Source organism: Streptomyces sp. LS-MS-L19 (assembly GCF_058382285.1).
Genome location: NZ_JBYCLL010000001.1, coordinates 7,853,336 through 7,965,414 on the forward strand (window position 1 = coordinate 7,853,336; position 112,079 = coordinate 7,965,414).

At 72.3% G+C, this 112,079-nt stretch carries 104 protein-coding genes and 2 pseudogenes (2 of these 106 running past the window's edge); 50 read left to right on the forward strand and 56 right to left on the reverse strand.

The features are described from left to right. The 3 genes from AC2XR2_RS35015 to AC2XR2_RS35025 all read left to right on the forward strand — a co-directional run. A protein-coding gene (locus AC2XR2_RS35015) for a xanthine dehydrogenase family protein molybdopterin-binding subunit (protein WP_491517231.1) crosses the window boundary here: on the forward strand, positions 1-2,184 show its 3' portion. The gene continues 198 nt to the left of window position 1, outside the view; 2,184 of the gene's 2,382 nt are visible here — the last part of the coding sequence; its start codon lies beyond the left edge, outside the window; the stop codon is at positions 2,182-2,184. A 145-nt stretch (positions 2,185-2,329) separates the two neighbouring features. Further along, positions 2,330-3,787 (forward strand): NCS2 family permease, encoded by a 1,458-nt coding sequence (locus tag AC2XR2_RS35020; RefSeq protein WP_491517232.1) that lies wholly within the window; start codon positions 2,330-2,332, stop codon positions 3,785-3,787. A gap of 47 nt (positions 3,788-3,834) precedes the next feature. Continuing rightward, the gene (locus AC2XR2_RS35025; protein WP_491517233.1) at positions 3,835-4,983 is read left to right on the forward strand and encodes an XdhC family protein; all 1,149 of its coding nucleotides are present in this window, start codon (positions 3,835-3,837) and stop codon (positions 4,981-4,983) included. On the opposite strand, the gene AC2XR2_RS35030 is transcribed toward AC2XR2_RS35025, so the two are convergent. Both AC2XR2_RS35030 and AC2XR2_RS35035 read right to left on the reverse strand, forming a co-directional pair. After that, positions 4,935-6,251 carry a lanthionine synthetase LanC family protein gene (locus AC2XR2_RS35030; protein ID WP_491517234.1) on the reverse strand — a complete coding sequence of 439 codons (1,317 nt, stop codon included), beginning with the start codon at positions 6,249-6,251 and terminating at the stop codon, positions 4,935-4,937. The genes AC2XR2_RS35025 and AC2XR2_RS35030 overlap by 49 nt on opposite strands. 28 nt (positions 6,252-6,279) lie before the next feature. Continuing rightward, positions 6,280-6,711, reverse strand: coding sequence for an SRPBCC family protein (locus AC2XR2_RS35035; protein ID WP_381302978.1), 432 nt, complete (start codon positions 6,709-6,711; stop codon positions 6,280-6,282). 181 nt (positions 6,712-6,892) lie between these two features. Between AC2XR2_RS35035 and AC2XR2_RS35040 the strand changes: the two genes are divergently transcribed. Together AC2XR2_RS35040 and AC2XR2_RS35045 are read left to right on the forward strand one after the other, a co-directional pair. Then, positions 6,893-8,107, forward strand: coding sequence for a cytochrome P450 (locus tag AC2XR2_RS35040; protein ID WP_491518557.1), 1,215 nt, complete (start codon positions 6,893-6,895; stop codon positions 8,105-8,107). An 82-nt stretch (positions 8,108-8,189) separates the two neighbouring features. After that, complete coding sequence (locus AC2XR2_RS35045; protein WP_491517235.1) at positions 8,190-8,756, forward strand: HAD-IIIA family hydrolase; 567 nt, start codon at positions 8,190-8,192, stop codon at positions 8,754-8,756. A 32-nt stretch (positions 8,757-8,788) separates the two neighbouring features. On the opposite strand, the gene AC2XR2_RS35050 is transcribed toward AC2XR2_RS35045, so the two are convergent. After that, on the reverse strand, positions 8,789-9,097 hold the full coding sequence (locus AC2XR2_RS35050; protein ID WP_330263628.1) for a DUF3040 domain-containing protein: 309 nt from the start codon (positions 9,095-9,097) through the stop codon (positions 8,789-8,791). A gap of 136 nt (positions 9,098-9,233) precedes the next feature. Between AC2XR2_RS35050 and AC2XR2_RS35055 the strand changes: the two genes are divergently transcribed. Then, positions 9,234-10,109: an isocitrate lyase/PEP mutase family protein gene (locus AC2XR2_RS35055; RefSeq protein ID WP_491517236.1), complete on the forward strand. Its 876-nt coding sequence runs from the start codon at positions 9,234-9,236 to the stop codon at positions 10,107-10,109. On the opposite strand, the gene AC2XR2_RS35060 is transcribed toward AC2XR2_RS35055, so the two are convergent. The 4 genes from AC2XR2_RS35060 to AC2XR2_RS35075 form a co-directional block, all read right to left on the reverse strand. Continuing rightward, positions 10,060-10,677 (reverse strand): MTB12 C-terminal domain-containing protein, encoded by a 618-nt coding sequence (locus AC2XR2_RS35060; protein ID WP_491517237.1) that lies wholly within the window; start codon positions 10,675-10,677, stop codon positions 10,060-10,062. The genes AC2XR2_RS35055 and AC2XR2_RS35060 overlap by 50 nt on opposite strands. 292 nt (positions 10,678-10,969) lie before the next feature. Then, complete coding sequence (locus tag AC2XR2_RS35065) at positions 10,970-11,692, reverse strand: DUF1775 domain-containing protein (RefSeq protein ID WP_491517238.1); 723 nt, start codon at positions 11,690-11,692, stop codon at positions 10,970-10,972. 69 nt (positions 11,693-11,761) lie between these two features. Then, entirely contained in the window at positions 11,762-12,388 is a 627-nt protein-coding gene (locus AC2XR2_RS35070; RefSeq protein ID WP_449349327.1) for a hypothetical protein, read from the reverse strand. 143 nt (positions 12,389-12,531) lie between these two features. Then, on the reverse strand, positions 12,532-12,759 hold the full coding sequence (locus tag AC2XR2_RS35075) for a twin-arginine translocase TatA/TatE family subunit (RefSeq protein ID WP_330263621.1): 228 nt from the start codon (positions 12,757-12,759) through the stop codon (positions 12,532-12,534). Positions 12,760-12,973: 214 nt separating this feature from the next. On the opposite strand from AC2XR2_RS35075, the gene AC2XR2_RS35080 reads away from it, so the two are divergent. The 5 genes from AC2XR2_RS35080 (at position 12,974) to rox (ending at position 19,290) form a co-directional block, all read left to right on the forward strand. After that, complete coding sequence (locus AC2XR2_RS35080; RefSeq protein ID WP_491517239.1) at positions 12,974-14,293, forward strand: hemolysin family protein; 1,320 nt, start codon at positions 12,974-12,976, stop codon at positions 14,291-14,293. Beyond that, positions 14,290-15,312, forward strand: a complete 1,023-nt coding sequence (locus AC2XR2_RS35085; RefSeq protein ID WP_449349325.1) for a hemolysin family protein — start codon at positions 14,290-14,292, stop codon at positions 15,310-15,312. Before AC2XR2_RS35080 ends, AC2XR2_RS35085 begins: the two co-directional genes overlap by 4 nt. Positions 15,313-15,456: 144 nt before the next feature. Next, positions 15,457-16,779: a hemolysin family protein gene (locus AC2XR2_RS35090; RefSeq protein WP_381302969.1), complete on the forward strand. Its 1,323-nt coding sequence runs from the start codon at positions 15,457-15,459 to the stop codon at positions 16,777-16,779. Further along, on the forward strand, positions 16,776-17,795 hold the full coding sequence (locus AC2XR2_RS35095; protein WP_491517240.1) for a hemolysin family protein: 1,020 nt from the start codon (positions 16,776-16,778) through the stop codon (positions 17,793-17,795). Before AC2XR2_RS35090 ends, AC2XR2_RS35095 begins: the two co-directional genes overlap by 4 nt. Before the next feature lie 64 nt (positions 17,796-17,859). Then, entirely contained in the window at positions 17,860-19,290 is a 1,431-nt protein-coding gene (gene rox, locus AC2XR2_RS35100; protein WP_491517241.1) for a rifampin monooxygenase, read from the forward strand. Positions 19,291-19,307: 17 nt separating this feature from the next. Here the strand turns inward: rox and AC2XR2_RS35105 are convergent, their stop codons facing one another. Further along, positions 19,308-19,664: a helix-turn-helix transcriptional regulator gene (locus AC2XR2_RS35105; protein ID WP_381302966.1), complete on the reverse strand. Its 357-nt coding sequence runs from the start codon at positions 19,662-19,664 to the stop codon at positions 19,308-19,310. Between the two features lie 130 nt (positions 19,665-19,794). On the opposite strand from AC2XR2_RS35105, the gene AC2XR2_RS35110 reads away from it, so the two are divergent. Then, positions 19,795-20,571 carry an ANTAR domain-containing protein gene (locus AC2XR2_RS35110; protein ID WP_491517242.1) on the forward strand — a complete coding sequence of 259 codons (777 nt, stop codon included), beginning with the start codon at positions 19,795-19,797 and terminating at the stop codon, positions 20,569-20,571. Between the two features lie 19 nt (positions 20,572-20,590). On the opposite strand, the pseudogene AC2XR2_RS35115 reads toward AC2XR2_RS35110, so the two are convergent. The 4 genes and pseudogenes from AC2XR2_RS35115 to AC2XR2_RS35130 all read right to left on the reverse strand — a co-directional run. Then, positions 20,591-20,903: pseudogene (locus AC2XR2_RS35115) on the reverse strand (helix-turn-helix domain-containing protein); the annotation flags it as partial. Between the two features lie 116 nt (positions 20,904-21,019). Continuing rightward, the gene (gene meaB, locus AC2XR2_RS35120; RefSeq protein WP_491517243.1) at positions 21,020-22,003 is read right to left on the reverse strand and encodes a methylmalonyl Co-A mutase-associated GTPase MeaB; all 984 of its coding nucleotides are present in this window, start codon (positions 22,001-22,003) and stop codon (positions 21,020-21,022) included. Then, the gene (gene scpA, locus AC2XR2_RS35125) at positions 22,000-24,177 is read right to left on the reverse strand and encodes a methylmalonyl-CoA mutase (protein WP_491517244.1); all 2,178 of its coding nucleotides are present in this window, start codon (positions 24,175-24,177) and stop codon (positions 22,000-22,002) included. The genes meaB and scpA overlap by 4 nt, the downstream gene beginning before the upstream one ends. After that, entirely contained in the window at positions 24,177-25,985 is a 1,809-nt protein-coding gene (locus AC2XR2_RS35130; protein ID WP_491517245.1) for a methylmalonyl-CoA mutase family protein, read from the reverse strand. The genes scpA and AC2XR2_RS35130 overlap by 1 nt, the downstream gene beginning before the upstream one ends. A 104-nt stretch (positions 25,986-26,089) precedes the next feature. On the opposite strand from AC2XR2_RS35130, the gene AC2XR2_RS35135 reads away from it, so the two are divergent. Beyond that, positions 26,090-26,443, forward strand: a complete 354-nt coding sequence (locus AC2XR2_RS35135; protein WP_449349320.1) for an iron chaperone — start codon at positions 26,090-26,092, stop codon at positions 26,441-26,443. Here AC2XR2_RS35135 and gad read toward each other — a convergent pair. Then, complete coding sequence (gene gad, locus AC2XR2_RS35140; RefSeq protein WP_491517246.1) at positions 26,437-27,804, reverse strand: glutamate decarboxylase; 1,368 nt, start codon at positions 27,802-27,804, stop codon at positions 26,437-26,439. The genes AC2XR2_RS35135 and gad overlap by 7 nt on opposite strands. A gap of 241 nt (positions 27,805-28,045) precedes the next feature. On the opposite strand from gad, the gene AC2XR2_RS35145 reads away from it, so the two are divergent. The 3 genes from AC2XR2_RS35145 to AC2XR2_RS35155 all read left to right on the forward strand — a co-directional run bounded on the left by AC2XR2_RS35145 (position 28,046) and on the right by AC2XR2_RS35155 (position 29,210). Next, complete coding sequence (locus AC2XR2_RS35145; protein ID WP_381302959.1) at positions 28,046-28,495, forward strand: hypothetical protein; 450 nt, start codon at positions 28,046-28,048, stop codon at positions 28,493-28,495. A 144-nt stretch (positions 28,496-28,639) separates the two neighbouring features. Next, positions 28,640-28,873: a hypothetical protein gene (locus AC2XR2_RS35150; RefSeq protein ID WP_491517247.1), complete on the forward strand. Its 234-nt coding sequence runs from the start codon at positions 28,640-28,642 to the stop codon at positions 28,871-28,873. A 16-nt stretch (positions 28,874-28,889) separates the two neighbouring features. Further along, on the forward strand, positions 28,890-29,210 hold the full coding sequence (locus AC2XR2_RS35155) for an acetyl-CoA synthetase (protein ID WP_381302957.1): 321 nt from the start codon (positions 28,890-28,892) through the stop codon (positions 29,208-29,210). Positions 29,211-29,278: 68 nt separating this feature from the next. On the opposite strand, the gene AC2XR2_RS35160 is transcribed toward AC2XR2_RS35155, so the two are convergent. Continuing rightward, complete coding sequence (locus AC2XR2_RS35160) at positions 29,279-31,918, reverse strand: beta propeller repeat protein (protein WP_491517248.1); 2,640 nt, start codon at positions 31,916-31,918, stop codon at positions 29,279-29,281. Between the two features lie 177 nt (positions 31,919-32,095). Then, positions 32,096-32,971, reverse strand: coding sequence for a carbon-nitrogen hydrolase family protein (locus AC2XR2_RS35165; protein WP_491517249.1), 876 nt, complete (start codon positions 32,969-32,971; stop codon positions 32,096-32,098). A gap of 598 nt (positions 32,972-33,569) precedes the next feature. Between AC2XR2_RS35165 and AC2XR2_RS35170 the strand changes: the two genes are divergently transcribed. Then, a complete protein-coding gene (locus AC2XR2_RS35170) occupies positions 33,570-33,947 on the forward strand; it encodes a hypothetical protein (protein ID WP_381307863.1) in 378 nt (125 codons plus the stop codon). Further along, positions 33,922-34,932, forward strand: coding sequence for a tyrosinase family protein (locus AC2XR2_RS35175; protein WP_491517250.1), 1,011 nt, complete (start codon positions 33,922-33,924; stop codon positions 34,930-34,932). Before AC2XR2_RS35170 ends, AC2XR2_RS35175 begins: the two co-directional genes overlap by 26 nt. A gap of 13 nt (positions 34,933-34,945) precedes the next feature. Here the strand turns inward: AC2XR2_RS35175 and AC2XR2_RS35180 are convergent, their stop codons facing one another. Next, on the reverse strand, positions 34,946-36,070 hold the full coding sequence (locus AC2XR2_RS35180; protein ID WP_491517251.1) for a sensor histidine kinase: 1,125 nt from the start codon (positions 36,068-36,070) through the stop codon (positions 34,946-34,948). Next, entirely contained in the window at positions 36,067-36,732 is a 666-nt protein-coding gene (locus AC2XR2_RS35185) for a response regulator (RefSeq protein WP_491517252.1), read from the reverse strand. The genes AC2XR2_RS35180 and AC2XR2_RS35185 overlap by 4 nt, the downstream gene beginning before the upstream one ends. Positions 36,733-36,907: 175 nt before the next feature. Here AC2XR2_RS35185 and AC2XR2_RS35190 point away from each other — a divergent pair, with 175 nt between their 5' ends. Further along, positions 36,908-38,173, forward strand: coding sequence for a DUF418 domain-containing protein (locus AC2XR2_RS35190; protein WP_491517253.1), 1,266 nt, complete (start codon positions 36,908-36,910; stop codon positions 38,171-38,173). A 55-nt stretch (positions 38,174-38,228) separates the two neighbouring features. On the opposite strand, the gene AC2XR2_RS35195 is transcribed toward AC2XR2_RS35190, so the two are convergent. From AC2XR2_RS35195 to AC2XR2_RS35240, 10 genes are all read right to left on the reverse strand, one after another. Further along, positions 38,229-39,803, reverse strand: a complete 1,575-nt coding sequence (locus AC2XR2_RS35195) for a multicopper oxidase family protein (protein WP_491517254.1) — start codon at positions 39,801-39,803, stop codon at positions 38,229-38,231. Between the two features lie 98 nt (positions 39,804-39,901). Further along, complete coding sequence (locus AC2XR2_RS35200) at positions 39,902-40,363, reverse strand: DUF6153 family protein (RefSeq protein WP_491517255.1); 462 nt, start codon at positions 40,361-40,363, stop codon at positions 39,902-39,904. 205 nt (positions 40,364-40,568) lie between these two features. Next, the gene (locus AC2XR2_RS35205; protein ID WP_491517256.1) at positions 40,569-41,222 is read right to left on the reverse strand and encodes a DUF305 domain-containing protein; all 654 of its coding nucleotides are present in this window, start codon (positions 41,220-41,222) and stop codon (positions 40,569-40,571) included. 95 nt (positions 41,223-41,317) lie between these two features. Continuing rightward, entirely contained in the window at positions 41,318-41,779 is a 462-nt protein-coding gene (locus AC2XR2_RS35210) for a DUF6153 family protein (RefSeq protein ID WP_449350746.1), read from the reverse strand. Between the two features lie 104 nt (positions 41,780-41,883). Then, a complete protein-coding gene (locus AC2XR2_RS35215; protein ID WP_381307842.1) occupies positions 41,884-42,180 on the reverse strand; it encodes a heavy-metal-associated domain-containing protein in 297 nt (98 codons plus the stop codon). 158 nt (positions 42,181-42,338) lie between these two features. After that, complete coding sequence (locus AC2XR2_RS35220) at positions 42,339-43,187, reverse strand: DUF5134 domain-containing protein (protein WP_491517257.1); 849 nt, start codon at positions 43,185-43,187, stop codon at positions 42,339-42,341. A 112-nt stretch (positions 43,188-43,299) separates the two neighbouring features. Next, on the reverse strand, positions 43,300-44,325 hold the full coding sequence (locus AC2XR2_RS35225) for a C40 family peptidase (RefSeq protein WP_491517258.1): 1,026 nt from the start codon (positions 44,323-44,325) through the stop codon (positions 43,300-43,302). 148 nt (positions 44,326-44,473) lie between these two features. Further along, positions 44,474-45,385 (reverse strand): M56 family metallopeptidase, encoded by a 912-nt coding sequence (locus AC2XR2_RS35230; protein WP_491517259.1) that lies wholly within the window; start codon positions 45,383-45,385, stop codon positions 44,474-44,476. Further along, positions 45,382-45,750: a BlaI/MecI/CopY family transcriptional regulator gene (locus AC2XR2_RS35235; protein ID WP_381307835.1), complete on the reverse strand. Its 369-nt coding sequence runs from the start codon at positions 45,748-45,750 to the stop codon at positions 45,382-45,384. The genes AC2XR2_RS35230 and AC2XR2_RS35235 overlap by 4 nt, the downstream gene beginning before the upstream one ends. 68 nt (positions 45,751-45,818) lie before the next feature. Further along, entirely contained in the window at positions 45,819-46,991 is a 1,173-nt protein-coding gene (locus AC2XR2_RS35240) for a magnesium and cobalt transport protein CorA (RefSeq protein ID WP_491517260.1), read from the reverse strand. Between the two features lie 150 nt (positions 46,992-47,141). On the opposite strand from AC2XR2_RS35240, the gene AC2XR2_RS35245 reads away from it, so the two are divergent. Then, a complete protein-coding gene (locus AC2XR2_RS35245; RefSeq protein WP_491517261.1) occupies positions 47,142-48,254 on the forward strand; it encodes a winged helix DNA-binding domain-containing protein in 1,113 nt (370 codons plus the stop codon). A 10-nt stretch (positions 48,255-48,264) separates the two neighbouring features. Here the strand turns inward: AC2XR2_RS35245 and AC2XR2_RS35250 are convergent, their stop codons facing one another. The 4 genes from AC2XR2_RS35250 to AC2XR2_RS35265 form a co-directional block, all read right to left on the reverse strand. Beyond that, positions 48,265-48,912: a LysE family translocator gene (locus AC2XR2_RS35250; protein ID WP_491517262.1), complete on the reverse strand. Its 648-nt coding sequence runs from the start codon at positions 48,910-48,912 to the stop codon at positions 48,265-48,267. Between the two features lie 171 nt (positions 48,913-49,083). Next, positions 49,084-49,875 (reverse strand): S1 family peptidase, encoded by a 792-nt coding sequence (locus AC2XR2_RS35255; protein WP_330263594.1) that lies wholly within the window; start codon positions 49,873-49,875, stop codon positions 49,084-49,086. A 213-nt stretch (positions 49,876-50,088) separates the two neighbouring features. Beyond that, positions 50,089-52,905, reverse strand: coding sequence for an ATP-binding protein (locus tag AC2XR2_RS35260; RefSeq protein WP_491517263.1), 2,817 nt, complete (start codon positions 52,903-52,905; stop codon positions 50,089-50,091). 142 nt (positions 52,906-53,047) lie between these two features. Continuing rightward, positions 53,048-53,878 (reverse strand): helix-turn-helix transcriptional regulator, encoded by an 831-nt coding sequence (locus AC2XR2_RS35265; RefSeq protein ID WP_491517264.1) that lies wholly within the window; start codon positions 53,876-53,878, stop codon positions 53,048-53,050. Between the two features lie 116 nt (positions 53,879-53,994). Between AC2XR2_RS35265 and AC2XR2_RS35270 the strand changes: the two genes are divergently transcribed. Together AC2XR2_RS35270 and AC2XR2_RS35275 are read left to right on the forward strand one after the other, a co-directional pair. Further along, a complete protein-coding gene (locus AC2XR2_RS35270; RefSeq protein WP_449349304.1) occupies positions 53,995-55,662 on the forward strand; it encodes an AMP-binding protein in 1,668 nt (555 codons plus the stop codon). A gap of 14 nt (positions 55,663-55,676) precedes the next feature. Beyond that, the gene (locus AC2XR2_RS35275) at positions 55,677-57,272 is read left to right on the forward strand and encodes an AMP-binding protein (RefSeq protein WP_491518558.1); all 1,596 of its coding nucleotides are present in this window, start codon (positions 55,677-55,679) and stop codon (positions 57,270-57,272) included. A gap of 70 nt (positions 57,273-57,342) precedes the next feature. On the opposite strand, the gene AC2XR2_RS35280 is transcribed toward AC2XR2_RS35275, so the two are convergent. From AC2XR2_RS35280 to AC2XR2_RS35290, 3 genes and pseudogenes are all read right to left on the reverse strand, one after another. Beyond that, on the reverse strand, positions 57,343-57,834 hold the full coding sequence (locus tag AC2XR2_RS35280; protein ID WP_491518559.1) for an NUDIX hydrolase: 492 nt from the start codon (positions 57,832-57,834) through the stop codon (positions 57,343-57,345). Then, a pseudogene (locus AC2XR2_RS35285) lies at positions 57,826-58,323 on the reverse strand (GNAT family N-acetyltransferase); the annotation flags it as partial. The gene AC2XR2_RS35280 and the pseudogene AC2XR2_RS35285, both read right to left, overlap by 9 nt. 50 nt (positions 58,324-58,373) lie before the next feature. Further along, positions 58,374-59,060: a hypothetical protein gene (locus AC2XR2_RS35290; protein WP_491518560.1), complete on the reverse strand. Its 687-nt coding sequence runs from the start codon at positions 59,058-59,060 to the stop codon at positions 58,374-58,376. A 323-nt stretch (positions 59,061-59,383) separates the two neighbouring features. On the opposite strand from AC2XR2_RS35290, the gene gcl reads away from it, so the two are divergent. Continuing rightward, complete coding sequence (gene gcl, locus AC2XR2_RS35295; RefSeq protein WP_491517265.1) at positions 59,384-61,168, forward strand: glyoxylate carboligase; 1,785 nt, start codon at positions 59,384-59,386, stop codon at positions 61,166-61,168. Between the two features lie 629 nt (positions 61,169-61,797). Here gcl and AC2XR2_RS35300 read toward each other — a convergent pair. Together AC2XR2_RS35300 and AC2XR2_RS35305 are read right to left on the reverse strand one after the other, a co-directional pair. Next, positions 61,798-62,688 carry a 2-hydroxy-3-oxopropionate reductase gene (locus AC2XR2_RS35300; RefSeq protein WP_491517266.1) on the reverse strand — a complete coding sequence of 297 codons (891 nt, stop codon included), beginning with the start codon at positions 62,686-62,688 and terminating at the stop codon, positions 61,798-61,800. A gap of 30 nt (positions 62,689-62,718) precedes the next feature. Then, positions 62,719-63,540: a TIM barrel protein gene (locus tag AC2XR2_RS35305; protein WP_381301201.1), complete on the reverse strand. Its 822-nt coding sequence runs from the start codon at positions 63,538-63,540 to the stop codon at positions 62,719-62,721. 138 nt (positions 63,541-63,678) lie between these two features. Here AC2XR2_RS35305 and AC2XR2_RS35310 point away from each other — a divergent pair, with 138 nt between their 5' ends. The 7 genes from AC2XR2_RS35310 to AC2XR2_RS35340 all read left to right on the forward strand — a co-directional run bounded on the left by AC2XR2_RS35310 (position 63,679) and on the right by AC2XR2_RS35340 (position 69,241). Continuing rightward, complete coding sequence (locus AC2XR2_RS35310) at positions 63,679-63,930, forward strand: YkoF family thiamine-binding protein (RefSeq protein WP_381301199.1); 252 nt, start codon at positions 63,679-63,681, stop codon at positions 63,928-63,930. Between the two features lie 47 nt (positions 63,931-63,977). Continuing rightward, entirely contained in the window at positions 63,978-64,286 is a 309-nt protein-coding gene (locus AC2XR2_RS35315; RefSeq protein WP_381301221.1) for a helix-turn-helix domain-containing protein, read from the forward strand. An 83-nt stretch (positions 64,287-64,369) separates the two neighbouring features. Next, a complete protein-coding gene (uraD, locus tag AC2XR2_RS35320; protein WP_491517267.1) occupies positions 64,370-64,882 on the forward strand; it encodes a 2-oxo-4-hydroxy-4-carboxy-5-ureidoimidazoline decarboxylase in 513 nt (170 codons plus the stop codon). 2 nt (positions 64,883-64,884) lie between these two features. After that, positions 64,885-65,298, forward strand: a complete 414-nt coding sequence (gene uraH, locus AC2XR2_RS35325; protein ID WP_491517268.1) for a hydroxyisourate hydrolase — start codon at positions 64,885-64,887, stop codon at positions 65,296-65,298. A gap of 2 nt (positions 65,299-65,300) precedes the next feature. After that, complete coding sequence (gene pucL / locus AC2XR2_RS35330; protein WP_491517269.1) at positions 65,301-66,197, forward strand: factor-independent urate hydroxylase; 897 nt, start codon at positions 65,301-65,303, stop codon at positions 66,195-66,197. A 10-nt stretch (positions 66,198-66,207) separates the two neighbouring features. Next, positions 66,208-67,587 carry an 8-oxoguanine deaminase gene (locus AC2XR2_RS35335; RefSeq protein ID WP_449349301.1) on the forward strand — a complete coding sequence of 460 codons (1,380 nt, stop codon included), beginning with the start codon at positions 66,208-66,210 and terminating at the stop codon, positions 67,585-67,587. A gap of 289 nt (positions 67,588-67,876) precedes the next feature. Further along, positions 67,877-69,241, forward strand: a complete 1,365-nt coding sequence (locus AC2XR2_RS35340; protein WP_491517270.1) for a nucleobase:cation symporter-2 family protein — start codon at positions 67,877-67,879, stop codon at positions 69,239-69,241. Here AC2XR2_RS35340 and AC2XR2_RS35345 read toward each other — a convergent pair. The 3 genes from AC2XR2_RS35345 to AC2XR2_RS35355 form a co-directional block, all read right to left on the reverse strand. Beyond that, entirely contained in the window at positions 69,226-70,035 is an 810-nt protein-coding gene (locus AC2XR2_RS35345; protein ID WP_491517271.1) for a chitosanase, read from the reverse strand. The genes AC2XR2_RS35340 and AC2XR2_RS35345 overlap by 16 nt on opposite strands. Positions 70,036-70,132: 97 nt before the next feature. Further along, complete coding sequence (locus AC2XR2_RS35350; protein ID WP_491517272.1) at positions 70,133-70,879, reverse strand: AraC family transcriptional regulator; 747 nt, start codon at positions 70,877-70,879, stop codon at positions 70,133-70,135. Between the two features lie 228 nt (positions 70,880-71,107). After that, positions 71,108-72,538 carry an MFS transporter gene (locus AC2XR2_RS35355; protein ID WP_491517273.1) on the reverse strand — a complete coding sequence of 477 codons (1,431 nt, stop codon included), beginning with the start codon at positions 72,536-72,538 and terminating at the stop codon, positions 71,108-71,110. A gap of 111 nt (positions 72,539-72,649) precedes the next feature. On the opposite strand from AC2XR2_RS35355, the gene AC2XR2_RS35360 reads away from it, so the two are divergent. Further along, positions 72,650-73,045, forward strand: coding sequence for a winged helix-turn-helix transcriptional regulator (locus AC2XR2_RS35360; RefSeq protein WP_491517274.1), 396 nt, complete (start codon positions 72,650-72,652; stop codon positions 73,043-73,045). Positions 73,046-73,066: 21 nt separating this feature from the next. Here the strand turns inward: AC2XR2_RS35360 and AC2XR2_RS35365 are convergent, their stop codons facing one another. The 6 genes from AC2XR2_RS35365 to AC2XR2_RS35390 form a co-directional block, all read right to left on the reverse strand. Next, positions 73,067-73,483, reverse strand: a complete 417-nt coding sequence (locus tag AC2XR2_RS35365; RefSeq protein WP_330263575.1) for an acyl-CoA thioesterase — start codon at positions 73,481-73,483, stop codon at positions 73,067-73,069. Positions 73,484-73,538: 55 nt separating this feature from the next. After that, positions 73,539-74,180, reverse strand: a complete 642-nt coding sequence (locus AC2XR2_RS35370) for a hypothetical protein (RefSeq protein WP_491517275.1) — start codon at positions 74,178-74,180, stop codon at positions 73,539-73,541. Positions 74,181-74,274: 94 nt separating this feature from the next. Further along, positions 74,275-74,874: a histidine phosphatase family protein gene (locus AC2XR2_RS35375; protein ID WP_449349295.1), complete on the reverse strand. Its 600-nt coding sequence runs from the start codon at positions 74,872-74,874 to the stop codon at positions 74,275-74,277. Between the two features lie 173 nt (positions 74,875-75,047). After that, entirely contained in the window at positions 75,048-75,440 is a 393-nt protein-coding gene (locus tag AC2XR2_RS35380; protein WP_449349294.1) for a DUF5955 family protein, read from the reverse strand. 18 nt (positions 75,441-75,458) lie between these two features. After that, positions 75,459-77,765, reverse strand: a complete 2,307-nt coding sequence (locus AC2XR2_RS35385; protein WP_491517276.1) for an AbeC-like domain-containing protein — start codon at positions 77,763-77,765, stop codon at positions 75,459-75,461. A gap of 217 nt (positions 77,766-77,982) precedes the next feature. Next, positions 77,983-79,191: a pyridoxal phosphate-dependent aminotransferase gene (locus AC2XR2_RS35390; RefSeq protein WP_381301176.1), complete on the reverse strand. Its 1,209-nt coding sequence runs from the start codon at positions 79,189-79,191 to the stop codon at positions 77,983-77,985. A gap of 87 nt (positions 79,192-79,278) precedes the next feature. On the opposite strand from AC2XR2_RS35390, the gene AC2XR2_RS35395 reads away from it, so the two are divergent. Next, positions 79,279-79,905, forward strand: coding sequence for a winged helix-turn-helix transcriptional regulator (locus AC2XR2_RS35395; protein WP_381301175.1), 627 nt, complete (start codon positions 79,279-79,281; stop codon positions 79,903-79,905). 49 nt (positions 79,906-79,954) lie between these two features. On the opposite strand, the gene AC2XR2_RS35400 is transcribed toward AC2XR2_RS35395, so the two are convergent. Genes AC2XR2_RS35400 through AC2XR2_RS35410 form a run of 3 tightly spaced genes read right to left on the reverse strand, consistent with a single transcriptional unit; the run spans position 79,955 to position 83,562 of the window. Continuing rightward, positions 79,955-80,767, reverse strand: a complete 813-nt coding sequence (locus AC2XR2_RS35400) for a hypothetical protein (protein ID WP_491517277.1) — start codon at positions 80,765-80,767, stop codon at positions 79,955-79,957. After that, on the reverse strand, positions 80,767-82,032 hold the full coding sequence (locus tag AC2XR2_RS35405; protein ID WP_491517278.1) for a VWA domain-containing protein: 1,266 nt from the start codon (positions 82,030-82,032) through the stop codon (positions 80,767-80,769). Before AC2XR2_RS35405 ends, AC2XR2_RS35400 begins: the two co-directional genes overlap by 1 nt. 45 nt (positions 82,033-82,077) lie before the next feature. Continuing rightward, positions 82,078-83,562 (reverse strand): IucA/IucC family protein, encoded by a 1,485-nt coding sequence (locus tag AC2XR2_RS35410; protein ID WP_491517279.1) that lies wholly within the window; start codon positions 83,560-83,562, stop codon positions 82,078-82,080. Between the two features lie 92 nt (positions 83,563-83,654). Here AC2XR2_RS35410 and AC2XR2_RS35415 point away from each other — a divergent pair, with 92 nt between their 5' ends. The 3 genes from AC2XR2_RS35415 to AC2XR2_RS35425 are packed head-to-tail and all read left to right on the forward strand — an operon-like array spanning position 83,655 to position 86,343. Further along, entirely contained in the window at positions 83,655-85,151 is a 1,497-nt protein-coding gene (locus AC2XR2_RS35415) for an IucA/IucC family protein (protein ID WP_491517280.1), read from the forward strand. Positions 85,152-85,171: 20 nt separating this feature from the next. After that, positions 85,172-86,077, forward strand: coding sequence for a HipA family kinase (locus tag AC2XR2_RS35420; RefSeq protein ID WP_381301165.1), 906 nt, complete (start codon positions 85,172-85,174; stop codon positions 86,075-86,077). Then, positions 86,074-86,343: an Rdx family protein gene (locus AC2XR2_RS35425; protein ID WP_330263563.1), complete on the forward strand. Its 270-nt coding sequence runs from the start codon at positions 86,074-86,076 to the stop codon at positions 86,341-86,343. Before AC2XR2_RS35420 ends, AC2XR2_RS35425 begins: the two co-directional genes overlap by 4 nt. A 4-nt stretch (positions 86,344-86,347) precedes the next feature. Here AC2XR2_RS35425 and aceB read toward each other — a convergent pair whose 3' ends face one another. Beyond that, positions 86,348-87,973 carry a malate synthase A gene (aceB, locus tag AC2XR2_RS35430; protein ID WP_491517281.1) on the reverse strand — a complete coding sequence of 542 codons (1,626 nt, stop codon included), beginning with the start codon at positions 87,971-87,973 and terminating at the stop codon, positions 86,348-86,350. Positions 87,974-88,157: 184 nt separating this feature from the next. Continuing rightward, positions 88,158-88,757, reverse strand: coding sequence for a nucleotidyltransferase family protein (locus AC2XR2_RS35435; RefSeq protein WP_491517282.1), 600 nt, complete (start codon positions 88,755-88,757; stop codon positions 88,158-88,160). 204 nt (positions 88,758-88,961) lie between these two features. Here AC2XR2_RS35435 and AC2XR2_RS35440 point away from each other — a divergent pair, with 204 nt between their 5' ends. After that, positions 88,962-89,246, forward strand: coding sequence for a DUF5955 family protein (locus AC2XR2_RS35440; protein WP_381301159.1), 285 nt, complete (start codon positions 88,962-88,964; stop codon positions 89,244-89,246). On the opposite strand, the gene AC2XR2_RS35445 is transcribed toward AC2XR2_RS35440, so the two are convergent. Both AC2XR2_RS35445 and AC2XR2_RS35450 read right to left on the reverse strand, forming a co-directional pair. Further along, positions 89,243-89,926 carry a DUF6304 family protein gene (locus tag AC2XR2_RS35445; RefSeq protein WP_491517283.1) on the reverse strand — a complete coding sequence of 228 codons (684 nt, stop codon included), beginning with the start codon at positions 89,924-89,926 and terminating at the stop codon, positions 89,243-89,245. The genes AC2XR2_RS35440 and AC2XR2_RS35445 overlap by 4 nt on opposite strands. Beyond that, positions 89,923-90,714, reverse strand: coding sequence for an IclR family transcriptional regulator (locus AC2XR2_RS35450; RefSeq protein WP_020133431.1), 792 nt, complete (start codon positions 90,712-90,714; stop codon positions 89,923-89,925). Before AC2XR2_RS35450 ends, AC2XR2_RS35445 begins: the two co-directional genes overlap by 4 nt. A 264-nt stretch (positions 90,715-90,978) precedes the next feature. Between AC2XR2_RS35450 and allB the strand changes: the two genes are divergently transcribed. Both allB and alc read left to right on the forward strand, forming a co-directional pair. Further along, on the forward strand, positions 90,979-92,316 hold the full coding sequence (gene allB, locus AC2XR2_RS35455; protein ID WP_491517284.1) for an allantoinase AllB: 1,338 nt from the start codon (positions 90,979-90,981) through the stop codon (positions 92,314-92,316). A 58-nt stretch (positions 92,317-92,374) separates the two neighbouring features. After that, positions 92,375-93,508, forward strand: coding sequence for an allantoicase (gene alc, locus AC2XR2_RS35460; protein ID WP_330263557.1), 1,134 nt, complete (start codon positions 92,375-92,377; stop codon positions 93,506-93,508). A 46-nt stretch (positions 93,509-93,554) separates the two neighbouring features. Here the strand turns inward: alc and AC2XR2_RS35465 are convergent, their stop codons facing one another. Further along, positions 93,555-94,301, reverse strand: a complete 747-nt coding sequence (locus AC2XR2_RS35465; protein ID WP_449349283.1) for a 3-oxoacyl-ACP reductase family protein — start codon at positions 94,299-94,301, stop codon at positions 93,555-93,557. A 37-nt stretch (positions 94,302-94,338) separates the two neighbouring features. Here AC2XR2_RS35465 and AC2XR2_RS35470 point away from each other — a divergent pair, with 37 nt between their 5' ends. Continuing rightward, entirely contained in the window at positions 94,339-94,581 is a 243-nt protein-coding gene (locus AC2XR2_RS35470) for a hypothetical protein (protein WP_491517285.1), read from the forward strand. 19 nt (positions 94,582-94,600) lie between these two features. Here the strand turns inward: AC2XR2_RS35470 and AC2XR2_RS35475 are convergent, their stop codons facing one another. Next, positions 94,601-94,804 (reverse strand): hypothetical protein, encoded by a 204-nt coding sequence (locus AC2XR2_RS35475; protein ID WP_449349282.1) that lies wholly within the window; start codon positions 94,802-94,804, stop codon positions 94,601-94,603. A gap of 169 nt (positions 94,805-94,973) precedes the next feature. Here AC2XR2_RS35475 and AC2XR2_RS35480 point away from each other — a divergent pair, with 169 nt between their 5' ends. The 3 genes from AC2XR2_RS35480 to AC2XR2_RS35490 all read left to right on the forward strand — a co-directional run bounded on the left by AC2XR2_RS35480 (position 94,974) and on the right by AC2XR2_RS35490 (position 98,596). Beyond that, entirely contained in the window at positions 94,974-96,233 is a 1,260-nt protein-coding gene (locus AC2XR2_RS35480; protein ID WP_491517286.1) for a sensor histidine kinase, read from the forward strand. Positions 96,234-96,678: 445 nt separating this feature from the next. Then, a complete protein-coding gene (locus tag AC2XR2_RS35485) occupies positions 96,679-97,368 on the forward strand; it encodes a response regulator transcription factor (RefSeq protein WP_330263553.1) in 690 nt (229 codons plus the stop codon). Positions 97,369-97,408: 40 nt separating this feature from the next. Next, positions 97,409-98,596 carry a cytochrome P450 family protein gene (locus AC2XR2_RS35490; RefSeq protein WP_491517287.1) on the forward strand — a complete coding sequence of 396 codons (1,188 nt, stop codon included), beginning with the start codon at positions 97,409-97,411 and terminating at the stop codon, positions 98,594-98,596. Positions 98,597-98,689: 93 nt separating this feature from the next. On the opposite strand, the gene AC2XR2_RS35495 is transcribed toward AC2XR2_RS35490, so the two are convergent. After that, a complete protein-coding gene (locus AC2XR2_RS35495; protein ID WP_356460038.1) occupies positions 98,690-99,712 on the reverse strand; it encodes a Gfo/Idh/MocA family protein in 1,023 nt (340 codons plus the stop codon). A gap of 130 nt (positions 99,713-99,842) precedes the next feature. Here AC2XR2_RS35495 and AC2XR2_RS35500 point away from each other — a divergent pair, with 130 nt between their 5' ends. The 8 genes from AC2XR2_RS35500 to AC2XR2_RS35535 all read left to right on the forward strand — a co-directional run bounded on the left by AC2XR2_RS35500 (position 99,843) and on the right by AC2XR2_RS35535 (position 111,165). Then, on the forward strand, positions 99,843-100,580 hold the full coding sequence (locus AC2XR2_RS35500; RefSeq protein WP_381301219.1) for a GntR family transcriptional regulator: 738 nt from the start codon (positions 99,843-99,845) through the stop codon (positions 100,578-100,580). Positions 100,581-100,700: 120 nt separating this feature from the next. Next, positions 100,701-101,849: an ROK family glucokinase gene (locus AC2XR2_RS35505; RefSeq protein WP_123763956.1), complete on the forward strand. Its 1,149-nt coding sequence runs from the start codon at positions 100,701-100,703 to the stop codon at positions 101,847-101,849. After that, a complete protein-coding gene (locus tag AC2XR2_RS35510; protein ID WP_330263550.1) occupies positions 101,846-102,430 on the forward strand; it encodes a sugar kinase in 585 nt (194 codons plus the stop codon). Before AC2XR2_RS35505 ends, AC2XR2_RS35510 begins: the two co-directional genes overlap by 4 nt. Positions 102,431-102,540: 110 nt before the next feature. Then, the gene (locus AC2XR2_RS35515; protein WP_491517288.1) at positions 102,541-105,426 is read left to right on the forward strand and encodes an SCO1167/SCO6262 family helicase; all 2,886 of its coding nucleotides are present in this window, start codon (positions 102,541-102,543) and stop codon (positions 105,424-105,426) included. Between the two features lie 680 nt (positions 105,427-106,106). Next, the gene (locus AC2XR2_RS35520) at positions 106,107-108,200 is read left to right on the forward strand and encodes an SWIM zinc finger family protein (protein ID WP_491518561.1); all 2,094 of its coding nucleotides are present in this window, start codon (positions 106,107-106,109) and stop codon (positions 108,198-108,200) included. A gap of 147 nt (positions 108,201-108,347) precedes the next feature. Continuing rightward, positions 108,348-109,646 (forward strand): bifunctional 3-oxoadipate enol-lactonase/4-carboxymuconolactone decarboxylase PcaDC, encoded by a 1,299-nt coding sequence (gene pcaDC, locus AC2XR2_RS35525; RefSeq protein ID WP_449349279.1) that lies wholly within the window; start codon positions 108,348-108,350, stop codon positions 109,644-109,646. 73 nt (positions 109,647-109,719) lie between these two features. Continuing rightward, on the forward strand, positions 109,720-110,355 hold the full coding sequence (locus AC2XR2_RS35530) for an MBL fold metallo-hydrolase (protein ID WP_381301137.1): 636 nt from the start codon (positions 109,720-109,722) through the stop codon (positions 110,353-110,355). Positions 110,356-110,385: 30 nt separating this feature from the next. Further along, on the forward strand, positions 110,386-111,165 hold the full coding sequence (locus AC2XR2_RS35535; RefSeq protein ID WP_391194842.1) for an exodeoxyribonuclease III: 780 nt from the start codon (positions 110,386-110,388) through the stop codon (positions 111,163-111,165). Positions 111,166-111,175: 10 nt separating this feature from the next. Here AC2XR2_RS35535 and AC2XR2_RS35540 read toward each other — a convergent pair whose 3' ends face one another. Then, on the reverse strand, positions 111,176-112,079 hold the 3' portion of the coding sequence (locus AC2XR2_RS35540) for an SGNH/GDSL hydrolase family protein (protein WP_491517289.1). 866 nt of this gene lie beyond the right edge of the window; the window shows 904 of its 1,770 coding nt (coding positions 867-1,770); the start codon falls outside the window, past its right edge; the stop codon is at positions 111,176-111,178.

Here is a 112,079-nt window from a genome sequence, read left to right on the forward strand (position 1 = left end):
GACACGAGCGAGGCGCTGGCCCTGCCGGGCGTGTACGCCGTCATGACGTACGACGACCTGCCGACCGAGGTGCGGAACTACGGCCTGGAGATCCGGGACACCCCGGTCCTCGCCCACGGCAAGGTCCGCCACCACGGCGAGCCCGTCGCCATCGTCGCCGCCGACCACCCGGAGACCGCCCGCCGCGCGGCCGCGAAGATCAAGGTCGAGTACCGCGAGCTGCCCGTCATCACCGACGAGGCCTCCGCGACCGCCCCCGACGCGATCCTCGTCCACGAGAACCGCGACGACCACCACATCGGGCACGTCCCGCACCCCAACATCGTCCACCGCCAGCCGATCATCCGGGGCGACGCCGAACAGGCCGCCGAGCGGGCCGACTTCGTCGTCAAGGGCGAGTACACCTTCGGCATGCAGGACCAGGCCTTCCTCGGCCCCGAGTCGGGGCTCGCCGTGCCGGACGAGGACGGCGGGGTCCACCTCTACATCGCCACCCAGTGGCTGCACTCCGACCTGCGGCAGATCGCGCCCGTCCTCGGCCTGCCCGAGCGCAAGGTCCGCATGACGCTGTCCGGCGTCGGCGGGGCCTTCGGCGGCCGCGAGGACCTGTCGATGCAGATCCACGCCTGTCTGCTGGCGCTGCGGACGGGCAAGCCCGTCAAGATCGTCTACAACCGCTTCGAGTCCTTCTTCGGCCACGTCCACCGCCACCCGGCCAAGCTGTACTACGAGCACGGGGCCACCCGCGACGGCAAGTTGACCCACGTGAAGTGCCGGATCGTGCTCGACGGCGGCGCGTACGCCTCCGCGTCCCCGGCCGTGGTCGGCAACGCCTCCTCGCTGTCGATCGGCCCCTACGTGGTGGACGACGTCGACATCGAGGCCATCGCCCTCTACACCAACAACCCGCCCTGCGGCGCGATGCGCGGCTTCGGCGCGGTCCAGGCCTGCTTCGCCTACGAGGCCCAGATGGACAAGCTCGCCGACGCGGTGGGCATGGACCGGGTCGAGTTCCGGCAGCTCAACGCCATGGAGCAGGGCACGATCATGCCGACAGGGCAGCCCGTCGACTCCCCGGCCCCGGTGGCCGAACTCCTGCGCCGCGTCAAGGCGATGCCGCTTCCCCCGGAGCGCCAGTGGGAGTCCAGCCAGGGCTCGGACGTACGTCAGCTTCCCGGCGGCCTGTCCAACACCACCCACGGCGAAGGCGTGGTGCGGGGCGTGGGCTACGCGGTCGGCATCAAGAACGTCGGCTTCTCCGAGGGCTTCGACGACTACTCGACCGCGCGCGTGCGCATGGAGGTCGTGGGCGGTGAGCCCGTCGCCACCGTGCACACCGCGATGGCGGAGGTCGGGCAGGGCGGTGTCACCGTCCACGCCCAGATCGCCCGCACCGAGCTCGGCGTCGCCCAGGTGACCATCCACCCGGCGGACACCCAGGTGGGCTCGGCGGGTTCGACCTCGGCCTCCCGGCAGACGTACGTCACCGGCGGCGCCGTGAAGAACTCCTGCGAGCTGGTCCGGGAGAAGGTCCTGGAGATCGGGCGCCGCAAGTTCGGCTCCTACCACCCCGCTTGGGCCACCGCCGACCTGCTCCTGGAGGGCGGCAAGGTCGTCACCGACGGCGGCGAGGTCCTCGCGGACCTGGTCGACGTGCTGGAGGGCGAGAGCGTCGAGGTCGAGGCGGAGTGGCGGCACCGGCCCACCGAGGCCTTCGACCTGCGCACCGGGCAGGGCTTCGGACACGTCCAGTACTCCTTCGCCGCCCACCGCGCGGTCGTCGAGGTCGACACCGAGCTCGGCCTGGTCAAGGTCATCGAACTGGCCTGCGCGCAGGACGTCGGCAAGGCGCTCAACCCGCTGTCCGTCGTGGGCCAGATCCAGGGCGGCACGATCCAGGGCCTGGGCGTGGCGGTGATGGAGGAGATCATCGTCGACCCCGTGACCGCCAAGGTCAGGAACCCGTCCTTCACGGACTACCTGATCCCCACGATCCTCGACACGCCGACCATCCCCGTCGACGTGCTCGAACTCGCCGACGACCACGCGCCGTACGGGCTGCGCGGCATCGGAGAGGCACCCACCCTGTCCTCGACCCCGGCTGTCCTTGCGGCGATCCGCAACGCGACGGGGTTGGAGCTGAACCGGACACCGGTACGGCCGGAGCACCTGACCGGCACCTGATCAACCGGTGAGATCCCCGGGGGGCCCGGCCCCCCGGGCCCCCAACTGTCCGCCCTGGGCCGTCCCCCGGGTCGTGCACATCCCAAATCCCGTGTCCGTAAAGGCGGTTGCACGGGTGTCCCTGTGAACCTTGGGAGACGGCACCATGACCCAGCAGTCCCTGCAACCCAGGACCACCGCCGACGACGCGGGAGAAGGCACCCGCGTCCCGGCCGGCAGGTCCTGGCTCGACCGGTACTTCCACATATCCCGGCGGGGATCCACCGTCGCCCGTGAAGTGCGCGGTGGCGTCACCACCTTCATGGCGATGGCGTACATCCTCCTGCTCAACCCCCTGATCCTGTCCGGCAAGGACGTGGCGGGGGACACCCTCGGCCAGAAGGCGCTGATCACCGCGACCGCGTTCGCGGCGGCCCTCACCACCCTGCTGATGGGCTTCTTCGGCAAGGTGCCCCTCGCCCTCGCCGCCGGCCTCTCCGTCTCCGGCGTGCTGTCCTCGCAGGTCGCACCCGCGATGACCTGGCCCCAGGCCATGGGCATGTGCGTGCTGTACGGCGTGGTCATCATGCTGCTGGTCGTCACCGGCCTGCGTGAGATGATCATGAACGCGATCCCGCTGGCCCTCAAGCACGCCATCACCATGGGCATCGGCCTGTTCGTCGCCCTGATCGGCTTCTACAAGGCCGGCTTCGTCCACCAGGGCAAGGCGACCCCGGTCACCCTCGGCCCGACGGGCGAACTCGCGGGCTGGCCCGTCCTGTTGTTCGCCGTCACCCTCCTCGCCATCTTCATGCTCCAGGCGCGCGGAGTCCCCGGAGCGATCCTGATCGGCATCGTGGGCGGGACCGCACTCGCCGTCGTCCTCAACGCCGTCGGTGCCATCGCCCCGAAGCAGTGGGCCGGCGGCGCCCCGGAACTGCACGGCAGCGCGGTCTCCATGCCCGACTTCTCGATCTTCGGGAAGGTCGAGTTCGGCGGCTGGGGCCAGGTCGGCGCGATGACGGTCGGCATGATCGTGTTCACGCTGGTGCTCGCCGGGTTCTTCGACGCGATGGCCACCATCATCGGCGTCGGCACCGAGGCGAAGCTCGCCGACGAACAGGGCCGGATGCCGGGCCTGTCCAAGGCGCTGTTCATCGACGGTGCGGGCGGCGCGATCGGCGGGGTGGCCGGCGCCTCCGGGCAGACCGTCTTCGTCGAGTCGGCCACCGGGGTCGGAGAGGGCGCCCGCACCGGACTGTCCTCCGTCGTCACGGGCCTGTTCTTCGCCGCCTGTCTCTTCTTCACCCCGCTCACGGCCATCGTGCCGGGCGAGGTCGCGGCCGCCGCCCTCGTGGTGATCGGCGCCATGATGATGATGAACGCCCGCCACGTCGACTGGGCCGATCGCGCCACCGCGATCCCCGTCTTCCTGACCGTCGTGATCATGCCGTTCACCTACTCGATCACCGCGGGTGTCGCCGCCGGCGTCATCTCCTACGTGGCCATCAAGGCCGCGCAGGGCAAGGCGCGGGAGATCGGCGCCTTCATGTGGGGCCTGACGGTGATCTTCCTCGTCTACTACGCCCTGAACCCGATCGAGAGCTGGCTGGGCGTGCACTAGCACCCTCCGACCCCCCTGTACGCAACCGCTGTTAAGGAGACCGAGACATGCTGGACATCGCCGACGAGCTGCACCGGTGGGTCGAGCAGGGACGTGACTTCGCCGTGGCCACCGTGGTGGCCGTCGGCGGCAGCGCGCCCCGCCAGCCCGGCGCCGCCCTCGCGGTGGACGCCGACGGCACGGCGATCGGCTCGGTCTCCGGCGGCTGCGTGGAGGGCGCGGTCTACGAGCTGTGCCAACAGGCCCTCGAGGACGGGGAGTCGGTCCTCGAACGCTTCGGCTACAGCGACGAGGACGCCTTCGCGGTCGGCCTGACCTGCGGGGGCGTCATCGACATCCTCGTCACCCCGGTCCGCGCGGGCGACCCGGTCCGCCCGGTCGTCACGGCCGCGCTCGAAGCCGCCGTGCGCGGGGAGGCCGCGGCGACGGCCCGGATCGTCTCCGGCCCGGCCGAACTCGTCGGCCGCGCCCTCGTCGTACGGCCGGAGAGCTCCTACGGCGGTTTCGGCGCCCACCCCGAACTGGACCGCACGGTCGCCGCCGAGGCCCGTGCCTTCCTGGACGCGGGCCGCACCGGCACCCTGGAGATCGGCGAACAGGGCTCGCGCTGCGGGGCCCCGCTCACCGTCCTGGTCGAGTCCTCGGTGCCGCCGCCCCGCATGATCGTCTTCGGCGCGATCGACTTCGCGTCGGCGCTGGTGCGGATCGGCAGGTTCCTCGGCTACCGGGTGACCGTGTGCGACGCGCGCCCCGTCTTCGCGACCGAGGCGCGCTTCCCCGAGGCCGACGAGGTGGTCGTCGAGTGGCCGCACACGTACCTGGAGCGCACCGAGACCGACGCCCGGACCGTCCTGTGCGTCCTCACCCACGACGCCAAGTTCGACGTACCCCTGCTGCGGCTGGCCCTGAAACTCCCGGTCGCCTACGTCGGCGCCATGGGGTCCCGCCGCACCCACCTCGACCGCAACGAGCGCCTGCGCGAAGTCGGTGTGACGGAGCTGGAGTTGGCGCGTCTGCGGTCACCCATCGGCCTCGACCTCGGCGCCCGCACGCCCGAGGAGACGGCCCTGTCGATCGCCGCCGAGATCGTCGCGAACCGGCGCGGCGGCAGCGGGGTCTCCCTGACCGGCGCGCACACCCCGATCCATCACGACGTGACGTCGGTGCCGGCCCGGCGGATCGGGTCCGTGGCCTGAGCCGACACCGGATCCGCGGCCTGAGCGGACACCGGCGGCTGGTCCGGCCACGCGAACGCGTACCCCGGCTCACCGCCCCGGCTCAGCCGGACGAAGCGCAGCAGCTCACGCACGATGCCCGCGTTGCCCTGCGCCCAGTCGGTCCGGGGTTCCAGGTCGCTCGGGGTGGCCCGGTGCTCGACGTTGGACCAGCGGGCGCCGTCGCCGTCCCGGACCGCGCGGGCGGCGAGGTCGGCGACCAGGACCCGCGCGAAGTCGTCCGCCTCCCGCCCCTCGGCGATCCGGTCCGAGGCCAGGGCCAGGACGCTCGCCGTACCGCAGCAGCGGCCGTGGTTGTCCCAGAACCCGGGGCGCAGCCGCCGCGGGATCCCGGAGTGCGTGACGGTGTGCCAGCAGCGGTCGGCGAGGGCGCCCCAGGCCGGGTCGCCGTGGGTGTCGCGCAGCAGCCGGAAGATCTGGGCGTCACCGGCCGGGCCGTGGCACCAGCCGTAGCTGATCGGCTCGATCAGGTCCGGGAAGTGCTGCGGGGTGGAGTGCCGGACCAGGAAGCCGTCCGGGCCGCCTTCGTCCCGGGCCACCACGTCCGCGACCCCGGCCAGCGCCGTCTCGACGAGGTCGGCGCGGCCGGTCGCGTGACCGACCCGGGTGAGGGCGTAGGCGATGCCGAGGGTGCCGTGGGACATGTGGTGCATCCGCGCCTCGGCGCCCGGGCGGTGCGGCCAGGTGACGCCCCACTCGGTCCGCTCCGCCGCCCGCAGATAGGGCTCCACCGCGAGGACGGCGAACTCCGGGTCGCCGACCGCCAGCGCGGCCAGACCGATCCCGCCGTTGCCGCCCATCAGCTCGAAGAGCTCGCCCCAGCGCTCCCCGTCGAAGCGGGAGCGCACGAGCGCCATCGCGCGGTCGGCCGCCGCGCCGGACGCGGGGTCGCCGAACTCGGTGTGCAGGGTGTGCAGGACCAGGGCCAGACCGGCGCGGCCGAAGTACAGGGAGTCGTCCTCCTGGCCGTCGACGGCCGCCGCGAGGTCCCGGCCCGCCCGCAGCGCCAGATCGGCGTAGGCGTCGTCCTCGAAGTGCCGCCAGGCCTCCAGGAGGACGGGGACGATCCCCGCGGTGCCGCTGTAGAGGGTCGGATCGGAAGGGTCCGGCGTCCAGGTGAGCCCACCGGCAGCCGTCTCCCGCGCGGCGGCCACCAGCCACCGCAGCCCGTCCACCGCGAGCGCCTCGACCTCGTCGGCCCGTACCGTCGTACCGTCAACTGCCGTCATGCCGCCCACTGTTGCACGGCCGGCGAGGTCACGTTCCGCGCAGCAGCCGGTTCAGGGCCCGTCCGAACACCGACCGGGCCGCCGTCCCCAGCACGAAGCCGGGGACGAGGGGAACCCCCAGCTGCTCGCGCCAGATCACCCGGGCGCGGCCGCCCGGGCCCGGGTGCACCTCCAGTTCGGCCCAGCCCTTCACCACCCGGCCGCGCTTCTCCATCCGGCACAGACCCGAGACGCCCTCCGCCGGCGGGCGCCAGACCGTGACCTCCATGGGATCGTCGAAGGAGAGCGGGCCGACTCCCGAACGGGCGACCACGAGCGTGCCCTCGGCCGTCGGACCGGGCGGCACCACGGTGACCCGCGTCAGGGGGACGACCTCGCCGTGGCGGGGCCACTGCGTGAGGCGGCGCCAGGCCTCCTCCTGGGAGAGCGGGGCCGTGCGTTCGAGAAGGAAGGTGACCACGGGCCGATCTTAGGGAATCGGGCCTGCTCAGCGGGGATTTCATGGGGGGCTCACATACATGGCGCAGCACGATGTGGGCGCGCGGTCGTACGGCACCCGCTCCGCGTGCTCCGTGTGTACACCTCCGCCTCCGTACGGCACCATGAGCGCGACCGCACCGCAGGCCGCAGGGGGGCGTGACGTGGACAGCGAACGGCACGGCAGGCTCGACGCGTTGCAGAGCGATCCGTACCCGCACTACGAACGGGCGCGGCACACCGAAGGCCTCGCGCATGTCGCCGAGTTGGACGCCTGGCTGGTCGCCCGGGACGCCGACGTACGCGAAGTGCTGCGCCGCCCCGAGGAGTTCTCCTCGGCGAACGCCCTGCTGCCCGACGTGTTGCCGTCACCCGCCGCGTTCGCCGTCCTCGGCGGCGGGTTCGGCGGGCGCCCGGTCGTCGTCACCGCCGACGGCGACACACATCAGCGGCTGCGCGCGCCGATCGTGCGCGGGCTCTCCCCGGCGCGGGTCGCCGCCGTCCTTCCCTACGCCGCGGAGCGTGCCGCCGCCCTCGTCGAGGGGTTCGTGCGGGACGGCCGGGTGGAGCTGATGTCGGCGTACGCCCGCAAGCTGCCCGGCGAGGTGATCGGGCGGATCGTCGGCCTCGACCCCGCCGACGTCCTGGCCGTCGTGCACGGCGGACACCGCGCCGAGGAACTGCTGTTCCGGCCGCTGGAGGAGAGCGAACAGGTCGCCGCCGCCGAGGACGTGGTGGCGATGCAGCACCTCCTGGACCGGTATGTGCGCGAGCGGCACGAGAAGCCGCGCGAGGACCTGTGCACCGAACTCGTCACGTCCCTCACCGAGCCGGGCGAGCTGACCGTCGACCACCGGCACGAACTGGTCGCCCACCTCCAGAACCTGCTGATCGCCGGGCACCTGACGACGACGGCCCTCATCGGCACGACCGTCCTGCACCTGCTGCGGCACCGGGACCAGTGGGAGCTGCTGTGCGCCGAGCCCGAGCGGATCCCGGCGGCCGTCGAGGAGGCCGCCCGCTACGACAGCGCGCTCCAGGGCTTCCGCCGGGTCACCACCCGCCCGGTGACCCTGGCCGGCACCGAACTGCCCGCCGGGGCCACGGTGTTCGTGGCCTTCGGCGGCGCCAACCGGGACGGCGACCGGCATCCGCTTCCCGACACGTTCGACATCACCCGACCGCCCGGCCACCATCTGGCCTTCGGCCTGGGCACCCACAGCTGCCCCGGCTCGCAACTGGCCCGCGAACAACTCCGCCTCACCCTCCAGGAACTCACCGGCCGGCTGCCGGGACTGCGGCTCGCCGACGGGCAGCCGGTCGCCATGCGGCCGACGATGATCCACCGCTCGCCGTACCGCCTCGACCTGACCTGGTAGATCACCGGCCGCCGCATGGACCCGCCGCACGCGGTTACCCGACTGGGGAAGGAGTGCACGCGAGAGCCAGGAGGTGGCGCGCATGACGCGCGTGCGTACGGTCCTGTTCGACCGCGACAGCTTTCTCGTCGAGGACGCCCTCGACCCGCATCAGGTGCGCCCGGCGCCCGGGGCCCGTGAGGCGCTGGACCTGTTGCGGCTGTACGACGTCCGCACCGGGTTCGTCGCCGTACGGCCCGGCGACGGGCTGCTCAGCGACGCCGACGTGCGCGCCCTCAACCACCGCGTCGACGAACTCCTCGGCCCCTTCGACATCTGGGGCGTGTGCCCGCACCGGCCCGACGAGGGCTGCCACTGCCGGCCGCCCGAACCGGGCCTGATCCTCTGGGCGGCGGGCCGGGTGTGCACCGCGCCGGGCGACTGCGCGGTCGTCGGCACGGCCGCGGACGCCGAGGCCGCCACCCGGGTCGGCGCGCACGGGATCCTCGTACCGGACGAACGGACCCGGCCGGAGGAGACGGCACGGGCGGAGCATGTCGCGCCGGACCTGCTGACCGCCGTACGGGCACTGCTGAGCGGGCCGCCGAGGGGGCGGGTCCTGGTGGACGAGCGGCCCATCGAGTCGGCCTTCGAGCCGGGGCAGGACTGACGACGCGGCGAGGAGGCTCGAGGAGGCCGCGGTCAGCGTTCCGTCCACCGGCACACGAGCCGGAACGACGCGAACAGGGTCAGCGGCCACACGGCCGCGAACGCCCAGACGACCGCGGGCCGTGAGGTGACGATCCCCAGCACCAGCAGCGTGGTCGACACCGTCAGCAGCAGCCCCACGGTCAGCACGTGCGGCCGGTAGTGGGTGACCCTGGAGAGGTCGGGGCACCGACGCAGCCGGTGGGTGCGCAGCCGGCGCTCCAGACGGCGGTCGCGGCGCAGTGCACGCTCCACCTCGTCCAGGATGCGCTGTTCGTGATCGGGGAGTCGCCCTGTCGCCACTGTCGCTCCTCGCGGATCCGGAGAATCCCTCTCCGGGTGCCCGGAGAGGGACGCGTTATCCGTGCGGGCGTCGCCGGGCCCGGCGGCGTACCTTCGCTCTGTGCCCGTCGAGGGGCGGCGGGCCGGGAAGGATCGTGTGGACACCGACCGTCGAGCCAAGGCGCAGCGCTTCGTCGATCTGCACCGGGAGGGCTGTTTCCTGCTCCCCAACGCGTGGGACGTGGGCAGCGCCCGGATCCTGGAGGCGGCCGGCTTCCCGGCCGTGGCGACCACCAGCGCGGGAGTCGCGTTCTCCCTGGGGCGGCCCGACCACGACTTCTTCGCCGAACAGCCGCCCGAGGACCGCGTCGACCGCGACACCATGCTGCGCAGGGTCCAGGAGATCGCGGGCCGGCTCGCCGTACCGCTGAGCGCGGACCTGGAGGACGGATACGGCGAGTCGCCCGAGACCGTGGCCGAAACCGTCGCGCTGACGCTCGCCTCGGGGGCCGCCGGCGGCAACATCGAGGACTTCACCGGCGACCGCGGCCGCCCGCTGTACGACGAGAAGCTCTCCGCCGACCGCGTGCGAGCCGCACGCGAGACCCTCGCGGCCGCAGGCGAGCCGTTCGTCCTGGTCGGCCGCACCGATGTGCTCCTGGTCGGCGGCCCGCTCGACGAGGCCGTCCGGCGGGCCAACTCCTACCTGGAGGCCGGCGCCGACTGCGCCTTCGTACCCGGGGCGGCCGACGCGGAGACCATCGGCACCCTGGTCCGCGAGATCGACGGCCCGCTCAACGTGGTCATGGGCCTGACCGGCAACGCGCTCTCCCTCGACGACCTGCGCGGACTCGGGGTGCGGCGGGTCACGGTCGGCGGCAGCGTCGCCCGCGCGATGTACCGCCACCTGCTCGACGCCGCACGGGAGTTGGCCGACCGCGGCACCTTCTCCTACGCCGCGGACCAGCTCTCCCAGACGGAGCTCAACGACCTGTTCCGGCAGGGCCCGACGACGACGGCACCACACAGCTAGGCGCCTCGGGGGCGTCCTGCGCGTGCCGGGTCAGCGCGCACACCGTCCGCAGCCCGACCTTCCACCGGCCGTCCTGGAGTACGGCCGCCCCCGGGCCGCCGGTGTCCAGCCGGCGGTCGTCCAGGCCGAGGTCGTAGGCCACCTCGGCGGACACGTCGGAGGTGTACGACACGGAGGTCACCTCCGCGCGCAGCTTGCCGCCGCGCGGGTCGCGGAAGAGGTTGTCGATCATCAGGGCGTTCTCGTCGCCGTCCTCGACGACCGCACTGCGCTCGTCGAGCGAGGAGCCGGGGTCGAAGAGGACCGTCCACGCCTCCCGGATGTCCTGCTCGGCCCGCTCCGGATCCGGGGGCGCGGTGGGGGTGGGCGTCGGGGCGGCGGACGGCGACGGTGAGGTCCCGGCGGCGGTCGGGACCGGCGATCCGGTGACGGACGAACGGGCCGTCCGGGAGGCGTCACCGTCACCGCCGCCGTCCTGGTCGTCGCAGGCTCCGGTGAGGACGAGGGCGGTGACGGCGAGGGCCACCGCCCAGGTCCCGTGCCGTGCAGGGGAGTTCGCGCAGGTCATGGCACTCCATCTCCGGGTACGCCGTGGGGCTGGCCTACCCGGGGACGGCGGATTCATCCAGGACACACCGGAAAACACCGGGACGGGTGCTTCGCGGGAAGCCGGCAAGCCGGGCCGCCGGGCAGGGCGCGGGAACCGGCGGGCGGGCCGAAACCCCGGCGTGCGGGCCGAAACCCCGGCGTGCGGTGCGGGAACCCCGGCGTGCGGGCCACAACTCCTGGGCGCGGTGCGGGAGCCCGCGTGCTGAGCAGAACCCCGGCGTGCGGCTCGGGAACCCCGGCGTGCGGTGCGTCTACTCCTCGGCGCCGCCCCGGCGTCGTACCGCGAAGACCACGGCGGCCGCCGCCGCGAGGATTCCGGCGCCGATGCCGGTCCAGGCGCCCGCGGACAGCCCGCCGTCGCCGTCCTGGGCGGTGTCGGCGGCCTGCGCGGAGGCGTCGGGGGTCGTTTCCCCGGCCGCCGGAGTCGGGGTCGGCGTCGGGTCCGCCGGGGACGGGCTCTCGTCGACGGTCGCCGAGGGGGCGATCGGCTTCGCGCCCGGCGCCGCCGCCTTCAGCTGGAGCGTCGGCGCCGGGTTCTCGCCGTTCTCGTCCAGCTCGATCCAGCGGTCGACATGCCCGTCGCCGTAGGTCTGGAGCGTCTTGAACGCGACCTCCTCCGCGTCGGGCAACTGCCGTACGACCACGGAGTACTCGGCGCTCACACCGGTCTTCAGCTCCTTGCCCCCGACGCTGTAGCCGTCCTTGTCCGCGGTGAACTTCCAGCCCGCGGGGCCCTTCTTGTACGTGACGTCGGCGGGGGCGATGCCCTCGGGCAGGACCACGCGCACCTCCTTGATCCCGGAGGAGTCGGACTCGGCCTCGGCGTGGAAGGAGAGGGTGACGTTCTCCGCGAGGGCCTGGGCCTTGTCGGCCTCGACCTCGGTGTGGGCGGCGGCCGGCACGGCGGCCAGGACGACGGCGGCCGCCGCCGCGGCGACGGCGACGGACAGGCGGGGCATGGTGATACGGGACATGCAGGTCTCCAGGCAGGGGGTACGGCGGGGCGGCCGTCCGGCGTGGCCGGGACGGCGTCCCCGATGGGGTCAGTGGGCGAGAGCAGCGCTCGTCACCGGAGGACCCCGCCGTACCACCGCGTGCGCCAGCAACGGCCGTGCGATGAGCGGCCGTTCGTCGTGCGCCGGCACGACGGCGAGGGCGGCCGTCGGCCGGGGTGCCGCGGGCCGGGCCAACAGCAGCCGGGCGGCGGCCAGTCGGGCCCGCACCCCGTCGATCGCGGCCGTCACCCCGCGCGCCAGCGACCAGCAGACCGCGTCCGCGCGGTGCAGCAGTACCGCGACCAGAGCGGCGACCAGCGCGTGGGCCGCCGTCATGGCGAGGGAGTCGTGGAGCTGTTCGTGCCACGCCCGCCCGGCACCGTGCCGATGCCCGCCGGAGTGCTGGGCGGCCGCCGTGAGCGTCAGCCACAGATGCAGACCCGACTGGCCCGCGACACTGCACGCCACGACGGTCGCCAGGCTGCGGGGCCGTTGCACACCGAGCAGACCCACCGCGAACAGCACGGCCGTCGCGGCGGCACCGCGGGTCCAGGGCACCGGACCCTCGGCGAGCAGATGATGGGCGCTCACCCCGAGGACCGTGCCGACGACGGCGAACACCGCGGCCCGCAGCACGGGCAGAGGCGCGCGAGTCGTCGTGACGGATCGGTGCATGGCCCGCTCATCATGGGCCATCCCGGACCCGCTCGGCAGCCGGGTCGGCGAAAGACCGGTACGCCCGAGCCGTGACGCACGTCTCGCGCGCCCGTGACGCACCCGCCTGTCCGGGGCCGTACGCGCCGCACGACCCCCGCCGGTCAGGGGGTGCCGGTCTCCTGCGACCGCGGCCCGGCCGCGTTCCCCGGCTCGACGACCTCGCCCTGGATCACCTGGGGCGCCGGCTGCGGGTCCCGCGCCGCGCGGGCCTCCGCCTTGAGGATGCGCGTCGACTTGCCCGCCGAACGGACCAGCTCGGGCCCCTTCTTGACGGCGATGACCGCTATCACGACGAGCAGGATGATCACGAGCTCGCTCAGTCCGAACATGGGAAGGCCTCCGTCAGGGGTGGACACCGAAGCCGGACGAGAATCCCGCCGGACCGGCAGCGTACCCCGCACACCCCTCCAGGTTGCTTTGCCTGTCCTTTACTATTGGGTGAAAGGCCGTCCCGACCCGAAGGAGCCACGGACCCGCAATGGGTGAGCCTCCCAGTACCGACCGAGCCGCGTCCCGCCCGCACCAGGGAAGGGCGGCGGCCCGGTGACCGAGATCCTGCTGCTCCTGACGGCCCTCCTGCTGACGCTGGCCTGCGCCGTGTTCGTCGCCGCCGAGTTCTCCCTGACCACCGTCGAGCGAGGGGACCTGGAGCGGGCCGCCGAGGCCGGTGAGCGTGGCGCCGAGGGCGCGCTGAGGGCCGTCCGCCGGCTGACCTTCCAGCTCTCCGGCGCCCAGCTCGGCATCACCGTCACCTCCCTCGTGATCGGCATGCTCGCCGAACCCTCCCTCGCGGCGCTCCTCAGGGGGCCGCTGCAGGGCATCGGCCTGGGCGGGGCCGCCTCCCCGGTGGCGACCGCGCTGGGCGTGGCCCTGTCCACCGTCGTGCTGATGGTGGTCGGAGAGCTGGTGCCGAAGAACTGGGCCATCTCCCGCCCGCTGGCCGTCGCCAAGGTGGTCGCGGGTCCCCAGAGCGCCTTCACGGCCGTCTTCGGCCCCTTCATCCGGCACCTCAACAACACCGCCAACGCCGTCGTACGACGCTTCGGCCTGGAGCCCGCCGAAGAGCTGGCCTCCGCCCGCAGCCCCGAGGAACTGGTCGCGCTCGCCGAGCACTCCGCCGCCGAGGGCGCCCTGGAGGCCGACTCCGCCGAACTGTTCGTGCGCACCCTGCACCTGGGCGAGCTGACCGCGGAGAACGTCATGACACCGCGCGTCGACGTCAAGGCCCTGGAAGCGCACGCGACCGCGGCCGACGCCGCGAACCTCACCCACGCCACCGGCCTGTCCCGCTTCCCGGTCTACCGCGACAGCCTGGACGAGGTCATCGGCACCGTGCACATCCGTGACGTGCTCGCCTTGGAGCCCGGGAAGCGGGCCGTCACCCCGGTCACCGAGCTGGCCACCGCACCTCTGCTGGTCCCGGACAGCCTCACCGCCGACCGGCTCCTGGAGCGACTGCGCGCCACCCGCACCATGGCCGTCGTCATCGACGAGTACGGCGGCACCGCGGGAGTGGCGACCGTCGAGGACATCGTCGAGGAGGTCGTCGGCGAGGTGCGGGACGAGCACGACCCCGTCGAGATGCCCGACCTGCGGCCCGCCGGCCCCGGGGCCTGGGAGGCGGAGGGCTCCGTCCGCGTCGACCGGCTCACCGGGATAGGTCTCACGGCGCCCGAGGGGCCGTACGAGACCGTGGCCGGACTGGTCGCCACCCGGCTCGCGCGCATCCCCGCCAAGGGCGACGACCTCGACCTCGACGGCTGGCGCCTGGAGGTCCTGGACGTCGACCACCACCGCGCCGACCTGATCCGCATCACCGAACCGTCGAGGGTGCCGGTTCCGGCGGGGGAGGAATCCCGATGACCACCGTCCAACTGCTCGTCGGCGCGCTCACCCTGCTGACCAACGCGTTCTTCGTGGGCGGCGAGTTCGCCCTGATCTCGGTGCGCCGCAGCCAGATCGAGCCACGCGCGCGGGACGGCGACAAGCGGGCCCGGATGACCCTGTGGGGCCTCGAACACCTCTCCGCGATGATGGCCACCGCCCAGCTCGGCATCACCGTCTCCTCGCTGGTGCTCGGCGCGGTCGCCGAACCGGCCATCGCGCACCTCCTGGAGCCCGGCTTCGAGGCGGCCCGCGTCCCGGACGGCCTGGTGCACCCGATCGCCTTCGTGATCGCGCTGTCGCTGGCCACCTATCTGCACATGCTGATCGGCGAGATGGTCCCGAAGAACATCGCCCTCGCGGCCCCCGTGCCGACCGCGCTGCTCCTCGGACCGCCCCTGGTGGCCCTCACCCGCGCGCTGCGGCCCTTCGTGTTCGGCATCAACGCCTTCGCCAACGCCCTGCTGAAGCTGCTGCGCGTGGAGCCGAAGGACGAGGTCGAGTCGGTGTTCACCGACGACCAGCTCGCCCGCATGGTCGTCGAGGCCGGCGAGGCCGGGCTGCTCACGCCGGCCGACGGCGAACGACTGCGGGACGCGCTGGAGCTCGGCACCCGCCCGGTCGGCGAGATCCTCGTCCCGGTCCCGAAGATGCGCACCGTTGACGTCTCGGTCACCCCGGCCCGCCTGGAGCGGGTGGCCGCCGACGCGGGGTACTCCCGGTTCCCGGTCACCGGCCCGGACGGCACCCTGCTGGGCTATCTGCACATCAAGGACACCCTCGGCGTCACCGACCGCGACCGGCCCTTCCCGCGCTCCGCGCTGCACCCGGTCACCCGGGTCCGCATCGACACCCCGCTGGACGACACCCTCACCGCGCTGCGCGCCGACGGGAGCCATCTGGCGGCGGTGACGGGGCAGACGGGGGCCGTGCTCGGGTTCGTGACCATGGAGGACGTCCTGACCGAGCTGGTGGGCCCGGCACCGGCCGCCGTGTGATCGCGGGGCGGTACCGCCGCCCGGCTGGTAGACCTGGGAACGCCGCTTCCGCCCCGGTCGTTCACCTGACGCACATCCCTACTGAAGGAGCACGCCCGTGTCCGCCCCACCGACGGACTCCCGCCCCACCCGATCGACCCGCCGTTGAGTACCACCAGTGCCCTCCTCGGCCTGCTCGCCGTGTTCCTGCTGACCGCCGGCACCGGCTACTTCGTCGCCCAGGAGTTCGCCTACGTCTCCGCGGACCGGCTCGCCCTCTCCCGCCAGGCCGAGGCGGGGGACCGCAAGGCCGCCCGCGCGCTGAAGGTGCTGGAGCGGCTGTCGTTCATGCTGTCCGGCGCCCAGCTGGGCATCACCGTCACCGGACTGGTCGTCGGATTCATCGCCGAGCCCTCGGTCTCCGCACTGCTCGAGCCCGCCCTGACCGGCGTCGGCGTCCCCGAGGGCGCCGTCGGCGGCATCTCGGTCGTGCTGGCCTTCGTGCTGGCCACCGTCGTCCAGATGGTCCTCGGCGAACTGGCCCCGAAGAACCTCGCCCTCGCCGTCCCCGAGCAGCTCGCCAAGGCCCTCGCGCCCTCCACCCTCGGCTACCTCAAGGTCGTCGGCCCGCTGGTGCGCGTCTTCGACGGCGCGGCCAACCGCCTGCTCCGCGGGGTCGGCATCGAACCCGTCGAGGAACTCCACCACGGCGCCACCCTGGAGGAGCTCGGCCACCTCATCGGCGAGTCCCACGAACAGGGCGAACTGCCCAGGGACACCGCCGAACTCCTCGACCACGCCCTGGAGTTCTCCGAGCGCACCCTCGACGAGGTGATGGTCCCGCGGGTCGACGCCGTCTTCGTCCGCGGCGACGCCACCGCCGCCGAGGCCGTCGACCTGATCGCCCGGCACGGCCACTCCACCTACCCGGTCCTCGGCGACCACCCCGACGACGTCCCGGGCGTGCTGGGCGTACGCGAGCTGATGCGCCTGCCCGCCGCCGACCTGGCCCGGTCCACCGCTGGCTCCCTCGCCCGCAAGCCCCTCCTGCTGCCCGACACGCTGCCGCTGCCGGAGGCGGTCGAGCAGATGCGGGAGCGGGACGACGAGTTCGCGGTCGTCCTCGACGAACACGGCGGGATCGCCGGCATCGTCACCTACGAGGACATCGCGGAGGAGCTCGTCGGCGACATCGCCGACGAGACCGACACCGTCACGGAGATCGCCGTGCCCGAGGGGCCGGGCTGGCTGGTCGACGCGGGCCGCCGCCTCGACGAGATCGCCGACGTCACGGGCGTCGAACTCCCCGAGGAGGAGGACTACGACACCGTCGCCGGACTGGTCGTGGACCGGCTCGGCCGCTTCCCCGCGATCGGCGACCGGGTCACCGTGGAACTGCTCGACGGCGGACGCGCGGTGATCGACGTACGCACCCTGGACCGGCACGTGCCGGAGCGGGTCCGCATCGAGAGGGTGGGCGAGGCATGAGCTTCCCCGTGGCGCTCTTCGTGACCGTCCTGCTGCTGATCGGCAGCGGGTTCTTCGTCGCCGCCGAGTTCGCGCTGGTCGCCGCCAAGCGGCACCGTATGGAGAAGGCCGCGGCCGAGGGGCGGCGCGGTGCGAAGGCGGCGCTGGCCGGCATGCGCGAGGTGTCGCTGATGCTGGCCGGTGCCCAACTCGGCATCACCGTGTGCACCTTGGGCCTCGGTTCGGTCTCCAAGCCCGCGATCTCCCACGAACTCGACCCGCTGCTGCACGACCTGGGCCTGCCGACGGCCCTGAGCTACGGCGTGGCCTTCGTGTTCGCCATGGTCGTCGTGGTGTTCCTGCACATGGTGGTCGGCGAGATGGCCCCCAAGTCCTGGGCCATCGCCCACCCCGAGCGGTCCGCCATGCTGCTCGCGCCGCCCTTCCGGGGTGTCGTGAAGGTGGTCCGGCCGCTGATCTCGGTGCTCAACAAGCTGAGCAACGCGTTGGTACGGCTGTGCCGGGTCACCCCGCGCGACGAGCTCGCCGCCGTGCACAACCGTGAGCAACTCACCCACCTGGTCGAGGAGTCGCAGCGCCTCGGACTGATCAGCGAGGCCGACTCGGAGCTGCTCACCCGCTCGCTCACCGAGCCCGAGACCCCGGTCGGCGACCTGCGGATCCCGGCCGCGGACATCACCTCGGTGCCCGGCACCGCCGACCTCGACACCGTGCTGCGCACCGCGGCGGCCCACGACCGCACCCGCATGCTGGTCCGCGAGGACGACCGGGTGCTCGGCTCCCTGCACGCCCGGGACGCCCTGGTCGCCCGGGCCCAGGGCCGCACCGCCACCGCCCGCGCCCTGGCCCGCCCGGTCCCGGAACTGACCGAGGACACCAAGGTCGCCGACGCGATCGACCTCCTGCGCCGCAACCGGGCCTCCCTCGCGGTCGTACGGGACGGGTCCGGCACCCTCACCGGCCTGGTCACCCTGGACGACCTGCTGGCGCGCTATCTCCAGCCGCAGGGGGTGTGAGCCGGTCGGGAACGGGCACGGCAGAGAAGGCCGCAGGGCTCTTGGCACGGGGACGGGGGATTCGGTGTTCGACGTGATCATCGCCGGGGGCGGGCCCACCGGGCTGATGCTGGCCGCCGAGCTGCGGTTGCACGGGGTGCGGGTGGTCGTGCTGGAGAAGGAGGCCACCCCGACCGACGTCGTCCGCTCGCTCGGACTGCACGTCCGCAGCATCGAGGTGCTGGACCAGCGGGGTCTGCTGGACCGGTTCCTGGCGCACGGGAAGCGGAGCCCGGTCGGCGGCCTCCTCGCCGGGGTGGTGAAGCCGCTGCCCGACCGGCTGGACACCGCGCACGCCTACACCCTCGGCATCCCGCAGCCCACCACCGACCGCCTCCTGGCCGAGCGGGCCGTCGAGCTCGGCGCCGAGATCCGGCGCGGCCGTGAACTGGTCGGACTGAGCCAGGACGCCGACGGCACCGCCGTCACCGCCGAACTCGCCGACGGCACCCGGCTGCGCTCGCGCTACCTCGTCGGCTGCGACGGTGGCCGCAGCACCGTGCGCAAGCTGCTCGGCGTCGGCTTCCCCGGTACCCCCGCCCGGGCCGAGACGCTCCTCGGCGCGATGGAGGTGGGCGTGCCGCCGGAGACGGTGACGGCCGTGGTCACCGAGATCCGCAAGACGCAGAAGCTGTTCGGCCTCGCCCCCGTCGGGGACGGGCTGTACCGGGTCGTCGTGCCCGCCGAGGGGGTCAGCGAGGACCGCTCGGTCGCGCCGACCCTCGACGAGTTCAGACGGCGGCTCCGGGCGGTCGCCGGCACCGACTTCGGCGTGCACTCACCGCGCTGGCTGTCCCGCTTCGGCGACGCCACCCGGCAGGCGGAGCGCTACCTCGTCGGCCGGGTGCTGCTGGCCGGGGACGCGGCGCACGTCCACCCGCCGGTGGGCGGGCAGGGGCTCAACCTCGGCCTCCAGGACGCCTTCAACCTCGGCTGGAAACTGGCCGCCGAGGTGGCCGGCTGGGCCCCCGCGGGACTGCTGGACAGCTATCACGCCGAACGGCACCCGGTGGCCGCCGACGTGCTGAACACCACCCGGGCGGGGATGGAGCTGCTGTCCACCGAACCGGGACCGCAGGCGGTGCGCCGGCTGCTGGAGCAGCTGATGGACCTCGACGAGGTGAACCGGTACCTGATCGAGAAACTCACCGCGATCGGCGTCCGCTACGACTTCGGCGCGGGCCCTGACCTGCTCGGCCGGCGCCTGCGGGACCTCACGCTCCGGCGCGGCCGCCTCTACGAGCTGACGCACGCCGGCCGCGGACTGCTGCTCGACCGGACCGGCCGGCTCTCGGTGGCGGGCTGGTCGGACCGGGTCGACCATGTCGTCGACGCCGGTGCGGAGCTGGACGTGCCCGCGGTGCTGCTGCGGCCGGACGGCCATGTCGCGTGGGCGGGCGAGGACCAGGGCGAACTGGACGACCGACTGCCCCGGTGGTTCGGCGCGCCGGCCTGACCCACCGGGTCGGGCCGTCATGAACGCGACGTCTGCGCGATCTCGCCGGTGCCGTCGGGGGCGATGGAGCGGGTCGCCTCGTCCTGGACGAGCAGGGAGAGCAGGGACGCCACCGTCAGGCCGGCCTCGGCGGGGTGCCGCAGCACCTTGCCCGGATCGATGCGGTAGGTGTTGGTGCGGCCCTCCCTGATGTGCGAGAGGTACCCGTCCTGCTCCAGATCGGAAATGATCTTCTGTACGGCGCGTTCGGTGAGCCGGCAGTGCGCGGCGATGTCGCGGATCCGGGCGCTGTGGTTGTCGGCGATTGCGGCCAGCACGCGGGCGTGGTTGGTGACGAACGTCCATCCGGTGTGTGGCTCGGGCACTCCATCCATGGTTCAACTCTACCGACCTGACGTTCACGCATTCAAAAACCGGAACTAAATTTCATGTATTAGTTGACGTATGTGGGTTGACGCGGGGAATCTGGTGAGCGAGGCAACGGAGCACATGAGGGAGAGGGTCATGCCGGATCCTGCGCACTCGGCGCAGCCCCTCACGGCGGCGGACGTGCGTCCGCCGTGTCTGGCCACGATCGAGGCCGTGGCGGTCGGCGACCGGGTGGACGTCATCTGCCGCGGTGAGCTGGACATCGGCGCCGAGTGGCTCCAGCCGCAGCTCCGTGCCGCCCTCGCCCGTTCCGCCACCGGCGTCGACCTGGACCTGGAGGGCGTCGGCTTCTGCGACTGCGCCGGGCTCAACGTCCTGCTGGACCTGCGTCGGGAGGCCCTCGACCAGGGCAAGACGGTCACCGTCCGGTCGTGCGGCCCGGCCTTCGCACGGCTGCTCGACCTGACGGGCGCCGGGGAGCTGTTCAAGGCGGAGGGCGCGGCCAGCCCCGGCGCACCGGCACGCTCCGACCTCCCCGAGGTCCCCGATCCCCTCCCCGGCGACTCGGAGTCGCGCGTGGACGTGGACGAGGAGTTGCGTCTGGAGGTCGCCCAGCTGCGCCGGGCGATGCGGACCCGGCCGGCCATCGACGTGGCCCGCGGCATCCTGATGGCCTCCTTCGGGCTGAGCTCCGAGGACGCCTGGACGGTGCTCGTCAGCGCCTCCCAGAACACCAACACCAAGCTGCACCACCTCGCCGAGGACCTGATGGGCGCCGTCCACGGAGCACCGGTCGCGGAGGACGTACGGCAGCAGATGGCGGTGGCCGTGGCCAAGGTCCGGGCGACCCCACCGACACCGTCCGACGACGCGGCGGGACTGGAATCGCCGGACACCCCGCCCGCGGCGTAGGCGGCTCCCGAGCCGCGGACTACGTCAATTCCAGCAGCCCCCGCCGGACCGCCTCGGAGACCGCCGCCGCCCGGTTGTCGACGCCTGGCTTGCGGTACACGCGCACCAGGTGGGTCTTGACGGTGGCCTCGCTGAGACAGCGGGACGCGGCGATGGCGCGGTTGCTGTGGCCGGCGGCCATCAGCTGGACGACCTCCCGCTCCCGCCGGGTCAACTCCGGCGCCGGGTCGACCACTTGGCCGACGAGGTCGCCGACCACCGCGGACGCGAGCACCATCCCGCCCACCGCGGCGCTGCGCACGGCCCCGGAAGAGGTCGTCCGGCGGTCCGGCCTATGGTGCTGCGGCCGGGCGGACCGCCGCGTCGTCCGTACGGCTCGATGAGCCGCCCCGCGATGGAATCCGCGTTCAACCGATCGGTTGAGCGCGTGCTGCCCCCCTCGTGAGAATCAGTCCGCGTCCGCGCCGAACGCCCCCAGGATGCGTTCGGCGGCCAGTGTGGCCGTCAACTCTCCGTTCCTGACCTGCTGTTCGAGGTCGGGGGCGAGGGCGCGGACGGCCGGGTCGGCGTGCAGGCGGCCGAGGAGTTCGTCGCGGACCATCGACCAGGTCCAGTCCACCTGCTGGTCACGGCGCTTGGCGGCGAGCCGGCCCGTGGAGTCGAGCAGGGTGCGGTGCTGTTCGAGGCGTTCCCAGACGGTGTCCAGGCCCGTCGACTCACGGGCGCTGCAACTCAGCACGGGCGGTGCCCAGGCCGCGTCCTTGCCGTGCATCAGCCGCAGCGCGCCCGCCAACTCCCGTGCCGCCGCCTGCGCGTCGCGCTGGTGCGGGCCGTCCGCCTTGTTCACGGCGATCACGTCGGCCAGCTCCAGGACACCCTTCTTGATGCCCTGCAACTGGTCTCCGGTGCGGGCCAGGGTGAGCAGCAGGAAGGAGTCGACCATGTTGGCGACGGCGGTCTCCGACTGGCCGACGCCGACCGTCTCGACGAGGACGACGTCGTAGCCCGCCGCCTCCATCACCACGATCGACTCCCGGGTCGCCTTGGCCACCCCGCCGAGCGTGCCCGCGGTGGGGGAGGGCCGTACGAAGGCATCCGGGTCGACGGCCAGGCGCTCCATCCGGGTTTTGTCGCCGAGGATCGAGCCGCCCGTGCGACTGGAGGACGGGTCCACGGCGAGCACGGCCACCCGGTGCCCAAGCGAGGTGAGCAGGGTGCCGAACGCGTCGATGAATGTCGACTTCCCCACGCCCGGCACCCCGCTGACGCCGATCCGCCGGGCCCGGCCGCTGTGCGGGAGCAGCTCGGTGAGCAACTCCTGTGCCAGCACCCGGTGTTGGGGACGGGTGGACTCGACGAGAGTGATCGCGCGGGCGATCAGCGCGCGCTTCCCGTCGAGGACGCCCTTCACATAGGTGTCGACATCGATCACAGCTCGTGCCCGAGGTCGGCCGAGAGCCGCTGGACGAGGTCGTGGGCCGCATCCGGGATCACCGTCCCCGGCGGGAAGACGGCCGCCGCGCCCATCTCCAGCAGTGTGGGCACGTCCTGCGGCGGGATCACCCCGCCGACGACGATCATGATGTCCTCCCGGCCCTCCTCGGCCAGCGCCTCCTTCAGCGCCGGTACGAGGGTGAGGTGACCGGCCGCCAGCGACGAGACGCCGACGATGTGCACGTCCGCCTCCACGGCCTGGCGGGCCACCTCGCCCGGGGTCTGGAACAGCGGGCCGACGTCCACGTCGAAGCCGAGATCGGCGAAGGCGGTGGCGATCACCTTCTGGCCGCGGTCGTGGCCGTCCTGGCCCATCTTGGCGACCAGGATGCGCGGCCGGCGGCCCTCGGCCTCCTCGAAGGTGTCCACCAGGGCGCGGGTGCGGTCCACGGAGGGCGACTCCCCTGCTTCGTTGCGGTACACGCCGGAGATCGTACGGATCTGGCTCGCGTGGCGGCCGTACACCTTCTCCAGCGCGTCGGAGATCTCGCCGACGGTGGCCTTGGCGCGGGCCGCGTGCACGGCCAGCTCCAGCAGGTTGCCGTCGCCGTCGGCCGCCCGGGTCAGCGCGTCCAGGGCGTCCCGGCACGCGGTCTCGTCCCGCTCGGCGCGCAGCCGCCGCAGCTTCTCGATCTGCTGGGCGCGCACGGAGGAGTTGTCGACCTTGAGGACCTCGATCGCCTCGTCGGTTTCCACCCGGTACTTGTTGACGCCGATGACAGGCTGGCGGCCGGAGTCGATGCGGGCCTGGGTGCGGGCCGCGGCCTCCTCGATGCGCAGCTTCGGGATGCCGGCGTCGATCGCCTTGGCCATACCGCCAGCGGCCTCGACCTCCTGGATGTGCTGCCAGGCCTTGCGGGCGAGGTCGTAGGTCAGCCGCTCCACGTACGCGCTGCCGCCCCACGGGTCGATGACCCGGGTGGTGCCCGACTCCTGTTGGAGCAGCAGCTGGGTGTTGCGGGCGATGCGCGCGGAGAAGTCGGTGGGCAACGCCAGTGCCTCGTCGAGGGCGTTGGTGTGCAGCGACTGGGTGTGGCCCTGGGTCGCCGCCATCGCCTCGACACAGGTGCGGGTGACGTTGTTGAACACGTCCTGCGCGGTCAGCGACCAGCCGGAGGTCTGCGAATGGGTGCGCAGGGACAGGGACTTGGCGTTCTGCGGGTCGAACTGCTTCACCAGCTTCGCCCACAGCAGGCGCGCCGCCCGCAACTTGGCGACCTCCATGAAGAAGTTCATGCCGATCGCCCAGAAGAACGACAGCCGGGGCGCGAACGCGTCCACGTCCAGGCCCGCCTCCCGGCCCGCCCGGATGTACTCCACGCCGTCCGCGAGGGTGTACGCCAGCTCCAGGTCGGCCGTCGCGCCCGCCTCCTGGATGTGGTAGCCGGAGATGGAGATGGAGTTGTAGCGGGGCATCCGCTGCGAGGTGAAGGCGAAGATGTCGGAGATGATCCGCATCGACGGCTTCGGCGGGTAGATGTAGGTGTTGCGGACCATGAACTCCTTGAGGATGTCGTTCTGGATGGTCCCGGCCAGCTTCTCGGGCGGCACGCCCTGTTCCTCCGCCGCCACGATGTACAGCGCCAGCACCGGTAGCACGGCGCCGTTCATCGTCATCGACACGGTCATCTTGTCGAGGGGGATGCCGTCGAAGAGCTGCCGCATGTCGAGGATCGAGTCGATCGCCACGCCCGCCATGCCGACGTCACCGGTCACCCGCGGGTGGTCGCTGTCGTAACCGCGGTGCGTGGGCAGGTCGAAGGCGACCGACAGGCCCTTCTGACCGGCCGCGAGGTTGCGCCGGTAGAAGGCGTTGGACTCCTCGGCGGTGGAGAAGCCCGCGTACTGGCGGATCGTCCAGGGCTGGTTGACGTACATCGTGGGGTACGGCCCGCGCAGGTACGGGGCCACGCCCGGGTACGTCTCCAGGAAGTCCAGGCCCTCCAGGTCGGCGCCGGTGTAGAGCGGCTTGACCTCGATGCCCTCCGGGGTCTCCCAGACCGGCTCGGCCTCCTGCGTGGCGTTCTTGACGGCCGTACGCCACTCGTCGGCGCCGCCGTCGGCGGCCGGGGTCCCCAGCTCGATCCCGGTGAAGTCGGGGATGCTGGACATCAGGACACTCCCATGCGGTCGAGGGTGGCGGTGAGCACGGCTACTGCGTCGCAGCCCGCGAAGACGTAGGAGTCCACGCCGGAGTACTGCCCGGGACGCCCGGCGAGGAACACGTACTGCGCGCCTGCCGCCTTGAGGGCTTCCGCGACCCCCTCGGCCTGCTCCTCGTACAGCGCGTCGCTGGAGCACAGGCAGGCCTCGGTGGCGCCGCTGTCCTCGAAGGTGCCCTCGGTGACGGGCTCGATGCCGCCGGCCTGGAAGAGGTTCGCGGCGAAGGTCAGGCGCGCGGTGTGGGCGGCGGCGGGGCCGAGCGCGGCAAGGAAGACGCGGGGCCGGGACCCGGTGGCCGCGAGATGGGCGTCGGACCGGGCCCGCAGTTCCTCGTAGGCCTCGTCGCGCCGCACGCGGGGCAGACCGCCGGTCCGGGACTCGGGCGCGGCGGCACGCTCCACGGGCTTCTCGCCGAGGTGCGGGAACTCGCTGACGCCGGTGATGGGTTCGCGGCGGGTGGCGAGCCGCTTGGAGCGCTGCGCCCACGTCGTCGCCAGGTCCGTGCGGAGCCGGCCGGAGCGCAGGACGGCCGCCTGGCCGCCGTCGCGTTCGATCGTGCGGAAGAACCGCCAGGCGGACTCGGCGAGTTCGTCGGTCAGTCGCTCCACGTACCAGGAGCCGCCCGCCGGGTCGATCACCCGGGACAGGTGCGACTCCTCGACCAGGATCGTCGAGGTGTTGCGGGCGATACGGCGGGCGAACGCGTCCGGGAGACCGAGCGCGTGGTCGAAGGGCAGCACGGTCACGGCCTCGGCGCCGCCGACTCCGGCCGCCAGCGTGGCGATCGTCGCCCGCAGCATGTTCACCCACGGGTCGCGGCGGGTCATCATCACCGGCGACACCACGGCGTGCTGCGCCTGCGCGCCCGCGCCGGGCGCCCCGCACACCTCGGCGACCCGGGCCCACAGTCGGCGGGCCGCCCGCAGCTTGGCGATGGTCAGGAACTGGTCGGCCGTCGCCGCGTACCGGAACTCCAGCTGCGAGAAGGCCTGTTCGACGCTCAGACCCGCTTCCGTGAGCCCGCGCAGATAGGCGACACCGGTGGCGATCGAGGCGCCCAGCTCCTGCGCGGCCGAACCGCCGGCCTCGTGGTACGGCAGCGCGTCCACGGTCAGCGCCCGCAGCCCCGGGTACTCCTCGGCGCACCTGCGCGCGAGCGGGACGACCGGCGCGAAGTCCAACGCCTCGCCGGTACCGGCCTCGTGGCCCAGCGGGTCGGCGCCGAGGCTGCCGCGCGCGGACTCGCCGGCGATGCCGCGCTCGCCGTAGAGCCGCAGCAACTCCTCGGCGGCCTCGGCGAATTGACCGCCCGCGTCGAGGGCGACCGGTGCGAGGTCGAGGTAGACGCCGTCGAGCACCCGGCCCAGGGACGCGACCGGGATGCCGCCCTCGCCGACGACCAGCCACAGCGAGGTGACGCCGTTCTCCAGGTCCGTGAGCACCGCCGCGTTGTCGGCGACCGCGTGCCGCTGCCGTACGTCCCAGCCGCCGGCGGTGTTCCCCTCGGCCCGGGCGCCCCGCACGAAGGGGGCGAAGCCGGGGAAGCCGGGTTCGGGCGCCGAGTCGTGCGCGGTGTACAGGGGGCGGGTGCGCAGCCCGTCCTCGAGCGCGGTGGACAGGGCGTCCTCAGCTGCCGTGCCGGAGACTTCCTTGCCCGACTTGCGCAGGACACCGGCCACCAGGCCGTGCCACTGTTCAAGGTTCGCGTCAGGGAACTCGGCGGCCAGCGAGAGCCCGTCGTCAGGCAGGACCGTCATGCTCGGATGCTAGGCCAGACGGCCAAAGGAGCAGCAGAGGGCACGGCTGTGACCTTGCCCGCAACGACACTGTGACGCCGGTCTCCCCTGTACAAATGGGACGTATGGACGCTGAAGCGCAGAGCTACATCGACGGCATCGCCTCCGAGCACCGACCGCTCTTCGACCGGCTGCACCGGCTGATCCTGCGGGCGTACCCCGAGGCGACCGTCGTGCTGTCCTACGGGATGCCCACGTACCGGGTCGGGGACCGGCGGCTGCACGTGGGCGTGTGGCGGCACGGCGTCTCGGTCTACGGCTGGGACGCGGACGCCGGCGCCGCCCTCCTCTCCCGGCACCCGGGGCTCCTCAGCGGGAAGGGCACCCTCCGGCTGCGGTCCCGGGAGGCGGCGGACATCACCGACGACGAGCTGACGGTCCTCGTCCGCGCCTCACTGGGCCCCGGCACCGCTCACTGAAGCCGGTCGGTGTGCAGGCGCCTGGTGACCTCCGTCAGGTCGGCGACGAACATGCCGGCGAGTTCAGCGGTGAATCCGGTGCGTACGACCACACGCAGCACCGAGACGTCCTGGCAGGGCGCCGGGAAGGTGTACGCGGGCAGGTGCCAGCCCCGGGCACGCATGGCCCGGGAGACGTCGAACACCGTGAGCCCCTCGGTGCCGGGCGCCACCCGGAAGGCGAACGCGGGGAGTTCGGAACCGTCCGTGACCAGCTCGTACGGGTCGATGGCCGCGATCCGGGCGGCGAGCGCCCGGGCCGTCGTACGGCTCCGCGCCGCCAGGTCGCGCAGCCCCTCGAAGCCGTACCGCAGGAAGCTGTAGTACTGCGCGACGACGTGCGCGCCCGGACGCGAGAAGTTGAGGGTGAAGCTCGGGGAGCTGCCGCCGAGGTAGTCGACCTCGAAGACCAGGTCGCCGGGGAGGGCCTCGGCGTCGCGCCACAGGGCCCAGCCGAGGCCGGGGAAGACATGCCCGTACTTGTGGCCGGAGGTGTTGATGGACGCCACCCGTTCCAGCTGGAAGTCCCACATCAGGCCCGGGTCGAGGAAGGGGGCCACCATGGCGCCGGACGCGCCGTCGACGTGCACGGGGATGTCGGTGCCCGTGGCGGCCTGGTAGCCGTCCAGGGCCAGGCAGATGTCCGCGACGGGTTCGTACGAGCCGTCGAACGTGGAGCCGAGGACCGTCACCACGCCGATGGTGTTGTCGTCGCAGTGGGCGGTGAGGGCGTCGGGCGTGAGGTGGTAGCGGCCCGGCTCCATCGGGACGTACCGCGGCTCCACCTCGAAGTAGTTGGCGAACTTCTTCCAGCACACCTGCACGTTCGAGCCCATCACCAGGTTCGGGCGCGCGGTGTCCCTGCCCTGGGCGCGGCGGCGGCCCTGCCAGCGGCGCTTGAGCGCGAGCCCGCCGAGCATCGCGGCCTCGCTGGAACCGGTGGTGGAGCAGCCGCGGACCAGCTCCGGACGCGGCGCGTGCCAGAGCCGGGCGAGCATCCGCACACAGCGCTCCTCCATCGCCGTGATCTGCGGGTACTCCGCGCGGTCGGCGAGGTTCTTCTCGGCCGTCTCCGCCATCAACTCCCGTGCCTGCGGCTCCATCCACGTGGTGACGAAGGTGGCGAGGTTGAGCCGGGCGTTGCCGTCGAGCATCAGCTCGTCGCGGACCCGGCGGCAGACCGCCTCGGGCTCCGACATGGCCGCGGGCAGCTCGTCGACCGGCGGCAGGAGGAGGTCGGCGGGGGGTCGGTCCCGTTCGGGCCCGGTGGTCAGGGTGTCGAACTCGATGGCGGGCATGACGTCGGTGTGCGGCATGGGCATGAGTGACTCGATGCCTTTCTGGCTCGTACGGCCCCGTGCGGTCCGACGCTAGATCGCCGCGAGGGCCCGCATCCGTGCCGATTCCACCGATCCAGTGATCCATTTGCGCACTGATGAACCGGATTTTCCCTTGTACATACAGACGACCCGGCGGCACCCCGTTCCGGCCGAACCCGCACTCCCGCGAACCGCCGCGGCGTGGAAGGCTGTGTTCGGCCGGCCTGCCGGAAGGAGTCGAACCGTGGTCGAGTGGATGTCCCTGCGGACGGGTGCGCGGCCCGTCCCCGAACCGGCGTCCACGACGCTGGTGTGGTCCGCGGCCTTCGCCGGCTCCCTCCTGCTCGTGGCGGCGGCGAACGCGCTCATCGGCCCGGGCCGGCCCGCGCTCGCCCTCGCCGTCCTGTCCCTGCTGGCCTCCCTGCTGGGCTGGTGCGCCCGCTTCGCGGCGGCTCCCGGTACGGCACTGCTGTGCTGGCTCTTCCTCAACGGATTCGCCATCCCGCCCGCGGGCACGCTCAGTTGGTCCGGACAGCGCGACACCTTCTGGCTCACCTGCCTGCTCACCGCCGCCCTCACCGGCACGGCTCTGGCCCGCCTGGGCCACGCCCGCGCCGCGTACCGACGCCTGGCCGTCACTGGCGCCGCGGCGCCCGGGGACTCCGGTGGGGACATCCGCCACGGGGGGTCGTGACCTCCGGGTCTTCTCGCTCGTGTCGTGTCGGGGGGCGCCGCTTCTTGGCAGGGGCGGCGGCCACGCCGGGTCGGCGGAGCATGCTGGGGGGAGGGTGGGAGAACGGTTCGGAGGTGCGGTGATGCGGTGGTGGTGGGCCGGAGGATGCGCGATCGCCGCGGTGAGCGTGCTGGCGGCGTGCGGGACGTCGGGCGGTGGTGGGGCGGCGACACCGGTGCCGCGTTCGCCGTCCACAGGGGCCTCGACGTCCACCGGGGCTTCGCCCTCCACCGCGGTTTCGCCCTCCACCGCGGTTTCGCCCTCCACCGCGGCTTCGCCCTCCACCGCGGCTTCGCCGCCTGCTTCCGCGCCTACGCCGCCCTCTCCCGCGGCCGGTGACTGTCGTTCCGGACAGGTGGAGATCACCGTCGCTCCCGGTGACCCCGTCCGGCGGCAGGTGTGCGTGCGGCCCGGGACGGTCGTCTCCCTGGTCCTACGGCCCCGTACGGACGGCAAGCGGTGGACGGCGGTGCGCAGCTCCGCGCCGGTCCTCGTCCTGGTGTCCGGCCGGCGCGTGGCCGCCGACGGCACCGCGCACATCTCGCTGCGGTCCGCCGGCACCCGGGGCGGCAGCGCCGAGATCGGCGTGTCGGCGAGGGAGCCGGATGTGGCGGGTACCGGAGGGGTCGCGTTCACGCTCGACGTGACGGTGACGCCGTACGCGCGGGAGCGGTGACCCGGTACGCATGAGGAGGGGGTCCCCCGGCAACCCGCGGGACCCCCTCGCTCACGGCACGGCGTGCGTCAGCCGCAGTCGCGCACCGGGATGGTGTAGATGCCGCGGCCGTGGGTGGCCGCGTACAGCGTGCGGCCGTCGGGGCTCAGCTTCAGCTGGAGCACGGCGACGGCCGGAAGCGAACCGACCCGCTGCCACGAGGTGCGGCCCGGCGCCCGGTAGACGACGCCGAGGTCGGTGGCGACGGCGAGGCCGCCGTTCGGGGTGACGACCGCGGAGTCGGCCGGCACGTCGGGAAGGTTCGCCGAGACGTCCTTCCAGGTGGTGCCGCCGTCCTTCGACTCGAAGACATGGCCCACCCCGGCACCCGGTCCCTCGGTCCACTGCCGGGAGAAGCCGCTGACCGTGAGGTAGACGTGGTCGGCGTTCTTCGGGTCGACGGCGAACCCGCTGAGGTAGCGGTTGGGCACCGTGCCGTTCGCGCCGGTGGCGGGCAGGGCGATGTCGTGCCAGCCGGTGCCGTCCGTGTTGCCGACCGCGATGCCCCGGGCGAAGCCCTGGTTGTTGCAGGGCCCGCACCAGGCCGCGTACACCTTGCCGCCCGAGACGGCGACGGCGGTCGCGGTGCGGCCCTCGCCGAGGTCGTACAGGCTCTTCCACTCGTCGCCGCTGCGGATGGCGTAACCGTGGGTCTGCACCCAGATGTGCCGGCCGCCCGCGATCCAGGTCGAGCTGTTCTTCGCGTCGGCCGCGAGCGGGGCGATGAAGCGGGCCTCACCGGTGGCGTTGTCGGGCGGGGCGACACCGTACGACGTCGCCTTGCCCGGGTCGGTGAGCCAACTGCCGTCGTTGACCGCGCAGTTCTGGGTCACCTGGATGGCGAGGTACACGTACTCCTGGGCGATGTCGCAGCCGTTGGCCGGGTCGGTGAGCGTGTCGCCGCCGTCGCCGCCGAAGTTGGAGCCCATGACCTTGTCGTTGCTGCGCAGGATGGACTGGCCGTTGTCCTGAAGGCCACCGGTGACGGAGACACCGCCGTGGGCCAGGTCCTTGCCGATGCCCACCGAGTAGTACTGGAGGGTGTCGATGGTGCCGTCGTTCAGGGAGGTCCAGTCGGTGGCGTGACCGGAGGCGTCCTGGGAGCCGTTCACCGGGCGCTTGTAGACACCGCCGTCGTTGCCGACGTACACGAAGCTCTTGCCGTGGTAGCGGCCGATGGCGACGCCGTGCTGGTCGGAGTGGGTGGTCTGGTTGCAGTCGCCGGACTGCTTGGCGGGGTCGATGGACCAGCAGGGGAACGTGAAGTTCCAGTACGGGCCGACGGTCGACCAGGTGGAGCCGCCGTCCTTGGTCTCGTAGACCTCCTCGAGGCCCGCGTACACGTGGTCCGGGTCGCTCGGGTCGACGGTGAGGAACTGGTTGTACCAGGCCTGCACGCCGGGCATGTAGCCGCTGGAGGTCAGCGCCGAACCGTCGGCGGCCAGCCCCTTGTAGTCGGCGATCTGCTTCCAGGGACCGAACGGCGAGGCGGCACTGTAGATGCCCTCGAGTCCGCTGTCCGGGTTGGTGTTCAGCTGCTCGGGGGACTGGTCGACGGCGTAGTACCGGGAGCCGTCCGCGGAGCGGGCGAAGGTGACGCTGCCGACGTCGTCCGGGTCGGTGGGCAGGTCGCCGAAGCCGCTGGTGATGCGGGTCCAGGTGCCGCCCACCTTGGTGTAGAAGCCGTTGTAGTCGTCCCCGCTGCGCCAGCCGACGGCGAGCACGACCCTGCTCGGGTTCTTGGGGTCGATCGCGATGTCGTTGGTGATGTTCTTGTACGGCGCGTCGGGGTCGTCGGCCTTCGAAGCACCCGGCAGATAGTCGGGGTTGGGCGCGTACTCCAGCTTCCACGCGCCCTTCAGCGTCTTCGTGGAGTGGCTCCACACGCCCTCGCTGGTCGCCGCCCACACCTTGCCGCCACCGAAGCGCAGCTCGTGGATGGTGGTGGACTCCAGCTGGTCGCCGCCGACCCGGCTGCGGGTGGAGAAGGTGCCGTGGTGCGGATCGGACAGGACGTAGACACCGCTGCCGAGGTAGGCGTCCGCGTTGGTCGTCGCCTCGCCCGTGCCCAGCCACAGCCGCCCGCCGCTGTCGAGCGCGAGCGCGCCGGTGGACTGGGAGGGCAGCTTGTCGCTGATCGGCTGCCAGTGCCCGCCGCCGCGCCCGGACCGCCAGACACCGCCGCCGGCGCTGCCCGCGTACACGTACCCGTCGTCGTCGGCGGCGATCGCGGCCATCCGGCCGGTGACATTCCCGGAGCCGCCACTGGAGTTGGAGTCGATGTCGCGGTAGCGGGGGTCGTCGGAGTTGTACGGCAGGTCGGTGATGTTGTGCCAACTGCCGCCGGTGGACGGCAGATCGGCGAGACTGCTCCAGGCGGCGCCGTACGCGCCGGGGGCGACGATGCCGGGCGAGGTGCGGGCCTCGGCGTACTGGTCCGCCCCCTCTGCTATCTCGTCGGCCTCGTTGCCGTCGTCGTCCTCCGCCACCTTGGGACTCAGCGCACTGGTGGACTGCGCGCGCTGGGCGGCGAGTTGGTCGATCGTACGGACGCCGAAGGGGACGGCGCCCCGGCCGGACGCGGCTCCCGCGGGTGTCGCGACGAGTACGGCGGATGCGGAGATGGCGCAGAGCGTGAGCCATCGTCTCTTGCGGGTGGGTGCTGACACCGGGTCCTCCGGAAAGGTGGTCGTACAGCCGACGTGGAGAACCCGACCACCGGTGCCGGGCAGGGTCCGGCACTTGAGCATGCTTTGACCGGAACCTGCCACCAGGTTGGAAAAGGCATGACGTCACCGTGCCGGACCGGCAGCCCGTGACGCTGGATCAGCAGGCAGCGGTACGGATCAGAAAGCCGCTGTCCGGTCGTCGCTGCGCGGGTCGTCCACCTGATGCTCCGCGTAGATGCCCGTGCGTGCCTTACGACGCCAGGGACGCCCGAACGTCACCGCGTCGGCGGCGGCTTCGGAACCGTCGTCCAGTTCCACGACGGCCACCGCCGGCGAACCGTCAGCGGGGCACCGTGCGAGCCAGTCACCGTTGGGGGCGACGATTCCGGCGGGCGCGGTGACGCTGAGCTGCGCGGGCACCGACAGGCTGACCCAGTAGCTGTTGACCGCGGCGTGCCCCTGGGCCTGGGCGGCGGTGTTCCCCGGGGTGCCGCTGGTGGAGAACAGGACGCAGCCGACGTCCAGTTTCTCGTACTCCGCGAACAACTCCGGGTAGTGGATCTCCATACCGAGCAGGCAACCGAAGCGCACACCGTCGACCTCGAAGGTCACCGGTGAGACCCCCGGCGAGTACATGTACGAGACCTTCGTGTGCGACAGGAGGCGCTCGTCGTAGCGCGTGACGACCCCGCCGCGATCGGAGATGACGTACAGGCTGTTGTGCGGACGGTTCGGCCCGGTCAGCCGGTGCACCGACGGAATCACCGTCCACAACCCCAACTCACGGGCCAGCTCGGCGATCGCGGCCAGCTCGGACCGGAGCACCGGCCACTGGCACCGGTCCCAGTCCGCCGGACCGACCGCTTCGGGGCCGTCGACGGACATGACGACCTTGCTGGGAAAGCAGAGCGCGCCTTCCGGGAAGTGCACGATCCGCGCGCCCTGACCGCCGGCCTCGCGCATCAGAGCCCGCACTTCACGCCCGCTCTCGCGCAACGCCTCGACGTCCCGGGGGTCTTCTCGTACGAGCGTCTGCGCTACCGCAAGCCGCACGCTCCGGGCATTCCTTGCTTCCGACATGACGTCTCCTGAGGAAGTCTGACGGAAGTGCCGCAGGGCGGCCGTGTAGGACTCACCTGTCTTGGCGGCGCGGGCACGCACCTGGCGCTTGAAGTTCCCACGGGCTGTCATCGCGGCCTTCCACGCCCCTGAGCGACGGCTCCCCAGCAACCTCGCCCGAGGCGATCGGGCTGCAACAACGGCCTGAGACGCTGGTCCCTTTGCCTCCGACGGGGGACCGCGCTGGGGACGGTCACGGGAGGTTCGGCGTAGGCCACGCAGTCGGTCATGATGCCGTCACCCACAAACTCCGTCAACTTTCCCCAACACGCCGAGCGAGCCGGGGGAATGGCACGGCCCACCTGCTTTGGTCCTCCCGGTCGGCGGCGGGTCGGCAATCAGTCGTAGGAGCTGACCCCCACGTCCAGCCGGCATACGGCACCGAAGTGGAGCACGAGGCCCCCGGTGTCGGTGTCGCGGGTACGGCGGGCCGCAGGCGCGTGCGGGGATGCGCTGCGCCGGCTTTTGCGGGACGGTTGAAGTCGGAGGGTCCGCTCCTTGCCGCCCGACCACGGATTCCCGGGAGCACGCCATGGATCGACCAGACCTGACCGCTGCCGCCGCACCGGAACAACTCGGCAGTTACCTGCGCAGCCTGCCCCGGCCGCCGACAGGCCACGACCACGGCCCCGCCAGCACGGTCCGTACCGACCTGCACCGGGGCCATCGGATCGTCGTCACCACCACCTACGAGATCACCGTCGACGGCAACCCCGTGCCGGCCCACGTCGGCGTGGACAACAACGGGCAGCTGCACTGCCACGCCCTGCCCGCCTATCAGTTCCGGTCCGCCATCGACACGGTGCGCGCCCTGATAGACAACTATCCCGAGGAATATCCCGAGCCGCCCGACACCCCGGACCACCCGCCCTCGGACGGCCACGGTGGCCATCACCACGGAGGCGGTTGAGATGGCCGTGGTCCGCAAGAACATCCTCACCGACACGGTGGCGCGGGACGCCTACATCGCAGGCGTCCAGCTGCTGAAGCAGGAGAACTCGGCGTTCACCACAGCCGACTTCGGAATCGGTGGACCCGCGGCCCCGGTCCGGACGTACGACCTCTTCGTGATCTGGCACATCTGGGCCATGCGCACCCCCGTCCCGCCGGGAGGAAACCCCAAGATGCGGAACGCCGCGCACATGGGCCCGATCTTCCTGCCCTGGCATCGGGTCATGCTCAACCTGTTCGAGGCCAATCTGCAACGGGTCCTGGGCGACACGGGGTTCGGCCTGCCGTACTGGGACTGGGCGGAGGACGGAGAGCTCGATCACCCGAAGAACTCCGCGTTCTGGCAACCCGACTGCATGGGCGGAACCGGCACTCTGCTCGCGCCCACAGTCATGGACGGTCCCTTCGCCTTCAAGCCGGCCGCCCCGAACGGTTTCCGCGTTCGGATCGCCACCAACCAGAACCTTGAACTCGTCCAGGTCGACCGCGGACTCCGGCGGGCGTTCGGCGCCGACGAGGACTCCCTGCCCACCCACGACCACGTGTCGGCCGCGCTCCACGCGGGCGCGCCGGGAGGGAACCCGAGCCTGGCCACCTACGACTTCACCCCGTGGGACCGGACGTCAAAGGGCTTCCGCAACTGCCTCGAAGGCTGGAATCCCTACGGCCTGCACAACCAGGTGCACGCCTGGATCGGCCGGGACATGGGACTCGCGTCGTCCCCCAACGATCCCGTCTTCTACCTGCACCACTGCAACGTGGACCGGATCTGGGAGGGCTGGATGAGCCGCCATGGCCGCACCTACCTGCCCGGCCAGACGGCACCGGCCACCCTGAAGGGCCATCGCATCGACGACCCGATCATCTCCCCGCTCGGCGGAGCGGCGACGCCCGGGACGGTCCTGGACGCGACGAACCTCTTCACGTACGACGTCCTGCCGTGAGCACCCGCCCGGCTCACGAGGACGACGCGGTGTCCCCGACCGGCAGTTCCAGGCGGAGTTCGTAGCCGCCGCTGTCCGTCGGCCCTGACATGAGGGTGCCGCCCAGGAGTTCGGCACGCTGGCGCAGTCCGGCGAGGCCGTGGTGGGCGCCGGGCAGGCGGAGCGCGGGGCGGGTGGGCGCCGTGTTGGTGACGGTCACCCGAAGAGCGTCGCCCTCGTGCCCGATGCGGACGGCCGCGGTGGCGCCGGGGGCGTGTTTGCGGATGTTGGTCAGTGCCTCCTGGACGGTGCGGTAGACGGCGCGCTGGACAGTGGGCGGCAGGCCGTCCGGCACGTCCGCCACCAGTTCGGCCTCGATGCCGCTGTTGCCGACCAGCCGGGCGAGGTCGGAGAGGGAGGGCTGGGGAGTCAGCTCGGTCGGCCGGCTGCCGGAGGCGCGCAGGACGCTGACCATGTGCCGTAGTTCTTCCAGGGTCTGCACGCTGAGCTGCCGGATCGTCGCGGCGGCACCCCGCGTGTGCGGATCCGGCGTACCCACCTGGAGCGCCCCGGCCTGCACCGCGATCAGGCTGACCTGATGAGAGACCACGTCGTGCATCTCCCGGGCGAGCTGTGCGCGTTCCTTGGCCAGAACGCCCTGGGCGGTCAGCATGCGTTCGTGCTCGCGGGCCTGCGAGATCTCCTCCAGGCGCAGCGACAACTCGCTTCTGGCCTGGACGAGTTGGCCGAGGAAGACCGGCGCGGCGGCTGTGGCGACGGCGTAGCCGAGATGGTTCAGGTTGACGGCGGCGGCGAGATCGGCCGCTTCCAGGGAGGACCAGGGCCAGGGCGTGAAGTCGCTGATCGCGAACGCCACGGCACAGCCTGCGGGCAGGGTGCGACGGCGGCAGTGCGAGGCGAGCGTGTACAGCGCGATCAGCGTGGCGAGCACCGCGTCCGTGACCACGGCGGTGGGCATGGCCAGCAGGAACGTCGTCAGGGGCAGGCGGTGGCGCAGGAAGAGCGCGAAGACGGCGAGGAGGGCGCAGGCCAAGGCTGGTCGATCGTCGGTGTCGACGTTGTCCCAGACGTCGAGCAGGGTGACGGCCACCAGGGCGGTGCTGAGCAGTGGGCCGCGCACACGCCGGAGCGGCGTCATCCGGACTCCCGCTCCCACGACGGGCCGAGCAGTCCCGCCCGCTCGGCGAGCAGAGCCGCCTGGACCCGGCTGCTCACCTCCAACTTGGCCAGGATCGTGCTGACATGTCCCTTCACGGTCCCCGTGCTCATGTGCAGACGCGTGCCGATGTCGACGTTCGCCAGCCCTTCCGCGATCAGCATCAGCACGGCCCGCTCGCGCGCGGTGAGCCGGGCGACGATGTCGCCCGCCGGGCCCCGTCGGCTTCGGTCGAGGTAGCCGTCCACGACCCTCCGCGTGACGTCGGACGACAGCACGGTCCCGCCCTCGGCCAAGGCGCGGATCAGAAACGGCAGTTGTTCCGGATCCGTGTCCTTGAGCAGGAAGCCGGAAGCGCCCGAGCGCAGTGCGGCCGTCACGTACTCGTCGGCGTCGAAGGTGGTCAGCATGGCCACCACGGGGGCGGGTCGCAGCCGCCGGAGTTCGGCCAGGACGGTGAGGCCGTCGACGTCCGGCATGCGGATGTCCAGCAGGACCACGTCGGGCCCCAACTCCCGTACGGTCCGCACGGCTTGGCCACCGGACACGGCCGCCACGACGTCGATGTCGTCCGCCGCGTCGAGGATGTGCGTGAAGCCCGTGCGGATCAGGGCCTCGTCGTCGACCACCATGGTTCGGATCACGTGCGCTCCGCTCCTCTTCGCCCACCGATGCCGTTTGTACCCCTGAAGGGGTGGATCGTCCGGGCTGTCGCTGCGGTTTCCGACGAACGGTGGGGAAAGTTCGGCCAGTTGACGGGGGCCGTCCTGGCCGTTCGGCGGGTGGGCCGCACGGCGGGGGCCGCGGATGCTGAAGGCCATGACGGACAACCCCGCACCCGCCACGTCGGTGTCACGCACCGGGCCGGAGACCGCACGGCTTCCCGCCGCCGACCTCGTCGATCCGCCGTCCACCGGACGTCTGATCGGTCTCGACCTCGCCCGGGGACTCGCCGTCTTCGGCATGTACTCCGCCCATGTCGGTCCCGACGTGACGGTGGGCGGCCCGGTGGGGTTCCTGCTGGAACTCGCCAGGGGCCGCTCCTCGGCGCTCTTCGCCCTGCTCGCCGGCTTCTCCCTGGTCATCCTCACGGGCCGCCCGCACGCCAGGACCGGACGAGCCGGGCGGCAGGCCGTCGCGCGCGTCGTCATCCGCGCCGTCGTGCTCGTCGCGCTGGGCTTCGCTCTGACCGCCCTGGACACCCAGGTCGACGTGATCCTCGCCTACTACGGCCTGATCTTCCTCGCCGTCCTCCCGCTGTACCGGCTACCGGCCCGAACCCTCGCCGTGATCGCCGCCGCGGGCGCGCTGATCCTGCCCCAACTCCTCTACGCCGTCCGTCAGGCGATCGACGAGGGAAGCTGGGCGGACACAGTCGTCGCATGGGATCCGCTGGCCCGTCTCACCGGCTCGGAAGGATTCATGGAGTTGCTGGTCACGGGCGAGTACCCGGTCGTCACCTGGGTGCCGTTCATGGTCGCGGGCATGGCAGTGGCCCGGCTCGATCTCCACCGGGCCGGGGCGCGGGCCCGGTTGGCGCTGACCGGCGGCGCACTCGCCGTGTTCGGCCACGGCGGCTCGTGGCTGGCCCTGCACGCCGTCCCCGGCGCCCTCGCTGCCGTCGCCGCCGCCACGGACGCAGGCTCGGCCTCGTCGGCCTGGTGGTCGGACACCGCGGGTGAACCCGTCGACGGTGTCCCGCTCGCCTGGCAGCTCGTGGCCGTGCCGCACAGCCAGACGACGTTCTCGATCCTCGGCAGCACCGGCGTCGCGCTGCTCGTCCTGGCCGGGTGCCTGGCCCTCGCCGACCGCGCCCCGCGGCTCGCGCGCGCTGCCACGCCCGTCTCCGCCGTCGGCATGGTGGCGCTGACGGTGTACGTCCTGCACATCGTCGCCCTGTGGACCTTCGCCGAGGTCTGGACGGTCGTCGACGTCGAGAACGACACGATGTCCGCGCTGCCGATCCTGCTCGGCTTCATCGCGGCCGCCATGCTCCTCGCGACCGTGTGGACGCGGGTGTTCCCGCGCGGCCCGCTGGAGTACCTCCTGCACAAGGTCACCGGGCTTGCGCGGCACGTCACCTGACCGGCGAGCGGGGCGGGCGGCCGATGCCCCCTGCCCCGCCCGCACGCGTCGGGGGTCAGGCTCGGTAGGCCACGAGGGCCATCATCCCGGCCTCGCCGTGGTAGGCGTTGTGGCAGTGCAGCATCCACTGCCCGGGGTTGTCCGCGTCGAAGAAGACGGACACGGTCCTCTTGGGCAGCACGATCGTGGTGTCCTTGCGCGGCCCGGAACCGCCGAGTTGGTAGGTGTGGCCGTGCAGGTGCATCGGGTGCCACATGTCGGTGGTGTTGACGAAGTCGAGCCGGACGCGCTCGCCCTCCTCGACGAGCAGCGGGTTGGCGGTCGGGTGGTCCATGTCGTACCGCTCGCCGTTGACGGCCCAGTCGTAGGTGTCCATGCCGCCGGTCAGCTCGACGCGGTGGACCCGGTCGGCCTTCTTCGGGTCCAGCCGGACGTCGTCGGCGGCGCGCAGCCGGCCGGCGGTCACGATCATGCCGTCGAGTTCCCTCGGCCGTACGGTCGGCGCCGGTGCGCTGCCCGAGCCGGTGCGCACCAGAGCCATGCCGCCGGCGTCCTTGCCCTCCGCGAGCGCGACGAGCGGGAAGACACCGTCGCCGAGGGTGACCAGGACGTCGTAGCGCTCGCCCATACCGACGAGCAGCGCGTCGACCTGCCGGTGCTCGACCGGGAAGCCGTCGGTGTGCGTGATGGTCAGCCGGTGACCGCCGAGTGCCACGCGGTACGCGGTGTCGCCGCCGGCATTGATGATGCGCAGACGCACGCGCTTGCCGGGCCTGGACCGGTAGACGGCCGGGTCGGCCGGCACCCGCCCGTTGACGAGGTGGTACGGGTACTTCACGTCCCCGGCGTCGCCGCCGAGGAGGTCGCTCTCGGCGCCCATGAGCATGAACCTCATGGACATGCTGTCGCCCGAGGAGCCGGTGGACGCGGAGGGTGAGACGCTCGTGCCGCCCATGTCCATGCCGCCCATGCCGCCCATGTCCATGCCGCCCATGCCCTGCCGGAGTTCGGCGAACGCCTCGTCGGGTGTGCCGGTCACTCCGTCCAGCCAGTCGTCGAGTACGACGACCCACTCGTCGTCGTACGACAGCGGCTCCCTGGGATCCTCGACGATCAGCGGGGCGTACAGGCCGCGGTCGAGCTGGACGCCGACGTGCGGGTGGAAGAAGTACGTGCCGGGCGCGTCGGCGACGAACCGGTAGGTGAAGGTGGAGCCTGCCCGCACCGCGCTCTGCGTGACCGGCGGCACGCCGTCCATGTCGCCGCGCAGGGCGAGGCCGTGCCAGTGGAGCGAGGTCGAGGTCCGGTTCGGCAGCTGGTTGGACAGTTCGGCGGCGAGGGTGTCACCGGCCGGGATGCGGACCTCCTTGCCGGGGGCCCGGCCGCTGAAGGCCCAGGACTTGGCCAGGGTGCCGCCGCCGAGGTCGAGGACGGCGGGCGCGGCGGTGAGGCCGAGGCGGTGGACCTTGCCGGTGCCGCCCCGCTCCTTCTCGGCGCGGGCGACCTGGGCGCCGGCGGGGCTGACGAGGGCGGGGCGGCCGGCACTGCCGGCGGTGCAGGCGGCGAGTACGCCGGTACCCGCGGCGCCGAGTCCGGCGAGCAGGACGGAGCGTCGGTCGATGCTGGGCATGGAAGGGTCCTCTTTCAGTGCGCACAAGGGAGTTGGGCGGTGTCCGGACGAGGGCACCCGCGCGTCACGGGGACACGGAGGAGCCGTTGGGGCACGGCCTAGATGCGCAGCCGGGAGAGGACGGACAGGTCGGGTGGCGCACGGCTCACGGAACGCACGAGGTCCACTCGTGTGATCGAGGCGTAGTCGGCGGAGACGGCCGGCACCGGGGACTCGGCCGGCGCCGTGAGCTGCACGGAGCCGACGCTCGCGGCCGAACAGTCCTGCATGGCCATGGACGGGCAGGCTGTGACGTCCTCCGCGGCGTCCGTCGGCCTGCCCCGCTCGGAGGGGCCCGCCTGCGCGTGCGTGACGGACACCGTGGTCGCAGGCATGGCATGCCCGGCCGTCACCGACGGCGACGCGTCCTGGGCGCACGAGATCTCATGGTGCACGAGCAACGCCAGGACGGCAGACAGGGTGACGAGCACACCGCGGCCCCGGCGACCGATCCCGCCGGCCCGGAACCGGGACGCCGACGCCGGCGGCGCCGCAGAGCGGCCCGCAAGCTTCACCGACATCGGCTGCTACCTGGGCCACAGGCGGTGAGTGGGGAGGCGGGTGCCGGCGCGGGGGCGGTGGTGGAGGCGCGGCGGGGGTTCATGGGTCCTCGTGAGGAAGGCGTTCGAGGGGGGCAGGGAGGGGCGGCCACCCGGGCCCCGGCGATGCCGGGACCGGGTGACCGGTGTCGCGACGCGGGCCGCCGTGCGGTGCGTCGGCGGGGGCTCAGAGCCGGTCGAGAACGCTCTGGAGCTGCTTCACCTCGGCGGACTGACCCTCGGCGATGTCGCCGGCCATCGCCTTGGCGTCGGCGTTCTTGCCGTTCTTCTGCTCGTCCTCGGCCATGCTGATCGCACCGTTGTGGTGCTCGATCATCATCTCGGAGAACGCCTTGTCGAACGCGGCGCCCTTCATGGACTCGAGGTCGTCCATGCCCGCCTCGGACATCATGCCGTCGCCGCTGCCGTGGTCCATGCCGGGCATGGACTCCGCAGTGGTCGGCTGCTTCCAGGACTCCAGCCAGCCCTTCATGGTCTTGATCTCGGGGTCCTGGGCCTTCTCGATCCGTGCGGCGAGGCTCTTGACCTCGGAGTCGGAGGCGCGGCCGTCGGCCAGCTTCGCCATCTCCAGTGCCTGCTCGTGGTGCGGGATCATCATCTGCGCGAAGCTGACGTCCGCGTCGTTGAAGCTCGCGGACCCGGTCTCGGCGGTCGCCGTGGCCGAGCTGCCGTCGCTGCCGTGGTCCATGCCGCTCATGTCGTCGCCGTCGCCGTCGCCTCCGCAGGCGGCGAGGAAGAGCGATCCGGCGGCGACGAGACCCATCGCGGCGAGGCGGCGGGCGGGCTTGCGGCGCAGAGAGGCACGCGTGAAGGCAGTCATGGTGGTTCTCACCTCGTATGTCGGTTCTGATGGCTGTTCTGGCGTACGCGAAGTCGCGGGATCGCGCGTGTGCGCGTCCACGAATGCGCTTCGGCCTACAGCCGCAGCACCGACAACCGGGTGAGATCAGGACCGCGCGGCGGGGGATCGGGTCGCGGTACGACGGCGACCTGGGCGAGCAGCCGCGCCAGCGGGTCCTGGTGGCGGGCGAGCGCGGACCTCAGGAGCGTGGCGAGCGCCCATGCCCCGAACAGGACGGCCACGCACACCGAGAGCAGGTCCATCGCCATGCCGGGATCGTGCGTGGGCGAGGACCCGTGGGCCGGATCCGCCGCCTGGTCGGCCGTGCCCATGGGCGCAGTCGCGCTCGCGGGGTCGAGGGCCGTTGCGGCGGTGCCCATCGCCGAGGCCTGGGAGACCGTACCCATGGCGGCGGAGTCGGAGGAGTCGTCGGGATGCCCCAGGGTGTGCATCGCGAAGACACCGAACGCGAGCACGACGACGAGCAGCAGGTGCCCGAGGGCACCTCCCGCGCGTACGTACCGTCTCGCCGGCATTTCGGAACTCCGTCTCCGGTCACTCGGTGGGGGTTTCTCCGACAGTACCCAACGGGCGTGCGTCACGCCCGGGAAGGCCCGCCCGCGCCGGGCCCGGCGTGGGGTCAGGCGGTGCCGACGAGCTCGTAGCCCGCCTCGTCGACGGCTGCCCGCACGGCCTCCTGGTCGAGAGGCGCGGCGGAGGTGACCGTCACCTCGCCGGTCCTGGCGACGGCCGTGACCGCGGTGACGCCGGTCAGCGCGGATATCTCCTGCGAGACCGCGCCCTCGCAGTGGCCGCAGGTCATGCCGGACACCCTGTAGACGGTGGTGATGCCGACGCTCTGGGTCTCGGACGCCGCACCGGAGTGGCAGGAACCGTCGGCGGAGCAGCAGGAGCCGGAGGTCTTCTGGTCGGTCATGGCTTCTTCCTCAGGTGTCGATGCGTGGGTGTTCCGGGAGGCGGCCCGTTCCACCCTCCCGGGTTGCCCACACTATACCCCCTAGGGGTATCCATAAAGTGTGGTGCTGCCCACATGCACGGTGCGTGGGCGAGTTGCCGCCGCCCTGCCGTCGGACGTCACATGGTCATCATCAGGAGCATGGTGGACATGGTTCCGCCCATGCCGACGTGTGCGGCGAGCGCCGCTTCCGGAGTGGCGCCGATGCGACGGCGCCGGCCGCCGTGGCGTCCCCGTTCCGTGGCGCGAGTCCTGTCCCACGCGGAGAGGGTCAGCGAGGCCAGGTACACCACGACCGTGTCCGGCAGGGTGAGCAGCCAGCGGGCCCAGCCGCGCCGTCGGCCGCCGCCGAGCCTGCTCGTCCTGGTGCCGCGGACGTGTGTCCAGACGGAGGCGGCGATCGACAGCAGGAAGTAGACGGCGAGCGCGGCGATGACGAAGCGCCACACGGAGGGCGACGCGGTCCCGGCCCCGGTGGTGGCGGCATGGTCGGCCATACCCGGCATGTCCGTCCCGTGCATGGAGCCCATGCCGGCCGAGTGCCCGGATCCGCCCGTGGGCTCCATGCCCGGCATTCCGGCCATGGCGTGCCCGTGCCCCAGGGCGAGCACGGGCCCGGACGACGTGCTCGTCATCGCCAACGTCATGATCACCATGCCGAAGCTGCCGACGATCAGGTGCACCCAATGGCGCCCGCCCTTCCAGCCGCCCCCGCGCGTGCGCCGGACAGCCAGTACGAAGGTGCCGAGGCCGAGCAGCCCGAACGCCCCCGCCCACCACATCCCGTACGCCCCGTACCAGGACGCTGTCGCGGGCAGAGCCATCGCGGCCATGCACAGGCCCATCAGCAGGTCGCCGCCCGCCGCGAAGCGGTTCTCGCCGCGCGTGGTCATCACCCGGACCGCGCCCACGGCGGCGACCAGAGCGGCGACCGCCGCAATGGACCAGCCCAGAGCCGGAGTTCCCATGTCCACTCTCCTCATCGCCCCCGCTGTCGTCCTTCGGCGTCCTCAACTGCTATGACCCTTAGTACGTAATCGGAGGGGAGAGTTCTCACCTGAGAGGTGCCGGCGCGCGCCGTCAGGGACGCGTCGCCGCGAAGAACGGCATGTAGCCGAGGGGGGTGATCTCGATGTTCTTGCCGGTGCGCGGCGCGTGGATGGCCTTGCCGTCACCTATGTAGATCCCGTTGTGCTGGCTGCTGTTGTACCAGTAGATGACGTCGCCGGGTCGCAGGTCCGACTTCGCGACCTGACGCCCCGCCGAGTACTGCTCCTGCACGGTGCGGGGCAGCGAGACCCCCGCGGCACGCCAGGCGGCGCCGGTCAGTCCGGAACAGTCGTAGGAGTTCGGGCCGGTCGAGCCCCACTCGTACGGCTTGCCGAGTTGCGCGTAGGCGAACTCGATGGCGGTACGGGCCCGTCCGCTCGCGGCGCCGTTGTACGTGGCCGTGCTGTCGCTGGTGCCGGCGGCCCGGTCGGCCTCGTCCTCCTTGGCCTCCAACTGGGCGCGCTGCTCGGCGGTCAGGCTGTTCAGGAGCTTGCGGGCCTCGCGGAGCCTGCCCTGGATCTCCCGCTTCTTTCCGGCGAGTTCCCTGCGGGCCTGCTCAGCGGCCGTCACCTTCTTCAGCGCCTCGGCCCTGGTCTGGGCAAGCTCGCGCTGCCCGGCCTCCAGGGCGGCGAGCGTGGTGAGCCGGCGTGTGCTCAGCCGGCCCAGTGCCTCGGCCTTGTCGAGATAGTCGTCGGGGTCGGAGGAGAGGAACAGTCGCACGGTCGGATCCAGGCCGCCGTCGCGGTACTGCGCGGCGGCCAACGGACCCATCTCCTCGCGCAGTTCGTTGATCTCCGCCTGCTGGGCGGCCACTTGCTGCTGGGCGCGTTCGGCTTCCTTCTGGAGCCTCTTCTTCTCCTCGAGGCGCGCGTTGTACTCCTCCGTGGGGGCTTCCGCCTCCTCGTACAGGTCCTCGACCTGCTGCCGTACCTCGTCGACGGTCGGCTTCGGCGCGGCATGTCCCAGGGACGGCAGGAGGGAGACGGTCCCCGCGGTCGCGGCCAGAACGGCGAGCCGGGAACGACTCGGCGGCTTCGGGCGGCGGTGATTACCCATCCTGCGACAACTCCTCTTCGCCGGCGGCCGGCGGCGGAGGCCGCTTCGCGCTCGGTGTGCCAGGGACCGGTCAAGTACCCGATCAACTTAGTAGCTTAGTAGTAGGAGTCGCAATTCCGTCCGGGACGGCGGGACGGTTCGCGGTCGGTTACCCGAGCCCGTGCAAGCAGCCCATGAGCAGTGGAGCGGAGGGTGCGGCGACCACCGCCGCGGCCACGGCACTCCGCAGCGCGGCGTGCGGCCGCCGCTGCGGGGCGAGAACCCGTCGAAGACGCGTCAGGGCGCTCGGGCCGCCCACGGCGAACGCGCCCGCGGGTGCCGAACCGGCCGCCATGTCGTACATCGCGGCGGCCAGGACCTGCCGCGGCTGGCGGCGCAGTGCCCGGTCGTCGGCGATCATCTCCAGCAGTACGGCCGTCTGTTCCCTGCCGTGCCGCGCCAGCGGGAGTGGGCCGAAGACCCTGGCGAACGCCTGAGAGGCGGCCAGCACCAGATGGTGGCGGCCCGCGATGTGCGCGTGTTCGTGGGCGAGGACGGCGTCGAGCTGTGCGGCGGACAGCAGCCGCATCGCCCCGGCGCTGACGACGACGCGCGGCCGGTGGCCGGGAAGGCAGTAGGCGGCGGGCCGTTCGTGGTCGAGGACGGTCGCCCGCAGCCAGGACGACCGGCGGCCGACCAGGTCCAGGACTCGGCGGTGGCGGGACCGCAGGCGCAGGCCGCGAAGCACCTCGAAGGCGAACGAGCTGAGCACGAGGAGCACCACGACGGCAGGCAGGGGCACCGCCAGGCGGGCGGCGATCGCGGGATCGTCGGTCACCGTGTCCGCCGTGAGACCGCAGGAGTGCAGCAGGCCGATGACGCCGGCGTGGAAGTGCTCGGTGGGCGCGGCGAGTCGGTGCGCGGCGAGGGCGACCGTCACGGTGAACGAGGCGGACAGCGCGAGCCAGGCCGCCAAGGCGAGGGCCGGTGCGCGATACGGCCAGGAACTGCGCAGCAGCAGCCGTGGGGCGACGAACCCGATGACGCCGGCGTAGCCGACCAGCACCCAGGCCGCGGTCACGGGCCGCCCTGCTCTTCCGCCGCGGCCAGAGCCTCGCGCAGGGCGCTGACCTCCTGGGGGCTCATCTGCTCCACGAAGTGGGCGAGGGCCACGGGACGGTCCTGGCTGGCGCCCAGCGCCTCCTCCATCAACGCGGCCGCGTACTGCTCACGGGTACGGATCGGCGAGTACACCCAGGCCCGGCCCTGCTTCCCGCGCAGCAGCCAGCCCTTGTTGTAGAGGATCGTGGCCACCGTGTTGACGGTCGTGTAGGCGAGCGGCCGCCGCTTGTTGATGTCGTCGACGATCTCCCGCACCGTGGCGGGACGCTGCCAGCGCCACAGGCGGTCCATGATCTCCGCTTCGAGCTCACCCAGCCGCCGCACTGCCGCTCCTTCTGCCCCGCACTACGCAGCCCCATAGTAGAACGTGGAGCGAGCTTCACCAGCGCGGCTCAGAGCCAGTCCCGTCGCTTGAAGATGATGTACAGGGACACGCAGACGACCCCCATCAGGGCGATCGCGAAGGGGTAGCCGAAGTTCCAGGTCAGTTCTGGCATGTGGTCGAAGTTCATACCGTAGATCGTGCCTACCAGGGTTGGGGCGAAGAGGATCGCCGCCCAGGACGAGATCTTCTTGATCTCCTCGTTCTGTTCGAAGCCCGCCTCCGCCAACGCCCGCATCTCCGCGTTCTGCTGCTGGGTGACCAGGGTCGCGTTGACCGTGAGGATGTCGGTGAGGGCCTGGCGGAAGCCGTCGACTCGTTCGCTGGTGTGGGTGACGTGGTCGGCGACGTCCCGTAGGTAGCGTTGCAGTTCCTCGTCCGTGCCGTACTTCGCGAAGCCCGCCATCAAGGCGTGCAGCATGCTCACCAGGGGGCGGGTGGCGCGCTGGAACTCCACCATCTCGCGGGAGAGTTCGTAGATGCGGCGGGACACCTCCGGGTCGCCCCGGAAGACCTCCGTCTCGATCTCGTCGATGTCGTTCTGGACGCCCGCGACGACCGGCGCGTAGCCGTCGACCACCGCGTCCAGGATCGCGTAGAGGACCGCCTCGGGGCCCAGCCTCAGCAACTCCGGTGTCTGTTCCATGCGGTGGCGCACCGCCGAGAGGTCCGGCGCCGCTCCGTGCCGGACCGTGATCACGAAGTCCGGGCCCACGAACACGTGCAGCTCGCCGAAGTCGACCTCCTCCGGCGCGTCCAGATAGCGGGCGGCCCGCAGGACGACGAAGAGCGTGTCGCCGTACCGCTCCAGCTTCGGGCGCTGGTGGGCCTCCATCGCGTCCTCGACCGACAGCGGGTGCAGGTCGAACTCCTCGGCCAGCGAGAGGAGTTCGCTCTCCGGCGGCCGGGCCAGGCCGATCCACGCCATGCCGGCGCCCTCTTCGCGCAACTCGCGGAAGGTGTCCGCGAGCGTCGCGGGGGAGGACACGCGTACGCCGTCGCGGTAGAGGGCCGCCTGGACGATGCTCGGTGGCTCGGCCGGCTCCGGGGCGGGGGGTTCGGCCGCCGTCACCGGAGTCTTCGGCTGCGCGGACGGCGGGGTCAGGGCGCGGCGCCAGGCGGACTTCCTGGCGGAGTCCTTCGCAGGGGTCTTCGCGTCGGGGCGGGGGCGTCGCTCGGACATCGTGTGCCTCTCGCTCTCGGGTCGAGCCGATGTCGGCGTGATCACGGAGCAGGGTATACGGGGCAAATGACATCCCGGGGAGGGCGGCGCCCAGGACGCGGTGAGAGTTGCGGACAGAACTCGTCCGCAAGCACCTCTAGCGTGTTCCCCATGACGAAGACGACCGCTTCGGCCCCCGTGCTCGGCACCCGCGCCCTGAACCGCGCGACCCTCGACCGCCAGCTCCTCCTGCGCCGGTCCGGCCTGTCCGCGAAGGCCGCCGTCGGGCATCTGCTCGGCCTCCAGGCCCAGAACGTCAAGCCGCCGTACTGGGCGCTCGCCGCCCGTCTGGACGGGTTCACGCCCGAGGCGCTGTCGGAGCTGATGGCCGACCGCGAGGTCGTCCGGATCGTCACCATGCGCTCCACCATCCACACCCACACCGCCGACGACTGCCTCACCCTGCGGCCGCTGGTGCAGCCCGCTCGCGACCGCGAACTCGTCAACTTCCGCAAGGGCCTCCAGGGCGTCGACCTCGACCGGCTCGCCGTCCTCGCCCGCGAACTCGTCGAGGCCGAGCCGCGCACCATGAAGGAGCTGCGCGAGGCGCTCCTCGGCGAGTGGCCGGACGCCGACCCGCAGGCCCTCGCCATCGCCGCCCGCTGCAAGCTCCCGCTCGTCCAGGTCACCCCGCGCGGGCTGTGGGGCAGAAGCGGCCAGGTCGCGCTCACCACCGCCGAACACTGGCTCGGCCGCCCCACCGGATCCACCCCCACCCCCGACGCCACCGTCCTCCGCTACCTCGCCGCCTTCGGCCCCGCCTCCGTCAAGGACATGCAGACCTGGGCCGGACTCACCCGGCTCCGTGAGGCCTTCGAGCGGCTCCGCCCCGAGCTGCGCGTCTTCCGTGACGAGAACGGCGTCGAACTCTTCGACCTCCCCGACGCGCCCCGCCCCGCCGAGGACACCCCGGCCCCGCCGCGTTTCCTGCCGGAGTTCGACAACCTGCTGCTCTCCCACGCCGACCGCACCCGCGTGGTGCCGAAGGAGTACTGGGGCCGCAGCTGGCAGGGCAACCAGGCCTACTGCACCCTCCTCGTCGACGGCTTCCTCGCGGGGGTGTGGAAGCTCGCCGGGGACACCCTCGTCGTCGAGCCCTTCGGCCGGCTCACCCGGGCGCAGCGGGCGGACGTCGAGGAGGAGGGGCGGCGGATGCTCGGCACGCTGTACCCCGGGACGTCGTACGACATCGGGTTCGGGACGGTCGTACAGCATCCGGCCTGAACGGACCGTCTCAGTCCGCCCGCCCGGTCACCGCCACCGTCAGGCCGAGCCCGATCATCGTGAAGCCGCCCGCGCCGCCGATCAGCGACAGGCGGCGGTCGGAGCGGGCGAACCAGGTGCGGGCGGCGGACGCGGTCAGGCCCCACAGGGTGTCCGTGACCAGGCCGATGGTGATGGGGACCAGGCCGAGCAGCAGCATCTGGGCCGGGACGTGGCCCGCCGCGTGGTCCACGAACTGGGGGAGCACGGCGGCGAAGAAGACGACGCCCTTCGGGTTGGTGACGCCGACGAGGGCGCCGTCGAGCACGGTCCGCAGGTCGCCCCGCGCCGGGCCCGCGGGCCGGGAGGTGATCGCCGCGGCCTTGAGCTCGCCCCGGTGCCGGAAGGCCTGGATCCCGAGGAACACGAGGTAGGCGGCGCCCGCCAGCTTCACCGTCAGGTACACGGTCGCCGACCGCTCCACCAGGGAGCCGATCCCGATCGCCACGGCCACCACGAGCAGGTAGGAACCGAGGACGTTGCCGAGCGCCGTCGCCACCGCGGTACGGCGGCCGTGGGCCAGCGCGCGGCCGATGACGAACAGCACGCTGGGCCCCGGGATGACGATCACCAGCAGGGACATCGCGGCGAAGGCGAGGACACGGTCCGTGGACACCATGGCGGTCATTGAAACAGGCATCCGCCGTCCGGCTCTAGGACCTCGCAGACGTCCGGCTCCAGGACCTCGCAGACGTCCGGACATGGACAGGGGGCGTTGCGGGCCGCTCGTGGAGGCCCGCAACGCCCCCGGCTTCTCACCTGAGGGATGCTCAGGAGAACCTCTGGGGACCTACGAGTTGACCTGTGCGGTCACGAGGCTGGAGAAAGTCGTCAGCCGGGTGTAGACACCCGGGTAACCGGCCTGCGCGCAGCCCTCTCCCCAAGAAGTGATCCCTGCCAGGACGCCCCCGATGAGCAGGGGACCGCCGCTGTCGCCCTGGCAGGTGTCTGTGCCGCCGGAGGTGTATCCGGCGCAAACCATGTCGGACTGGACGAAGTCCGAACCGTAGGAGCTCTTGCAGCTGGAGTCGGACACGATCGGGACGGTCGCGGTCCGCAGCTGGTTGGAGGAGCTGCCGTTCGACGAGGTGGTGCCCCAGCCGAGGATGCGGGCCGTGGTGCCGGCCGCGTACACACTCGTCTGGGAGGAGGAGACGTACGACGCCGTGGTGTACGGCATCGACGTCGACAGGGTCAGTACGGCCACGTCGTCGCCGTTGGTGGCGTCCGTGTAGCCCGGGTTGATCCAGATCTTGCTGACCCGGCTGACCGTGCCGTTGGTGCCGTTCAGGTAGGTGCGGCCGCCGACGACTCTGACACTGCTGGTGGTCTCGCCGACCATGCAGTGGGCCGCGGTGACCACCTTGGTCGGGGAGACCAGGGTGCCGCCGCAGAACTGGTTCTGCGAGGCGTCCGTGATCTGCATCATGAACGGGTACGACGTCGTCGTCGTGGTGGTGCCGCCGACGATGGGCTGGGGAGCGGCGACAGCGGTGGGGGCGCTGAGCAACGCGGTGGCGGCGGCAGCGGCCGTCGCCAGGCCGACGGCGCCGGCCTTCTTCGCACGAGTGAGCCCGAACATCAGTGAGTCTCCTCAGGGTTGCCGGTGGGGGGTCGCGCGGGTGTGGGGGTGGTACACGGGGGTCGCGGGACCGACCCCCGTATGCCCGGGCGAGCGGCACGTTCATAAGCTAGAACGCGGAAGTTCCCCTTCCCAATGAGGGAAGCCCCTAAGGGAGTTGGGCAGGGAAAACCCTCGGTCGGCCCTGCGGGAACGACGCTGACGATCCCTCGGTCACGGCCTGCGCCCCGCCGCCAGGCGGACGATGTCCACCCGGGAGCGGATGCCGAGCTTGCGGTAGACCCGGGTCAGGGTCGCCTCGACCGTCTTCACGCTGATGAACAGCCGCGCGGCTATCTCCCGGTTGGTGGCGCCCTCCATGACGAGCGCCGCCACCTGACGCTCCATCGAGGCGAGCCCCTCGAGGCTGTCCAGCCCGTCCGGTGCGCTGGCCAGGGGCCCCACCGGCTCCACCGGCCGGGTCAGCGCGGCCGCCTCCACCTGCCGCAGCCAGGGCAGCGCCCGGCACCGCCGGAAGAGCCGGGCCGACTCGTCGTACGACGTCGGACCGGGCCGCCGGGTGCGCAGCTGGGCCAGCGCGAAGGCGGCGCGGGCCTCCTCCAGGCCGTAGCCCAGCTTGGCGAGCCGGTCCTGAACCGACGTCAACCGGTCGAGCGCGGCCTCGTGTTCACCGCGCGCCGCCCGCACCAGTGCCTCGGCGCGGTCCAGCACGGCGAGGACGCTCTCCCGGCCCAGCCGCAGGGCGTTCACCCGGGTCACGTCGATGACGTCCTGTGCCTCCCCGAGCTCCCCGATCCGTACCAGGGCCTCGGCGAGATCGCCCTGCCAGCGGCCGCGCGCCGGGTCGGTGATGCCGAGCCCGTGCTCCAGCTCGCGCACCCGGCGCAGCGAGCGCACCGCGCCCTCCGCGTCCCCGGCGACGAGCTGGGCGTACCCCAGGGCGGCCAGGCCCCGGGACTCGTACATCTGGTCGCCGTTCTCCTCGGAGTGGTCGACCGCCTCCCGGGCCAGTTCGAGCGCCCGCTCGACATTGCCGCCGGAGGCCTCCGCGAGGGAGGCGAGCACGGCCGAGGCCACCTCGCCGATCCCGGTGTCGCGGGCCATCATCAGGCTCTCCCGGGCCAGGTCGAGCGCCCGCCCGCAGTGCCCGGAGCGCAGCTCCGTCTCGGCCACCCCGCGCAGGAAGTGCACCTCGCTCTCGACCGAGCCGCGCCGCCGGACCTCTCGCAGCAGCGCGGTGACCGTGGCCCGGGCCTCGGGCAGCTGGTCGCTCATGATCAGCCAGCGGAAGCGGGAGTACCCGGCGCCGTTGTGGTGGCAGGAGACCCGCGGGTCCTGGGGTTCCTTGAGGGCGCGCTTGATGGTCGCGGGGGCGTCCGGGTGGCCCATCAGGGTCTCGATCTGGGCCTGGAAGGACAGCGCCATCAGCTCGTTGTACCGGTCGCCGGCCCGCTCGGCCAGCGCCGCCGAGCGGGCCGCCTCCCCGCGTGCCTCGTCGAAGTCGCCCTCGACGAGCAGGGCGCGCCACGCCAGCTGGTAGCGGATCAGAGCGAGCAGTCCGGGGTCCTCGCCCGCGTCGGCCAGGGCCTGCGGGAAGACCGCGTCGACCTCCGTCATGGCGTGGCCCGCGGTGTCGATCACGATGATCCAGGCCCGCACCCGGTCCGCCGGCACGGTGGCCCGCGTGAGCACGTCCCGCGCGATGTCCCGGGCGAGGTCCAGCTCACCGGCGGTGATCGCGTCCTCGGCCGCGGTGAGCCGCCGTACGTCCGGGGCGGGCACGCTGTCGGCCGGGGTGTGCCGGGCCGACAGCAGCCCCAGGGAGGCGGCCATCGAGGGGGCGCCCCGGTCCCGGGCCAGGGCCGCGGCCTCGGCGAGCCGGGCGGCCACCTCCGGGTCGGTGCCGTTGGTGGCGAGCGCCAGGTGACGGGCGCGCTCGATGGGGTCGGAGGCGGCCGTGGACAGCGCCCGGTGCGCGTCCCGCCGTTCCTGCGCGGGCGCCTCCGCGTACAGCGCGGCCGAGATCAGCGGATGCGCGAAGCGTACGGCGGGACCCTCGGCCTCCGTCGCGAGCAGTCCCAGCGCGGCCGCCTGGGCCATCTCGGCCTCGGCGTCCCCGCGCCCCGCCGCGTGCAGCAGGGCCGGGGTGGGACGGGCGCCCGCGCTCGCCACCAGGAGGGTGCGGCGGGCCTCCGCGGACAGCATCTCCAGCCGGCTCAGCACCAGGGCCCGCAGCGAGGTCGGCACCGGCAGCGGGTCGCCGGGGCGGGGCGGGACCGGGCTCTCGGTGAGCGCGCGGCCGAGCTCCAGGGCGTAGAACGGGTTGCCGCCGCTGGTGCGGTGGATGTCACGGACGGTGGAGCGCTGGAGGCCGGTGTAGCCGCGGTGGTCGAGCAGTGCGGCCACCTGGGCGCGGGTGAGCGGGTTGAAGCGGACGGCGAGACTGTCCGGGGGCAACGCGCGTAGATGGCGGTCGTACTCGGGACCGTCGGTCCGGACCGCGCACAGCATCCGCACCGGGATGTCGCCGAGCCTGCGGGCGGCGAACCCGAGCAGCTCCAGACTGGCGGGATCCAGCCACTGCATGTCGTCGGCGACGATCAGGACGGGGCCCTCGGCGGCGAGGGCGCGCAGCGCGGACAGCACCGCCAGGCGCAGGGCGAGGCCGTCGCGCTGGAGGGTGGACTCGCCGCGGCCGGTCAGCGCCGACTCCAGGGCGGTGCGCTGGGCGGCGGGCAGCTTGTCGGAGATGTCGTCCAGGACCAGGCCGAAGAGGTCGGCGAGGGCGAGGAAGGGCAGGTGGGACTCCGACTCGGTGGCCGAGCAGCGCAGCACGGTGCGGGCCGCCTCGCCGCATTCCGCGGCCAGGGCCCGCAGGACGGTCGACTTCCCGATGCCGGCCGGGCCGTGCAGCAGCACGCTGCCGCCGCGGGTCAGCTGTTCACGGGCCTGGACGAACAGTTCGTCCCGGCCGATGACCACGTCGGGGCGGCCTCTCGCGGGCTCCTGGAAGTCGCGTGGCACGGTCACCGCTCCCCTCCCTGTGGCGCGTCCTGGCCAATATTAGGCAAGGTGCTGTGAAATTCGGAGGGAAGAAGTGGTGAGGGAGATAACAACCGGTTCCACATCAGGAATTTCATAGCGTTCGTATGTGAATCAGGTTTCCACGGCGTTACGGGAGCATCCCGGACCGCCGGGCGGCCGCGACCGCCTCGCCCCGGGTCCCGGCGCCCAGTTTCCGCATGGCCGACCGCAGGTACGCCTTCACCGTCTCGGCGGCCACCCCCAGCCGGGCCGCCACCACGGCGTTCGTCGCACCGGCCGCCACACAGGCCAGCACGTCCAGTTCCCGCGGTGTCAGCGCGACCCCTGCCGTGGGCGCGGGCGCCGGGGTCAGCAGGGCGCACGCGTCCAGCAGCTCGCCCCTGAGCGCGGGGTCGGTGATCCGCGGGGCCAGCGCCCGCAGCGCCGCGTGCGCCTCCCGCACCTGCTCCCAGCCGGAGCTGTCGCCCGGCGCCGGTTCGGCCCGCGCCGCCGCCAGCACGTCCCGCGCCTCGTCGCCGGCGACCAGCGCCTGCTCGACGTCCCGCGCCGCGTCCACCGCCGCCGTCAGCGTGCGGTCGCCCAGCGGGCGGGCGTCCCGCAGCGCGCCGTAGAGCACACCCCGCACCCGGCGCCGTACGACCACCGGCACGGCGAGCACCGCGCGCAGGCCCTCGGCGGCGACGGCGGCGTCGTACTCGTGGCTGATCTGCCGGGACAGGGAGTAGTCCGCGACGGCGCACGGGCGGGCCAGCGCGACGGACTTGCCGCCCAGGCCGTTGCCCGAGGTCACCGCGAGCGCGAGGAGCGAGGCGGTGGCCGTGCCGCTGAGTTCGCTGATCCGGATGCGGGGCCGACCGGGTTCCACCAGGCCGCCGAAGGCGACCGGAAGGCCCGTGGTGCGCCGCAGCCGCACGAGGGCACGCCGGATCTCCACCGCGCCGGTCGCGTCCACTGTCACCTGTTCGTCCCTTCGCCGCGGCACACACCCCCGTTCGGGGGTAGTGAGACCCGCATCACGGATTAGACGATGGCAGAGAGCCGCCCGGCAATGGTCCGGTACGAGGAGGACGCAAGATGACGGCCACGGAGGATTTCCGCGGGGCGCGGGACTTCCTGCTCCAGCACCGCGAGGACTACGCCACGGCGTACGAGGGCTTCACCTGGCCCCGGCCGCGGCACTTCAACTGGGCGCTCGACTGGTTCGACGTCATCGCGCGGGGCAACGACCGCACCGCCCTGCACATCGTCGAGGAGGACGGCGGCGAGGTCCGGCTGTCCTTCGCCGAGATGGCCGAGCGCTCCGACCGGGTCGCCAACCTGCTGCGCGAGCGCGGGGTGGAGGCCGAGGACCGGATCCTCGTCATGCTGGGCAACCAGACCGAGCTGTGGGAGACGGCCCTGGCCGCCATGAAGCTGCGGGCCGTCGTCATCCCGGCGACCCCGCTGCTCGGCCCCGCCGACCTGCGCGACCGCGTCGAGCGCGGGCGGGTGCGGCACGTGCTCGTACGGGCCGAGGACACCGCCAAGTTCGACGACGTGCCCGGCGACTACACCCGCATCGCGGTGGGCGGCGTACCGGAGGGCTGGCAGCCGTACGAGGACGCCTACGCGGCCTCCGCGGAGTTCCTGCCCGACGGCCCGACCCTCGCCGACGACCCGCTGATGCTGTACTTCACCTCCGGCACGACGGCCCGGCCCAAGCTCGTCGAGCACACCCACACCTCGTACCCGATCGGGCACCTGGCGACCATGTACTGGATCGGGCTCAGGCCCGGTGACGTGCACCTCAACATCTCCTCGCCCGGCTGGGCCAAGCACGCCTGGTCCAACCTCTTCGCGCCGTGGAACGCGGAGGCGACCGTCTTCATCCACAACTACACGCGCTTCGACGCGGCCCGTCTGATGGCCGAGATGGACCGGGCGGGCGTCACCACCTTCTGCGCCCCGCCGACCGTGTGGCGCATGCTCATCCAGGCCGACCTGACCCAGCTGCGCACCCCGCCGCGGGAGGTCGTCGCGGCCGGCGAGCCCCTGAACCCCGAGGTCATCGAGCAGGTCCGGCGGGCCTGGGGGATCACCATCCGGGACGGCTTCGGGCAGACCGAGACCGCCGTGCAGGTCTCCAACAGCCCCGGACAGGTGCTGAAGACCGGCTCCATGGGCCGCCCCAGCCCCGGCTACCGGGTGGAGCTCCTCGACCCGGTGTCCGGCGCGCCCGGTGCGGCCGAGGGCGAGATCGCGCTGGACCTTTCGGTCCGCCCGGTCGGCCTGATGACCGGCTACCACGGCGACCCCGACCGTACGGCGGAGGCGATGGCCGGTGGCTACTACCGGACCGGCGACGTGGCCTCGCGGGACGAGGACGGCTATCTGACCTACATCGGCCGCAGCGACGACGTCTTCAAGGCCTCCGACTACAAGATCAGCCCCTTCGAGCTGGAGAGCGCCCTGCTGGAGCACGAGGCGGTGGCCGAGGCGGCCGTCGTGCCCGCGCCGGACGAGCTGCGGCTCGCGGTCCCCAAGGCGTACGTGGTGCTGGCGGAGGGCTGGGAGCCCGGCCCCGACACGGCCAAGGTGCTCTTCGAGCACTCCCGCCAGGCGCTGGCGCCCTACAAGCGGATCCGGCGGCTGGAGTTCGGGGAGCTGCCCAAGACGGTGTCCGGCAAGATCCGCCGGATCGAGCTGCGGGAGGCGACCGCCGCCGGGTCCGACGCGGAGTATCGCGAGGAGGATTTCCGGTGAGCGAACTGCCTTCGGTGAGTGGACTGTCGTACACCCATGGGACGAGCGGGACTTCGCTGCTCGGCGACACCATCGGCGCGAGCCTGGACCGGGCCGTGGCCGGCTGGCCCGACCGCGAGGCACTGGTCGACGTGCCGTCCGGGCGGCGCTGGACCTACGCGCAGTTCGGCGCCGACGTCGACGAGTTGGCGCGGGCACTGCTCGGTGCCGGGGTCGTGAAGGGTGACCGGGTGGGGATCTGGGCGATCAACTGCCCCGAGTGGGTGCTCGTCCAGTACGCCACCGCCCGCATCGGCGCGGTCATGGTGAACATCAACCCGGCGTACCGCACCCACGAGGTCGAGTACGTGCTCAACCAGGCGGGGATCTCCCTCCTCTTCGCCTCCCTGAGCCACAAGACCAGTGACTACCGGGCGATGGTCGACGAAGTGCGGGGCCGGTGCCGGGAGTTGCGGGAGGTCGTGTACATCGGCGACCCGAGCTGGCAGGCGCTGCTCGAACGGGCCGTTCCCGACCCGGAGTTCCCGGAGCTGTCCTGCGACGACCCCATCAACATCCAGTACACCTCGGGCACGACGGGCTTCCCCAAGGGGGCCACGCTCTCCCACCACAACATCCTCAACAACGGCTACTTCGTGGGGGAGTTGATCGCCTACACCGAACAGGACCGGGTGTGCATCCCGGTGCCGTTCTACCACTGCTTCGGCATGGTGATGGGCAACCTGGCGGCGACCTCGCACGGCGCCTGCATGGTGATCCCGGCCCCCTCCTTCGAACCGGCGGCGACCCTGCGCGCGGTGCAACAGGAGCGCTGCACCTCGCTGTACGGCGTCCCCACCATGTTCATCGCGGAGCTGAACCTCCCCGACTTCGCGACGTACGACCTCTCCTCCCTGCGCACCGGCATTATGGCGGGCTCGCCCTGCCCGGTGGAGGTGATGAAGCGGGTGGTCGCCGAGATGCACATGGCGGAGGTGTCCATCTGCTACGGCATGACGGAGACCTCTCCGGTCTCGCTGCAGACCCGCAGGGACGACGACCTGGAACACCGCACCGGCACGGTGGGCCGCGTCCTGCCGCACATCGAGGTAAAGGTCGTCGATCCGGCGACCGGGGTGACCCAACCCCGCGGCACGGCGGGGGAGTTGTGCACCCGCGGCTACAGCGTGATGCTCGGCTACTGGAACGAGCCCGAGAAGACCGCGGAGGCCGTCGACGCCGGGCGCTGGATGCACACCGGTGACCTGGCGATGATGCGCGAGGACGGGTACGTCGAGATCGTCGGACGCATCAAGGACATGATCATCCGGGGCGGCGAGAACATCTACCCGCGCGAGATCGAGGAGTTCCTCTACGGCCACCCGAAGATCGCGGACGTCCAGGTCGTCGGGGTCCCTCATGAGCGCTACGGCGAGGAGGTGCTGGCCTGCGTCATCCCGCGCGACCCGGCCGCACCGCCGAGCCTGGAGGAACTGCGCGCCTTCTGCGACGGCCGGCTGGCCCACTACAAGATCCCCAGCCGGCTGCGGATCCTGGACGCCTTCCCGATGACGGTGTCGGGGAAGGTGCGGAAGGTGGAACTGCGGGAGACGTACGCGCGGGGGGAGTGAGCCGGGGGTTCGGGTGGGGCTGTGGGTCCGCGCGGGGCGTGCGGGCGGGTCTGTGGCCGCGCGCCGGGCGTCATGCTCGATCGCACCAGGGTCCGTCCGGCACCAGGGCGCCGAGCACGGTCGGCAACTGCGGTGGCTCGACCGGGTCCGGCAGTGCGGCCAGATCCGACCACGCGATCCAGGCGTACGTGTCCAGACTGGCCTGCTCATCGGGGAGCAGGCCGGTCCGCACCAGGGGTGGTCGCTCCTCGGTGAACCGGGCGACGAAGAAGTGCTCCGTGCCGGTGTACCGCTTACCGTTCCACCGCACGTCGCGGTCGACGAGCACCGACCGGTCCAGGACGGCGGCCGGGTCGAGGCCGGTTTCCTCGACCAGTTCGCGTCGCGCCGCCGTCAACGGCGTCTCGCCGGACTCGATGCCGCCCCCGGGCGGCTCCCAGAGCAACGCCCCGTCGGACGGATCCCGCCAGCGCAGCAGAAGCAGCCGGTGGGCGGAGTCCAGGCAGAGGACCCGGGCGGCCGGCCGGTGGTTCGTTGCCGGCACCGAACGGTCGCGGCGCATGCAGACCCTGGGCCAGGTGTCGAGGCCGAGGTCCGCCTCGTGGGCGCGGATCTTCCTGAGGCCGGGGGTGAGGTCGGGTTCGGACAGGACGCGGAAGCCGAGGCGTTCGTAGTAGGGGGCGTTCCAGGGGACGTCGGTGAAGGTGGTCAGGGTGAGGCCGGAGAGGCCCTCCTCGTGTGCGTGGTCGTCCGCGTGGGCGAGGAGAGCCCGGCCGAGCCTGCGGTGCGCGAAGTCGGGTTGCACGGAGACCTGCTCGATGTGCAGGGCGCCGTCCACGGGTTCGGCGATCAGATAGGCGACCGGACGGTCCTGTTCGTCGGTGGCCACCCAGGCACGGCCGGACCGGCGGTAGTGCTCCAGGGTGTCCAGGGCGGGCGGCTCGTCGTCGGCGATCGCCGCCATGCCGAGGTCCCGGAAACCGGCTCCCGCCGCGCGCTCGATGTCCTGGAGGGCGGGGAGTTCGGCGGGGGTGGCGGGGCGGATACGCATGTGTCGAGTCTCGGGCACCGGGAGCGTCTCCGGCGAGCGGGATTTCCGGGTCAGGGGTCGCCGAGTTCGTCCGCCGGACTGTTCACGGGCTGCGGGGTGCCGGTCAGGTCCAGCACGAACAGGGGCACACCGAGGGCGTCGGCGCGGGCGCGGGCCTCGGTGGTGTAGCCGGCCAGGGAGAAGTAGACGCAGTGCGCGGACTCCGTCATGGCCGTCAGCCACAGACACTCCACGTCCCGCAGCGAGGCGGGCCGCACGGTCGGATCCACCTGGGCCAGCAGCCCACGCGCGGCAAGACCGATCCCGGACGGCGGCCGCTGGTCCGCCCGCCGGATGTCCTGATAGCCGAGCCAGCGCAGATACAGCGCGGCGACGGTCACGGCATCACGCGCGGTGCGGATGGTGATGGGCTGGAAGGGGCGGCGTGGGGGAGGGGGTGGGGTGTTTTCGGCGGGGGCGGATGGATCGGCTGAGGCTGGGGGCGGGGTGGAGCCCGTCGTTCTGGCGGAGGTGGAGGCCGCTTCCTCGGCGGAGGTGGTTCCCTCGGCTGCCTCTGTCGTCCCGGTGGGGGCGGCGCTCCCCGCGTCGGTGGTCGTTTGTGTGCCCGGCCGTGCCCGGACCGCCGCCACCGGAATCCGCAGTACCGTCCCGCAGGCGCACCCCAGCTCGGGGTGAGGCCATTCCGCCAGGCGTCCGCAGAGTATGCATGCGACGGTGACCCAGGTCTCCTCCCACACCTGGTGGACGACCGCCCGCGCCCCCGCACCCGGCTCCAGCGGCGGCGAGACAGGGGCGCCGCACGCGCACGGGTACGTCGGCGCCGCGTAGAGGTGCTCGCGTCGGCAGACCGGACAGCGCAGCGGCACGCTTTCGGACATGGCCACATCGTCCTCCAGCAGCCGTCCCGTTGTCCGCCTCTTGACGCTCTTCACCCACCGACCTACATTGCTTCCAGATAGTAGAAAACTTATTCCGTATTACGGAAGTGCTCACCGCGGGGCGCGACGGGAGTACGCATCCGACAGCCGACCAGTTGAAGCAGTCGAAGCAGGAGTACTCGATGGCTCGAATGACCGCTGCCCGCGCGGCAGTTGAGATCCTCAAACGCGAAGGCGTCACGGACGCGTTCGGCGTGCCCGGCGCGGCGATCAACCCCTTCTACGCCGCGCTCAAGGCCTCCGGGGGCATCCACCACACCCTCGCCCGCCATGTCGAGGGCGCCTCGCACATGGCCGAGGGGTACACGAGGACCCACCCGGGCAACATCGGTGTCTGCATCGGCACCTCCGGCCCCGCCGGCACCGACATGATCACCGGGCTGTACTCCGCCACCGGCGACTCCGTCCCGATCCTCTGCATCACGGGCCAGGCCCCGACCGCCGTGATCCACAAGGAGGACTTCCAGGCCGTCGACATCGCGTCCATCGCGGGCCCGGTGACGAAGATGGCCGTCACCGTCCTGGAGGCCGCCCAGGTCCCCGGCGTCTTCCAGCAGGCCTTCCACCTCATGCGCTCCGGCCGCCCCGGCCCGGTCCTGATCGACCTGCCGATCGACGTCCAGCTGACCGAGATCGAGTTCGACCCGGAGACCTACGAGCCCCTCCCGGTCTACAAGCCGGCCGCGAGCCGCGCGCAGATCGAGAAGGCGATCGGGATGCTGAACGCGTCCGAGCGCCCCCTGATCGTCGCCGGCGGCGGTGTCATCAACGCCGACGCGGCCGAACTCCTCGTCGAGTTCGCCGAGTTGACCGGCACCCCGGTCGTCCCGACCCTGATGGGCTGGGGCGTCCTGCCCGACGACCACGAGCTGAACGCCGGCATGGTGGGCCTGCAGACCTCGCACCGCTACGGCAACGCCACCTTCCTGGAGTCCGACTTCGTCCTCGGCATCGGCAACCGCTGGGCCAACCGTCACACCGGCAAGCTGGACGTCTACACGGCCGGCCGGAAGTTCGTGCACGTCGACGTCGAGCCCACCCAGATCGGCCGGATCTTCGCGCCGGACTACGGCATCGCCTCCGACGCGAAGGCCGCCCTGGCCCTCTTCGTCGAGGTGGCAAGGGAGGTGAAGGCCGCGGGCAAGCTGCCCGACCGCAGCGTCTGGGCCGCGTCCGCGCAGGAGAAGAAGGCGACCCTCCAGCGCCGTACGCACTTCGACGACATCCCCATCAAACCGCAGCGGGTCTACGAGGAGATGAACAAGGCCTTCGGCCCGGAGACCCGGTACGTCTCCACCATCGGCCTCTCCCAGATCGCCGGCGCCCAGATGCTGCACGTCTTCAGGCCTCGGCACTGGATCAACTGCGGCCAGGCCGGCCCCCTCGGCTGGACGATCCCGGCCGCGCTGGGCGTCGCCAAGGCCGACCCGGAGGCGCAGGTCGTGGCGCTCTCCGGCGACTACGACTTCCAGTTCATGATCGAGGAGTTGGCCGTCGGGGCGCAGCACCGGATCCCGTACATCCATGTCCTGGTGAACAACTCCTACCTGGGCCTGATCCGCCAGGCCCAGCGCGCCTTCGACATCGACTTCCAGGTCAACCTGGAGTTCGAGAACGTCAACTCCCCGGAACTGGGCGTCTACGGCGTCGACCACGTCAAGGTCGCCGAGGGCCTCGGTTGCAAGGCGATCCGGGTGACGGACCCGGCGGAGCTGGGGGCGGCGCTGGAACAGGCGAAGAAGCTCGCCGCGGAGTTCCAGGTGCCGGTGGTCGTCGAGGCGATCCTGGAGCGGGTCACCAACATCTCGATGTCCACCACCAACGACATCGGGAACGTGGTCGAGTTCGAGGAGCTCGCGACGGAGCCGGCGCACGCGCCGACGTCGATCAGGACGCTCAAGGTCTGACACCGCGCACGGCTGAAGGGCGGTCCCACCGTGATGGTCGGACCGCCCTTTCCCGTGCCCGGCTCCCCCGAGGCCGTCCCCCGTCGTGTGGCCCGCCGCCCCCGTGCCGGCGGGCCCTCACGTGTAGAGAATGTGCCCGAGGCAGGGTCGGGTTGAAGCCCCTTGACCCATGTTCAGAGCTTGATTTGAGGTTTCGGCTGCGGGCCGGTGGGGGCTGGTCGCGCGCAGTTCCCCGCGCCCCTAGGGGGGACAGCCAGACGTGCTTTGACTGCACCCACTCAGGGGCGCGGGGAACTGCGCGACCAGCCACGAAGCACCGGAACGCAAAAAACGCGCAGGACACGGCAGAGCCATGTCCCACGCGGGACCGCGGCGGTAGCGACGGTACCGGCACGCCCCCTTCCCTCAGGTCGAAGAAGGAGGTTCCGGCGCCTTCACCACCGCACTGGCTCGCACACCGCCGCGGTCCATTCCCTGCCCCGCCCGCCACCGGGCGACCACCCCTCATCCGGGTCGCCGGTGCGTCGGGGCAGGGAGTCTCGAACGTGTTGTGGTACCGGGCGGCGCCACCGCCTGGGCGCGACAGGACAGATGTCAGCAGTGGCGCCGCCCGGGGTCTTGGGGAGGCGTCAGACCTGCGCCCCGGACAGCCGCTCCACCGCCCGCAGCAGCGCCGAGTGGTCCAGGCCGCCGTCGCCCTGGGCCCGCAGACTGGCGACCAGTTGGGCGACCACGGCGCCCACCGGCAGGGCCGCGCCGACATTGCGGGCCGCGTCGGTGACGATGCCCATGTCCTTGTGGTGCAGGTCGATCCGGAAGCCCGGCTTGAAGTCGCGCTGGAGGAAGTTGTCCTTCTTGCGCGTCAGCACGGTCGAGCCGGCGAGGCCGCCGTTCAGGACGTCGAGCGCGGCCTTCAGGTTCACGCCCGACTTCTCCAGGAAGACCACGGCCTCGGCACACGCCTGGATGTTCACGGCGACGATCAGCTGGTTGGCGGCCTTCACGGTCTGCCCCGAGCCGTGCGGCCCGCACAGCACGATGGTCTTGCCCAGCGCCTCGAAGACCGGCTCGGCCTCGTCGAAGTCGGCCTGCTCACCGCCGACCATGATGGACAGCACCGCCTCGATCGCTCCGGCCTCACCGCCGGACACGGGCGCGTCCAGGACGCGGATGCCCTTCTCGGCGGCGGCCTTCGCGAGGTCCACCGAGGTCTGCGGGGTGATCGAGGACATGTCGATCAGCAGGGCGCCGGAGCGGGCGTGGGCGAGGATGCCCTCGGGGCCGTAGGCGATGGCCTCGACCTGCGGGGACGCGGGCACCATCGTGATGATCACGTCGGCGTCGCGCACGGCCTCGGCGATCGAACCGGCCGCGGTGCCACCCGTGGCGGCCAGCCGGTCCAGCTTGTCCCGCTCCAGGGTGTAGCCGGTGACGTCGTAACCCGCCTTGACCAGGTTCTCGGACATGGGGGAGCCCATGATGCCGAGGCCGATCCAGGCGATCTTGGGGAGACTGCTCATGTCGGGGGTGCCTCTCGGTGGGTAAGGGGGTCAGCGGGCGAGCCAGTCGAAGGCCTCGGAGCTCGGGCGGTCGCCGGGCTTGTACTCCAGGCCGACCCAGCCGTCGTAACCGGCCTTGGCCAGCAGGCCCAGCAGCTCTTCGAGCGGCAGCGTCCCGGTGCCCGGCGCGCCGCGGCCCGGGTTGTCGGCGATCTGGACGTGCCCGGTCTTCGGGGTGAACTCCTCGATCACCGCCGGGAGGTCCTCGCCGTTCATGGACAGGTGGTAGAGGTCCATGAGGAAGCGGGCGTTGCCGAGGCCGCTCGCCGCGTTGACCTTGTCGACGATCCCGACCGCGGCCGGCGCGCTCACCAGCGGGTACCGCGGCGACTCGGGCTTGTTGAGGGCCTCGATCAGGAGGATCGCGCCGATCCGGTCGGCCGCGCGGGCCGCCAGGACCAGGTTCTCCAGCGCCAGCGCGTCCTGCTCGGCCGGGTCCACGCCGTCGACGCGGTTGCCGTACAGGGCGTTGAGCGCCGTGGCGCCCAGCGAGCCGGCGAAGTCGGCGGCCACGTCGATGTTGGCGCGGAACCGCTCCGACTCCTCGCCCGGGATCGACAGGGCGCCGCGGTCCGGTCCCGGCAGCTCGCCGGCGTAGAAGTTCAGGCCGGTGAGCTGGACGCCGGCGTCCTCGATCGCCCGCTTCAGGGCGTCGAGCTCCGCCTGCTCGGGGGTCGGGGTGTCGATCCAGGGCCACCACAGCTCGACCGCGGTGAAGCCGGCCGCGGCCGCTGCCGCGGGGCGCTCCAGGAGCGGGAGTTCCGTGAAGAGGATCGACAGGTTGACGTTGAAGCGCTGCTCTGCGAATCCCATGGGGTCCTGGCGCTCCCTTCCGTGTCGAATGTTCCGTAATGCGGAAGTTAGTTTCTGCTTATTGGAAGACTGCCGTCGGGCTGAAGGCGTTGTCAAGAGGGCCCGGCGGAAAACGGCACCGCGGGTTAGGTTGTGCGCGTGCGATTGAGAGTGGAGTTCACGACCGAGCCCTTCGACCTCGACGAGGCCCCGGCGCACGCGCTGGTGGCCCGCGAGGTCATCGAGGCGGCCGAGCTGGACGCGGTGGACGTCGGCCCGTTCGGCAACACCGCGGAAGGCGGCGCCGACGAGGTGCTCACCGCCGTGGAGGTCGTGCTGCGCAAGGCCCTGGCTTCCGGCGCCACCCGGATCTCGCTCCAGCTCAACGTGCTCGGAGAGGGGAGCGAGTGACCTCCGACGAGCCGTTCATCACGGCGGTCAAGCCGCTGGTCGACGCCATGGGCGGGGAGATGCTCCCGCCGGACGAGGCAGGTCCCGACGACGTCGTGCTCACCTGGGAGGGCGTCCAGGCCGTCGCCGTACGGCTGCCGCAGCTCGCGGACTCCCTCGATCACATCCTGGCCGCCATGGAGCGCAAGAAGGGCAAGCCGCTCGCGGACCTCGACCGCAAGGCCAAGCAGGAGGTCGTACGGATACTGGAGGCGCGCGGCGCCTTCTCGGTACGGCACGGCGTGGAGACCGTGGCGAGCGCGCTCGGGGTGAGCCGCTTCACCGTCTACAACTACCTGAACCGGGACAAAGCGTAGAAAGCGCTGCCGGGCGGGTTCCGTAACCCCGAATTTTCAACAAAGTGTTGACGTGATGTCGTGCGGGAGCGTTAGCTGACGCCATGACGCCGACATCCGTGCCCGCGGGCCTGGCCCGGTTCAACGCCCTGGAGGAGCACGCGGCCTACGCCGTGCTCCACGAGGCGTGCGCCTCCGCGACCTGGACGAAGCGGCTGCTCGCCGCCCGGCCGTACGCCACGGTCGACGCCCTCTTCGCCGAGAGCGACACCGCCATGGCGGAGCTGACCGCCGACGACCTCGGCGAGGCGATGGCCGGGCACCCGCCGATCGGCCGCCCCAAGCCCGGCGACCCGACCTCCGCCCGGGAGCAGTCCGGGATGGCCTCGGCCGACGACGAGCTCAAGGCCGAGATGCTCGAACTGAACCTGGCGTACCAGGAGCGGTTCGGCCATGTCTTCCTGATCTGCGCGACCGGCCGCAGCGCCGAGCAGCTGCGGGACGCGGTCAAGGAGCGGATCGGCAACGCGCCGGACCGGGAACGCGAGATCGTCCGCACCGAGCTGGGCAAGATCAACCGTATCCGGCTCGCCCGCATCGTCGAAGAGGACGCCTGACCATGAGCACGAGCACCACCGCCTCCGTGTCCACGCACATCCTGGACACCAGCGTCGGCCGCCCCGCCGAGGGTGTCGCCGTCCGGATCTCCGCCCGCTCGGGGCGGTCCGCCCAGGACGGGCAAGGAGGGGCCTGGCAGGCACTCGGCGGCTCCGCGACCGACGCGGACGGGCGGTGCAAGGACCTGCCGGCGCCGCCGGAGGGGACCAGCCACGTACGGCTCGACTTCGAGGTCGAACCGTACTTCTTGAAGAAGCAAGCCGATGCGCAGCAGGACGCCCCCGCGAATCGGGACAGCGGTGCCGGAGTGTTCTTCCCGGAGGTGGCGATCACTTTCGCCGTCGAACCCGGCGAGCACTACCACGTACCGCTGCTGCTCAACCCGTTCGGCTACTCCGTATACCGAGGGAGCTAGCTATGCCCACCATCCTGGGACAGAACCAGTACGGCAAGGCCGAGAACCGAGTCGTCAAGATCACGCGGGACGGCGCCACCCACCACATCAAGGACCTCAACGTCTCGGTGTCGCTGAGCGGCGACATGGACGACGTCCACTACTCCGGCTCCAACGCGCACGTCCTGCCGACCGACACCACCAAGAACACGGTGTACGCGTTCGCCAAGGAACACGGCATCGAGTCCGCCGAACAGTTCGGCATCCACCTCGCCCGGCACTTCGTGACCTCGCAGGAAGCGATCAGGACTGCGCGGATCCGCATCGAGGAGTACTCCTGGGAGCGGATCGAGCACGGCGGCGACAGCGCGCACTCCTTCGTGCGCAAGGGCCAGGAGACCCGCCTCGCGCAGATCACCTACGACGGCTCGTCGTGGGAGGTCGTCTCCGGCCTCAAGGACCTGACCGTGCTGAACTCGACCGACTCCGAGTTCTGGGGCTACGTCAAGGACAAGTACACAACGCTGCCCGAGGCGTACGACCGCATCCTGGCCACCGAGGTCTCCGGCCGCTGGCGCTTCAACTGGACCGACGACGCGCAGGACATGCCCGACTGGGACACGTCGTACGAGCAGACGAAGCAGCACATGCTCCGGGCCTTCGCCGAGACCTACTCGCTCTCGCTCCAGCAGACGCTGTACCAGATGGGCTCGCGGATCATCGAGAACCGCGACGAGATCGACGAGGTCCGCTTCTCCCTGCCGAACAAGCACCATTTCCTGGTGGACCTGGAGCCCTTCGGCCTCAAGAACGACAACGAGGTGTACTTCGCCGCCGACCGGCCCTACGGCCTGATCGAGGCGACCGTCCTGCGGGACGGGCGCGAGGCGAGGATCCCCACGGACCTGACCAACCTCTGAGGGGCGCACCATGACCGCAGTTCAGCGCATCGTGATCGAGAACTGTTCGATCGCGACCGTAGACGCCGACGACACCGAGTACGCCTCCGGCCATGTCGTCATCGCCGGCAACCGCATCGAGTCCCTCGGCGCGGGCCGGGCCCCCGAGGGCCTCCAGGACGTCGTACGGCGCATCGACGCCACCGGCCACCTGGTGACCCCCGGCCTGGTCAACACCCACCACCACTACTACCAGTGGATCACCCGGGGCCTGGCCACCGACCACAACCTCTTCAACTGGCTCGTCGCGCTGTACCCGACCTGGGCGCGCATCGACGAGGAGATGGTCTACGCGGCCGCCCAGGGATCGCTCGCGATGATGGCCCGCGGTGGTGTCACGACCGCGATGGACCACCACTACGTCTTCCCGGCCGGCTCCGGCGACCTGTCCGGCGCGATCATCCGTGCGGCCCGCGAGACCGGCGTCCGCTTCACCCTCGCCCGCGGCTCCATGGACCGCAGCGAGAAGGACGGCGGACTGCCCCCGGACTTCGCCGTGGAGACCCTCGAAGGCGCCCTCGCCGCGACCGAGGCCACCGTCAAGGAGCATCACGATTCCTCCTTCGACGCCATGACCCAGGTCGCCGTGGCCCCCTGCTCGCCGTTCTCCGTCTCCACCGAACTCCTGCGGGAGGGCGCCGAGTTGGCCCGCCGCCTCGGGGTCCGGCTGCACACCCACGGCTCGGAGACCGTCGAGGAGGAGCAGTTCTGCAAGGAACTGTTCGGCATGGGCCCGACCGACTACTTCGAGTCCACCGGCTGGCTCGGCGAGGACGTGTGGATGGCGCACTGCGTCCACATGAACGACTCCGACATCGCCGCGTTCGCCCGGACGAAGACGGGCGTGGCCCACTGCCCGTCCTCAAATGCCCGACTGGCGGCGGGAATCGCCCGCGTCCCCGACATGCTCGCGGCCGGCGTCCCGGTCGGCCTCGGCGTCGACGGCACGGCGTCCAACGAGTCCGGCGAGCTGCACACCGAGCTGCGCAACGCGCTGCTCATCAACCGGCTCGGCGCACACCGGGAAGCGGCGCTGAACGCCCGCCAGGCGCTGCGTCTGGGCACCTACGGCGGCGCCCAGGTCCTCGGCCGTGCTGCCGAGACCGGCTCCCTGGAAGCCGGCAAGCTCGCCGACCTGGTGCTGTGGAAGCTCGACACCCTCGCGCACGCCTCGATCGCCGACCCGGTGACCGCACTGGTCTTCGGCGCGGCCGCACCGGTCACGGCCTCGTTCGTGAACGGCCGTCAGATCGTCGAGAACGGCCGCCTGTCGCACGTCGACGAGGACGCCGTCGCCCGCTCCACGCGGGAACAGGCCCAGCGTCTGGCGCGGATCGCCGCGCAGGGCTGAGCAGTTCACCCGGACTCCGGCCGAGAGGGACGGCTCTCGGCCGGCAGCCGTGGACCCGGTTTGCGGGTACCACAGCGGCCGTGCCCGGGGCGCGCGTCGGACGCGCGCGCCCCGGAACGGTCGTCACTGTCCTGCCCCTGAAGGTCGTCACCGTCCCTGAACGTCTCAACCGTCCCAGGAGCGGATCCCGTTCCCGCGAGAACCCTTCCCCCCGGTCCCGCACGACCGCGCACCACCTCCAAGAAACCCACGTCAGTGCCGACGTGTAACCGCCCGGAGGCGAGCCGCTGTGTCAGTCCACCCCGTTGACGAGAAACTCCCCGCCCTGAAGATGGCGACCACCGGCCTCCAGCACGTGGCCGCCATGTACGCCGGAGTTGTCGCCCCACCCCTGATCGTCGGCGCGGCCATCGGCCTGACCGCCACCGACCTCACCTTCCTGACCGGTGCCTGTCTGTTCACCGCGGGCCTCGCCACCTTCCTCCAGACCCTCGGCATCTGGCGGATCGGCGCCCGGCTGCCCTTCGTCAACGGCGTCACCTTCGCCGGGGTGGCCCCCATGACCGCCATCGTCGCCGCCACGGACGACAAGTCCGAGGCCCTGCCCGTCATCTTCGGCGCGGTGATCGTCGCGGGCCTCCTCGGCTTCCTCGCCGCCCCCTTCTTCAGCAAGGCGATCCGGTTCTTCCCGCCGGTCGTCACGGGGACCGTCATCACCCTGATCGGCGTCTCCCTCCTGCCGGTCGCCTTCGGCTGGGCACAGGGGCCCAACCCCGGTGCGCGGGACTACGGTTCGGCGACCAACCTGGGCCTGGCGGCGGCGACTCTCCTGATCGTGCTGCTCCTTCGGCGCTTCACTCGCGGCTTCGTCAAGCAAGTGGCCGTACTGCTCGGCCTGGTGGCCGGCACCCTGGTCGCGATCCCCTTCGGGGCCACGGACTTCGGCCCGGTCGCCGACGCGGCCGTCGTCGGCTTCCCGACCCCCTTCCACTTCGGCGCCCCGCGGTTCCAGCTCGCCGCGATCCTCTCGATGTGCGTGGTCATGGTGGTCTCGATGACCGAATCCACCGCGGACATGCTGGCGTTGGGCGAGATCGTCGAGCGCCCGGCCGACGAGCGGACCATCGCCGCGGGCCTGCGCGCCGACACCCTCGGCTCGGCCCTCAGCCCCCTCTTCAACGGCTTCATGTGCAGCGCCTTCGCCCAGAACATCGGCCTGGTCGCGATGACGAGGATCCGCAGCCGGTACGTCGTCGCCACCGGCGGCGCCTTCCTGGTGCTGATGGGCCTGTGCCCGATGGCCGCCTCGCTCATCGCCGTCGTACCGCGCCCGGTGCTCGGCGGCGCCGGAGTCGTCCTGTTCGGCTCGGTCGCCGCGAGCGGTATCCAGACCCTGGTCAGGGCAGGGCTGGAGAAGGACAACAACGTCCTGATCGTCGCCGTGTCCCTCGCGGTCGGGGTCATCCCGATCACCGCGCCGGAGTTCTACCACGCCTTCCCCGAGACCGCGAAGATCGTCCTGGACTCGGGGATCTCGACGGGCTGTGTGGCCGCGGTGACGCTGAACCTGGTCTTCAACCACCTCGGCAGGGGCCGGGACGCCGAGGACGTCACCCACCCCATGGAGACCGTTCCCGCTCAGTCGATCTCGTAACTGTCCCCGTACACCCGCCACTTGAGCGGAGTGTCCAGGTCGAGATTGCCCGCGGCGAGGAACACCCGCTGGGCGGTCTCGACCCGGCTCACGTCACGGTGCGCCGCCTCCTGCCGCATCGCCCACACCCGCGCGTCCAGGAAGGCGTGCAGATACGCGGTCTGGTCGCCGCCGTCCGCGGGGGTGTCCGCGTGTACGAGGGCCCGGTCGCGGATGCCGCCGAAGCTCAGGGCGTCGCTGCCGGGGCCGTGCATGACCATCGCGTCGTAGTAGACGAACTGCCCGAGCGTGCCCAGCCCGTCCTGCTTGGCACGGGCGACCGCCGGGTCGAAGTAGCCGCGGTCCCGCTCGTCGCGCTGCGCCGCGCGGAACGCGGCCGTCTTCGCCGCGGCCCGCCAGGCCGCCGGGAAGCCCGGGTCGAGACCCTCGTGCGAGTCGGTCCCGTCCACCGCGCGCAGGGCGGGCAGGTAGGGGGCGAGGGGATTGCCCGCAACCCGGTCCGTGTACAGCTCGACCAGCGCGAGCATGTCGCTCGTACCGGAGCAGAACCCGATGATGCCGGCGGTGTAGCCGCGGCCGTCCCCGATGTCCTCGATGTACGCGTACTGCGCCTGCCAGTCCAGCGAGGAGTTCTCCGCGCTGGACACCAGCCGCATCGCGAGGTCTTTCTTCACCGGGTCGTCGAGCCCACCGGGGCCCGCGGCCTCGGCGGACGGCCACCGGGTGCTCAGCACGCCGGCCCCGAGGACGGCGAGCAGGGTGCGGCGGGCGGCCGCTCTGGACAGGAAGGCCACGTCGTCTCCAAGAGGGGTGGCAGGAAGGGGGGTTGAGGATCGCGCGCCGACTTGTGGAGGGCGTAGGGCTGCGGTGGCGGGTCGCTGTGAGAACCCGTCACCGGCTGTCGATCGCCTGGCAGGCCCCGGGAGCGGGAAGCCGTCCGGTGAAGTAGGAGCGCGGCGGGACACCCATCACGGTGCGGAAGTCGGACGTCATGTGGGACTGGTCGTAGTAGCCGGTGGCGGCGGCCAGATCGGCCCAGCGCAGCTCGGTGGCGTGGGCGAGCACGGCACGGACGCGGTGGATACGGGCGTAGTGCTTGGGGGAGAGGCCGACGCCGTCACGGAACAGATTGCGCAACTGGCGCTCGCTGACGGCGAGTTCCCGCGCCACGTCCCTGACCTGACCGGGTATGTGGTCCGAGCGGACCGACAGCGCGGTGACCGCGGCCCGCAGCAGCGCGGTCCGGCTCCCGGCGGCCGGGGCGGACAGCCGGTCCGGGAGGAGGTCGGTGAGCCGGGCCACCGCTTCCTCGTGCTCCAGCCGCCCGAGGTCGTACGACAGCTGCCGCGCGGTCCGGCCGGGCAGCGCGCCCAGCGGCACGACCCGGCCGACGAGGTCGACGGCCGGGACGCCGAGCAGGGGCCGGACGGTCCCCGGCGCCAGCCGCACCTGCGTGCAGGACACTCCCGGCCTGCCCCGGTGGTACGTGGCGCGGACGCGGGGGCCGACGACCAGCAGGGAGGGCCGGCCGCGTCCTTCGGTGCGGACGACCACCCTGGTCGCGGAGTCCGGCAGATGCACGAAGGGCTCCCGCGGGTCGACCTCCACGGTGACGGGATCGGAGAGGGAGTGGGTCACGGGTCCACGGTAAGCGGGGGGCCGGGGGGTTCGGGGGCGCGAAACGTGCCGGAATCTCCTAGCGGCGGGGGCGTGTGTGGTGTGTCGTTCTTCGGGTGCGGGCCGGAGAAGGTGGGGACAACTGGGCGGGCTTCGACTGCGCCCACCCAGGGGCGCGGGGAACTGCGCGACCAGCCACGACGCAGCCGCACCCGCGCGACGGCAGGGCGTGGCACAACCCCGCGCTCCTCAGCCCCGCCGAGCCGTCCGCAGGACCACCGCGGCCAGTACCAGGGCCCCCGCCGCGATCCCCGTCCCCACCCCGAACGCCAGCCGGTACCCCTCCGCCGTCGCCGGGACCAGTTCCGCACCCCGTGCCAGCAGCCCCTCCGTCCGGCTCGCCGCCAGCACCGACAGCACCGCCAGCCCCAGCGAACCACCCACCACCTGCGTGGTGTTGAACAGCCCCGACGCCAGACCCGCGTCCTCCTCCCGGGCCCCCGCCATGGCCAGCCCCGTCAGCGCGGGCATCGCCGCCGCGAACCCGGTGGCCAGCAGAAGCAGCGCCGGAAGGACGTCCGCGAGGTACGACCCGTCGGCCGGGGCGCGGCTGAGCAGGGCCATCCCGGCCAGGACGAGGACGAGCCCCGCCAACAGCACCCGGTACGCGCCGAACCGTCCGATGGTCCGCGCCGACAGACCCAGCATCAGCACCCCGATCACCACCGGCGCCGGAAGGAACGCCGTGCCGGTGAGCAACTCGCCGAATCCCAGGACGCGTTGGAGGTAGAGCGCCCCGATGAACTGGAAGCCGTACATCGTGGCGATCATCAGGATCTGGACGGCGTTCGCGCCCGACAGCAGCCGGGAGCCGAACAGCCGAAGCCGCAGCAGGGGCCGGGCGGCCCGGGCCTGCCGCACGGTGAACGCCGTGAACAGGGCGAGGGAGACCGCGGCCAGGAGGAGCGTCGTGATCGGCGCCCGGTCGCCGGAGCCGACGATCACGTACACCGTGAGCATCAGCGCCCCGGTGACCAGCGCGGCCCCCGGATAGTCCGCGCCCCGGCCGAGGCCCTCGCCGTCCTCCGGGGCGAGCACGCGGACGGCCGCCAGCAGGGCGACGAGCCCGATCGGCAGGTTGATCAGGAAGATCCAGTGCCAGGTCAGGGCCTGCGTCAGCGCGCCGCCGAGGAACGTGCCCAGCGCCCCGCCCGCCGCCCCGACCGCGCTGAACACCGCGATGGCCCGGGCCTGTGCACGCGGCTCGGGGAACAGCGCGACCAGCATGCCGAGCACCACCGCCGAGGTCATCGCCCCGCCCACGCCCTGGAGGGCACGTGCCGCGATCAGCGTGCCCTGGCCGGTCGCCGTCCCGCACAGCACCGACGCCACCGTGAACACGGCCAGCCCCGCCACGAACATCCGCTTGCGGCCGACCAGGTCACCGAGCCGGCCCGCCAGCAACAGCAGCCCGCCGAACGGGATCAGATACGCGTTGACCACCCACGCGAGCCCGGGCCCCGTGAAGCCGAGGTCGCTCTGGACGGCCGGCATCGCGACCGTGACGATGTTGCCGTCCAGGACCGTCATGAGGGTTCCCGCGCACAGGACGACGAGAGCCGTCCAGCGGGAGTACGTTCGGCGCGGCGCTCGCGCCGGGGACTGGGCAGTGACCGTCATGGCGGTATGGCCTCCGTGTTCTCCAAGAGTTCCGAATGGTCGCCTAGGTGCACGACTTGTAACGGGGGCCATCGTCAGTGACCATGGAGAGCGGCGTAAGGAGGCAGTCCGATGTCCCAGAGGAACACCGGTGTTACCACCCAGGTCGTGAACGCGCAGGCGTGCCCGGTGCGGGAGGTTCTTGACAGGGTCTCCGGCAAATGGAGCGTGCAGATCCTCGTCGCGGCCGCCCACGGGCCCATCCGCTTCACCGAGCTGGAGCGCGGCATCGAGGGCATCAGCCGCCGGATGCTGACCCTGACCCTGCGCAACCTGGAGCGCGACGGCCTCGTCACCCGCACCGTCCATCCGACGGTCCCGCCCAAGGTCGAGTACGAACTCACCCCCGTCGCACACGAGTTGAACGAGACCCTGCAACGCCTGACCGACTGGGCGGAGCGCAACAGGGTCTACATCGCCGAGGCGCGGGCCGGCTACGACGCCCGGCACGAACCGGAACCGGCCTGACCCACCGCCGGCCGGCCTGAGCTACAACAGGCTCGGGTCGGTGGCCAGCCCCTTGAGGACCTCGCCCGGGTCCGGCACCAGGCGCCGCGCGTTCAGGTCCATCAGCCCGCCGACCGCGGTGATCTCGGCCGCCACGGTGCCGTCCTTCTTGCGGATCGTCTGCCGTATCCGGAACGTCTTGCCCTCGCCCCACTCGAAACCGCAGCTCACCTCCACCTCGTCACCCGCCAGCAGCTCCCGCAGGTAGCGGATGGTGGTCTCCAGTGCCACCGGCCCCACCCCGCTGCCGATGAGCCCGGCCTGGGTGATCCCGGCGGCCCTGAGCAGCGACCAGCGGGCGTGCTCGGCGTAGTTGAGGTACACGCTCTGGTTGAGGTGGCCCTGTACGTCCGTCTCGTATCCGCGCACGGTCACCGGTACGGAAAACGGCTCGCTCACGTCAATCCCCTCTCACGCCACGGCAGTTAACGGAACCGATCCTGACACGTGCCCTCTACACCCGGCGTGGGGAGGCCAGCAGGTACCGGGTCCCGGTGCGTGGCTGGGTGTACTCGCCGACCTGCCAGCCGGCCTGCTCCAGGGTGCCCGCGCAGGTCCGCAGCGCCTCGCCGTCGGGGGCGTGCACGGCGACGGCCTCCGGCTGCGGGGTGGCCCGCACCCGGTAGCCGGGCGTGCCGCCCGCTTCCGGGGGATGGCCGGCCGCCTCCAGGGCGAGGGCGGCGGCCTGCACGAGATGACTCCGCTCCCAGCCGCACGGCCGGTCCGTGGACCCGTCCGGATTGGTCATCCGGCGCAGCTCCAGCAGCCCCTGCCAGGCGCTGTGCACCTCGCGCACCCGGGCCGGACCGGCTTCGGCGGGCTCCTCGGTGCCGCCGACGTGGGCGGTGAACACACCGGGCGAGGCCGCGGGAGCGGTGGTGGGGGCCGGGGCCTGCTCGAGGGGCCCGGCGACCGTCTCGCGTATGCGGTGTCCGGCCGGGGTCAGGAAGTGGTCGTGCGGCGGCCGGGGGTGCCGGAAGGCGAGACCCCGCTTGACCAGCGCGTCCAGCTGGGACTCCGTGCCCTTGATCCGGCCGGTGACGGGATCGGCGGCGTCGATGACACGCCGCTGGGCGGCGGTGGGCGGTCGTGTCACGGCGTGCTCCTTCCGGGCGACGGGTTGCCGACGGACCGTACGGCGGTCGTACGACAACGGGGCCGTGCGGATCACCGGCCCTTCGCTTCGAAGGCTACGACGAGGGTCTGACATTCCACTCGGCGATCACCGGCCGCCCGTGCTCGGTCCCCAGTCGGCACAGGGTTCCCGTGGCCAGCTGGAACAGGGCCCCGGCCGACGGGGGCAGTCCGAGCCGGCGCGCGGTGAGCACGCGCAGGAAGTGCCCGTGCGCGACCAGCACCACGTCCCCCTCGGTGTCGGCGTGCGCCGCGTCCACCTCGGCCAGGACACGGTCCGCACGCTCGCCGACCTGCTCCGGGCTCTCCCCGGGGTGGTCGGGCGGGCCGGGCGCCACCCCGTCCGTGAACAGGAACCAGTCCGGGCGTTCCCGCTGGATCTCGACGGTCGTGACGCCCTCGTAGCCGCCGTAGTCCCACTCGCGCAGGTCGGCGTCGACCCGGAGGCCGTGCAGGCCGATCAGCTCCGCGGTCTCGCGCGCCCGCTGGAGGGGGCTGACGAAGGCGGCGCCGATGCGGTGGGAGCGGATCAGCGGCACCAGGCGGCGCGCCTCCTCCCGGCCGCGCTCGGTCAGCGGTACGTCCGTCCGGCCGGTGTGCCGCCCGGACCGAGACCACTCGGTCTCCCCGTGCCGCACCAGAAACAGATCACCCACGCCCGCACCTTTCCCACGGCCCTCCCAGCACCGTGCCACAGCGCCGGGTGTCCCGCAGAACAGCGTGACCCGCGATCCACCACCCGCTGCCACGTTGCGGGCCTCCGGACAGCAGCGAGAGCAAGCCCGTCACCGCGTAGGCCGCACCCATGCAGAGCAGTCGGCCCCCGTTCTCACACCCCCGGCAACCCCTGTACCGACTGCGCGAGTTGACCCACCGCGACCACCAACGGCGTCACCGGCTGGACGAATTCGTTGAGGCGGGTCAGGGCTCGGCGCAGCACCGTGGGCTGGGGCTCCGGTTCGTCCAGTTCCTCGCGGAGGCGGCGCAGTTCCCTGGTCGTGGCGTCCGGGTCGGTCAGCGCCGCTCGGTGTTCCTCCAGCAACCGCTCGACGTGCGCGAGGAGTTCGGCCGTACGCTCGGCGTCCTGGGGCTGGAAGGAGACCGAGCCGGAGAAGGCCTGGGCGCCGTGTCCCACCGCCTGGTTGCCGACGTAGTGCGTGCCGCCGCTGATCATGACGCCGTTGTTGACCGGAGGGTCCTGGCGCCCGTCGTCGTTGCCCATGATGAGAACCTCCTCGACCTACTTGCCGGACCCCGAGCCGGACGCGGACCCGGCTCCGCCCACGGCACCGGGCGCCGTGGCCCCCGACTGCTGCCGAGGGATGTTCTGCGTGGCGGTCGCCCCCGTGCCGATCGCCTGGTTGCCGATGATGCTCGTGCCGCCCTGCTGGATGAGCCCCTGGTTGAGAATGGTCTGCTGCTGGGCGCGGAAGTCGGTGATGTCGTACCCGCGCGCGTCCAGGAACTCACGGATCGCGGCGAGCGTGTGACGCTCCACCAGGGACGTGATCCGTGTGGCGTCCACGACCTGGAAGTAGTTGTGGTAGTCGGGGCTGAGCGCCAGCTCCCGGACGCTCAGCCGCGCACCGAAGTCGTAGACCGGATCCTGCTCCAGGGCCCTGAGCTCGTCCACCATCCGTCTGCTGTGCCGCTCGTCGAAGTACGCCTGCCGCAGCGCCCGGAACGGCGCCCCGTAGAAGGCCTTGCCCGTGCGGGGGACGGCGTCCAGCAGCAGCCCGCGCCGCGCGTGGGAGGAGAGCGGTCCGCGCAGCCGGTCCACGACGTGGTACTCGGCGCGCACCGGGCCGAGCACGTGGTTGCTGCACTGCAGGTGCAGCGTCCGCCCCGTCGTCGAGAAGTGCAGGAACACGCTCGGCACCACGTCCCCGCCCCACAACGGCACATGGACGGCGAGATGGTGGCGGACCGCCCCGGTGGGACGCTCCATGATCCGCTCGACCTCGTCGGGCGACAGCCGGGCGGCCGGGGCGAGGGTCTTGGTCCTGATGAAGCGTTGGTCGTCGCCGATGCTCGTCCCGCTGGCGAAGACCCGGTCCTCGATGACGAGAGAGGCGAGCGGCCCGAGGGACCCGAGGGCCTCGGCGGCGTCCACCGCCGCGCCGTTGGCGTCCGCCGTCGCCGACCCGTCCCCGCCGGCGCGCGCGGCGGTCGTCCTGAGCCACGCGCGCACGTGGTCGACGAGTTCGGCGACCGTGAACGCCTCCGGAGCGGCCGGTCGCGGCGGCTTCCCGACGGGATCGCCCGCGGGCAGCAGCGGCACCGCGAGCGACCACCGCGAGGCGGCCTTCGCGTACCCGATGAAGGGCGTGTAGCCGCTGTACACCGTGACGTTCCCGTCCTGCGCCTCCCGGATGGCCGTCAGCCGCTCGGCCATCCACTTGCGCCGCGGCACGGTCGGCCGCGGCTGCCGGGCGAACGCCTCGCGGGTCATCGTCGTGCGCAGCACCCGGTCGACGTCGAGATCGTGGCGTACGACCGTGACGTACGCGAACGCCACCGCCGCCACCGACAGCAGCGCGGCCGGCACCCCGCCGAGATAGGAGCCCAGCAGCCAGGTCACGAAGCCGGGGGCGGGCAGCAGGGAGACGACGACGCCGAAGGTGAAGGCCAGGATCACGGCGACGCCGGCCGTGACGGCGGTGCCCACCAGGACCCTGCCCCGGGGCTGGTGGTGGCCGCGGGTGGCCAGGCTCGGCCGGACGCCGGCCTGCTGGGTGGTCGACAGGAAGAAGGCGACGAACAGCAGCCACAGGGGCGCGAACACCGCCACCACGACGAAGGCCGTGGTCAGCCGCAGGTCGCGGCGCTGCCGCAGCTCCTGGGCGGTCAGACAGTGGCGTACCACCGCCACCAGGTCGACGTCGGGCGAGGCCGCCACGGCACCGGCCTCGTCGGCGAGGAGGTCCTCGACCACCCGGTCGGCGAAGCCCTCGTCGACGTAGGCCGCGGCGCACAGGTACCGGGTGACGTCACCCGGCGCGCTCCCGACCGGCATGTGGACCGGCGCGGTCGTCATGCCGAGCCCTCCCTCTCTCAGGCGGCGGAGCGGCGCCGTCACGGCGCCGATGGAGCTCTTGGTGCCCGTGCCCCCGGTTCCCGCGCGGGGCAGCCCTGCCGTCACCAGCATGAGCAGTACGCCCGCCACCAGGCCGAACAGGAGACCGCTGGGCAGCAGATAGTCCAGCATCATGTCGTTCGGTGCCAGCTGGACGTCGGTCACGAAGGTCTTGTGCAGGCCCCACCACAGCAGGTTGGCCGCGACCGAGACCGACAGGCCCACGAGGAGACAGCGGATCCGGCCCGCCTTCCCGCGGGCATACATCCGCCACAGGAAGAAGGCGAGCCCCGCGATCAGGAACAGCACGGCGAGGTCGTTCACGACCAGACCGGAGGTGTTCCCGTACTGGGCGGACGACGTGTCCCAGCGGGGGACGAACGCCGCCTCGAACAGGCGGCGCAGGGTCTTGCTGTCGGACCCCTCGATGTAGAACTTCCGCTCGTAGCGGTCCCAGATCGGCCGTTGCACCCATGGACTGCCCAGCAGGCCGACGGTCAGGACGAGCAGAGCGAGCCGGCCGCGTAAGGCCGAGGACGTGCCCGGAGCACGCCGACGAGACAACAACACCACCCGGGATCCCCCCATCCCCCGGCCCTGCGGATCAGTGGCCGCACACTAGGGCATCCCCGCTCTCGCCGACCGTGAACCCCAGCAACCCCATCAGCTACCGCGCAACCCCCGGCAGCTACTGCCGGTACCCGCTCAGGAACCGCCCGATCCGCCCGATCGCCGCCTCCAGGTCCTCCGCGTGGGGCAGCGTCAGGATGCGGAAGTGGTCCGGCGTCGGCCAGTTGAAGCCGGTGCCCTGGACGACCTGGATCTTCTCCCGCAGCAGCAGGTCCAGGACGAACTTCTCGTCGTCGTGGATCTTGTGGACCTTGGGGTCGAGGCGCGGGAACGCGTACAGCGAGCCCTTCGGCTTCACGCAGGACACGCCGGGGATCTCGTTGAGCTTCTCCCAGGCCACGGTGCGCTGTTCGTGCAGCCGGCCACCGGGGGCGGTGAGGTCGTGGATGGACTGCCGGCCGCCGAGCGCGGCCTGGATGGCGTACTGGGCGGGGGCGTTGGCGCACAGCCGCATGGAGGCCAGCATGGTCAGGCCCTCCAGGTAGTTCTTCGCGTGCTGCTTGGGTCCGGTGACGACCAGCCAGCCGGAGCGGAAGCCGGCCACCCGGTACGTCTTCGACAGACCGCAGAAGGTCAGCACGACCAGGTCGGGGGCGAGCGCGGCGACGGAGTGGTGCACGGCGTCGTCGTAGAGGATCTGGTCGTAGATCTCGTCGGCGAAGACCATCAGGCCGTGCCGGCGGGCGAGGTCGAGGATGCCCTCGATGATCTCCTTCGGGTAGACCGCGCCGGTGGGGTTGTTCGGGTTGATGATGACGACGGCCTTGGTGCGGTCCGTGATCTTCGCGGCCATGTCGTCCAGGTCCGGGTACCAGTCGGCCTGTTCGTCGCAGAGGTAGTGCACCGCCTTGCCGCCGGCGAGCGTGGTGACCGCCGTCCAGAGGGGGAAGTCCGGGGCGGGGATGAGGATTTCGTCGCCGTCCTCGACCAACGCCTGTACGGCCATGGAGATCAGCTCGGAGATGCCGTTGCCGAGGAAGACGTCGTCGACGCCGACCTCCAGGCCCAGGGTCTGGTAGCGCCCGGCCACGGCCCGGCGGGCGGAGAGGATGCCGCGCGAGTCGGTGTAGCCGTGCGCCTGCGGCAGCATCCGGATCATGTCCTGGAGGATCTCCTCCGGCGCCTCGAAGCCGAACAGCGCGGGGTTGCCGGTGTTCAGACGCAGCACGCTGTGGCCCGCCTTCTCCAGTGCGTCGGCGTGCTCGATCACCGGGCCGCGGATCTCGTAGCAGACCTCGCTGAGCTTGTTCGACTGCCGGAACTCCATGCGCTGCTGCCTCTCCGGTTTCGTGTGTTGCTTGGTTTTACCAAGCGCGAGCTTGGAAAGTCCAACAACTTGTCTAGACTGCGTCGCATGTCACCTCGCCGAAGCTACGACCAGTACTGCTCCGCGGCCCGCGCCCTCGACGTCGTGGGCGACCGCTGGACCCTGCTGATCGTCCGGGAACTGCTGGCCGGCCCGCGCCGCTACACGGACCTGCACGCCGACCTGCCCGGCGTGAGCACGGACGTACTCGCCTCACGGCTGAAGGACATGGAGCGCGACGGCCTCACCACGCGACGCCGGCTGCCCCCGCCCGGCGCGGCCTTCGTCTACGAACTCACCGCGCGCGGACGCGAGTTGCTCCCGGTGCTCCAGGCCCTCGGCACCTGGGGCGGACCCGAACTCGGCGACCGGCGGCCCACCGACGCCGTCCGCGCACACTGGTTCGCGCTGCCCCTGCTGCGCTCGCTGGAGGGCGAAGGGCTCGTCGAAGTGCGCCTGGAGGAAGGGGACTTCCATCTGCACGCAGGCGCCCAGGACGGTCCCGCGTACGGCGACGGACCGGCCCCCGGGGAGCCCGACGCACGGCTCGTCCTGGACGCGGAGACCTGCGGGGCGCTGGCACGGGGGGAGTTGGGCCTGCCGGACGCGGTGCGCGACGGGCGGGTCCAGGTGACCGGCGACGGGGCGATCGCCAAGGCGCTGCGGGAGGCGTGAACGCGAAGAAGGCCCGCCGGAGCGGGCCTTCTCCTGGTGCGACGCCGGTTCAGGCGCCGGGCGGTACCCGGGACGGCCGTCCCGACCCGCGCGTCAGCGCGTACCCGCCGACACCCGCGAGCGCGGCCAGGGCGCCGCCGATCGCCGTCCACACCCACCGGTCCGACCACCAGCCGGAGGACCAGCCGTCCTCGGGCTCGATGGCGGAGAGCACGGCGGAGTCCTCCGAACCGTCCTTCTCCGCCTCGGACTTCACCGCGATCCCCGGCACCAGCGGCTCGGCCAGCGAGCCGTCCACCGCGGCCGAACCGCCGATGTCCTTGGAGTCGACCCGCACCTCGGAGCTCACCGGGAGGCCCAGGTCCGCCGTGGTGACACCGACGGCCGTCAGCCGGACGTAGTACGTGCCCGGCAGCGGGTCGTTGGCCCAGGCCTCCGACCAGGCGCGGACCGTGCGCAGGGTGCAGGCCAGCTCGACGCTGCCCACGCCCGCGGCGGCGGTGCGGGTCTGGGCGCCGTACTGGCAGGACTGGCGGCGCCGCAGCCCGTCGTACACGTCGATCTGCCAGGTCTGGGTGGCGTGGGTCTCCGGCAGCTTCACCGTCGCCTTCACGGTGGGCCGTTGACCGGCGTCCGCGGGGAACGACCAGTACAGGTAGTCACCCGTGGAGCCGCTCGCCGTGGCGGCCTGGCCCTGCTCGATCTCGGTCGCCGTACGGAAGGACGTGCCCGCCTGGGTGGGGGCGTCACCGTCCGCCGAGGAGGCCGAATCCGAGGGGGTCGGCGAGGAGTCGGCGGCGGCCGGTGCGACGGCCAGTCCGAGCATCAGCAGGGAGGCGCTCAACGCGCGTGTGATCCGCATCAGTTGGTCCTCCAGACCGCGACCCGCCAGCGTGACAGCCAGCCCCACAGCAGACCGGCCACGAAGCCGGCGAGGATCAGCGTGCCGAGCAGCCACCAGCCGCGCCCGAGGCCGAAGGAGGCCACGTCGCTCGCCTTCGACGGCCCGTCCACGACGTCCACGGTCAGCTCCAGCGGCAGACCCGGAGTGGTCTTCACCCCGGAGCCGGCCGAGAAGGAGTTGGTGACCTGGAGGCACACGGTCTCGGCGGGGGAGTCGTCCTCGTCGCTGTCCGCCTTGGGGTATCTGAGGCCCGTGGAGATCACATCGGTACGGCCGTTGCCCGCGGCCTCACCGCGCACGATCTCCCGGCCGTGCACGGTCACGGCCCGCAACAGCACGCCGTACGACGGGTTCACGGCCCGGTCGGCCGCCACGCTCACCGAAGTCCGCAGCTCCTGGCCCGGCTCGACGTCCACCCGGTACCAGCGCTGCCGGCCGAACTCCTCGCGGTCGGTGTACAGCCCGGACTTCAGCGTGGGCGCGGTGGAGCAGGCGTCGGCGCCCTCGGTGGCCACCGGCGTCACCACCGGATCGGCCGCGCGGTCCACCAACTGGTTGACCTTGTCGGTGAGTTCGTCGGTGTGCTCGACCGAGGTGTAGGTGCCGCCGGTCGCCTCGGCGATACAGCTGAGCTGCTTGCTCATCTTGGTGTTCGGGACGAGGCCGAGGGTGTCGATGGTCAGCCCGACCCCCTTCGCGGAGATCTCCCGGGCCACCTCGCACGGGTCGAGCGGCGCGCAGGTGTCCTCGCCGTCGGTGATCAGCACGATCCGCTTGGAGCCGTCGCCCGTGGCGAAGTCACCGGCCGCCTTGAGCAGCGCGGGCCCGATCGGGGTCCAGCCGGTGGGGGAGAGGGTGGCCACCGCCGTCTTGGCCTCGGTGCGGTCCAGGGTGCTGACCGGGTACAGCTGCGCGGTGTCCTTGCAGCCCGTCTTCTGGTTGTCCCCCGGGTAGTTGGCCCCGAGGGTCCGGATGCCGAGCTGTACCTCCTCGGGCGTGGCGTCCAGCACCTCGTTGAACGCCCGCTTCGCCGCCGCCATCCGGGTGCCGCCGTCGATGTCCGCCGTCCGCATCGAGCCGCTCACGTCGAGGACGAGATCGACCTGCGGCGCGTTGCCGCCCGTGGGTTCACCGGCGACCGCCGCGACCGGGAAGGCGATCCCGACCGTCAGGGCGGCGAGCAGGGCGCACACTCCCGCCGCCGACCGTTTTCTTGTGATCATCGCCGGATCCTATTGATCAGGTGCGCCGCGCTCCAAAACGGCCGCTCACAACAGGGGGTTGGGCAGGTCCGTCCACTGGTCGCCCGGTGCCCCCGGCGAGAGCCGCATCAGCGTCAACGCCTTCGTGGGCAGCGGCTGTTCGAGCAGCGCGACCAGATCGGGCGTACGCGGCAGATCCCGTACGGCACTCTCCAGCGCCCCGCGCAACGCGGTCGCCGAACCCGCCGTACCCGCGAGGGCGCCCGCGACCAGGGAGCCGAACAGCTTGCGCCGCAGGGTGGTCACGTCGTCCGTGACGACCCGCCCGGACAGCTCCGGCACCGGGATGCCGTGCCGGGCCAGCCGGGCCGGGCTGATCCGGATGTCGGCGAGATCCCGGTAGACCAGTCCGACGGGCGCGCCTGACGGCGACAGGACGACGAGGAGGTTCTGTCCGTGGGCCTCCAGAGCGACCCCGAGTTCCAGCGACCGCAGGCCCGCCGTGAGGGCCAGCCGGGCGAACTCCGCGAGCCAGGCGGGGGATCCGGGCAGGTCGGTGGTGGCGAGGGCGGCCACCGGGAGGACCCGGTCGCCGTAGATCCCGGGCGACTCGCGCAACACGGCCGCGAGGTCGGGGGAGTTGGCGGTGGCGGCGCCCAGGGTGCGGGTGAAGTGCAGGAGTCCGCCCATCCGCCGGGCCAGAGTCTCCGCGAACTCCGAGAGCGTCGCGGACATGCCGATCGAGTACACGGAGATGTCCCGCACCGAGGACGTGAGACGGGCACTCAGGGCGGTCTTGACGTGCCGGTCGCCGGCCACGGCGAGGGTGCGCAGGGACATCAGCGGGTGGGCGTCCAGGCCCCCCGAGGCGCGCCGCTTCAGGACGTGCTCCGCCTGCCAGGGATGCACCGGCAGCAACAGCCGCTCCCCGTCCCGCAGGTCATCCGGCCACTCCCCGGTCACCAGGCACTCCGCCGCCGGGACCGGTACGAACCCCAGCCGCACCAGGGGCCGGTGCTCGGGGCCGTAGGCCAGCTGCTCGGCCACGGAGAAGCCGGGCCTGGAACGGCAGTTGGGGTGGTAGGGGTGTCCGTCGACGACCCGCTGCTCCCACTCCCAGTCGTGCACCGGCCAGTCCTTCGAAGGGGGTCCCTGGCCCGCCCTCGACAGCGCCAACGAGGCGACACTGTCGGCGAGTTCGGCCGCGAACTCGGTGCCGTGCGGTACGCCGAGGGCGGTCATCAGGCGCTCGGGACGGTCGTAGGCGGTCCCGTCGAGCCGCACCTCCCGCACGTGGGCGGCGGTGGCGTACGGGTCCGGGTGCGGGCCGTGCAGCCGACGCCCGTCCGCGAGGCGCAGGGTGAGCCCCTCCCGGCCCGCCTCCCGCGCCACGACCCAGGGCAGCGGCTCGTGCGTGAGCCCACGCCACAGCCGGGACAGCACGGCCGCCCGGGCGCCGGGCAGCTCGGCCGCGTACCGCGCCGCGAGGTCGGGGCGTACGACGGCCAGCTCGTCGGCGAACTCGGCCTCGGCGGGGCGGGGACGGTGCACGGGGGGACTCCTCGGGTACGACTGGTGTCACGGTGGGTGGGTGACGGCAGACATACTGATCGTCATCGCCCCAGATGAACCGTAGAGAACGAGTGGATCGCGTGGATCTCCTGCCCCCGCCGGCCGACGCCGTCGCACACCGCGCCGACGCGTACGCGGCGGCGCCCCTGCTCAACTGTCTGCTGCGCGAGGTGGCCGAACCGCTCCCGGAACCCGGCGACCGCCCGGTGTACCGGCTCCCCGGCGGACGGCTGATCCGGGTGCGCGGCGAGCGGCGGCCCGCCGAACCCGAGGTGCGCACGGCGGGCGGCTGGCGGCGCGTGAACCACACCGAACTCGTGAAACTCGTCGCCGAGGAGCTCACCCGGCACACCGGACGGTCCAACCACGACCTGCCCGCCGAGATGCTCGACAGCCGGGACGCCGTGGCCGCCCTGCTCACGGCCAGGGACCGGGCGACGGCGCCCGGCGACCCGTATCTGCGCTCCGAGCAGTGCCTCGTCACCGGCCACCCCCACCACCCCGCCCCCAAGGCCCGCGGCGGCGGTCCCGTCGCCGCATGGCTGCCGTACGCCCCCGAGGCCCACGCCCGGTTCCCGCTGCTCCTGCTCGGTCTGCGCGAGGACGCCGTCGTCGAGGAGGGCGACACCGCGGCCCTCGACGCGCTCGGCGAGGCCCCGCCCGGCTACCGGCTGCTCCCGGCGCACCCCTGGCAGCTGGACCTCGTGAGCTGCGCGGAGGCCTTCGCGGACGGGCGCCTGATCCGGCTCGGCACGACCGGCTTCGAGGTCTGGCCGACGGCGGCGATCCGCACGGTGTACGCCCCCGCGCGCGACCTGTTCCTGAAGTTCAGCCTGGACGTGCGCATCACCAACGACATCCGCCGGCTCTGGCGTCACGACCTGCTCAAACTCCGCCGTACGGACGAAGCGGCCGCGAGCGCCTTCACCGCGAGCCCCGGGGGCGCGGCCTGGCTGAGCGACCGCGGCTACCGCACCGCCGACTTCGCCTTCGAGGAGCTCGCCGTCCTGGTCCGCGACGGCCTGCGCGACCAGGTGCGGCCCGGGGCGACCCCGCTGCTCGCCGCGGCCCTGGTGGAGGGCTTCGAGGGCAGCCCGCTCGACACCGTCGAGGACCCGGCCGCCTGGTGGGAGGCGTACCTGCGCGCGGTCGTACCGCCCGTCCTCGCTGCCTTCGCCGACCACGGTGTCGTACTCGAGGCGCACCTCCAGAACACCCTGGTCGCCGTGGCCGACGACGGCCTGCCCGTGCAGGCGCTGTTCCGGGACGCGGAGGGCGTGAAGCTGCTGGCGGACGTCCCGCGCGCGCAGGGGTGGGAGCGGCTGGTGTACTGCCTGGTCGTGAACCACCTGTGGGAGATCGCCGCGGCCCTCGCCGAGCGCCGGCCAGGCTTCGCCCCCTGGCCCGCCGCCCGCCGCGAACTGGCCCGCCACGACCTCCCGGAGATCCGGGCCCTGCTCACCTCACCGACCCTCCCCGGCAAGACGAACCTGCTGCTGAGGTGGACCGACGCGGACGGGGCGGCCGCACGGTACCTGCCGCTGCCGAACCCGCTGGCCGGCGCGTGACCTGAACTACCCTGGCCGGTGTGCTGCGCGCTGTGACTGCTGTTCGATACGTGACCCCGTTGAGGTCCGGCGGCTCCGTGCCCGGAGTCGTCGAGGCCGACGACCTCGGCACGTACGTGGTCAAGTTCACCGGCTCCGCCCAGGGCCGCAAGGCGCTGGTCGCCGAGGTGATCGTCGGTGAGCTCGCCCGGGCCCTGGGGCTGCGCTTCCCGGAGCTGGTCCTCGTGCACTTCGACCCGGCGATCGCCGACGGCGAGCCGCACCAGGAGGTGCGGGACCTGCACGCGGCGAGCGCCGGGGTGAACCTCGGCATGGACTATCTGTCGGGCGCCCGCGACTTCACCCCCGAGGTCGCGAGGACGTTCCCGGTCGACCCGCTGGAGGCCGGCCGGATCGTCTGGCTCGACGCGCTCACCGTCAACGTCGACCGTACGGTCCACAGCTCCAACCTGATGATCTGGCCGACCCTCGGTGTCGCACCCCCGCGCCTGTGGCTGATCGACCACGGCGCCGCCCTGGTCTTCCACCACCGCTGGGAGGGCGCCGACCCGGCGAAGCCCTACGACCTGCGCCACCACGCCCTCGGCCACTACGGCCCGGACGTGCGCGCCGCCGACGCGGAACTGGCGCCGAAGGTGACCCGGGAGCTGCTGCGGGAGATCGTCGCCGAGGTGCCGGACGCCTGGCTGACGGACTTCGACACGCCCGCCGAGATGCGCGAGGCGTACGTCGAGCACCTGCACACGCGCGTGCGGGCCTCCGCCGACTGGCTCCCCACCGACTTCCCCAGCCGGGAGGAACTCGCCGCCGAGGACGCCCTGCGGGCGGCGCGGACGGAACAGGGACGGCCCAAGTGGCTCAAGCGGGTCCCCGACCTGCACGGCAAGCCGCCCGCGGAACAGGATTGGTCGGTGCACCTCGGATGAGTCCCGTCGTACAGATCGAGTACTGCACCCAGTGCCGCTGGCTGCCCCGCGCGGCCTGGCTCGCGCAGGAGCTGCTCACCACCTTCGAGACGGAGCTGGGCGAACTGTCCCTCAAGCCGGGCACGGGCGGGGTGTTCGTGGTCCGCGTCGACGACGAGGTCGTCTGGGACCGGCGCGAGCAGGGCTTCCCGGAGCCCACGGCGGTGAAGCAGGCCGTACGCGACCGAGTGGCCCCGGGGAAGTCCCTGGGCCACTCGGACAAGTGACGTCTCAGCCGCGCAGCTGCTCGTACGCCGGCAGCGTCAGGAAGTCCGCGTAGTCGGCGTCGAGGGACACCTGGAGCAGCAGGTCGTGGGCCTGCTGCCAGTGGCCGGCCGCGAAGGCCTCCTCGCCGATCTCCTGACGGATGTTCGAGAGCTCCTCGGCGGCGACCTTGCGGGCCAGCTCCGGGGTGGCCTTCTCGCCGTTCTCGAACTCCACGCCCGCGTTGATCCACTGCCAGATCTGCGAGCGCGAGATCTCGGCGGTGGCCGCGTCCTCCATCAGGTTGAAGATGGCGACCGCGCCGAGCCCGCGCAGCCAGGCCTCGATGTAACGGATGCCGACCTGCACGGCGTTGACCAGACCGGGGTAGGTCGGCTTCGCCTTCAGCGAGTCGATGGCGATGAGGTCGGCCGCCTCGACGTGGACGTCCTCGCGGAGGCGGTCCTTCTGGTTCGGCCTGTCGCCGAGGACCTTGTCGAAGGACTCCATGGCGATCGGGACCAGGTCGGGGTGGGCGACCCAGGAGCCGTCGAAACCGTCGGCGGCCTCACGGTCCTTGTCGGCACGGACCTTCTCGAAGGCCACCTTGTTGACCTCCGCGTCCCGGCGTGACGGGATGAACGCCGCCATGCCGCCGATCGCGTGCGCGCCGCGCTTGTGGCAGGTGCGGACGAGGAGTTCGGTGTACGCCCGCATGAACGGGGCCGTCATCGTGACCGCGTTGCGGTCCGGGAGGACGAACCTGGCGCCGCCGTCACGGAAGTTCTTCACGATGGAGAACAGGTAGTCCCAGCGGCCCGCGTTCAACCCCGAGGCGTGGTCGCGGAGTTCGTAGAGGATCTCCTCCATCTCGTACGCGGCCGTGATCGTCTCGATGAGGACGGTGGCGCGGACGGTGCCCTGCGGGATGCCGCAGTATTCCTGCGCGAAGACGAACACGTCGTTCCACAGGCGTGCTTCGAGGTGCGACTCGGTCTTCGGGAGGTAGAAGTACGGGCCCTTGCCGAGGTCGAGCAGCCGCTGCGCGTTGTGGAAGAAGTACAGGCCGAAGTCGACCAGGGCGCCCGGCACCTGGGCGCCGTTCGCGTCGACCAGGTGCCGCTCGTTCAGGTGCCAGCCGCGCGGCCGCATGACGACCGTGGCGAGCTCCTCGTCGGCCTTCAGCGCGTACGACTTGCCCGACTTCTCGTCCGTGAAGTCGATGTTCCGGGTGTACGCGTCCGCCAGGTTGACCTGACCGAGGACGACGTTCTCCCACGTCGGCGCGGAGGCGTCCTCGAAGTCCGCGAGCCACACCTTGGCGCTGGAGTTGAGGGCGTTGATGGTCATCTTGCGGTCGGTGGGGCCGGTGATCTCGACCCGGCGGTCGTTCAGGGCCGCGGGGGAGGGGGCCACCTTCCAGGAGTCGTCCGCGCGGATCGCGGCGGTTTCCGGGAGGAAGTCGAGCGTGGAGGTGCGGGCGATCTCGGCGCGGCGCTCACCGCGGCGGGCGAGCAGTTCGTCGCGCCGGGGCGTGAACCGGCGGTGCAGCTCGGCCACGAAGGCGAGGGCCGCCTCGGTGAGGACCTCCTCCTGCCGCGGCAGGGGCTCGGCGTCGACGATGGCCAGCGGGGACGGCGCTGGTGCGGACATGAGCGGTCACTTCCTTCAGCGGTGGCACCGGGTGCCAGTCGAACCGGGTACGGCGAGGAGCGCCCTGGGAGGGGTGGGGCGCTTCTGATCAGTGGATACTAGTTTCCTCATCGTGGAATTTCAATGGTTTGTTGATGTCGAGATTCTCCGGGTCGAGGCAATGTGGCGCTCAGTGTCACCCCCCTCACTCCAGGTGCGCGAGATCCGCCACCGTGTCGATGTCGTACGGCCGCGCCACGTCCCCGCACTCGACGAGCGTGAGCGCGCCCCGGTGCTCCTTCAGATAGGCGCGTGCCCCCCGGTCGCCGGTCGCAGTCGCGGCGACCCCGGCCCAGTGCGCGGCGCCCAGCAGGACGGGATGGCCGCGCACCCCGTCGTAGGCGGCCGAGACCAGCGAGGCCTCGTCCTCGTACGCGGCGAGCACGCGGCGCATCGCCTCCGCCCCGATGCCGGGCTGGTCGACGAGGGAGACCAGCGCCGCCCGTGCCGTCGTCCCGGTGAGCGAGCCGAGCCCGGCCCGCAGCGACGACCCCATGCCCTCGGCCCACTCCGGGTTCTCCACGAGCACGCAGTCACCGAGCTCCGCCCGCTCCCGTACGGCCGCCGCGGCCGCCCCCAGGACCACGTGCACCCGGGTGCAGCCCGCCGCCCGCAGGACGCCCACCGCGTGTTCGACGAGCGGGCGGCCCCGGTGTGCGAGCAGTGCCTTGGGCCGGCCGCCGAGCCGCCGCCCGCCGCCCGCGGCCAGGAGCAGTCCGGCGACCCGCTGTTCGTTCTCCGTCATGCGTCCTGCATACCTGACGTGTGGGGGTGCACCTGGTTTGCGCCGGGTTTCCGCGGGCTGAATTTCGGTCCGCACGGTGGCGCCCGGCGCCCCGCGTGGCGTTTACTGACCCGCGTCCCTCGGCGCCTGACCGACGCCGCCGGGACATCAGGGCGCGTACGTGTGCGGGGGAGAGCTGTGTTGCGGAGCTTGGGGCAGAGACCGGTGAGCGGCAGCGACAACGATCCGAGAGTGGCGGAACTGCGGACCGCGGTGTCCCGGCTGCGCCGCGAACTCGCCGCGCACCCGGCCGAGTTCCCCGACCGGGACATCGCCGAGGACGAACTCGCCGCGCTGGCCGCCATGACGATCGACGGGACTCCCGAAGTGCCGCGCCTGCGACGGTCGTTGCTGCTGATCGCCGGGGCGATCGGGTCGGTGAGCGCGTTGTCGCGGGGGCTGGCCGAGGTGCGCGGCGCGGTGGAGCTGTTCGGGGAGCCGCGCCGCTAGGGGAACGAACCCCGGTAGCCCTGACCGTCACGGCGGTGCTCGAACTGCTCGCAGAGCCAGGTCTCCTGGACGAACTCGGTGCGGTCGTCCCACACGTCGAAGATGTTGTGCGGCCCCACCTTGCCCTCGACTCGGAGGTAGCGGTCCTTGATGTCCCGGAAGCAGGCCAGCCCGCCCATGAGGCTGTGCCCCACGGGGTGGTAGTCGGACCAGGCGCACGAGACGCAGGCTCTTATCCGGGCCGAGCGCGGGAGGCTGCGCTGGACTTGGTGGAGCGCGTCCTCGAAGTCGTCCTGGCCGTCCCGATTGCGGAACTCGTATCCGTCGAAGCGCAGGACGGTGGTCAGGGTCTCCGCGTCCAGCCCGCGCTTCGGGCCGGCGGGATCGCCGAGTCGCAGGGTGCAGTACAGCACCCCCGGCCGTACGCCGCTACCCCTGACCTCGACGGGTATCGGCACCTCCCACTCCAGGACGCAGGAACACAACGCCCCGTCGAAGAACGCGAACATCTGCTCGGGCGGCTCCCCGCTCACCGCGCCCAGGTCGTCCATCATGTAGCCCTCGAAGACGACACCCCTGATCGTCGTACGGATCGACTCCCGCCCGTCGGACGCGAAGACGACCTCCTCGGTGCCGTGCCGGTCGGTGTACCGCCCCGGCCAGCGCTGTAAGGCGGTCATGCCGGGTTCTGGGTGGCCAGTGCCTCGGACAGCTCGCCGGCCACCTGCTGGAGCACCGGCACGATCTTCTCCGTGGCCGCCTCGGTGACCCGCCCCGCCGGGCCGGAGATCGAAATGGCGGCGGCGGTCGGGGAGTTGGGCACCGAGACCGCGAGGCAGCGGACGCCGATCTCCTGCTCGTTGTCGTCGACGGCGTAACCCTGGGCGCGTACGTCCACCAGGGCCGCGAGGAATCCGTCGGGCGTGGTGATCGTCTTCTCGGTCGCGGCCGGCATGCCGGTCCGGGCGAGCAGGGCGCGCACCTCGTGGTCGGGGGTGTTGGCGAGCAGCGCCTTGCCGACCCCCGTGGAGTGCGGCAGGACGCGCCGGCCGACCTCGGTGAACATCCGCATCGAGTGCTTGGAGGGCACCTGGGCGACGTAGACGATCTCGTCCCCGTCGAGCAGCGCCATGTTGGCCGTTTCGCCGGTCTCCTCGACCAGGCGGGCCAGGTACGGGCGGGCCCAGGTGCCCAGCAGCCGGGAGGCCGACTCGCCGAGCCGGATCAGGCGCGGGCCCAGGGCGTAGCGGCGGTTGGGCTGCTGGCGGACGTATCCGCAGGACACGAGCGTGCGCATCAGGCGGTGGATGGTGGGCAGCGGCAGCCCGCTGCTCGCGGACAGCTCGCTCAGTCCGACCTCTCCGCCCGCGTCCGCCATCCGCTCCAGCAGATCGAAGGCGCGCTCGAGGGACTGCACCCCGCCGGCGGACCTGGCGGAGTCGGTGGTGCTGGCGCTGGACGTCGGCACGGCACGTTCCTTTCGGGGCTGCCTTCGGGGCTGGGCAGGAAGGAGCAGAAGCCTACCCGGCAGTCGGTTGACTCCCCGCTGGTGGATAGCTACGTTCTGCTTGCTGGAAGTCTAATTCCGCCTTGTGGAAACGTCCAGAGAGTCGGCATCGGGTGCACTGTGAGGAAGTGTGCCCTTGACGGCACTCGAACGGGAGTGAAGACTCCTTCAACAGAAAGTTGAATTCCGTTACGCGGAAGTTAACGGCGGCAGAGAGGGGTCCGGGTGTCCGACACTGAACTGGTGCTGCGCTCGACGCGCGTCATCACGCCCGAGGGGACGCGGGCCGCTTCGGTCGCGGTCGGCGGCGGGAGGATCACGGCCGTCCTGCCGTACGACTGCGAGGTGCCGTCGGACGCACGCTTGGAGGACCTCGGCGGCGACGTCCTGCTGCCCGGCCTGGTCGACACCCACGTGCACGTCAACGACCCCGGTCGCACCGAGTGGGAGGGCTTCTGGACCGCCACCCGCGCGGCGGCGGCCGGCGGCATCACCACCCTCGTCGACATGCCGCTCAACTCCCTCCCGCCCACGACGACCGTCGACAACCTCCGTACGAAGCGGGAGGTCGCCGCCGACAAGGCCCACATCGACGTCGGCTTCTGGGGCGGCGCGCTGCCCGACAACGTCAAGGACCTGCGCCCGCTGCACGAGTCGGGCGTCTTCGGCTTCAAGGCGTTCCTGTCGCCCTCGGGCGTCGACGAGTTCCCGCACCTCGACCAGGACGGGCTGGCCCGGTCCCTGGCCGAGATCGCCTCCTTCGGCGGCCTGCTGATCGTGCACGCCGAGGACCCGCACCACCTGGAGGCAGCCCCGCAGCACGGCGGCCCCAAGTACGCCGACTTCCTGGCCTCCCGCCCGCGGGACGCCGAGGGCACCGCGATCGCCCAACTCATCGCCCAGGCCAAGCGGTTGGACGCACGCGTGCACGTGCTGCACCTGTCGTCCAGCGACGCGCTCCCGCTGATCGCCGAGGCCAAGGCCGAGGGCGTCCGCATCACGGTCGAGACCTGCCCGCACTACCTGACCCTGACCGCCGAGGAAGTCCCGGACGGCGCGAGCGAGTTCAAGTGCTGCCCGCCCATCCGGGAGTCCGCCAACCAGGACCTGCTGTGGCAGGCCCTGGCCGACGGCACCATCGACTGCGTGGTCACCGACCACTCGCCGTCCACGGCCGACCTGAAGACCGACGACTTCGCCACGGCCTGGGGCGGCATCTCCGGCCTCCAGCTGAGCCTCGCGGCGGTCTGGACCGAGGCCCGCAGGCGCGGCCACACCCTGGACGACGTCGTCCGCTGGATGTCCGCGCGGACCGCCCGACTGGTCGGCCTGGACCGCAAGGGCGCCATCGAGGCCGGCCGCGACGCCGACTTCGCGGTCCTCGCCCCCGACGACACCTTCACCGTGGACCCGGCCGCCCTCCAGCACCGCAACCGCGTCACCGCGTACGCGGGCAAGACCCTGTACGGAGTGGTGAGGTCGACCTGGCTGCGCGGCCGACGCATCGTGGCCGACGGCGAGTTCACGCCCCCGGCGGGTCAACTGCTCACCCGTACGCCCTGATTGCACCCGCACGCCCCGATCCCACCCGCACCGGCCCACTCCCGAAAGGCACATGTACGTGACGGCGATTCCCAGCTTCACCGGCGACGCGAACCCGTACGGCGGCGGTGACCCGTACGCGGACTACCGCACCGCCGACTTCCCCTTCACCCAGTACGCCGACCTCGCCGCACGGACGCTCGGGGCCTCCGTCATCGCCGCCAACGACGAGTTCTTCGCCCAGCGCGAGAACCTGCTGCTGCCCGAGCGGGCCGAGTTCGACCCCGAGCACTTCGGGCACAAGGGCAAGATCATGGACGGCTGGGAGACCCGGCGCCGCCGTGGCGCCTCCGCCGAACACCCCTGGCCGACGGCGGAGGACCACGACTGGGCGCTGGTGCGGCTGGGCGCGCCCGGCGTGATCCGGGGGATCGTGGTCGACACGGCGCACTTCCGCGGCAACTACCCGCAGGCGGTGTCGGTCGAGGGCACGAGCGTCGCCGGATCCCCGTCCCCCGAGGAGCTCCTTGGCGACGACGTGAAGTGGACGACGCTGGTCCCGCGGACGCCGGTCGGCGGCCACGCGGCGAACGGCTTCGAGGTGTCCGTGGAGCAGCGCTTCACCCACCTGAGGGTCAACCAGCACCCCGACGGCGGCATCGCCCGCCTGCGCGTGTACGGCGAGGTGGTGCCGGACCCGGCGTGGCTGGAGGTCCTCGGCGCCTTCGACGTGGTCGCCCTGGAGAACGGCGGCCGGGCGGAGGACGCCTCCAACCTCTTCTACTCGCCGGCCTCCAACACCATCCAGCCGGGCCGCTCCCGCAAGATGGACGACGGCTGGGAGACCCGCCGCCGCCGCGACCAGGGACACGACTGGATCCGCTACCGCCTGGTGGCCCAGTCCCGGATCCGCGCGATCGAGATCGACACGGCGTATCTGAAGGGCAACAGCGCGGGCTGGGCGTCGGTGTCGGTCCGGGACGGCGAGGACGGCGACGGCGGGAACGGCGGCGACTGGCGCGAGATCCTCCCGCGCACCCGGCTCCAGCCCGACACCAACCACCGCTTCGTCCTGCCGGACCCGGCGGTGGGCACCCACGCGCGCGTGGACATCTTCCCGGACGGAGGGATCTCCCGACTGCGACTGTTCGGCTCCCTGACGGAGGCGGGAGCGGCGGCACTGTCGGCACGGCACCAGGAACTGGGCGGCTGAGCCGGGGCTCGCCGCAGGGGCCGTTACGGCACGCCGCGTGCCCGCCTCACGCCGCGTGCCCCCCGTCCACGGAGAACTCCGCGCCGGTGACGTACTCCGCGTCGGCCAGGTAGGCCACCATCGACGCCACCTCCTCCGCCGTCCCGAACCGCCCCACCGCGGTCATCGCGGCCTGTCCCGCCGCGAACGGCCCGTCCGCCGGATTCATGTCGGTGTCGACGGGCCCGGGATGCACGAGGTTCGCCGTGATCCCGCGCGGCCCCAACTCCCGCGCGAGCGCCTTGGTCAGCCCGATCAGCGCCGACTTGCTCGTCGCGTACAGCGTCCCGCCGGGCCCGGGCACCCGCTGGGTCATACAGCTGCCGATCGTGATGATCCGCCCGCCGTCCCGCATCCGCGCGGCCGCCGCCTGGGAGGCCAGGAACACCCCCCGCACATTGACGGCCAGCACACGGTCGACGTCCGCGAGGGACAGCTCGTCCAGCGGCCCGAGCACCCCCACGCCCGCGTTGTTCACCAGCACGTCCGGCCCACCGAGCGCCTCCGCCGTACGGTGGACCGCCCCCGCCGCCTCCTCCGGGTCAGCGGAGTCCGCCCGCAGGGCCACGGCCCGCCGCCCCAGCGCCTCGACGCGCCGCACGACGTCGTGGGCCGCCTCCTTGCCCGCCATGTACGTCACGGCCACATCCGCCCCCTCCCGCGCCAGCCGCAGCGCGGTCGCCGCGCCGATCCCGCGGCCGCCCCCGGTGACGAGAGCGACCTTCCCGACCAGAGTTCCGTGCGCAGTGGTCATGTCTCCGTGCGTAGCCGTCATGGTTCCGTGAGTCGTCATGTCACCCATCCCACCGGCCGACCCCCCGAACCGCTGGCGGCGTACGGACACCGACCTCCGCGAGGTGCGGGTGCCGGCCGAAGGCGACCGACTCCGCCCTCCCCGTCGCCGGGAAGCTCAACGCCCTGCCGAAGTCGTCGTCTCCACCACCCTCACCGCCCCCGAGTGGCCCGGCACCACCGTGGTCGGCGGGGACCTCGCCAAGGAGGTCACCGCGCTCGAACTCCCCGAGAACCCCTGAACGCCCTGTCGGCTTCTGGTCAGCCCCGGCCGCCGAGCGACTCCGCGGCGGCGAACAGCGCGAACGCCAGCACCATCAGGGCGACGCTCGCGTAGACCTCGTAGCCGTCGAGGAGACCGATCCGCTGCACGAGTCCGATGTGCCAGTCGGTGAACTCGTGCAGCAGGCCCATCCCGCCCTGCACCAGGGCGAGGAAGCCGAGCACTTCCAGCAGTTGCTTCATGGGCCGACCCTCACCCCGTGGACCCCCTGCGCACATCGGCCGCGGGGCGAGCGCCGTCGCACGAAAGCATGACGCCCGCCGGGCCCCGTACGCCGAAAGTCTGCGCGGCCGAGACTTTGGTCGCGGATGCCGTCCGCGGACGGGTGTCACGCGCCCCAGCTGCGTAGATTTGTCGACCGTGAGCGGTGACAAGACGGTGTCCGATCCCGAGGCCTTCCCCGGCCGGCGCTGGCTGCTGCCGTCCGCGGTGATCCATGACCTCGACCCCTCCGCCCTACGGCCCGGGCGGCGGCCCCGGCGGACCGCGCGCGACTGGATCGTCGACTTCTCCTGCTTCCTGCTGGCCGTCCTCATCGGCATGATCGGCGCCGACGCGGTGGGCAACAACCCCCATGTGTCGCACTCCGCGGCCACCCTCGACCAACTGCTCGGCGCCCTCGCCTGCGCCGCCGTGTGGCTGCGCCGTCGTTGGCCGCTCGGCCTCGCCGTGGCCACCATCCCGCTCGGGCTGCTCTCGGACTCCGCGGGCGGCGCCTGCGCGATCGCCCTGTTCACGCTCGCCGTGCACCGCCCCTTCAGGTACGTGGCCTGGGTGGGCGGCATCAACATCGTCCTGGTCCCGGTCACCTTCCGGCTGCGCCCCGACGCCGACCTGCCGTACGTCGTCTCGGTCGTCTTCGCGGTCCTGCTGATCTCCGCGATCATCGGCTGGGGCCTGCTCGTGCGGTCCAAACGCCAGCTCATGCTGAGCCTGCGCGACCGCGCCCGGCGTGCCGAGACGGAGGCGCGGCTGCGGGCCGAACAGGCACAGCGGCTGGCCCGTGAGGCCATCGCGCGCGAGATGCACGACGTGCTCGCGCACCGGCTGACGCTGCTCAGCGTGCACGCGGGTGCCCTGGAGTTCCGGCCGGACGCGCCGCGGGAGGAGGTCGCGCGTGCCGCCGGTGTCATCCGGGAGAGCGCGCACGAGGCGCTCCAGGACCTGCGGGAGATCATCGGCGTACTGCGGGCCGGGGACCACGACGACACCGGGCGTCCGCAGCCGACCCTCGTCGCGCTGGACACGCTGGTGGCCGAGTCCCGCGAGGCCGGCATGAAGGTCGTCCTCGACAGCCGGGTCACCGACCCCGCCGCCGTGCCCGCCTCCGTCGGCCGCACCGCCTACCGCATCGCCCAGGAGGGCCTCACCAACGCCCGCAAGCACGCCCCCGGCACGGAGGTCACGGTCACCGTCTCCGGCGGCCCGGGCAGCGGCCTCGTGGTGAGCGTGCGCAACCCCGCGCCCGAGGGGGAAGTGCCGCCCGTCCCCGGCTCCGGCCAGGGCCTCATCGGCCTCACCGAGCGCGCGACACTGGCCGGGGGCCGCCTGGAGCACGGGACGGAGCCGGACGGCGCGTTCCGGGTGGAGGCGTGGCTACCGTGGCCGTGACGGCCCCACTACGCCGCCACCCCGGGCCTGCCGACACCTGGCCCCGGGGACCCCACCTCACCGGCCCGAGGGCCATCGGATCCGCCCGTGCCCTGGCTTCGCGGCCCGCCCGTCGGCCGTGTGGCCCGCCAGCCCGCCTGCCGCGCGATGCCCGCCCACCTGTCGAGCGACCCGCCCGTCCTTCGGCTGTGCGATCCGCCAGGCCGCGGGGGTGTGCGGTTCGCCCGCCCGTCGGCTGTGCGGCCCGCCGGCCCACCAGCCGCCTGATGCCCCCGCCCGCCGGTCGCCCGATGCCCCCGGCCCCGCCCGGCTGTGCGATCCGCGCCCCCGATACGCGATCCACCCGGACCCCGGACCCGCACCCCACCGCCCCGCCCACCCCTCCCACAACTCACCCGCCCGCAAGGGTGATTACCCCCGGCCCGGCCGTGATTACGTAAGGCGCATGACTGTGATCAGACTGCTCCTCGTCGATGACGACCCCCTCGTGCGGGCCGGGCTGTCCCTGATGATGGGCGGGGCCGAGGACATCGAGATCGTCGGGGAGGCCGCGGACGGGAGCGAGGTCGAGGACGTCGTCGACCGGACCCGCCCGGACGTCGTGCTGATGGACATCCGGATGCCGGCCGTGGACGGCCTCACCGCCACCGAGCGGCTGCGCGCCCGGCCCGACGCCCCGCAGGTCGTCGTCCTGACCACCTTCCACGCCGACGAGCAGGTCCTGCACGCCCTGCGCGCCGGCGCCGCCGGGTTCGTCCTCAAGGACACCCCGCCCGCCGAGATCCTCGCCGCCGTCCGCCGCGTCGCGGCCGGCGACCCGGTCCTGTCGCCCACCGTCACCCGCCAGCTGATGGCGCACGCGGCCGGAACCGCCGCCGACCGGCGCAAGGCACGCGCGCGTGAGCGCATCGACGTCCTCAACGACCGCGAACGCGAGGTGGCCGTCGCCGTCGGCCGGGGACTGTCCAACGCCGAGATCGCCGCCGCCCTCTACATGAGCGTCGCCACCGTCAAGACGCACGTCTCCCGCGTCCTGGCCAAGCTCGACCTCAACAACCGGGTGCAGATCGCGCTGTTGGCGTACGACGCGGGACTGCTGGAGCAATCCGCGGAACCCGGGCCGGACGGGCACTAGGCGAGCCCGCCGCGCGTTGACGGTGTGAAGGGGGAGCTTCATGACCGACTCAGTGATCGACCTGGGGGAGTACGGCGACGCGTTCCGCGTCGATCCGCACCCCGTGTACGCGGAGTTGCGCGCCCTCGGCCCCGTCCACCGCGTCCGACCACCCGGCTCCGACCCGGGCTACTCGACCTGGCTCGTCGTCGGCCACGAGGAGGCCCGCGCCGCGCTCGCCGACCCCCGGCTGGCCAAGGACGGCCGCCGCATCGGCGTGCTCTTCCACGACGACGAACTGATAGGCCGCCATCTGCTGGGCAGCGACCCGCCCGAGCACACCCGGCTGCGCGGCCTCGTCTCCCGCGCCTTCACCATGCGCCGGGTGGAGCGCCTGCGCCCCCGGATCCAGGAGATCACCGACGACCTCCTCGACGCGATGCTGCCGCACGGCCGCGCCGACCTCGTACCGTCCCTCGCCTACCCGCTGCCGATCACCGTGATCTGCGAACTCCTCGGCGTGCCCGAGATGGACCGCAGCGAGTTCCGCAAGCTCTCCACCGAGGTCGTGGCACCCACCAGCCCGGAGAGCTCCTACGACGCCGTCCTGCGCCTCGGCGAGTACCTGACGGAGCTGATCGAGGACAAGCGCTGCGCCGGCCCCGGCGACGACCTGCTCGGCGACCTCATCCGCACCACCGCCGAGGACGGCGACCGGCTCTCCCCGTCGGAGCTGCGCGGCATGGCCTTCCTGCTGCTCATCGCGGGCCACGAGACCACGGTCAACCTCATCACCAACGCCGTGCACGCCCTGCTCACCCACCCGGACCAACTCGCCGCCCTGCGCGCCGACATGAGCCTCGTCGACGCCGCGGTCGAGGAGACCCTGCGCTACGAGGGCCCGGTGGAGAACGCGACCTTCCGGTACGCCGCCGAGCCCCTGGAGATAGCGGGACGGGACATAGACCGGGGCGACCCGGTGATGATCTGCCTCAGCGCCGCCGACCGCGACGACTCCCGCTACCCCGCCCCGGACGCCTTCGACACCCACCGCGACACCCGCGGCCACCTCGCGTTCGGCCACGGCCTCCACTACTGCCTGGGCGCCCCACTGGCCCGCCTGGAGGCCCGTACGGCGCTGCGGACCCTGCTGGACCGAGCCCCGGCACTCGCGCTGGACGGACCGCCCGGGGAGTGGCTGCCGGGAATGCTGATCAGGGGGGTGCGCAGCCTGCCGGTGCGCTGGTAGACCCGCGCGGAGACGTCAGGTCTCGCGGCCGGGGTGGGTCGCCCGGCCGGGGTGGGTCTCGCGGCCCGGGTGGGTCTCCCGGCCCGCGTGGGTTCAGAAGACGGCCGCGCTCGTACCGCCGGGAATCTCCGCCAGCCGTACCGCCCGGTGCTCCCGCCGGGACACCTCGCACGCCTCGGCGATCCGCAGCGCCTGGAGGGCCTCACGGCCGTCGCAGGGGTTGGCCCGCTCGCCCCGGACCACCTCGATGAACGCGTCCAGCTCGGCTTCGTAGGCGGGTCCGAACCGCTCCAGGAACCCCGTCCACGGCTTGTCCGCCGCGGGCGGCCCGGTCGGCTCCGTGGACGCGATGGGCGTCCGGTCGTCCAGGCCCACCACGACCTGGTCCAGCTCCCCGGCGAGCTCCATGCGCACGTCGTACCCGGCCCCGTTCAGCCGTGTCGCCGTGGCCGTCGCGAGGGTCCCGTCGTCGAGGGTGAGCAGGGCCGCCGCGGTGTCCACGTCCCCCGCGGCCCGGAACATCGGCGGACCGGCGTCCGACCCGGCCGCGTACACGTCGACGATCTCGTGCCCGGTCACCCAGCGCAGGATGTCGAAGTCGTGGATCAGGGTGTCCCGGTACAGCCCGCCGGACAGCGGCAGCCACTCCGCGGGCGGCGGCGCCTGGTCGGAGGTCAGCGCCCGCACGGTGTGCAGCCGGCCGAGCCGCCCCGAGCGCACGGCCTCCCGCGCGCCCGTGTAGCCCGTGTCGAAGCGGCGCTGGAAGCCCATCTGGAGAATCGTCCCGGCGGTCTCGACCTCGGCGATGGCGTGCAGCGTGCCGGGCAGGTCGAGCGCGATGGGCTTCTCGCAGAACACCGGCAGTCCCGACCGCGCCGCCCGGCCGATCAGCTCGGCGTGGGCCGAGGTCGCCGTAGTGATCACCACGGCGTCCACGCCCCACTTGAAGATCTCGTCGACGCCGGGGGCAGCCGTCTCCCCGAGGCGGTTCGCGAGCTCCTGCGCCCGCGCACCGTCCGCGTCCGTGAGGATTAAGGAACCGACCTCCCGATGGCGGCTGAGCGTGTTCGCATGAATGGTGCCGATGCGGCCCGTCCCAATGACCCCGATGCGCATGTGAACAAAATGTGGCTGATGGGCGCCCGCTGTCAATCCGTATGTCCGGACAACCGAACTACACAACTTCCCGTCAACAACGCACACAGCTACGCTCGGCCCCGTGCCGAAACCAGAAGTGGACCCGACCGTGACGCTCGAGCTCAGCGTGGACCGCAGCAGCCCGGTGCCGCTGTACTTCCAGCTGTCCCAGCAGCTGGAGGCCGCCATCGAGCACGGAACGCTCACTCCCGGCAGCCTCCTGGGCAACGAGATCGAGCTCGCCGCCCGGCTCGGCCTGTCCCGGCCCACGGTCCGCCAGGCCATCCAGTCGCTCGTCGACAAGGGCCTGCTCGTGCGCCGCCGCGGAGTCGGCACCCAGGTCGTGCACAGCCAGGTCAAGCGCCCCCTGGAGCTCAGCAGCCTCTACGACGACCTGGAGGCGGCCGGCCAGCGCCCCGCGACGAAGGTCCTGGTCAACACCGTCGTTCCCGCCACCGCCGAGATCGCCGCGGCGCTCGGTGTCGCCGAGGACAGCGACGTGCACCGGGTGGAACGCCTGCGTCTCGCCCACGGCGAGCCGATGGCCCACCTGTGCAACTTCATCCCCCCGGCCCTCCTGGACCTCGACACCGCCCAACTGGAGACCACCGGCCTGTACCGCATGATGCGCACGGCCGGCATCACCCTCCACAGCGCCCGCCAGACCATCGGCGCGCGAGCGGCCACGACGGAGGAGGCGGACCGCCTGGCGGAGGAGGTGGGGGCACCTTTGCTGACGATGCAACGTGTGACTTTCGACGACACAGGGCGAGCTGTCGAGTACGGCACGCACACCTATCGCCCAACTCGCTATTCATTCGAATTCCAGCTCCTGGTCCGGCCTTAAAGGGGCGCGGGGAACTGCGCGATCAGCCACGTACTGCGCGCACCCGGCATGACGCGCGCACTCCCCTTTGCTGCCCCGTGTTCGGCACCCGGCGGGCCCGTGCGGCAGAATCGGGCCTTGATGAGCACCTACGGCAACTTCAGCGCCCCCATAGGCTCCCGCCGCGCCCCCGCCCTGCGGACCGTCGGCACGAGGGAACGCCGCTCACACCTGACGGCACCCCGCGTGCCCACGGTCGGCATCGACATCGGCGGCACCAAGGTCATGGCGGGAGTCGTCGACGCCGACGGCAACATCCTGGAGAAGGTCCGCACCGAGACCCCGGACAAGTCCAAGAGCCCCAAGGTCGTCGAGGACACCATCGTCGAACTGGTCCTGGACCTCTCCGACCGCCACGACGTCCACGCCGTCGGCATCGGCGCGGCCGGCTGGGTCGACGCCGACCGCAACCGTGTGCTGTTCGCCCCCCACCTGTCCTGGCGCAACGAGCCCCTGCGGGACCGCATCGCGGGCCGTCTCGCGGTCCCGGTCCTGGTGGACAACGACGCCAACACCGCCGCCTGGGCCGAGTGGCGCTTCGGCGCGGGCCGCGGCGAGGACCACCTCGTCATGATCACGCTCGGCACCGGCATCGGCGGCGCGATCCTCGAGGACGGCCAGGTCAAGCGCGGCAAGTACGGCGTCGCCGGCGAGTTCGGCCATATGCAGGTCGTGCCCGGCGGCCACCGCTGCCCGTGCGGCAACCGCGGCTGCTGGGAGCAGTACAGCTCCGGGAACGCGCTGGTCAGGGAGGCCAGGGAGCTGGCCGCCGCTGACTCCCCGGTGGCGTACGGGATCATCGAGCACGTCAAGGGCAACATCGGCGACATCACCGGCCCGATGATCACCGAGCTGGCCCGCGAGGGCGACGCGATGTGCATCGAGCTGCTCCAGGACATCGGCCAGTGGCTCGGCGTCGGCATCGCCAACCTCGCGGCCGCCCTCGACCCGTCCTGCTTCGTCATCGGCGGCGGGGTCAGCGCGGCCGACGACCTCCTGATCGGCCCCGCGCGGGACGCGTTCAAGCGCCAGCTCACCGGCCGCGGCTACCGCCCCGAGGCCCGTATCGCCCGGGCCCAGCTGGGCCCCGAGGCCGGCATGGTCGGCGCCGCCGACCTGGCCCGCCTCGTCGCCCGCCGCTTCCGGCGCGCGAACCGGCGCCGGGTGGAGCGGCACGAACGCTACGAGCGGTACGTGGAGGCCCGCCGCACGTCCCGGGACACCGCGTGAACGCATCCCTGCCCCGTCAGGCCTCGGCGCCCCCCGAAGAACCGGAGCGGCCCACCGAGGACCGCCGGCACATGATCCGCCGCAGGGCGATCACGCTGCTCATCATCGGCCTGCTGATCGGCGTCCCGGCCGGCTATCTGGTGATCTCCGCGAACCAGAGCCGCGACAGCGGCAAGGACAAGGAGGCGAAGTACTCCGCGACGGGCCTCACGCCCGACTGGCCGTCCAAGGTCCAGCGCCGCCTCTACCAGGTGCCGGTCCCGCACCCCGCGGACCTGGTCGCCTCCTACGAGACCAACAACTGGAAGACCAGCCGCCTCTACGTCCAGTTCCGCACGAGCGACGCGGGCCTCGCCGCCTTCCTCACCGCCATGGGCGTCAGCCGCGCCGACCTCAAGAAGAACGACATCACCATCAGCGAGCGCGACCAGAAGGTCAGCGGCTGGAAGTTCGACGGACCCCGCTCCTGGTGGGGCCTGACCCACGCCCAGAAGGACCCCGCGCCCACCCAGGACGTCATGGTCAACCTGACCGTCCCCAACGCCCCGAAGGTGTACGTCGTCTCCCGTACGGTCCCCTGACCGGGCCGGTCCGGCGAGCCGCTCCACCGGTCGCCGGAGCCGATTGTCAGACCCCGCCCGTAGAGTCGAAGACGACTGATCCGACATGCGGGCGGGAGGTGACAGGACGTATGAGCGCCAGGGCCGTGGTGGCCGAGCGACAGGGACCGGCCGTCCCGGTGCGCCTCGCCGCGATCTTCCTCCCCGCGCCCCTTCCCCGCGAGGGCCGCATCGCGTTCTGGGACCCCGAGGACGCACCCCTGCCCGCCGAGCCTCATGAGAGCGACGCCGGGCCGGTGGAGCGCACCGAGGCCGACGCCGCCCGCGTGGAGCGCACCGAGCTCACTGTCGTACGACCGCACGGCGCCGGAGTCCGGCGCCGGACCGCTCCCGCCCTCTCGCTCCCGCTCGGCGAGGCCCTTCCGCTGCTCGTCCGGGCCCGGCGCGACCCGGCCGCCCATCCCGCCACCGCCTGCTGGGGCGCGGCCGCCCTGCACGCGCTGCGGCTCACCGCCCGCGGCCGCCTGCTCCCCGGCCTGACCGCCACCGGCCACGACGCCTGGCGGGCCGGCCCCCTGGACCCCGACGACATCGCCCACCTGCGCGCGATCGCCGCCGCCCTGCCCCACGAGGGCCACGCGGTCCCGCTGCCGGGGCCCGGCCCGCTGCGGCTGCCGGAGCCGGAAGCGCTGATGCGGTCCTTCCTCGACGCGGTCGCGGACACCCTGCCCCGCACCCCGGCCGCCTCCTTCGCCTCCGGCAAGCCCTTCGCGGCCCGCGCCCCCCAGCGGCTGCCGCAGGCCCACGACTGGGCCGCCGAGGTCGCCGCGGGCATGGACGCGGGCGTGCGGATCTCGCTCCGCCTGGACCTGTCGGCGTACAACCTGTTCCACGCCGACGAGTCCGGTGCGCGCAGCGCGGGCGCCGCGATCGTCCAGGTGCACAGCCTCGCCGACCCGACCCTCGTGACCGACGCGGCGGCGCTGTGGGCGGGCGACGCGGATGCCGCCTTCGGGCCACGCGCACGCGTGGACGCGGCCCTGGCGGTGCGGCGCGCCGCACGGGTCTGGCCGCCTCTGGACCGGCTCTCCGAGCAGGACGTACCCGACGTACTGGCCCTGTCCGACGAGGAGTTGGGCGACCTGCTCGGTGTGGCGGCGACCCGGCTCGCCGCGGCCGGGGTGGCGGTGCACTGGCCGCGGGACCTGGCTCAGGACCTCACCGCGGCCGCGGTCGTACGCCCCGCGCCGGGCTCGGCGACCGACGGCACCGGTTTCTTCGAGAGCGAGGAACTCCTCCAGTTCCGCTGGCAGTTGGCGCTCGGCGGCGATCCGCTCAGCGAGGCCGAGATGGACGCGCTGGCCGAGGCCCACCGACCCGTGGTACGCCTCAGGGACCAGTGGGTGCTGGTCGACCCCGCCCTCGTCCGCAAGGCCCGCAAACGCGAACTGGGCCTGCTCGACCCGGTCGACGCGCTCTCGGTGGCCCTCACCGGCAGCGCGGACGTCGACGGCGAGACCGTGGAGGCGGTGCCGGTCGGCGCGCTCGCCGCCCTGCGCGACCGCCTGACGACCGGTGTGCACCCCGCGGAACCGCCGCCGGGCCTGCACGCCACCCTCCGGGACTACCAACTCCGCGGCCTCGCCTGGCTGGACCTCATGACCTCCCTGGGCCTCGGCGGCTGCCTCGCCGACGACATGGGACTCGGCAAGACGATCACCGTCATCGCGCTGCACCTGCGCCGGGCCCGCCGCGAGCCGACCCTCGTCGTCTGTCCCGCCTCCCTGCTCGGCAACTGGCAGCGGGAGATCACCCGGTTCGCCCCCGGCGTCCCGGTCCGCCGCTTCCACGGCACGGAGCGCAGCCTGGACGATCTCGACGGCGGCTTCGTCCTCACCACGTACGGCACCATGCGGGCGGCGGCGGCCCGGCTGGCGGAGCAGCGCTGGGGCATGGTCGTCGCGGACGAGGCCCAGCATGTGAAGAACCCCTACTCGGCGACCGCGAAGGCCCTGCGCACCATCCCGTCGCCCGCGCGCGTGGCCCTCACCGGCACCCCGGTCGAGAACAACCTCTCCGAGCTGTGGGCCCTGCTCGACTGGACGACCCCAGGGCTCCTCGGCCCGCTGAAGTCCTTCCGCGCCCGGCACGCGCGCGCGGTGGAGAACGGCGAGGACGAGGAGGCCGTGACCAGGCTGGCGCGGCTGGTGCGGCCCTTCCTCCTGCGCCGCAAGAAGTCGGACCCGGGCATCGTCCCCGAACTGCCGCCCAAGACGGAGACGGACCACCCGGTCCCGCTCACCCGCGAACAGGCCTCGCTGTACGAGGCGGTGGTGCGGGAGTCGATGCTGGCCATCGAGACGGCGGAGGGCATCGCGCGGCGGGGCCTGGTGCTGAAGCTGCTGGGTGCGCTGAAGCAGATCTGCGACCATCCCGCGCTGTACCTGAAGGAGGAGGTCCCGCCGACGGCGGGTGACCGCCTCGCCGCCCGCTCGGGCAAACTGGCCCTGCTGGACGAGCTGTTGGACACCCTGCTGGCGGAGGACGGCTCGGCGATCGTCTTCACGCAGTACGTCGGCATGGCCCGTCTCATCACCGCCCACCTCGCCGCCCGCGCGGTCCCGGTGGACCTGCTGCACGGGGGCACGCCGGTGCCGGAGCGGGAGCGGATGGTGGACCGTTTCCAGAGCGGTGCGATCCCGGTGCTGGTGCTGTCGCTGAAGGCGGCGGGCACCGGCCTCAACCTCACCCGCGCGGGCCACGTGGTCCACTTCGACCGCTGGTGGAACCCGGCCGTGGAGGAGCAGGCCACCGACCGTGCCTACCGCATCGGCCAGACCCAGCCCGTCCAGGTCCACCGCCTCATCACCGAGGGCACGGTGGAGGACCGCATCGCGGAGATGCTCGAGTCCAAGCGAGCCCTCGCCGACGCGATCCTCGGCTCCGGCGAGTCCGCCCTCACCGAACTCACGGACCGCGAACTGACCGACCTGGTCTCCCTCCGGAGGCCGTCATGACCCCGGGCCCCGCCGACGAGGCCCGCCGAGCCCTGCGGGCGGCACGGGAGCGCGCTGCGGTGGAGGCCGACGGGACCGCGGCGGGCACGGACACCGCGAAACACCAGGACACGCCCGCCTCAGCGACGGCGGGGGAGCAGGTCAGGGCTGCGGAACAAACAGCGGAGAGCCCTGCGGCGGGCGACGCGGGCCGGCGCACCATGCCCGCGTCGCCGGCTCCGGGGCGGGGGAGCACGGTGGCGGGGGAGGAGGGCAAGGCTGCCGGGCAGGGGGCGGAGAGTTCTGGGGAGAGGGACGCGGGGGGTCTGCGGACCGAAGGCGTGGGCGGGTTTGGCACGAGGGGGGCGGAGAGCGCTGAGGGCGAGGGGGCTCACGGTCCTGCGGCCGAAGAGCCGGGCGGCTTTGCGGCCGAAGGCGCGGAGAGTTCAACGGTTGGGGGAGTCCCCGGTGCTGAAGTGAAGGGACCGGGTGGCTTTGTGGCCGGGCGGACTGAGCGTTCAACCGCCGAGGGAGCCCACGGTCCCGTGGTGATGGGGCCGGGCCGCTTCGTCCGCGAGGGCGCGGAGAGTTCAGCGGCCGAGCGGGCTTACGGTCCTGCCGCTGAGGGAGCCGATGACTCGGCGGCCGAGGGGGCTCACACAGCCGCGGCGAAGGCGGCGGCGAGTTCAGCGGCCGAGGGGATGCACGGCGCCGAGGTGAAAGGGGCGGCCGGCTTCGAGGAGAGGGAGCGCACTGCGGGGGGAGGTGCGGCTGCTCGCGCGTCCGCGGAGGCCGACGAGCCTGGTACGTCTGCAAGGGACGGCGCAGGGGGTGCGGTGGCCGAGGACGCCGTAACTGGCACCGCCCCACCCGAGCCCCGGCCAGGTGACGCGGCCCGTGCCGCGCTGCGGGAAGCCGTCGCCGCCCGGCGTTCCTCGATCCCCGGTGCGGAGGACGGTACAGGTCGGTCCGACGTACGTGCGGTCGGCGTTCCCTCTTCCAGTTCCGCCAGCGAGGGAGCCGAACAGCCCGCTCCCCCCGCCGAGGCTGCCCCTGACGACACCCCCCGGCGTCCGGACGCGCGCCCCGGGGACGCCGCTCGTGAGGCCCTGCGTGCGGCACGCAAGAGGCGGGCGGACGCCGAGGCCGCCGAGGCGGAGGCCGCCCTCGCGCGTCGGTCACGGCGCGGCACCCGCACCCCCACCCCGTCGCCGGACCGGACGCGCGCACCACGTCCGGCTGCCGGCGTGCGAGCGCGTGACGTACGGGAGTTGCTGGCCGACGCCTTCCGGATGCCCGACGACGTGAACCCGCCGGGGGAGCGGTGGGAGAGCAACAGCCCTTCCCCCGAGGGCTCTCCCGCTCTCGACGAAACCCCCCTGAAGGCCGACACCACACGAGCGACCTCTCCCACCGACCCCCACCCACCCACCGGCACCCACCCCTCACCTCCGCCGGCCGAAGACTCCACGCACCCCGGCACCACCCCCGGCACCCCACCCGGCGGAGCCGCCCCCCGCCACCCCCACTCCATGGCCGCCCCCAACCGGGACAGCGACCTGCGGCGCACCTTCCCCGCCTTCCCTCCCCACGCCTCGGACGGTGCCCGGTTCGCCGCCACCTGGTGGGGCAATGCCTGGGTCACCGCCCTGGAGGAGGGCGCGCTGGACGCCAAGCGGCTCGCGCGGGGCCGGGGTTACGCCGAGCAGGGACACGTGGACGCGATCACCGTGACGCCGGGACTCGTGCTGGCGTATGTGCGGGGGAGCCGCCCCCGCCCGTACCGCGTACAGGTGCGCCTGCGGACGCTCGGCGACGCCGACTGGGACCGCTTCCTGGACCTCGCCGCCGACCGCACCGGACACATCGCCGCCCTGCTCGACCGGGAGATGCCCCAGTCGCTGGCCGAGTGCGGGGTGCCGCTGCTCCCCGGACCCGGCGACCTCGAACCGCAGTGCAGCTGCCCGGACCGCGGTCATCCCTGCAAGCACGCCGCCGCCCTCTGCTACCAGACCGCGCGCCTCCTCGACGCAGACCCCTTCGTCCTGCTCCTGCTGCGCGGCCGCGGCGAACGTGAACTGCTCGACGCGCTGTCCCGTCTCAGTGCCGCCCGCGCCGCCCGCGCGGCACAGGAGAAGGAACCGGCGCCCCTGCCCGGCGTACGGGCGAGCGAAGCCCTCGCGTCCCGCCGACTCCCGCCGCTCCCGGCCCCGTTGCCGGTCCCCGCGCACCCCGAGCAGCCACCGGCGTACCCCGCGTCCCCGGGCGGCCCCGACCCCTTCGCGCTGGACCAGCTGGCCACCGACGCAGCCGCCCGCGCCCACGCCCTGCTCGGTACCGGCCGTGACCCGGTCGGCGAACTGACCCTGTGGCAGGACGCGGTCCGGCTCGCCGCGGCCCGCCCCGGTTCCGGACTCACCGCGGGCACCCGCGCCCTCTACGCCTCCCTGGCCGCGGCCACCGACCGCACCCCGGCCGACCTGGCGCGCGCGGTCGCCGCCTGGCGTCAGGGCGGCCTCGAAGGTCTCGCCGTCCTCGAAGAGCCCTGGGACCCACCGGCCGGACGCTTCGACCGTGCCCGGCCCCTGCTGCTCGCCGCCGACCTCCCCGCCTTCCGGCCCTGGCGCAACCACCTCACCCACCCCCGCGGCCATGTCCAGCTCCGTCTGGGGCGCGACGGCCTGTGGTACGCCTACGAGTCCGAACCGGGCCACGACGACTGGTGGCCCCGCGGCACCCCGGACCTCGACCCGGTCGGCGCCCTCACCGGCCTGGGCACCCCGAGCGACCCGTGAACGGCCCGTGCCGTACCGGCCTCGCCGCCGGGGTTCGGGCATCCCGTGAAGGCGGTGTGAGGGTTGGCCGGTGATGTTCGGGAGCCAGGTGTGGGGAGTAGGGGCAGCGGGTCCGGACGGTAAGAAAAGGCGGTTAGCGTGGGGGCCGTGAGTGAGACGACGACCCCTGCCCTCCAGTACCGCTTCGACGGCCCGGAAGACGCCCCGGTCCTCATTTTGGGCCCGTCGCTCGGGACCACGTGGCACATGTGGGACCGCCAGGTCCCCGACCTGGTCAAGCAGTGGCGGGTCTTCCGGTTCGATCTGCCGGGGCACGGCGGCGCCCACGCCTACCCGGCGGGCTCGGTCGGCGACCTCACCGACCGGCTGCTGGCCACGCTCGACCGGTTCGGCGTGCAGCGCTTCGGCTACGCGGGCTGCGCACTGGGCGGTGCGGTCGGCATGGAGCTGGCGCTGCGCCACCCGGACCGGCTCGCCTCGCTCGCGCTGATCGCCGCCTCGCCCCGTTTCGGCAGCGCCGACGAGTTCCGCCAGCGCGGGGTGATCGTACGGACGAACGGGCTCGATCCCATCGCCCGTACGTCCCCGGACCGCTGGTTCACCTCCGGGTTCGCCGCCGCCCAGCCCGCGATCACCGACTGGGCCGTGCAGATGGTGCGCACCACCGACCCCGGCTGCTACATCGCGGCCTGTGAGGCGCTCGCCGCCTTCGACGTGCGGGCCGAACTCGCGAGCGTCGGGGTGCCGACGCTGGTGCTCGTCGGCTCCGACGACCAGGTCACCGGACCGGCCGAGGCCCGCACCCTGGTCGCGGGCATTCCGGACGCCCGGCTCGCCGTCGTGCCCGGGGCCTCCCATCTGGTGCCGGTCGAGCAGCCCGCGGCCGTCACCGACCTGCTGGTCAGACACTTCTCCACCGCCTGGCAGCCGGCCTTCGACTCCGCCACCGGGCAGACCGCGATCCCCGCGGCCCCCGGCAAGCCGGTCCTGGCGGCCGCCCCGCCGCAGCCGGTGCCGATCGCCGAGATCGCGCCGGCCGTCCCGACCCCGCAGACCGCCGTCCGGACCGACCCGTACGACGCCGGTATCAAGGTCCGCCGCGAGGTGCTGGGCGACGCGCACGTGGACGGGGTGCTGGCGCAGGCCGACGACTTCTCGGCCGACTTCCAGGAACTCCTCACCCGCTACGCCTGGGGCGAGATCTGGGACCGGCCGGGGCTCGACCGCCGTTCCCGCAGTGTCGCCTCCCTCACCGCGCTCGTCGCCGGCGGGCACCTGGACGAGCTCGCCTCCCACACCCGGGCCGCCCTGCGCAACGGCCTGACCCCCTCCGAGATCAAGGAAGTGCTGCTCCAGGCGGCCGTGTACTGCGGGGTCCCGGCGGCCGGCAGCGCGTTCAAGGTGGCCCAGCAGGTCATCCGCGAGGAGACCACGCCCACCGAGTGATCGTCGGAGGCGGGTGGCGAGAGCACCTGCCTGTGCGGCCCGTCGGCGCGGGACGGGGGGCAGGATGGACCCCATGAAGCTCACGAAGAAGTCGCACGCCTGCGTCCGTCTGGAGAAGGACGGACAGACCCTCGTCCTCGACCCCGGGGGGTTCAGTGAGGAGGACGCCGCCCTCGGCGCCGACGCGATCCTCGTCACCCACGAGCACCCCGACCACTTCAGCGAGGAGCGGCTGCGGGCGGCCCTGGACGCCAACCCGGCCGCCGAGATCTGGACGCTGAGGTCGGTCGCCGAGAAGATCTCGGCCGCCTTCCCGGGCCGCGTGCACACCGTCGGCCACGGCGACACCTTCACCGCCGCGGGCTTCGACGTCCAGGTCCACGGCGAACTGCACGCGGTGATCCATCCGGACATCCCGCGCATCACCAACGTCGGCTACCTGATCGACGGCGGCCGCGTCTTCCACCCCGGCGACGCCCTCACCGTCCCCGACCACACCGTCGAGACGCTGATGCTGCCCGTCATGGCCCCCTGGAGCAAGATCTCCGAGGTCATCGACTACGTCCGTGAGGTCAAGCCGCAGCGCGCCTACGACATCCACGACGCCCTCCTCACCGACCTCGCCCGGCCGATCTACGACAACCAGATCGGCGGCCTCGGCGGCGCGGAGCACCTGCGGCTGAAGCCCGGGGAGAGCACGGCTCTGTGAGTGTCAGTGCCGCCCGGTAGGTTGTCAGGCATGCGCATCGCGACCTGGAACGTCAACTCGATCACCGCCCGTCTCCCGAGGCTGCTGGCCTGGCTGGAGAGCACCGGCACCGACGTGCTGTGCCTCCAGGAGGCCAAGCTCGCCGAGGAGCAGTTCCCGTTCGACCAGCTGCGCGAGGCAGGGTACGAGGCGGCGGTGCACGCGACCGGCCGGTGGAACGGCGTGGCGGTGATCTCCCGGGTGGGCGTCGAGGACGTCGTCAAGGGCCTGCCCGGCGACCCCGGCTACGACGGCGCCCCCGAACCCCGCGCCATCTCCGCGACCTGCGGCCCGGTCCGCGTCTGGTCGGTGTACGTGCCCAACGGCCGCGAGGTCGACCACCCGCACTACGCCTACAAGCTCCAGTGGTTCGAGGCCCTGAAGGCCGCGGTCGCCGGTGACGCGGCCGGCAGCCGCCCCTTCGCGGTCCTGGGCGACTACAACGTGGCGCCGACCGACGACGACGTCTACGACGTGGCCGCCTTCGAGGGCCTCACCCATGTCACCCCGGCCGAGCGCGCCGCCCTCGCCGCCCTGCGCGAGGCGGGCCTGTCCGACGTGGTCCCGCGCCCCCTCAAGTACGACCACCCGTTCACGTACTGGGACTACCGCCAGCTCTGCTTCCCCAAGAACCGCGGCATGCGCATCGACCTGGTGTACGGCAACGAGTCGTTCGCGAAGGCCGTCACCGACGCGTACGTCGACCGGGAGGAGCGCAAGGGCAAGGGCGCGTCGGACCACGCGCCGGTGGTCGTGGACCTGGACGTCTAGACCCGGGCCCTCACAGCAGCCCCAGGTCCACCGACTCCGCGAGCGCGGCCAGCCCCGCGTCCCCCGGATGCAGATGGTCCCCGCTGTCGTACCCGGCCCGCATCCGCTCCGGGCGGGCCGGGTCGCGCACCACGCCGTCGAAGTCCAGGACACCGTCGAACACCCCGGCGTCCCGGATCCAGGCGTTGACCGCGACGCGCTCGGCGTCCACGGCGGCCGTGCACCGCGCCTCGCCCCCGCAGGGCAGGATCGTCGCCGCGAGCATCCGCAGCCCGCGCGCCCGCCCCCGCTCCGCGAGCTCCCGCAGCCCGGCCACCACCTCCCGCGCGGACGCCCCCGACCGCAGGTCGTTGACCCCCTCGAACACCACGGCCGTACGCACCGACGCCTGGGCGAGGACATCCCGGTCGAACCGGTTGAGGGCGCTCACCCCCTGGGTGACCGTGGAGACCCCGTCGCCGGGATACCCGTCGAAGACCACACGGTTCCCGGAGATCCCCTGGTTGAGCACCCCATAGTGCGGCGCCACACTTTGCGCCCGCAGCCGTGCGGCCAGCACATCCGGCCACCGCCGGTTGGCGTCCGTCGTGGACCTGGTGCCGTCCGTGATCGAGTCCCCGAGCACCACCACGGACCCCGGCCCACCGCCCACGTCGACACCGGTCAGCAGGGGCCGACTGGTGAGGATCGAGGTGTACGGCGCTCCCGTCGCGTCGGCCGTGTGGTCGCCCCTCCCGCTCACATACGACCGCTGCGCCCCGAGCCTGTGCACCGGGGCCGTCGCCACCGTCCCCGGCAGATGGAAGCTCACCAGCAGATCGGCGCCCGCGGGCACCTCGAAGCCGAGCGGATCGCTGAACGCCTGCGCCCCGGCCGGGATCTCGACACCGGCCGCACCCGCGAAGGCGACCGCC

What these genes read in the sequence shown, in the direction of transcription:
- AC2XR2_RS35020 (WP_491517232.1), top strand. Translation starts at nt 2,330, where the DNA reads ATGACCCAGCAGTCCCTGCAACCCAGGACCACCGCCGACGACGCGGGA.
- AC2XR2_RS35025 (WP_491517233.1), top strand. Translation starts at nt 3,835, where the DNA reads ATGCTGGACATCGCCGACGAGCTGCACCGGTGGGTCGAGCAGGGACGT.
- AC2XR2_RS35030 (WP_491517234.1), bottom strand. Translation starts at nt 6,251, where the DNA reads ATGACGGCAGTTGACGGTACGACGGTACGGGCCGACGAGGTCGAGGCG.
- AC2XR2_RS35045 (WP_491517235.1), top strand. Translation starts at nt 8,190, where the DNA reads ATGACGCGCGTGCGTACGGTCCTGTTCGACCGCGACAGCTTTCTCGTC.
- AC2XR2_RS35060 (WP_491517237.1), bottom strand. Translation starts at nt 10,677, where the DNA reads ATGACCTGCGCGAACTCCCCTGCACGGCACGGGACCTGGGCGGTGGCC.
- AC2XR2_RS35065 (WP_491517238.1), bottom strand. Translation starts at nt 11,692, where the DNA reads ATGTCCCGTATCACCATGCCCCGCCTGTCCGTCGCCGTCGCCGCGGCG.
- AC2XR2_RS35070 (WP_449349327.1), bottom strand. Translation starts at nt 12,388, where the DNA reads ATGCACCGATCCGTCACGACGACTCGCGCGCCTCTGCCCGTGCTGCGG.
- AC2XR2_RS35075 (WP_330263621.1), bottom strand. Translation starts at nt 12,759, where the DNA reads ATGTTCGGACTGAGCGAGCTCGTGATCATCCTGCTCGTCGTGATAGCG.
- AC2XR2_RS35085 (WP_449349325.1), top strand. Translation starts at nt 14,290, where the DNA reads ATGACCACCGTCCAACTGCTCGTCGGCGCGCTCACCCTGCTGACCAAC.
- AC2XR2_RS35095 (WP_491517240.1), top strand. Translation starts at nt 16,776, where the DNA reads ATGAGCTTCCCCGTGGCGCTCTTCGTGACCGTCCTGCTGCTGATCGGC.
- AC2XR2_RS35105 (WP_381302966.1), bottom strand. Translation starts at nt 19,664, where the DNA reads ATGGATGGAGTGCCCGAGCCACACACCGGATGGACGTTCGTCACCAAC.
- AC2XR2_RS35110 (WP_491517242.1), top strand. Translation starts at nt 19,795, where the DNA reads ATGCCGGATCCTGCGCACTCGGCGCAGCCCCTCACGGCGGCGGACGTG.
- scpA (WP_491517244.1), bottom strand. Translation starts at nt 24,177, where the DNA reads ATGTCCAGCATCCCCGACTTCACCGGGATCGAGCTGGGGACCCCGGCC.
- AC2XR2_RS35130 (WP_491517245.1), bottom strand. Translation starts at nt 25,985, where the DNA reads ATGACGGTCCTGCCTGACGACGGGCTCTCGCTGGCCGCCGAGTTCCCT.
- AC2XR2_RS35135 (WP_449349320.1), top strand. Translation starts at nt 26,090, where the DNA reads ATGGACGCTGAAGCGCAGAGCTACATCGACGGCATCGCCTCCGAGCAC.
- gad (WP_491517246.1), bottom strand. Translation starts at nt 27,804, where the DNA reads ATGCCCATGCCGCACACCGACGTCATGCCCGCCATCGAGTTCGACACC.
- AC2XR2_RS35150 (WP_491517247.1), top strand. Translation starts at nt 28,640, where the DNA reads ATGCGCGATCGCCGCGGTGAGCGTGCTGGCGGCGTGCGGGACGTCGGG.
- AC2XR2_RS35170 (WP_381307863.1), top strand. Translation starts at nt 33,570, where the DNA reads ATGGATCGACCAGACCTGACCGCTGCCGCCGCACCGGAACAACTCGGC.
- AC2XR2_RS35180 (WP_491517251.1), bottom strand. Translation starts at nt 36,070, where the DNA reads ATGACGCCGCTCCGGCGTGTGCGCGGCCCACTGCTCAGCACCGCCCTG.
- AC2XR2_RS35190 (WP_491517253.1), top strand. Translation starts at nt 36,908, where the DNA reads ATGACGGACAACCCCGCACCCGCCACGTCGGTGTCACGCACCGGGCCG.
- AC2XR2_RS35195 (WP_491517254.1), bottom strand. Translation starts at nt 39,803, where the DNA reads ATGCCCAGCATCGACCGACGCTCCGTCCTGCTCGCCGGACTCGGCGCC.
- AC2XR2_RS35200 (WP_491517255.1), bottom strand. Translation starts at nt 40,363, where the DNA reads ATGTCGGTGAAGCTTGCGGGCCGCTCTGCGGCGCCGCCGGCGTCGGCG.
- AC2XR2_RS35205 (WP_491517256.1), bottom strand. Translation starts at nt 41,222, where the DNA reads ATGACTGCCTTCACGCGTGCCTCTCTGCGCCGCAAGCCCGCCCGCCGC.
- AC2XR2_RS35210 (WP_449350746.1), bottom strand. Translation starts at nt 41,779, where the DNA reads ATGCCGGCGAGACGGTACGTACGCGCGGGAGGTGCCCTCGGGCACCTG.
- AC2XR2_RS35215 (WP_381307842.1), bottom strand. Translation starts at nt 42,180, where the DNA reads ATGACCGACCAGAAGACCTCCGGCTCCTGCTGCTCCGCCGACGGTTCC.
- AC2XR2_RS35220 (WP_491517257.1), bottom strand. Translation starts at nt 43,187, where the DNA reads ATGGGAACTCCGGCTCTGGGCTGGTCCATTGCGGCGGTCGCCGCTCTG.
- AC2XR2_RS35225 (WP_491517258.1), bottom strand. Translation starts at nt 44,325, where the DNA reads ATGGGTAATCACCGCCGCCCGAAGCCGCCGAGTCGTTCCCGGCTCGCC.
- AC2XR2_RS35240 (WP_491517260.1), bottom strand. Translation starts at nt 46,991, where the DNA reads ATGTCCGAGCGACGCCCCCGCCCCGACGCGAAGACCCCTGCGAAGGAC.
- AC2XR2_RS35245 (WP_491517261.1), top strand. Translation starts at nt 47,142, where the DNA reads ATGACGAAGACGACCGCTTCGGCCCCCGTGCTCGGCACCCGCGCCCTG.
- AC2XR2_RS35250 (WP_491517262.1), bottom strand. Translation starts at nt 48,912, where the DNA reads ATGGTGTCCACGGACCGTGTCCTCGCCTTCGCCGCGATGTCCCTGCTG.
- AC2XR2_RS35255 (WP_330263594.1), bottom strand. Translation starts at nt 49,875, where the DNA reads ATGTTCGGGCTCACTCGTGCGAAGAAGGCCGGCGCCGTCGGCCTGGCG.
- AC2XR2_RS35270 (WP_449349304.1), top strand. Translation starts at nt 53,995, where the DNA reads ATGACGGCCACGGAGGATTTCCGCGGGGCGCGGGACTTCCTGCTCCAG.
- AC2XR2_RS35280 (WP_491518559.1), bottom strand. Translation starts at nt 57,834, where the DNA reads ATGCGCCGCGACCGTTCGGTGCCGGCAACGAACCACCGGCCGGCCGCC.
- gcl (WP_491517265.1), top strand. Translation starts at nt 59,384, where the DNA reads ATGGCTCGAATGACCGCTGCCCGCGCGGCAGTTGAGATCCTCAAACGC.
- AC2XR2_RS35300 (WP_491517266.1), bottom strand. Translation starts at nt 62,688, where the DNA reads ATGAGCAGTCTCCCCAAGATCGCCTGGATCGGCCTCGGCATCATGGGC.
- AC2XR2_RS35305 (WP_381301201.1), bottom strand. Translation starts at nt 63,540, where the DNA reads ATGGGATTCGCAGAGCAGCGCTTCAACGTCAACCTGTCGATCCTCTTC.
- AC2XR2_RS35315 (WP_381301221.1), top strand. Translation starts at nt 63,978, where the DNA reads ATGGGCGGGGAGATGCTCCCGCCGGACGAGGCAGGTCCCGACGACGTC.
- uraD (WP_491517267.1), top strand. Translation starts at nt 64,370, where the DNA reads ATGACGCCGACATCCGTGCCCGCGGGCCTGGCCCGGTTCAACGCCCTG.
- uraH (WP_491517268.1), top strand. Translation starts at nt 64,885, where the DNA reads ATGAGCACGAGCACCACCGCCTCCGTGTCCACGCACATCCTGGACACC.
- pucL (WP_491517269.1), top strand. Translation starts at nt 65,301, where the DNA reads ATGCCCACCATCCTGGGACAGAACCAGTACGGCAAGGCCGAGAACCGA.
- AC2XR2_RS35335 (WP_449349301.1), top strand. Translation starts at nt 66,208, where the DNA reads ATGACCGCAGTTCAGCGCATCGTGATCGAGAACTGTTCGATCGCGACC.
- AC2XR2_RS35355 (WP_491517273.1), bottom strand. Translation starts at nt 72,538, where the DNA reads ATGACGGTCACTGCCCAGTCCCCGGCGCGAGCGCCGCGCCGAACGTAC.
- AC2XR2_RS35360 (WP_491517274.1), top strand. Translation starts at nt 72,650, where the DNA reads ATGTCCCAGAGGAACACCGGTGTTACCACCCAGGTCGTGAACGCGCAG.
- AC2XR2_RS35380 (WP_449349294.1), bottom strand. Translation starts at nt 75,440, where the DNA reads ATGGGCAACGACGACGGGCGCCAGGACCCTCCGGTCAACAACGGCGTC.
- AC2XR2_RS35390 (WP_381301176.1), bottom strand. Translation starts at nt 79,191, where the DNA reads ATGGAGTTCCGGCAGTCGAACAAGCTCAGCGAGGTCTGCTACGAGATC.
- AC2XR2_RS35395 (WP_381301175.1), top strand. Translation starts at nt 79,279, where the DNA reads ATGTCACCTCGCCGAAGCTACGACCAGTACTGCTCCGCGGCCCGCGCC.
- AC2XR2_RS35400 (WP_491517277.1), bottom strand. Translation starts at nt 80,767, where the DNA reads ATGCGGATCACACGCGCGTTGAGCGCCTCCCTGCTGATGCTCGGACTG.
- AC2XR2_RS35405 (WP_491517278.1), bottom strand. Translation starts at nt 82,032, where the DNA reads ATGATCACAAGAAAACGGTCGGCGGCGGGAGTGTGCGCCCTGCTCGCC.
- AC2XR2_RS35425 (WP_330263563.1), top strand. Translation starts at nt 86,074, where the DNA reads ATGAGTCCCGTCGTACAGATCGAGTACTGCACCCAGTGCCGCTGGCTG.
- aceB (WP_491517281.1), bottom strand. Translation starts at nt 87,973, where the DNA reads ATGTCCGCACCAGCGCCGTCCCCGCTGGCCATCGTCGACGCCGAGCCC.
- AC2XR2_RS35435 (WP_491517282.1), bottom strand. Translation starts at nt 88,757, where the DNA reads ATGACGGAGAACGAACAGCGGGTCGCCGGACTGCTCCTGGCCGCGGGC.
- AC2XR2_RS35445 (WP_491517283.1), bottom strand. Translation starts at nt 89,926, where the DNA reads ATGACCGCCTTACAGCGCTGGCCGGGGCGGTACACCGACCGGCACGGC.
- AC2XR2_RS35465 (WP_449349283.1), bottom strand. Translation starts at nt 94,301, where the DNA reads ATGACCACTGCGCACGGAACTCTGGTCGGGAAGGTCGCTCTCGTCACC.
- AC2XR2_RS35470 (WP_491517285.1), top strand. Translation starts at nt 94,339, where the DNA reads ATGTCACCCATCCCACCGGCCGACCCCCCGAACCGCTGGCGGCGTACG.
- AC2XR2_RS35475 (WP_449349282.1), bottom strand. Translation starts at nt 94,804, where the DNA reads ATGAAGCAACTGCTGGAAGTGCTCGGCTTCCTCGCCCTGGTGCAGGGC.
- AC2XR2_RS35485 (WP_330263553.1), top strand. Translation starts at nt 96,679, where the DNA reads ATGACTGTGATCAGACTGCTCCTCGTCGATGACGACCCCCTCGTGCGG.
- AC2XR2_RS35490 (WP_491517287.1), top strand. Translation starts at nt 97,409, where the DNA reads ATGACCGACTCAGTGATCGACCTGGGGGAGTACGGCGACGCGTTCCGC.
- AC2XR2_RS35495 (WP_356460038.1), bottom strand. Translation starts at nt 99,712, where the DNA reads ATGCGCATCGGGGTCATTGGGACGGGCCGCATCGGCACCATTCATGCG.
- AC2XR2_RS35505 (WP_123763956.1), top strand. Translation starts at nt 100,701, where the DNA reads ATGAGCACCTACGGCAACTTCAGCGCCCCCATAGGCTCCCGCCGCGCC.
- AC2XR2_RS35515 (WP_491517288.1), top strand. Translation starts at nt 102,541, where the DNA reads ATGAGCGCCAGGGCCGTGGTGGCCGAGCGACAGGGACCGGCCGTCCCG.
- AC2XR2_RS35520 (WP_491518561.1), top strand. Translation starts at nt 106,107, where the DNA reads ATGCACGGCGCCGAGGTGAAAGGGGCGGCCGGCTTCGAGGAGAGGGAG.
- AC2XR2_RS35530 (WP_381301137.1), top strand. Translation starts at nt 109,720, where the DNA reads ATGAAGCTCACGAAGAAGTCGCACGCCTGCGTCCGTCTGGAGAAGGAC.
- AC2XR2_RS35535 (WP_391194842.1), top strand. Translation starts at nt 110,386, where the DNA reads ATGCGCATCGCGACCTGGAACGTCAACTCGATCACCGCCCGTCTCCCG.